Origin of the sequence: Brevundimonas sp. (assembly GCF_046295075.1) — a bacterium.
GTDB lineage: Bacteria > Pseudomonadota > Alphaproteobacteria > Caulobacterales > Caulobacteraceae > Brevundimonas.
Map to the genome: position 1 here is coordinate 1 of NZ_JBKBOC010000012.1, position 95,007 is coordinate 95,007.

Sequence of the window (95,007 nt, forward strand, 5' to 3'; positions counted from 1 at the left end):
GGCCGGCCGCCGAGGTGACGGGCGCCAGTCGCTCCTCCGACGGCAGCATGCCGCCGGGGAAGACGTACTTCTGAATGAAGTCGGTGCGGGCGTTGTACTCTTCGAACAGAACGTCCTGGATGGTGATGATCTGCAGCCCCGCGACGCCGCCCGGCTTGAGGACATCGTGGACCTTGTCAAAATAGGCGGGCCAGTATTCCTTGCCGACCGCCTCGAACATCTCGATGGAGGCGACGCGGTCGAACTGACCCTGGACGTCGCGATAGTCGACCAGCTCGACTTTGGCCTTTTCGGTCAGCCCCGCATTGAAAAGCCTTTGCTGGGCGAAGTCGTGCTGCTCCTTGGAGATGGTGATGCCGGTGACGGTCGCGCCGATCTCTCGCGCCGCGAACTCGGCGAAGCCGCCCCAGCCGCAGCCGATTTCCAGGACCGACATGCCGGGTTTCAGGTCCATCATCCGGGCCAGGCTGGCGTATTTCTCGCGCTGACCGGCCTCCAGCGTCTCGTCCTCGCGACTGAAGCGCGCTGACGAATAGGTCATCGAGGCGTCCAGCCAGTTCAGATAGAAGGCGTTGCCCAGGTCATAGTGGGCGTGGATGTTCTTCCTGGAGCCTGTGCGGCTGTTGCGGTTGCTGCGATGCGCCAGCCAGTTGACGGCCATCATCAGCCAGTTGCCGTCGAACAGGCGGCGGATATGGTCGTAGTTGTCGACCAGGGTCTCCAGCAGGGCGGCCAGATGCGGGCTGTCCCATTCGCCGGCCATATAGCCTTCTGCAAACCCGATGTCGCCGGCGGCCAGGACGCGCCGCGCGAAGCCATAATCCTTCACGTGCATCACGCCGCTGGGGCCCGGCTGTTCGCCTTCCAGCACATGGGCCTCGCCATTCGGCAGATGCACCGTCAGGCGTCCGTAGGTCCAGTTGGAGGCGAGCAGGCGCAGCAGCATCGCAAAGACGCGGGGCGTCCGTGCGGCGGCGGCCTCCAGGTCGGTCGTGGCGAGACTCATGATGAACCTTTCTGCGCGTCAATCACGGTCGGTCGCGTCGTCGCCGCGTCCCGACACCGTCTTGAGGGCGTCGAGGGCGCGGGCGCGAGCTTGGCCATGATCCAAGATGGGGTGGGGATAGTCTTTGCCAAGCCTGACGCCGGCGTCGCGCAACACCTCGACCGGGGCGGTCCAAGGAGCCTGGAGCCAGCGATCGGGCAAGGCGCGCAGTTCGGGAACCCAGCGGCGGACATAGCCGCCCTTGGCGTCGAACTTCTCGCCCTGGGCGATGGGATTGAAGATGCGGAAATAGGGGGCGGCGTCGGCCCCGGAGCCGGCGACCCACTGCCAGTTCTGCACATTGCTGGCCAAATCCGCGTCGACCAGCGTGTTCCAGAACCAGGCCTCGCCCTCGCGCCAGTCGATCAACAGATGTTTGACCAGGAAGGAGGCGACCACCATCCGCACGCGATTGTGCATCCAGCCGGTCGCCCAGAGTTGGCGCATCCCGGCATCGACCAGGGGATAGCCGGTGCGGCCGCGCTTCCAAGCCTCCAGCCCCCTGGGATCGTCGCGCCAGGGCATGGCGTCGTATTCGGGCCGGAAGGCGCGCTCGGGCATGGTCGGGAAATGGTGGAGCAGGTGGGCGGAAAAATCGCGCCAGCCGATCTCGGCGACGAACTTCTCCGCCTCGACGGCGGGGACCTTGCCCATATCCGCCGCTTCACGCGCGCGTTCGACGGCGCGCCACGGACTGATCTCGCCCCAATGCAGGTGCGGCGACAGGCGGCTGGTCGCCGGACGGTCGGGATGATCGCGACCGACCGCGTAAGCCTTCAGCCCGTGGGCGAGGAAGTCGGACAGAGCGGTCGAGGCGCCGTCTTCGCCCGGCGTCCAGTCGAAGCCTTTGGACCAGTCCGGCTCCGTCGGATGCAGCTTCCAGTCGTCGATCAACTCGCTCTCGACGGCGCTCGGCGTGTCGATTTCGCGAGGGCCGGTCGTGTGCGCCGGCGGCTCGGCCTTGGCCAACAGCGCCTTCAGGAAAGGGGTGAAAACTTTATAGGGGCCGCCCGTGCCGTTCAGCACCGCGCCGGGGCGGCACAGCAGGGATCCGTTGAATCCGCGGCAGTCGATGGCGTCGGCTTTCAGCGCATGGGCGATCTCGGCGTCGCGCTCGAACGCCTGCGGTTCGAACAGCCGGTTCATGAAGACGGCGTCGGCATTGGTCTCTTGGATAAGCTTCTGAAGTTGCGACAGTGAATCGCCGCTTCGCAAAATCAACCGTGAACCCCGGGCCTGAAGCGACGCGTCGAGCGCCCGGAGCGACTTGTCGAGCCACCACAGCGACGCCGCGCCAACGGGGCGATCCGGGTTTCGATCCAGGATGAAGACCGGCAGGATCGGCCGTCCCGTCTCGGCGGCATGGTTCAGGGCGGGGTTGTCGTGCAGGCGCAGGTCGCGGCGGAACCAGAGGATGACAGGCTTGGTGGCCACGCGGGCGAACTCCGTGATAACTTGCACTCAACCGTTCAGAGCGCCACCTGATGGCCCAATAGCTGCGGCAAATGCCGCCTCTACAACACTCGAACTTCGAAAGAGCCGCCTCGTGAGCCGACCCAACGCTGTCATTACGTTGTCCGAAGGCCTTCGGACGCCTGTCGTCATCGGCGGCGGCGCCAGAATCGCCTTTATCGCCGGTCCCTGCCAGATGGAAAGCCGCCAGCACGCGCTGGAGACGGCCCATGCGCTGAAGGAAATCGGGGAGCGGCTGAACGTCGGCATCATCTACAAGACCAGTTTCGACAAGGCGAACCGCACCAGCGCCAGCGCCGCGCGCGGCATCGGGCTGAAGGAGGCCATGCCGATCTTCGCCGAAATCCGCGAGGTCACAGGCCTGCCGACTTTGACCGACGTCCACTCCGAGGCCCAGTGCGGCCCGGTGGGCGAGGTCGTCGATGTGCTGCAGATCCCGGCCTTCCTGAGCCGCCAGACCGACCTGCTTCTTGCCGCCGCCGCTACCGGCAAGGCGATCAACATCAAGAAGGGTCAGTTCCTGGCGCCCTGGGATATGAAGAACGTCATCGCCAAGGTGGTCGGGGCCGGCAATCCCAACGTCATGGCCTGCGAGCGGGGCGCCAGCTTCGGCTACAACACCCTGGTCAGCGACATGCGGGCGCTTCCGGTGCTGCGCGAGATCGGTTGCCCCGTCGTGTTCGACGCGACCCACAGCGTGCAACAGCCGGGCGGGCAAGGCACGTCATCGGGCGGTCAGCGCGAGTTCGTGCCGGTCCTGGCGCGCGCCGCCGTCTCGGTCGGCGTGGACGCGGTCTTCGTGGAGACGCATCCGGATCCCGACAATGCGCCGTCGGACGGTCCCAACATGGTGCCGCTGGACCAGTTCGAGGCCCTGGCCGCGCAACTGATCGCCTTCGACGACCTGGCCATCAAGATCGGGGCCAAGGCGCCGGTGGCGCAGGCTGCCTGAATCCTCTAGGTCGGACCCATGTCTGACACCCTGGACCTGGGCGCCCTGCAAAGCCTGCTGGAGCGCGTGCGCGGCCTGAAGATCGCCTGCGTCGGCGATCTGATGCTGGACCGCTACGTCTATGGCGAGGTCAGCCGCATTTCGCCCGAGGCGCCGATCCCGGTGCTGCGCGCGACCCGCACCGTCGCCATGCCCGGCGGCGTCGGCAATGTGGCGCGCAACATTGCGGCCCTGGGCGGTGTGGCCCGTTTGGGCGCCGTGGTCGGGGATGATGCAGCGGGCGCTGAGCTGACCGCTCTGATCGCCGCCGATCCCCGCATCGAGGAAGCACTGGCTCGCCCCGCCGAGGCGGCGACCATCGTCAAGACGCGTTTCGTTTCGGGGGGGCAACAGCTGTTGCGGCTGGATGACGAAACGGCGCCGGTGGGCATCGACAATTCCGACGCCTTTACGGGCGCTTCCGTCTACCTTCTATCCGACTATGCCAAGGGTGTCGTCGGTGACGCATTGATCGCATCGGCTTTGGCGGCGGCTAAGAAGTCCGGCGCGCCAGTCGTGGTCGATCCCAAGGGACGCGACTTCGCACGCTATGGGGCGGTCGATGTGATCAAGCCCAACGCTTCGGAACTAGCCGGCGCCACGGGCCTTCCGGTCGGGACGGACGCCGAAGTCGAGGCGGCGCTGGACGCCTTGCTGGCCGCCACGACCGCAAAGGCCGTGATCGTCACGCGCGCGGGCAAGGGGATGAGCTTGGCCCGGCGCGGTCAACCTGTGAAGCATTTCCCGGGCCGGGCGCGCGAAGTGTTCGATGTATCGGGCGCCGGAGACACCTGTCTGGCGGCTATCGGCCTGGCCCTGGGGGCCGGAGTGTCGCTGGAGACGGCGGTCGAGTTCGCCATACTGGCCTCGGGCGTGGTGGTCGGAAAGGCCGGGACGGCCGTGGTCACGCCCGCCGAACTGATCGAGGCCGAGCTGAGCCAGCATGCCACGGCCGCCGTCGCCAAGGTGACGCCGCTGGACGAACTGGCGGCCGAGGTCGAGGCCTGGCGGCGTCAGGGGCTGAAGGTCGGCTTCACCAACGGCTGTTTCGACATCCTGCACCGGGGCCATGTCGCCTATCTCGCCCAGGCGCGCAGCTGGTGCGACCGGCTGGTGGTGGCGCTGAACACCGACGCCTCGGTCCGGCGGCTTAAAGGCGATGGGCGGCCTGTCAACGATCTGGACAGCCGCGCGGTCGTCATCGGCGGCCTTGCCAGTGTGGATCGCGTGACCAGTTTCGACGATCCGACGCCGGTCGCCCTGATCGAACGGCTGCGGCCGGATGTGCTGATCAAGGGCTCGGACTACACACGCGAGGGCGTGGTCGGCGGCGATCTGGTCGAGAGCTGGGGCGGCGAGGTCAAGCTGGCCGATTTCAAGGATGGCTATTCGACCACGCGGACGATCGAGAAGATGACCACAGGATCCCAGAAATGACGCCTCGCATGATCGTCGTCACCGGCGGCGCCGGCTTCATCGGCTCCAACATCGCGGCGCGGCTGACGGCCGAGACGGCCTATGACGTCGTGGTCTGCGATCGGCTGGAGACCGCCGATCTGGCCAAGTGGAAGAACATCGCCAAGCACGCCATCGCCGACTTCTGGTCGCCCGAGGAACTGTTCGAACAGCTGGAGCGGCATGCCGAACGAATCGAGGCCGTGGTGCATATGGGCGCCATCTCCTCCACGACCGAGCCGGACGCCGACCTGATCCTGCGCACCAACTTCACCCTGTCGCGGGACCTCTGGGACTGGTGCACGATCCGGGACGTGCGGATGATCTATGCGTCCTCGGCGGCCACCTATGGCGACGGCGACGCCGGCTTCAACGACGACGATGATGCGGATTCGCTGTCGAAGCTTCGGCCGCTAAATGCCTATGGCTATTCGAAGATGTTGTTTGATCAGCATGCCGTTCGTCAGTCGGACCGAGGCCAGGCGCCGCGCCAGTGGGCCGGTTTGAAATTCTTCAACGTCTATGGGCCGAACGAGGGCCACAAGGGCGGAATGAAGTCGGTCGTCGCCCAGATCTGGCCCAAGGTCGAGGCGGGCGAGACGGTCAGCCTGTTCCGGTCGCACAATCCGAACTATCCCGATGGCGGCCAACTGCGCGACTTCGTCTATGTCGACGACGTCGTAGAAATCATCGAGTTCCTGCTTCAGTCGCCGGAGGTGTCCGGCATCTTCAACGCCGGGTCCGGTCAGGCGCGGTCGTTCGACGATCTGGCCAAGGCCACCTTCGCCGCCGCCGGGAAGGAAGCCTCCATCCAGTATGTCGACATGCCCGAGGTGATCCGCGACCGGTACCAGTATTTCACCCAAGCCCGGATGGACCGGATTCGGGCCGCCGGTTTCGAGGGCCAGTCCACGCCGCTGGAAGAGGGTGTGCGGCGCTACGTGCAGGACTTCCTGTCCACCGCTGATCCGTATCGCTGATGCGCCGGCTGACCTTCAGGCAATGGGTCGGCTATGCGGGTTTCGCCGCCGTCTTCGTCCTGACCGCCGCCGTGGCGGTCTGGAGCGGAGATATCCTGCGGGCCGGGTTGGACCCCCAGGTACCGTTCCAAACCTACAAGCCGCCGCCCGCGCCTGATTATCGATCGGCGTCGTCCTGGGCGTTGATGGACGAAGGCGCGCCGGATCGGGCATCGGTCTTCTTTGTCATGCCGACGACTTTTGACGGTGGCGCGGAGTGGAACGGGCCGATCGACGATGCACGGGCGAACGCCTATCTGCGCCGCGTCGTCCTGCCGAACTACGCCTCGCCGTTTGCCCGGGAGGGCAAGGTCAGCGCGCCGCTCTATCGCCAGGCCAGCCTCTATACCCGTCTGACCCTGCGCGACGATGCGCGTGAGGCGCGGGCATTCGCCTATGAGGATGTGAAGGCGGCCTTCGCCCTGTGGCTTCGCAATCATCCGACCGGACCGATCGTGATCGCGGGGGTGGAGCAGGGCGGCGAACTGTCGGCGCTGCTGGTGCGCGACGCCCTTAGCGCCGATCCGAAGCTCAAGGACCGGTTGGTCGCGGCCTATCTGATCGAGACCCTGGTCAGTCGCGAGATGTTCCAGCAGAGGGTCACGCCCTGCGACGCGTCGGACGAGACAGGCTGTATCGTCGCCTGGTCGTCGGTCGAGGACGGGGACGAACCGGCGGCGCGGCGCAAGCTGCGGCGGGCGCTGGACTGGAATGACCGGGGCGAGCTGGTTGGACTGACGACCGCGCCGATGTGCGTCAATCCGGTGACGGGCTCGACACAACAGCCGCGCGCCGAGGCCCGGCAACACAGCGGGGCGACCAATGCGACGGGGCTGGAATGGGGCGCGCGTCCGGCCCTGACCGGGCGACTGATTTCGACCGAATGTCGTGGCGGACTGCTGTGGCACAGCGCACCCGACGCCGACTTCCTGACCGCCGGCGGAAGCTGGGCGGATCGGCGCAAGATCGTGCCTTACAACCTGTTCTATGGCGACATCGAGCGTGACGTCAGCGTCCGGCTGGCGGCATGGCGGGCCAAGCGCGGCCTTTAGCGTCGATCAGTTCGTCCGGTTTCTATGGCGCCGCTCGCGTCCAGCGCGTAGGCTGATCGCCTCAGGGAGGATCTGAATGGACGTCACCACCATATTCGCCGGCGTAGTGCTTCTGCTGGCTATCGTGCTCTTGATCAGTGTCATCAAGATCGTACCGCAAGGCCGTGAATACACAGTCGAACGTTTCGGCAAATACACCAAGACGCTGAGCCCCGGCATCGGCTTCCTGACGCCGTTCGTGGAGCGGATCGGCCGCCGCATGAACATGATGGAGCAGGTGCTGGACGTCCCGACCCAGGAGGTCATCACCAAGGACAACGCCATGGTGAAGGTCGATGCGATCGTGTTCATTCAGGTGATGAACGCCTCGGCGGGCGCTTACCGCGTCGAGAACCTTCCCTATGCCATCACCCAGCTCTGCATGACCAACCTGCGAACGGTCGTCGGCTCGATGGAACTGGACGAGGTTCTTTTTCAACGCGACTCGATCAACACGCGGTTGTTGACGGTCATCGACGCTGCGACTGAACCCTGGGGCGTCAAGGTCAACAGGATCGAGATCAAAGATCTCACCCCGCCCGTCGACATCACGAACGCCATGGCGCGCCAGATGAAGGCAGAGCGTGAAAAGCGCGCAATCATCACTGAAGCCGAGGGCGAAAAACAGTCCGCCATCGCGCGGGCTGAAGGCGCCAAACAGGCCGCCATTCTTCAGGCCGAAGGCCGCAAGGAAGCCGCTTTCCGTGACGCAGAGGCTCGCGAACGCGAAGCTCAAGCGGAGGCGAAAGCCACCGCCATGGTGTCGGAAGCCATCGCGCGCGGCGATGTGAACGCCATCAACTACTTCATCGCCCAGAAGTATGTCGAAGCCTTCGCCGAACTGGCGCGCAGCCCGCAGCAGCGGACCGTCATCGTGCCCGCCGAAATGGGCGCCTTGGTCGGCACCATCGCCGGCATCGGCGAGATGGTCGGCCTGGCCAAGGAGCAGAACTCCGGCGCCGCTTCGACACCGCCGGTCCGTCCCGCACCCCCGCGTCGCCCCGCGGGCGGCGCAGTCCCACCCTCGGCCTGATCGAAGGAGGCTGAACGATGCTGTCGCTCGCTGATCTCTATGTCGCCCAGCCGTTCTGGATCTGGCTGGCTGTTGGAGTTCTGCTGTTGGCGGTCGAGGCGATGTTCTCGACCGAATGGCTGCTGTGGCCCGCCGTGTCGGCCGGCGTCGTCGCGGTGATGACAGCGGCGGGCGTGCGGCTGGGTCTGCCGGGCGAGGTCGCCGTCTTCGCCATTCTCACGGTGATCGCTACGCTTCTGTCTCGTCGACTGATCTCCAAGGCGAACCCTGCCGGTCCCGACATCAACGACCGCGACAGTCGACTGATCGGCCAGCGGGCCAGGGTCGTGGAAGCGTTCGTTTCCGGGCGCGGGCGTGTCTTCATCTCGGGCGCCGAATGGCCCGCCGAGATCGAGGGGGAGCCGCCGGTGGAAGGGCAGGATGTGGTGGTGATGCGGATCACGGGATCTTTGCTGACGGTTCAGTCTCCCGTCTGAAACGACGCGACCTAAGAAGCGTTCGTAACGAATGACAACCAGCCAGAACGCGGCCGCGGACGGCTTGCCTACCCCTCGGCGGTATTGGGCCATCGCGTCCATCGGCCTGGGAATCATCCTGGCCGTTCTGGACGGGGCCATCGCCAACGTCGCCCTGCCGTCGATTGCGCAGGATCTGCAGGCGTCGTCGGCGGCGTCGATCTGGATCGTCAACGCCTATCAGATCGCCATCGTCGTCGCCCTGCTGCCTCTCGCGTCGCTGGGCGAGATCGTCGGCTATCGCAGGGTGTCGCAGGCCGGGCTCGCCGTCTTCACCCTGGCGTCCATTGGTTGTGTCTTCGCCAACTCCATTGAGGCGCTCAGCTTTGCACGCGTGATCCAGGGGTTCGGCGCGGCGGGCATCATGAGCGTCAACGGCGCCCTGGTGCGCTTCACCTATCCGCAAAGCCTGCTGGGTCGGGCCGTCGGCATCAACGCCGTGATCGTGTCACTGGCGGCGGCGGCAGGGCCGACTATCGCCAGCGCCATCCTGGCCGTCGGGCACTGGCGCTGGCTGTTTGCGCTGAACGTGCCCATTGGGCTGCTGGCCGTGTCGCTCGCGGGGTTCACCCTGCCGCACAATCCGCTGCACAAGCGCAAGCTGAATTGGACCGGGGCTGCGCTGACTGCGGCGGCGTTCGGGCTGGTCATCACGGGCTTGCAGTCGCTGGCGCATGGCGAAGCGGCTGTGCTGGGGTTCGGCCTGACAGGGGCAGGGCTGGCGGCGGGCGTCCTGCTGATTCGCCACGAGCGGTCGCGCGCTTCGCCTCTGATCCCGCTGGACCTCTTGGCGCGGCCGATGTTCAGCCTGTCGGTCGCGACCTCTATCATTTCCTTCACGGCGCAGATGATGGCCTTCGTGGCCTTGCCGTTCTTTCTTCAGGGATCGTTGAGGCTGACAGCGGTCGAGACGGGCCTGTTGATGACGCCCTGGCCGTTGGCGACGATGATCGCGGCGCCCCTGGCCGGCTATCTGTCGGATCGATATTCGGCGGGTGTATTGGGCGCCATCGGGCTGAGCGTCTTCGCCTGCGGCTTGATGGCCTTGAGTTTCCTAAACGCCGATTCGACCCATTTCGACATCGTGTGGCGGATGGCAGTCTGCGGCGCCGGGTTCGGCTTCTTCCAGTCACCCAACAACCGCGCCATGCTGTCTGAAGCGCCGAAAGAACGGGCTGGGGCGGCGGGCGGCACATTGGGAATGGCGCGCGTGGTTGGCCAGTCGCTGGGCGCGGTGGTCGTCGCCTTCCTACTATCGACCGTGCCGATCAATGGTGTCGCGCATGGCTTCCAGATCGCCGCAGTCACGGCCCTGTTCGGCGCGGTCATGAGCGGATCGCGCGTGCGGCGCCGTCCGGCCGAGCCGGAAAAGGAAGTTGAGGCGGTCTAGCGCCGCTTCAGATCGGCGACGCCGCGATTCGCCAGCTGGTCCGCGCGCTCGTTCAGCTCATGCCCCGCATGCCCCTTCACCCAGCGCCAGTTGACGTCATGGCGCAGGCGGGCGGCGTCCAGGCGCTGCCAAAGGTCGGCGTTCTTGACCGGTTTCTTGTCGGCGGTCAGCCAGCCGCGCGCCTTCCAGCCGCGCATCCACTCGGTGATTCCCTGCATAACGTATTTGCTGTCGGTATGCAGTTCGACCTTGCAGGGCCGTTTCAGCGCCTCCAGCGCCATTATGGCGGCCATCAGCTCCATGCGGTTGTTGGTTGTGTTGGCTTCGCCGCCCCACAATTCCTTTTCGTGACCGCCGCCTGTCTGGAGCAGGGCGCCCCAGCCGCCGGGGCCGGGATTACCCTTGCAGGCGCCGTCGGTGTGGATGATGACGTGATCGGAGGGACTCATGGTCGCGCAGACCTACAGCGTCCCTTGGCGCGGGGCCATCACTGCGCCTATATGCGCATCGAAGAATAGTGGATGGGATCGGATGACCGGTCCTCGCGAGGAGATTAGCCATGGGCTCCATGAGCATCTGGCATTGGGCCATCGTCATTGTCGTCATCGCGCTGCTGTTCGGCGGCCGGGGCAAGCTGTCGGGCATCATGGGCGACGCCGCCAAGGGCATCCGCGCCTTCAAGGACGGCCTGAAGGAAGACGACAAGAAGGACGGCCCGCATGAGGGCGTCAGCTCGCTGCCGCGTACCGAGGCGGAAAAGGAAGAGCTGAAGCGCTAGTCGTCGTCTGTAAGGGCTGACGCATGGGCGGGCTCGGCCCCGGTATCGGGGGCTTCGAATTAGTGGTGATCGGTCTGGTGGCCCTGCTTGTGGTGGGGCCAAAGGACTTGCCTGTTCTGATGCGTCGCGTCGGCCAGATGGTCGCCAAGGCGCGCGCCATGGCCAACGAGTTCCGCAGCAGTTTCGACGAGATGGCGCGCCAATCCGAGCTGGACGACCTGCGCAAGGAGGTCGAGGCGCTGCGGACGGGGCAGGGGGCCATGTATCCCCTGGGCGCCGAGGCGGACGCCGCTTTCAAGGACATCAACGCGGGACTGACAGCGCCGACGCCCACGGCCGCCTTGCCTGCGCCTGAGCCGGAGGTTCCGGTCATGACGCCGGCCGCCGACGAATGGCCGGACACGCCGCCGCCCGTCGTGGAGACGAAGCCCAAACGGGCGGCCCCGAAAGCGAAGCCGGCGACGACCGCCAAGGCCTCGACGACAAAGCCGCGCGCAGCGGCCAAGCCCAAAGCCGCACCGCAGGAAGCCAAGACCAAGCCGGCGACCGCCAAGCCCAAGACTCCGCGCAAGAAGGCCGCTGACCTGTGACGTCTCCCGATCGTGACGAGGCCGAGATCGAGGCGTCGCGCGCGCCCTTGATGGATCACCTGATTGAGCTGCGCGGGCGGCTGCTGATCTGCGTCGTGGCCTTCTTCCTGGCCTTCATCCTGTGCTTCGCCTTTGCGAATCAGATCCAGATCGCCCTGATCAAACCCTATCAGGCGGCGGTTGCTGTCCATGCGGCGGCCATGGCGAGCGGCGGTCACGCCAACCCCATTGAACTGATCGCGGTGATGACGGGGCTGAAGCCCTATCCGCCCGGCAGCGCGGCCGTCGTTCAGCTGATCGCGACGGCGCCGCTGGAACAGCTGTTCACCAAGATGAAGATCGCAGCCTTCGGCGCCGCCGTCCTGACCTTCCCCGTCATGGCCTGGCAGATGTACCGCTTCGTGGCGCCCGGCCTGTATCGCAACGAGCGGGGCGCCTTCCTGCCGTTCCTGATCGCGGCGCCGGTCATGTTCTGCCTGGGCGGCGCTCTCGTCTATTACGTCATGCTGCCGTTCGTAATGCTTTTTTCCTTGAGCCAGCAGGTGGCCAGCGACGGCATTTCCGTGGCCCAGACGACCAAGATTTCCGACTATCTCAGCCTGGTGACCTCGCTGTTGCTGGCGTTCGGCCTGTGTTTCCAGTTGCCGGTCGTCACGACCCTGCTTGGCTTGGCCGGGCTGATCAATTCCAAGGTCATGGCCGCGGGCCGCCGCTACGCTATTGTCGCCGTGGTGGTGGTCGCCGCCGTGGTCACGCCTCCGGACCCGATCAGCCAGCTGATGTTGGCGATCCCGCTGGTCATCCTCTACGAGGTGTCGATCTGGTGCGTGCGGCTGATCGAGCTACGTCGCAAGAAGGCCGACGATCTGGAAGCCGAGACGGCCTGACGTTCGCCACAAGCGTCGCGTCGTCGCAGGGGGAAACCAGCGGCCCTTTTATCGATTAGATCGGCGATGAACCGTCGAACCCTGATCGCCGCCGGACTGGCCTTGCCGTTCAGCTTTAGCTGTAGTGAAGCCGCCGAAACCCCGCCGCCTGTTGCTCGCACCCAAGGCCTGGCTGCCGGACTGATGGCCCAGGCCGAGACTGCCGGCGCGGCCCTGCCCAAACTTCAAGCGATGATCGTGGCCCGTGACGGCCAACGTCTTTTCGAACAGGTGTTTCGAGGGCCGTCGCTGGAAACGCCGGTCAACGTCAAGTCCGCGTCCAAGTCCGTGATCGCAGCTCTCGGCGGGATCGCCATCGGCCAGGGCCTGTTCTCCAGCGTCGATCAGCCGATCTCGGCCTTCCTGTCCGACAGTTTCCCGAGCGATCCCGACCCGCGCCTCAGTCAGGTGACGATCGGCCATCTGCTATCGATGCAGGCGGGGCTGGGGTCTACGTCCGGCGCGGACTACGGCGCCTGGGTGTCGAGCCGAAACTGGGTGCGCCATGCCTTGGCCCGGCCGTTCGAGGCCGACCCCGGCGGACGAATGGTCTATTCGACAGGCACGTCCCACCTGACGTCCGCCTGTCTGACGCGGGCCAGCGGGCGTTCGACCCTGGCCTTGACGCGGGAATGGCTGGGCGACCCCCTGGAGATCGAAGTGCCGACCTGGCCGGCCGATCCGCAAGGCATCTATTTCGGCGGCAACGACATGCGGCTGTCGCCGTTGGCGCTGTTGAAGTTCGGCGAGCTCTATCGCAACGACGGTGTCCACGATGGGCGGCGCATCCTGCCCGAGGGCTGGGTCCAGCAGTCGTGGCGGGGCAGGGGCACATCGCGCTGGAGCGGCAATCCCTACGGTTACGGCTGGTGGATCAGACGCTCGGGCCGGCACGAGGTCTTCTTCGCCTGGGGTTACGGCGGTCAGATGGTGTTCGTGGTGCCGGACCTGAGGCTTACAGTCGTGATGACGTCGGACCCGACGCCGACAGCGACCCGAGACGGCCATGTTGACGCGCTGCACGCCCTGCTGGACCAAAGCCTGATCCCCGCTGCGGAACAGGGCGCCGCTGCCTGAATTGACAAGGGCGCCGACGGTTTCCCGCCGACGCCCCTATCTGCGGCCGATCTGACGATCAGCAGCTATAGTACATGTCGAATTCGACCGGGTGTGGGTGCAGTTGCAGACGCATCACCTCTTCCATCTTCAGCTCGATGTAGCTGTCGATGAAGTCGTCATCCATGACGCCGCCCTTCTTGAGGAAGGCGCGGTCCTTGTCGAGGTTTTCGAGGGCTTCACGCAGCGAGCCGCAGACCTCTGGGATCGAGCCGCGCTCTTCCGGCGGCAGGTCGTAGAGGTTCTTGTCGGCGGGCGCGCCCGGATCGATGCGGTTCTCGATCCCGTCCAGACCGGCCATCAGCAGGGCGACGAAGGTCAGATAGGGGTTGCCCATCGGGTCGGGGAAGCGGGCTTCCAAACGCTTGGCCTTCGGCGACGAAACGTGCGGGATACGGATCGAGGCCGAGCGGTTGCGGGCCGAATAGGCCAGCTTGACCGGGGCTTCATAGCCGGGGACCAGACGCTTGTAGCTGTTGGTGGTCGAGTTGGCGAAGGCGTTGATGGCCTTGGCGTGTTTGATGATGCCGCCGATGTACCACAGGCATTCCTGCGACAGGCCGGCGTACTGGTCGCCGGCGAACTGGGGCTTGCCGTCCTTCCAGATCGACATGTGGACGTGCATGCCCGAGCCGTTGTCCGCGAACATGGGCTTGGCCATGAAGGTCGCCGACTTGCCATAGGCGGCGGCGACGTTGTGGATCACGTACTTATAGAGCTGCAGGCGGTCGGCCATGGTCAGCAGGTCCGAGAACTTCAGACCGAGCTCGTGCTGGGCCGGCGCCACCTCGTGGTGGTGCTTCTCGGGCTGAAGGCCCAGGTCGCGCATGACGCCCAGCATTTCGCCGCGCAGGTCCTGGCCCGAATCGACCGGGTTGACGGGGAAATAGCCGCCCTTGGCGCCGGGGCGGTGGCCCATATTGCCTTCGGTGTATTCGGCGTTGGTGTTGGCCGGCAGTTCGATCGAGTCATACGAAAACGACGTGTTGTGCGGCTGGGTCGACCAGCGCACGTCGTCGAAGATGAAGAACTCGGCTTCCGGGCCGAAATAGACCACGTCGCCCACGCCCGACGACTGCACATAGGACAGCGCCTTCTTGGCCATCGAGCGGCTGTCGCGATTGTACGGCTCGTTGGTGTCCGGGTTCAACACGTCGCAGAACAGGAACATCGTCTTCTGCTGGTAGAACGGGTCGATATAGGCCGTGGTCAGGTCCGGCTTCAGCAGCATGTCGGACTCGTTGATGGCCTTCCAGCCCGCGATCGACGAGCCATCGAACATCGTGCCTTCGTTCAGGAAGTCCTCGTCGACCAGGTCGACGTCGAAGGTGACGTGCTGCAGACGGCCGCGCGTGTCGGTGAAGCGGACGTCCACATACTGGACCTCCTCATCCTTGATCTCTTTGAGGATCTTGCTGGCGCTCATTGTCGGAAGTCCTGTTTCTTGGCGTTTGGGGAGGAAACCGGTCAGCGACCCAAGGGGCCGAGGGCCGGGGAGGGTGGTCGAGCTTAGACGGCCTGGGCTCCGGTCTCGCCGGTGCGGATACGGATCACCTCGGCGACGTCGGACACGAAGATCTTGCCGTCGCCGATCTTGCCCGTGCGGGCCGAGGTCTGAATGGCCTCGACGACGGCGGGCGCGAGGTCGTCGGCGACGACCACCTCGATCTTGATCTTGGGCAGGAAGTCGATGACGTATTCGGCGCCGCGATACAGTTCGGAATGACCCTTCTGGCGGCCATATCCCTTGGCCTCCAGCACAGTCATGCCTTGCACGCCCACGTCCTGGAGCGCCTCTTTGACGTCATCCAGCTTGAAAGGCTTGATGATGGCTTCGATTTTCTTCATGGCGACCCCTGAGCGGCGCACGGAATGCAGCGGCGCTCGGGCCCAAATGGGACACAGCAAGGGCGTTCAAAGCAAGCGATTTTCGCAGATAAGCCACGGATAATCGGAACGCGGATGATAGAAACCAACGACCCGGCGATCTGGCGCAATTTTCTGCCTTGGCCGAGCGCGGAAACGCACAAGCATACGCGGGGCCGATTGGCCGTCGTGTCGGGAAAAGCCCATCAAACGGGCGCTGCACGGCTTGCGGCGCACGCGGGATTGCGAATGGGCGCGGGCGTGGTGCGAATCCTGTGCCCACCAGACGCCGTCGCCGTCATCGCGCCCGCCGTCCAGGCGATCATGCTGGCGCCGTTCTCTTCACCTGAAGCCTTGGGTCGTGAAGCCGCCGGAAGCGACGCCGTCGTGATCGGGCCGGCCGCTGGACTGGAAGACGCCACGATCGCCAACATCCAGGCCCTGGCGTTGAGCGGCGCTGTTTTGGTGATCGACGCCGATGGGCTGTCGGTCTTCAAGGGCCGAACCGCCGAATTGTTCGCCGTTTTGGACCGCGACGACATTCTGACGCCGCACGAGGGCGAGTTCGAACGGCTGTTCCCGGGCCTGCTTGCCCAAGGCCGCGAGGCCGCCGCCATCCAAGCCGCGCGCTTGGCCCAGGCGACCATCGTCCTGAAAGGCGCCCAGACGATCATCGCATCGCCGGACGGCCGCATTCGCCGCAATGAGAACGGCTCGGCTTGGCTGGCGACGGCTGGAACCGGCGATGTCCTGGCCGGGATGATCGGCGGATTGGCGGCTCAGCGGATGGACAGTTTCGATGCGGCATGCGCGGCGGTCTGGATCCATTCCGATGCTGCGGAACGTTTTGGACCGGGATTAACCTCTGACGACCTGAGCGATGTTTTGCCCAAGGTGCTGGCGTCTTTATGGAAAGGCTGAGCCGCCGTTATGCCGAGCCATCTGAGGTCTATCAGATATTTCATATAATATATCTTAGACGATAAACTGACATGTGCGCGGCCTAGCGCCCCAGTCGGCTGCCCAGCGCCTGCTTCTGGATCGTCACGGGAGTCTTCGCGGGCGGCGGTTGCCGCGTCAGTCTGATGCCCTTCAGCCAGAGCTTGAGCGCCTCGTAATGGATGGCGGCGACCACCTTGAAGGTCATTAGCGGCATTGCTCCTGTGGCTGCCGCGATCTGGCGGTCGTCGAGTTTCTTGCGTTCGGCCGCCATGGACGCCGTGATCAGCACGCCGGCGGCGTCCAGACCGTCGATCGTCATGTCGAGCCGTTCGCCTGGTGCGTGGCCTCGGAACCGATAGTCCATCTCCATTCCCATGAAGGGCGACACGTACAGCGCCTTGGCGGCGCCCTGTCGGATCAGGCCGGGCCTCTGGTCTTCGGCTGGCACGGGAATGACGTAGGCGTGGCGGATGCCGAAGGTGCTGGTCACCTCGTACACCATCGCCGCCAGTCTGCCGTCGTGATGGTGGCAATAGTAGAGGCTGATCGGATTGAAGACGTAGCCGAGCACGCGCGGCATGGTCAGCAGACGGATGGGGCCGCCGTTGAGGTCGATGCCCGCGAGGTGCATCCACGCCTCGACCTGAGGCCGCAAGGCGCCGGAGCCGTCGCCATAGTCGGCGTCATGAAAGGACAGCAGGTTAAAGCGATTTCGAGAAAACAACCGCAGACCGCTATCCAGATCGTCGATCTCGGCTAAGTCCAGCAGCAGCCAAAAGACGCGGTAGTTCAGCTGGTGGGTCTTGGGGCGCAGGCGTCGGTGCATGACCCGGCCACGATAGAGGGCCGAGGCTTGGGTCACGCGGCCTGCTCGAATACCGGGGTCGGCAGCGGCGACAGATGGATGCGGCCGCTCTCGTTCTGGACCGACCACGGACGACGAACGCCGCCGAGCTGTTCGGCGACCGCCAGACCGGATTGCAGGCCGTCCTCATGGAAGCCGGCGCCGAAGTGGGCGCCGCAGAACCATACGCCCCCCTGCCCTTGCAGGCTCCATAACTGCTTCTGCGCCTGAATGGCGGCAGGATCGAAGACGGGATGTTCGTAGAGTTCACTGCGTAACAGCGTGTCGGCACGCGGCGGGCGCGGCGGGTTCAAGGTCACGAACAGGTCGTCGCCTGGCAGGCCCTGAAGCTTATTCATCCAATAGGTGACGCACAGCCCGTCGTCGGCCCCGATATAGTTCCAGCTGGCCCAGGCGCGACGGCGGCGCGGCATCAGGCTGGCGTCCGTATGCAGGACGGTCAGATTGCGGCTGTAGCGGAAGGCGCCCAGCAGGGCTTTTTCCTCGGGCGTGGGTTCGGCCAGCATGGACAGGGCCTGATCGGCGTGGGCGCCGATCACTACCTGGTCGAAACGCTCGACGCCCCCCTGGCTGTCATGGACGAAGACGCCCTCCTCCGTGCGCCGCACCGATGTCACGCCGCGATCCAGGCGCACGTCGTCGATGGCGCGGGCCAAGTGTTCGACATAGACGCGGCTGCCGCCCTCGACGGTGCGCCACAGGGGGCGGCCCACCAGTTTCAGCAGGCCGTGATTGCCACAGAAGCGAATGAAGGACTCGGCCGGATAGTCCATCAGCGTGTGCGCCGGGGACGACCAGATGGCGGCCGCCATGGGCAGCAGATGGTCGTCGCGGAACGCCTCGCTGAAACCCTCGCGCTTCAGATAATCGCCCAGGGTCAACGACGGATCGGACATGCCGGCCAGATCCTTGGGCGCATCGCGATAGAAGCGCAGAATCTCGCTCAGCATCGACCAGAATCGGGGCCGCAAGGCATTACGACGCTGGGCGAAAAGGCCGGGCGCCGCATATTCGAACCGGCCGTCGTCCAGAGAGACGGCGAACGACATGTCGGTGGCGCGGGTCGCGACGCCCAGGTGTTCGAAGAGCGCGATCAGGTTGGGATAGGTCGCGTCATTGAAGCAGATGAAGCCGGTATCGACGGCGATGTCGCCTGACGGCACCCCCGCCGTGACGGTATTGGAATGCCCGCCCAGCCGGTCGGCCTTTTCATAGATCGTCACCTGATGCCGCTGGGACAGAAGCCAGGCCGACGACAGGGCCGCGACGCCGGAGCCGACGACGGCGATCTTCAGGCGATCGGCAGCAGGATTCGCGGGCGACAGGGACATGGAAACTCCAAATACACGCCCGCTGGCGCAAGCCTAGGCATGAACGGATTACGGGTCGCCGTCATGATCGGATCGCGATTGATCCAGACATTTCCGCCAGGCGTATTAGGGTCCATGCATGTCGAGACACTGCCCTTCACGTCGAATCCATGCCGGTCCCCGCGCATGAAGACACTCGACAATCCTTCAGACCCCCTCCTGCATGATCGGCTGATCGAGGCGATTGCGTTGCGTCGCGACCGGGAGGCCTTTGCGGCCCTGTTCGCCTATTTCGCGCCGCGCCTGAAAGCCTGGCTGATCAAGTCCGGGGCGACGCCCGGCGCCGCCGAAGATTTCGCTCAGGACGCAATGCTGACCGTGTGGCGCAAGGCCGACCTGTTCGACTCCTCAAAGGCCCGCGCCGCGACCTGGATCTTCACCATCGCCCGCAATCGTCGCCTCGACATGTTGCGCCGTGACGCGCGTCCCCTGCCGACGCCGGAGATCGAACTGGCGGGCGAAGATGTGCGCCGCCCCGACGAGCTGCTGTCGATGTCGCAGGACGCAGACCGGGTTCGTGACGCCCTGTCTCGATTAAGCCCCGATCATGTCGAGGTCCTGCGCCTCGCCTTCTTCATGGACAGTTCCCATTCCGAAATCGCCAAACACCTCGACCTGCCGCTCGGCACCGTCAAATCCCGTATTCGTAACGCCATGACCAAGCTCCGCCTGATCCTTGCACCGTCCGAGGAGGCCGCGCGATGAACCCGCAACGCAATCCCTCCGAAGAACGGCTGCTCGCCTATGCCGCCGGAACGCTCAGCCCGCCTGAGGCCGTCGTGATGGCCGCGCATCTGGCGATGCGTCCTGCAAACGACGCTTGGGTGCGTGATCTTCAGGCCGTAGGTGGCGAATTTCTCGACGAGGCCGCGCCGTCGGCCCTGTCGCAGGATGCGCTCGCCTTGGCGATGGCGCGGATCGAGACGGATGCAGGCGAGGTGAAGGCTCTGGCTCCGCTGAACGACATGCCCGAACTGCCCGAACCGCTGCGGCGCTATGCGCTCAGCCCCTGGCGCTGGGTCGGGCCGGGCATGCGGGTGCGCGATGTGCATGCGCCGCGTGACGGCGACTGTCGCGTGATTCTGCTGAAGATCGAATCGGGCCGGGAGACGCCCAAACACACGCACGGCGGCATCGAACTGACCTGCGTCATCTCCGGCGCCTATGCGACGGAGACCGAACGATTCGACGTGGGCGACTTCGAAGAGGCCGATCCGGAAGTGCTGCACCAGCCCCGCGTCGTGTCGGACGAAGCCTGCCTTTGCGTCGTGGCGCTGGATGGCCAGATCCAGCTGGACGGCTGGCTAGGCAAGCTGATTCAGCCGTTTGTTCGCCTGTGACCGGCTTGGCTGCGCTGTGGGGCGTTGCTGCCCTGTTTCTCGTCATCGTGATGTCGGCGGCCTGGCTGGTGCAGAAACGCACAGGCCAGGGCGGCTGGGCCGACGCCTTCTGGTCGCTGGGCCTGGGCGCGGCAGGCGTCGGCGTCGCGCTGTTTCCGATCGACGGCGCGGCGCCGTCTCTGCGGCAACATCTGACGGCCCTGCTGATCGGTCTGTGGGGACTGCGGTTAGGCGCCCATATCGCCGCGCGCGCCGCCCATGAGGGCGAAGACGCCCGCTATGCCCGGCTGCGCCAGGATTGGGGCGACGGGTTTCAGGCCAAGATGTTTGGCTTCTTGATGCTTCAAGCCGGGGCAGCCGCCTTCCTGGCGCTCAGCGTCATGGCGGCCGCGCGCAATCCGACGCCCGGACTGACCCTGCAGGACGGACTCGCGACGCTGGTTTTCGTAGGTGCGCTTCTCGGTGAGGCCGTCTCGGATCGGCAACTGTCGGCTTTCAAGCGCAATCCCGCCAACAAGGGCGGCGTTTGCGATGTCGGCCTGTGGGCCTGGTCACGTCATCCGAATTATTTCTTCGAATGGTTGGGCTGGTGCGCCTGGCCCCTGTTCGCCATCAATCTGAGCGGCGAATGGCCATGGGGCTGGCTGGCGCTGACGGGGCCGGCCTATATGTATTGGCTGCTGACCCAGGTGTCCGGCGTGCCTTTGCTGGAAGAGCATATGCGGCGCTCGCGACCCAAGGCGTTCGACGCCTATGCCGCCCGCACCAGCGCCTTCTTCCCTCGCCCGCCCCGTCACTGAATAGACGTCAGTCCTTGCGAGTGGTCCCAAGGTGAATGTCGCCGCGTTTGCGCGCGATTTCCATCTGCCTGTGGCGCTCGGCATAGCGTTCTCGCTGCGCGTCGTCGCGCGTGTCGTGGCAACGCTCGCAGCAGACGCCCTCGACGTAGTGGGGCGAGGCTCGACCGGCCTCGTCCACCGGTAACCGACACCCCCTGCAAAGCGTGTGCGGCCCCTGGCTCAGCCCGTGCCCGACCGAGACCCGTTCGTCGAAGACGAAGCATTCGCCTCGCCATAGACTCTCATCCTCATCCACCGTCTCAAGATAGCGCAGGATGCCGCCTTCCAGGTGATGGACGTTCTCGACGCCTTCCGCCTTCAGGAAGGCCGTCGATTTCTCGCAACGGATGCCGCCCGTGCAGTACATGGCCACCCGCTTTGCGCCGGTCTGCTCCAGCAGGGCGCGGCCCTCGGTGCGGAACCAGTCGGGAAAGTCGCAGAAGCTGCGGGTATTGGGCTGGATCGCCCCCTCGAAAGCGCCGATCTCGCCCTCGTAATCGTTGCGCGTGTCGATGACCAAGGTCTGCGGATCGGCGATCAGCGCGTTCCAGTCCGTCGGCGCCACATAGACGCCCGCCTGTCGCGCGGGATCCAGGTCTGGCTGGCCCATGGTGACGATCTCGCGTTTGACGCGCACCTTCATACGGTGAAACGGCAAGGCGTCCGTCCAGGCGTATTTGAGCTCCAGCGTCTCGAACCCCGGCATGGCGTGGATCGTCGACAGAACAGCCTCGACGGCCGGCTCCGACCCGGCGATGGTGCCGTTCAGCCCCTCGGGCGCGACCAACAGCGTCCCCCTCACCTCCCCGGCATCGCAAACGGCTTGAAGCGCATCGTGTACGGCGGCAGGGTCGGCGACGGGTGCGAAACGATAAAGCGCCGCGACCCGGACGGTGTGTTTGGACGAACTCTGAAGGTCGGTCATGGATCAAGCCCCTCGAAGGCGCCGGGGATGGCGCGCCCAGCAGGACTCGAACCTGCAACATCCCGCTTAGAAGGCGGGTGCTCTATCCGGTTGAGCTATGGGCGCTCTTGCAAGACGTCAGGCGTCAGTGCGTCCAGGACTGCTTGCGGTTGGTGGCGAAGTTGTCGGCGTAGGCCTTGATGATCATCGGCGGATCGTTCGGCTCGTGCAGGCGGAAGGCGATGCCGTGGCGCTCGGCGTATTCGACCGCCTCTTCCTTCGATTCGAAGGTCAGGCGGACCTGACCGTTCATGTCGCTGGAACTGGTCCAGCCCATCAGCGGATCGATGGTGCGCGCGGAGGCCGGTTCGAATTCCAGACGCCAGTCGCGGCTCTTGGCCTTGCCCGACTGCATCGCGGTTTTAGCCGGGCGGTAAATACGAGCCAGCATGGCGAAATCCTCAGTGACGGCGGGGCCTCTGGCCCTGCCATAACGCGCGCTGGACGTATGATCCAGCGGCCTTCCGTTGGTCGGGGCGAGAGGATTCGAACCTCCGACCCTCTGGTCCCAAACCAGATGCGCTACCAGGCTGCGCTACACCCCGGACCGAACGGAGCGCTCTATTGGCACTTCGCGCGGCGATCCGCAATCAAGGCTTGAAATAAGGATGTAAAACTTTGTCACCGGGCTTGGCATTGATCTCTGCCGCCCGCCCGGCGCGAAGTTCCAGCACGCCGTTGGCGGCCCCGTTCGATGGAATGGGCGCCTCGGAGAATGGCGTGGCGTGCGATGCGATGGAGACGATTCGTCCCTGGGGGTCGATGTAGAGGATGTCCAGAGAACTGGGCGTGTTGCGCATCCAGAAACTCTGCTCGCGCGGCCCTTCACCCGGCCACTGGAACAGCATGCCACGATCCGCTTCCAGCGGCGGGCGGAACATCAGGCCGCGCTGCCGCTCGGGCTCTTCGTCGGCGATCTCGACCCAGAACGGATGCTCGCCGGATGTTGTGACGACGGCCAGCTTTTGCAGCGGTTCGCCATCGGGGCCGAGCGGCGCCTTGGCGGCGCAACCGGCGACGGCGAGCATCAGCAGGCCCGCCATCAGAAAACGTCTCGTCGCTTCGATCATACGCCTCTCCTGGGCGCCGGATCAGTCGCCCGTTCTGATGTCCGCGACCACCAGGCCTTTCGGGCCGTTGGCGAATCGCACCCGCACCGCATCGCCGGGAATCAGATCTTCCAGGCCGCAGCGCCGCAGGGTCTCGATATGGACGAAGATATCGCCGGGTTCGCGATCACGCACGACGAATCCGTAGCCCTTGGTGCGATTGAACCATTTGACCAGGGCCGTCTCCAGCTCTTCATCAGTTTCCACCGGCGGTCTCGGAGCTGTCGCTGCGGCCGGACGACGCGCGACCTGGACCGCTTCGCCCTCCCCCAGGTCGTGAATTTCGATCGTTTGCCAGCCCTTCGAACGTTTGACGCAGTCGCAGGTAATGGGCGCGCCCTCGTCGGCGGCGTCTCGGCCAAGGTCGCGCAGGCTGCTGATGTGCAGCAGGACGTCTCGCATCTCGGTCAGCGTCGGGTCGTCCGGCACGATGAAGCCATAGCCCTTCGTCGCATCGAACCACTTCACGCGCCCAGTGACGCGAACGGTCTGCGCCGTTTCCGTCTCGCTATAATCAGACACTTAAGAACCCCCGCCCGCGCCTCCAGCGGACTCGTCTTTATGTTTAACACTGTTCCGCGAAAGTTTGAAAAGCGGAAAATGCACGTGCGGGGCGAAGTGTGGGCCTTGGAGGACTGAAGATGCAGACGCAACACGATCCGCGGCTGCGCTTCCGCGTCGTCTGAAATGTAAGGTTTTTTCTGTTTCCGGGAGCCTTAGGCTCTACCGGAGGCCTGCCCGCGTGGCAGTCCCTAGGGGAGTCGAACCCCTCTTTTCAGGTTGAAAACCTGACGTCCTAACCGATAGACGAAGGGACCGCTGCGCGGGAGAGCCGGCGATATAGCCGCGCCCTCGGGACGGTGCAAGCTTGGATTTCGAGTTTTTTGAACCGCCGTCAGATCATTCGAGGGTCAGCGACATCCTCGATCTCGAACTGCACGCCCCTACGGCCGTTCCAGTCGTCGGCCTTCAGCCGCCCGACGATGTTCAGTCCGCCCTGCCCCGACAGCAAGGCCTGGCCAGACGGCAGATCGGCGCACCTCCAGGCGATGGCCTTCACCGAGGCGCCGTCCGCGCCGACCAGGCGACAACGGACATGACCGCCGTTCATCGCCACGGGTTCGCGCGCCTGAACGCCGGTCAAGGCAAAGCTCGGCTCGGGGTTGGCGGGACCGAAGGGCGCCAACTGCTCGAACGATTCGAACAGGTCGCGCGTCGCCGCTCCGGGATCGATCAAGGCGTCGATCTCCAGCACGTCCTGCGCCACGGCCTCGACACGCTCGGAGGCAAGCCGCGCGTTCAGGAAGGCCGTCAATTCTCCGACCCGAGCGCTGTCCATCGTCAGGCCGGCCGCCATGGCGTGTCCGCCGCCAGCCATCAGGATGCCGGATTCCCAAGCCGCCTGGATCGCACGACCCAGGTTCATGCCGGGCTGAGACCGACCGGACCCCTTGCCCAGGCCGGTGACAGGATCGATGCCGATGACGATGACGGGCTTGCGCCAGCGCTCGCGCAGCCGCCCCGCGACGATACCCACGACGCCGGGGTGCCAGTCCTCGCCCGCGACAACGACGACAGCGGTATCGTCGGCATGAACGCCGGTCGCCTCGACACGGCGGACGGCGGCGTCGGTTACGGATCGCTCGACATCGCGCCGGGACAGGTTCAGCGCATCCAGTTCGATGGCCAGCGCCTCGGCCTCGGCCGGATCGTCGGTGGACAATAGCCGCGCGCCCAGGTCGGACCGCCCGATCCGCCCTCCGGCGTTTATGCGCGGACCCAGGATGAAGCCGGCGTGATTGCTCTTTGCCGGCCCCGGTTCCGCACCCGCTGCCGCCAGCAGGGCGCGCAGACCCGGATTGCGCCACTCGCTCATGACCTTGAGCCCCAGACCCGTCAGCGCGCGGTTAAACCCGGTCAAGCCCGTCACGTCACAGATGGCCCCCAAGGCCGCCAGGTCCAGCCATTGGCGGATGTCGGGCTCTGGCCTGTCGGTGAACAGGCCGCGCCGCCGTCCCTCACGGTTCAGGGCCGCCAGCAGCACGAACACCACCCCCGCTGCCGCCAGATTGCCTTGACCCGAGTTGCAGCCCGGCCTGTTCGGATTGACGACCGCCAGGGCCGTCGGCGGCTCGCTGCGCATCATATGGTGGTCGATGACGACCACGTTCAGGGCGGTGGCGGCTGCATGTGCCAGCGCTTCGTTCGCCGCCGCTCCGCAATCCACCGTAATGACCAGATCCGCGCCCGAGGCCTTCAGAGTGTCGAAGGCCTTTGCACTGGGGCCATAGCCTTCGGTCAGCCGATTGGGCACGTAGATCGACAGCTCATGGCCCATCGCCCGGAACCAGCGCACCAGAAGCGCCGCGCTGGACGCCCCGTCCACATCATAGTCGGCGAAGACGTGGATGTTCGCCTTGAGCTGAAGAGCGTTCAGAATCGCATCGGCCGCCGCATCCATGTCCATGAAGCTGGACGGGTCGGGAAACAGGGCGCGCAGGGTCGGGGTCAGGAAATCGGCCCCCTGATCCGCCGGTACGCCACGCGACGCCAGGGCGCGGGCCAAAAGCTCGTCCAGCCCAAGGCCCTGCATGTGGGCACGGGTCGTCGCCGCATCCGCAGGTCGCTGACGCCAGGCGCGCCCTGAGAGAGACCGGGACACGCCCAGAAATGCATTCAGTGTCTTTGCGCCGCCGTCATCCGCCATCAGCACATCATCGTGGGATTCTGCATCTCCGGCGACCGGTCATTGCGTCGGGCGGCGGTCGAGCGGCGGGGGCGCCTTGGCGCGGTCGCGCAGGCTCTGGGCGAAGGCCTCGATGTCCGCCTGGGTGCGGGCGGCGTCCGGCGAAACCGGCACGGACTGAACCGCAGCCGCCGTCTCGGCGGCGAGGGCCTCGGGATCGGTCAGGGTCCAGTCGATCCGCGCGATCTCGCTGTTCAGCGTCGCGCTGTCATTCTGCAGGCGCTGAGCATTGGCGGCGACCTGGGCGACGGGCGGCAGGTCGATGGGCGCGGCCGGGAAATCCTCCCAGCGGGGATAGTGGCGATTGGCGTCGACCAGTTCCTGAACACGCGGCGCCAACGGCGAGACGGGCTCGGTCTTGGACGCAGAACCGCCGATGCAGCCGGCCAGCGGCGCTGAGATCGCGACTGCGGCGATCAGGATCATCTTTTTCGAATTCAGTGCGTTCATTTCCTGGCTGGTCTTATGCCATCATCGCCACGCGCGGAAGGGCGGATGAACCGGCCTCCGATGCAGGAAGCGCGAAGGACGATCATGGCCAAGCTCCCGAAGACGCCGACAGACGCCGCCGAACGCCCGGCACGCAAGGCCGGGCGCCCGACTTCCGCCAAGCCTCGCCCTCCGCGACAGCCCAAGCCAAAGCCTGCCGAAGCGCAGGAGGCGCCGGCCGAAACCGTCGCCGAGGTCGCGCCCGAACCGACCTTTCCCGGCGCTGCACAGGCCGAGATGATCGAGACCCTGTCGATGAACCTGGCCAAGGCGGCCATGATGGCTCAGAGCGCGATTGCAGAAGCCGCCCTGACCCAGGCCGACCGTCCCGCCGCCCTGTCGCCCGATCCGTTCAATGTCGCCCCCGCGATGACGTCGGTCATGACCAGCCTCGCGGCACAGCCCGACAAGATGATGCAGGCGCAGGCCGACCTGTTCGGTCGATATATGCAGCTGTGGTCATCCACGGCGCGTCAGGCGACAGGTGAGGCGCCCGACCCCGCCCCGACCGACAAGCGGTTCAAGGACCCGGCCTGGTCCGAAAACCCGATGTTCGACATGATGCGCCGTTCCTATCTGCTGACCTCGGACTGGATGAACGGCCTGATCGCGGGCGTGGAGGATGTCGATCCGACGCTGAAACGCCGCGCCCAGTTCTTCACGCGTCTGCTGACCGACGCCTTCTCCCCGTCGAACTTCCTGGCGTCCAATCCCGTTGCTTTGAAAGCGTTGGCCGAGACCAGCGGCGAATCGCTGGTCAAGGGGATGCAGAACTTCGCCGCCGATCTGGAGCGTGGCGGCGGGTCGCTGCGCATCAGCCAAGCAGACTATGGCAAGTTCGTCGTCGGCGAGAACGTCGCCACCGCGCCGGGCCAGGTCGTCTGGCGCGACGAGCTGTTCGAACTGATCCAGTATGCGCCGACGACCGAGACCCAGCACGAGATTCCGCTGCTGATGTTCCCGCCGTGGATCAACAAATTCTACATCATGGACCTGCAGCCGGCGAACTCGCTGATCCGCTGGCTGTCTGCCCAGGGCTTTACGGTGTTTGTCTGTTCCTGGGTCAATCCGGACAAGGACAAGGCCGGTTTCGGCTTCGACCAGTATCTGGAAAAAGGCATCTATCGCGCGGTCGAGAAGACGCTGGAACAGGCGGGCGCGAAGCAGTTAAACGCTGTCGGCTATTGCATCGGGGGCACCCTGCTGGGCGCCGGCCTCGCGCACATGGCGGCCAAGGGCGACACGCGGGTCGCCGCCGCTACCTTCTTCGCCGCCCAGCACGACTTCGCCGAGGCCGGCGACCTGCTGCTTTTCACCGACGAGCACTGGATCGCCGAGATCGAGCGTCAGATGGATGCGGCGGGCGGGGTCCTGCCCGGCGCGGCCATGGCCGAGACCTTCAACGCCCTGCGCTCCAATGACCTGATCTGGTCCTTCTTCATCAGCAACTATCTGCTGGGCAAGGATCCACCCGCCTTCGACCTGCTGTTCTGGAACGCCGATCAGACGCGGATGCCCAAGACGCTGCATCTGGACTATCTGCGCCAGATGTATGGGGCCAACGCCCTGGCCCAGGGCGCCTTCCAGATCGGCGGGCTGACGGCGGACCTGTCGAAGGTGACGATCCCGCTCTACTTCCAGGCCAGCCGCGAGGATCACATCGCGCCGATGAACTCGGTCTATCGCTCGGCCAAACTCTTCGGGGGCAAGGACGTCACCTTCACCCTGGCGGGATCGGGCCATATCGCCGGCGTCATCAACGCGCCTGCGGCCAAGAAATACCAGCACTGGACCAACGCCGCCCTGCCCGCGACCCTGGCCGAATGGCAGGCCGACGCGGTAGAGCATCCCGGCAGCTGGTGGGACCATTGGTCTGCATGGTTGGCCAAGCGTGCCGGAAAGCAAATCCCCGCCCGCGATCCTGAAAAGGGGCCGCTCAAGCCTATCGAGCCGGCCCCCGGCAGCTATGTGAAAGTGAAGTCTTGAACCGTATCGAACCCAACGCCCTGCTCGCGATCAGCACGGGGGTGGCGCTGATCCTGCTGATCATGACGGCCAGCGTCTTCGGCGAGACCGGAAATACGGTGAAATACATCATCTCGGCCGTGACCTGCTCGGCCGCCTTCGTCCTGCTGAACGGACGTATGGCCAAGGCTATGAAGCGCCCGGCGGTTCAACCGATGATCCACCCCGACACGCCCGGCACGGCGGTCTGGGCCGGCCTGTTTCCTCTGATCGTCATCGGCATGGCGTGCGCGCCGGTCTTCTTTGCGGGCCACGATTATGGGCTGCTGGTGATCATCGCCTCGGTCATCTTCGGTCTTACCGTCGATTCCGCCATTCGGGCGCGGCGCGGTTAAGCCGCGACGAACTTCAGCGCCACACCGTTGTTACAGTAGCGCAGGCCGGTCGGACGAGGGCCGTCGTTGAACACATGTCCCTGATGCCCCAGGCAGCGGGCGCAATGATATTCCGTGCGGGGAACGCCGATGGCCAGATCGCGCTGTCTGCCGATGTTGGCGGCGATCACGTCATAGAAGCTGGGCCAGCCGGTGTGGGAATCGAACTTCCACTGCGACCGAAACAGCGGCAGGTCGCAGCCCTTGCAGACGAAGGTTCCGCGCCCGTGCTGGTCGTTCAAAGGGCTGGAATAGGGCCGCTCCGTGCCCTCATGCCGCATGACACGCCACGAGGCGTCGCCCAGTCGCCGTCGCCAGTCGGCATCGGAGACGCGGCGATAGGGCGAGGTCGCATACTGCCCCTCCCCCGCCTCGGACGGTTCGGGAGAACAGGCGGACAGGGCGAGCGCGCCGGCGCCCATCAGAAGGTCCCGGCGATGCACGATCAGGGACTGGGTCATGCCCTTCATACGAAGGGCGCGGCGAAATGGTTTCAGCCGCTCAGATCAGGCCGGTCGTCTCGTCCAGACCCAGCATGATGTTCAGGTTCTGCACCGCCGCGCCTGACGCGCCCTTGCCCAGGTTGTCGAGCAGGGCCACCAGTCGCGCCTGCTCGCCGTTACGGTCGCCGAAGACATGAAGACGCAAACGGTTGGTGCCGTTCAGGCCTTCGGGTTCCAGACCCGACAGGGCCTCTGTCTCTTCCAGATCGGCGACCTCGACGAAATGCTGTCCGTCATAGGCTTCGACCAGTGCGCCGTGGAGGCGTTCGACGGACGGCGTCTCCGGCAAGGCGGCCAGATGCAGCGGAACCTCCACCAGCATGCCCTGCCGATAGTTTCCGACCGCTGGAGCGAACAGGACGTCGCGGCTCAATCCCGTGTGTTTGGTCATCTCCGGCACATGCTTGTGCCTCAGCGACAAGCCGTAGGCCCGATATGCAGTCGCGGCGCCTGATGCTTCGAACTCGGCGATCATGGCCTTGCCGCCCCCGGAATAGCCCGACACCGCATTGACCGTGACCGGATAGGTCGCCGGAACCAGCCCCGCCTTCACCAGCGGCCGCATCAGTCCGATGAAGCCTGTAGGATAGCAGCCGGGGTTCGACACGAACGACGACCGCGCGATCAGATCACGCTGACCTGCGTCCATCTCGGGGAAGCCATAGGCCCAGCCTGGCGCGACCCGATAGGCCGTCGAGGCGTCGATCACCTTGACCGACGGGTTCTCGATCATCGCCACGGCTTCCCGCGCCGCATCGTCGGGCAGGCACAGGATCACGGCGTCGGCGGCGTTCAGGGCCTCGCGCCGCGCACCCACATCGCGACGCCGATCGCCCAGCAGGACCAGTTCCAGATCCGGGCGCGCCTCCAGCCGCTCGCGGATCTCCAGCCCCGTAGTGCCGGCCTCGCCGTCGATGAAGATGGTGTGGGTCATAGGCTGCTCCTGACCGTCCTGCCTTGCGGGAGAAGATAGACAAGAAAAAGGGCGCTCCGGGTGTCCCCGAAGCGCCCCAAATCCAAACCGCGTGAACGCGATTAGCGCTTCGAGAACTGGAAGGAACGGCGTGCCTTGGCGCGGCCGTACTTCTTGCGCTCGACGACGCGGCTGTCGCGGGTCAGGAAGCCGTGCGGCTTCAGAACCTTGCGCAGTTCCGGTTCGAAGTGCGTCAGGGCGTGCGACAGGCCGTGGCGGATGGCGCCGGCCTGGCCCGACAGACCCGAACCTTCGACCGTGCAGATCACGTCATATTGCGTGGCGCGGTCCGAAACGGTCAGCGGCTGGGCGATCATCATGCGCAGCACGGGACGAGCGAAGTATTGCTCTTGGTCCTTGCCGTTGACGGTGATCTTGCCGGTGCCGGGCTTCACCCAGACGCGGGCGATCGCGTTCTTGCGCTTGCCGGTCGAATAGGCGCGGCCCTGGGCGTCCAGCTTCTGGACATAGACGGGGGCGTCGTTCTCGACCGAAGAGCTCAGGCCCTTCAGGGCGTCGAAGCCGGTGGCGGCGGTGTCTTGCGTCGCGTCAGTCATGCTCAGGCGCTCCGGGTGTTCTTGGGCGACGCCGACTTGAAGTCGATCGTTTCCGGTTGCTGGGCTTCGTGTTCGTGTGCGCCGCCGGCGAACAGACGCAGGTGCGTCATCTGCTTGCGGGCCAGCGGGCTTTCCTTCGGCAGCATGCGCTCGACGGCCTTCTCAAGCACGCGCTCGGGGAAGCGTCCGCCCAGAACCTTCTCGGGAGTCGTCGACTTGACGCCGCCCGGGTGGCCGGTGTGGCGATAATAGACCTTGTCGGTCGACTTCTTGCCGGTGAACACCACCTTGTCGACGTTGGTCACGACGACATAGTCGCCGCAATCGACGTGCGGGGTGTAGTCGCCGCGGTGCTTGCCGCGCAGACGGTTGGCGATGAAGGTCGCGAGGCGGCCCACCACGACGCCTTCGGCGTCGATGTGGATCCACTTCTTCTCGACCTCGGCCGGCTTCAACGAAGCCGTAGTGCTCTTCAGCATTGAGAGGGTTCCTGGAGACGAAAATCGGGTCCGGCCCCCGAAGGAACCGAATGAAGGCGCGCTGATACAGGAGACGATTGGTCGCGTCAACGCATGCAAGCGCAGCGTATTGTCTCTACGACGTTGTTTTCATGACGTTTTATAAATACGGTATTAAAATACCCGGTCCCGCGCCACCGCTTAGCGTTATAAAATAGCAAAACTCGTCATCAAACCATGATCATTCCGAGGCATCGGAGGCCGACACCTTCGGAGCCTTCTCATGATCCTTCATCGTCGCGGCCTGATCGCCTCCAGCGCCGCCGCCGCCTTCGCCGGTCTGGCGCGCCACGCCTCCGCCCAAGCCGCCGGCGAAGAAACCTACGTCAATGAGGTTCATGGCTACGGTCCGCTGGTGCGCGATACGAACCGGCTGCTCGACCTGCCCGAGGGCTTTTCCTACCAGGTCGTGGCCCAGAGCGGCGACACCATGGCCGATGGCCTGTTCGCGCCGGGGCAACCCGACGGCATGGCCTGTTTCCCGCTGGAGGGTTCGCGCGTCGCTCTGGTGATCAATCACGAGCTCAAGGGCTCGTCCGGCCTGCACCGCAACCTCGGCCCCGGCGGTCTTCGAGAGGAGCGGCTCGACCTGCTGGACGCCGCCAAGGCCTATGACACCTATAAGGACGGCCGCCCCCTGCCCGGCGGCTGTTCCACCATCATCTACGATCTGGCGACCCGACAGATGGTCAGCCAGCATCTGACCCTGGCCGGCACCTCGACCAATTGCTGCGGCGGCCCGACGCCCTGGGGCAGTTGGCTGACCTGCGAGGAAACGCTGGAGACGCCGGCCGACGCCGATGTGACCAAGAACCACGGCTGGGTGTTCGAGGTGCCCGCCGCGGCGACTGGCCTGGTCGATCCCGTGCCGCTGAAGGCCATGGGGCGTTTCGACCACGAGGCCGTCTGCGTCGATCCCCGCACCGGCATCGTCTATCAGACCGAAGACGACAACACCGGCCTGTTCTACCGCTTCATCCCCAATGTTCCGGGCAAGCTGGCCGAGGGCGGACGGCTTCAGGCCATGGCCTGGAAAGGCGTTCCCGCCGCCGACACCCGCAACCAGGACGCCCGCACCTGGGCCGTCGGCGACTGGCGCGAGATCGAGTGGATCGACATGGACGACGTCGAATCCCCCAACGGCGACCTGGCCAAACGCGGCCATGCGGCAGGCGCCGCCCTGGTGGCGCGCGGTGAAGGCGTCTGGTGGGGCGACGACGAGATGTATTTCACCGCCACCTCGGGCGGACCGATCCGGCGCGGCCAGGTCATGCGGCTGGTTCCAGGCCTGAACGGCGTCGCCGACCGGCTGCAGTTGTTCGTGGAAAGCACGGACCTGAAGACCATGAACATGGCCGACAACATCACCATCGCGCCGTGGGGCCACCTGATCCTGTGCGAGGACAACTATTCCTCCGACGTGCGTAACCACCTGAAAGGCGTCACCCCGGACGGCAAGGTCTATACGATCGGACGCAATGTCTTCACCGGCAACTCCGAGTTCGCCGGCGCCTGTTTCTCGCCCGACGGCGAGGTGCTGTTCGTCAACATCATGTATCCGGGCATGACCCTGGCGATCAGAGGCCCATGGTCCTCGGTCCGGACATGAAGATCCGGGCCTGAGCCCGCAGCACTAGCCACAGGTTCGCCGTCGCCACGGCCAGCACGACGGCGGCCCCGCCCTGATGCAGAACACCCAGCCACACCGGCACGGCGTGCATCAGGGTGACGATCCCCAGCAGGGCCTGGAACCAGACCACGCCCGCCAGCACGAAGGCGGCCAGGCCCATTCCCTCGGCTACGCGCCAGCGCCAGGCCTGGAAGGCGTAGATGCTGACCGCGATCAGCAGGCCATAGGCCACCAGCCGGTGATTGAACTGCGTCAGGGCCTGATCATGCAGGAAGGCGCTCGCCCCCAGGCTCCAGTCGGCGGGGGGCAACACCGCCCCGTTCATCAGCGGCCAGTCGGTATAGACAAGCCCTGCGTGCCCGCCCGCGACCAAGGCGCCCAGCAGGCACTGCACGAAGACCGCGCCCAACAGGAAACCTGCGCCCCGCGCCCAACCAGACGGCGGCCGTCCGTGATCCTCGCCATGCCACGCCTCCAGCGCTGTCCAGATGAGGGCCGCGAACAGGATGAGGGCCAGACCTAGGTGCGTCGCCAAACGCTCGGGTGCGACGCTGACCCGCTCGGACAGGCCGCTGGACACCATCCACCAACCGATCAGGCCCTGTAGCCCGCCCAAAGCCAGCAACACGACACAGCGCCAGATCAGTCGGTCCGGCATCGCCCATTGGCGGAACAGCGAACGCGGCGGCGCCACACGGCACAGCAGGAAGAAGATCAGCGGCAGGGCGAACACCAGGCCAATCACACGCCCGATCAGCCGGTGCAGCCATTCCCACCAGAATATGCCCTGAAATTCGCCCAGGCTCATGCCCGCGTTGATCTGGGCGTATTGGGGGATCTGCTTGTATTTGTCGAAGGCCTCCGCCCACTGGGCGTCGTTCAGCGGCGGGATCGCGCCCATGATGGGCTGCCATTCCGTGATCGACAGACCCGAGCCCGTCAGCCGCGTGATGCCGCCGACAACCACCATCAGGAAGACGATGGCCGCCGTGGCGAACAGCCACACGGCGACGGCGCGATTGCGATCTGGATTTCCGAAACGGTTCATTCGACGCCCGACACTGACCCGGATATGGTGTCGCGCTCGACGATGACCAAATCGCGACCGGTGCGGTATGCCCGCCTAGAGCGACAAGATCGAGTCGGATTGAGTTAACGGCGCTGACGCCGCAGGAGATCAGGGTTGCAATACGCCGATATCGCCGCCGCCGTTGTGGGCGGCCTGCTGCTGGCCTGGATCGCGGACCTTCTGACGGGCCGTCGCGGCTTCGGCGGCACCAGCCTGGTGTCCGGCGTCGGCCTGGCCTGTGGCTGGTTCCTGGCCGTGCGCGTCTTTGCGGTCAGCACAATGGACAGCTGGGTCTGGGTGCCGTGGGCCCTGGTCGGATCGGGCTTCTGCCTGGTCGCCTTCTTCCTGTTCAGGAACAAGCGCTGATGCACCCGCGACTGCGTCGCTTCGTCGCCGCGATCGGCGTCCTGGCCTTCCTGGTCTTCTGGGTCTGGGGCCTGATCGCCCTGCGCGGCATGCTGCCTGCGTCGCAGTGGATCGATTTCCTGTTCTTCGGCATCGGCGGCACCGCCTGGGGCCTGCCGCTCATTCCGCTGTTGAAGTGGGCCGAGCGCGGATAGGCCCAGATACGACGATGGGGCCGCCCGCAAGGACGACCCCACCATCATCATTCTTTTGCAAGAATGGTCGGAGCGACAGGATTCGAACCTGCGACCCCTTGACCCCCAGTCAAGTGCGCTACCAGGCTGCGCCACGCTCCGAAGGCGCTCCCTATAGACGGGGGGATCGTCGTCCGCAAACGCTAAAACGACTTTTCCACCTACCGTGAAAGAACGGCGTCCAGACGGGCCTTCGCCTGCTCCAGATCGGCGAGAACCTGCTGCAATTTCGAGGTTTCGAGCCGCCCCGTGCCGGATTTGGCGGAACTGATCGCAACGTCGCCATCCTCGATCAGTGCGGCGGCTTCAGCCCCGATCAGCTTTTTAAGCCCCTGTTCCGTGTGCAGACGCTGGACGCCGCGAATCGTCAGCCCGTCATCGTGCAGCAGCCGCTTGACCGCCTTGAGCACAGCGATGTCCTGAGGACGATAGAAGCGCCGCCCACCTGCGCGTTTCACCGGCGTCACGAAGGCGAACTTCGTCTCCCAGAAGCGCAGCACATGCTGGGGCGCTCCGACCTCTTCGGCCGCTTCGGAAATGGTGCGAAAGGCGTCGGCGCTCTTGGCCACGCGGGTCAGTCCTCGACGACGGCGTCGTGAACCCGGCTCTTCATGATCTGCGAGGCGCGGAAGCTGATGACCCGGCGCGGATTGATCGCCGCCGGTTCGCCGGTCTTGGGATTGCGGCCCATTCGGGCGCGCTTCTCGCGAACCTGGAAGACGCCGAAGCCCGACAGCTTCACCGTCTCGCCGCGTTCCAAGGATTCGACGATCAATTCGAGGGTGCGCTCGACCAGGCTGGAGCACTCCTGACGCGACAGGCCGACTTCATTGTGCACGGCTTCGCACAGGTCAGCGCGCGTCACGGTCTGTTGGCCTGCCATCATGTCCCCCGCTGTCATGCGATCCGCTCGCATTCATAGGGCCGCAAAGGCCCCGAAAAATCAATGCCTATGGGCGATTTAAAGTCGCCGCTCAAAGCCGCAGGGCACAGGCGCCCCAGGTCAGGCCGCCGCCCATGGCTTCCAACAGGACCATATCGCCCTTCTTGATTCGGCCGTCCTGGATCGCCGCGTCCAGCGCCAAGGGGATGGAAGCGGCCGAGGTGTTGGCATGGGTCGCGACGGTCGAGATCACCTTGTTCTCGTCCAGACCCAGCCGGTCGCCGACGCCCTTGATGATGCGCTGATTGGCTTGGTGAGGCACGAACCAGTCCACGTCCGCGATCTCGATGTCCGCAGCGGCGCAGGCGGCGGTGATGCCTTCGGCGATGTTCACCACAGCGTGACGGAACACCTGGTTGCCGGCCATGCGCAGATGACCGACCGTTCCGGTCGTCGACGGGCCGCCATCGACATATAGCAGATCGGTCTTGGAGCCGTCGGCGCGCAACGCAAAGCCCAGCATGCCTTGATCGTCGGACGTCCCCTGCCCTTCGCGCGGCTCCAGCACCACGGCGCCGGCGCCGTCGCCGAACAGGACGCAGGTGGTCCGGTCGGTCCAGTCCATCAACTTCGTCATTTCCTCAGCCCCGATCACCAGGGCGCATTTCGACAGGCCGCGCGCCACGAAACCGTCGGCGACGCTCAAGGCGTAGACGAAACCGGAGCAGACAGCCTGAACGTCGAAGGCGATGCCGACGCCGGCGCCCAACTTGGCCTGAACGATCGAGGCGACGGCCGGAAAGGTCATGTCGGGCGTGGTCGTGGCGACGATGATCAGATCGACGTCCGTCGCCGTCTTGCCGGCGTCGGCCAGCGCCTTCTTTGCGGCTTCGACCGCCAGGTCGCTGGTCGGTTGGTCGTCGCGCGCCTTGTGGCGCTGTTTGATGCCGGTGCGCTCCTGGATCCATTCGTCGGACGTATCGACGAACTTGGCCAGGTCGGCGTTGGTGACGATCTGTTCCGGCAGATAGGAACCGACGCCGGTCACGGCGCTGCGGGTGACGCTCACTGGAGGGGTTCTCCCACGGATGCGGCGGGCTTGGCGGCATGATCGAACACCGCGTCCAGCTTGCCCAGGTTGTCCCCCACCTTGCTCATATAGTCGCTGCGGGCCAGATCGACAGCGATGCGGATCGCATTGCCGAAGCCCTTGGCGTCGGCGCCGCCGTGGCTCTTCACGACGATGCCGTTCAGCCCCAGCAGAGGCCCGCCGTTTATGGTGCTGGGATCGATCTTCTGGCGCATTTTCTTCAGCGCCGGCATGGCGATCACGGCGCCCAGCTTGGATTGCAGGTTCGAGGTCAGGGCCTCTTTCAACAGGGCCGAGATATAACGCGCCGTGCCTTCGGCGGTCTTCAGCGCGATATTGCCGGTGAAGCCATCGGTGACGACCACGTCCACCGTGCCCTTGGCGATGTCGTCGCCCTCGACGAAGCCGTGATAGTTCAGGTCGAACGGGCCGTCGCGCAGGATGGCGTGCGCCTCCTTGACCTGCTCGTTGCCCTTCATGTCCTCGGACCCGACGTTCAGCAGGCCGATGGTCGGGCGGGCGATGCCGCGCACCGCCGACTGGAAGGCTTCGCCCATGATGGCGAACTCGACCAGTTGCTCGGCGTCGCTGCCGATATTGGCGCCGACGTCCAGAACCGCCGTATAGCCTTTGAAGGTCGGCCAGCTGGCGACGATGGCCGGCCGCTCCAGCCCCGGCGCGGACATGCGCAGAATCAGTTTCGAGATCGCCATCAGAGCGCCGGTGTTGCCGGCCGAAACGACGCCGCCTGCCTGTCCCGTCTTCACCGCCTCGATGGCGTTCCACAGGCTGGAGCCCTTGCCGCGCCGCATGGCCTGGGCCGGCTTCTCGTCCATGGCCACGACCTTGTCGGTATGGCGGATTTCGCAGATGTCCGCCGCTAGGCCGCATTTCGCCAGTTCGGGCGCGATCTTGGCCTCGTCGCCATGCAGAAGGAAGCGAACGCCCTCGCCGTCATGGGCGCGGATGTAGCTTCGGATGCCGGGGACGACGACGGATGGCCCGTGATCGCCGCCCATGGCGTCAAGCGAGATCGTAACTGGGGCTGGCAAATGGACCTCGTTTGGGCGCGTCGTCTTGTCGCGCGACGCTTGGCAGTATGCGCTGGACGATAGCGCCGAAGCCGGGGGATGCAACCACCCGGCCCCTGCGTCAACCTCAGCCTTTATCGTCCTGAGATTTAAGCGCCTTCAAGGCGGCGAAGGGTGAAATCTCGCCCGGCTCCTCAGGTTGCACGAATTCCGCGCCCGGCTTGCGCGGGAAAGGATCCAGCGACAGCAGCAGTTGTTCGACGGCGTACTGACCCAGGTCGATCTTGCCGTCCTCGATCACGTCGGCGTCTTCCTCGTCCAGCGTGACCTCGATCTCCTCAGTCTCCTGAGGCTTGGCCTGGACCAGCTGGATCGAAAAGCGGCGATCCACATCGACGGGCAAGGGCTCCAGCGTCAGGCCGCAGGCCTGAACAGCATGGGCCGTGATACGCCCTTTCAGGGTCCACTCGCTGGTGGAGGGGGTCGGCGTCACGTCGAAATCCACGACGAAGTCTTCAAGGCCCTGCAGATCCAGGGCGCGGGCGATTCGCTTGCGCGTGTCCGCGTCCGGTTCGAGCTTCCGGTTCAATCCGGCCCCGATCTGATTGACCCGCACCGTCTCACTGTAGGGGAGCATCACGCTCATCTGTCTTAAACTTCCGCCCAGGCCGGCGTCGCCAGCACCTTGTTGAAATCCTGCGCCGCCAGAGCCGCGCGTGTGGTCAGCGCATAGCGCGCCAGCGCCTCTGCGTGCATCGCCTGCGGCTCCGCATAGACGTTCTTCGCCATCGCCTCGGCCAGAGCGACGGCGTCGTCGGCGCGCAGCGGCTGCTCATAGGCGTTCATCCGCCCGTACAGGGCCTCGCCCAGCTTGCGCATCTTCTTGCCCACCGCGACGTCGCCCACGCCTTCCTCACGCAGGGCATGGTCCAGCGCGGAGACATAGACGTCGAACACAGCCTGTGCCGCATCCTGGCCCTGGGCCGTATTCTCGTCGCGCAGCCGCAGCACCAGCAGCAGCACGTGCAACGTATAGAGCTCGAATCGGGCGTCGATGCGGTCGGCGACGCCCAGCCGCGTGTAAAAGGCGGGATTACGCGCCTGGCTGACGGCCTTGGCGTACAGGTCGTCGCCGATACGGACGCCGGGTCGCGGCTTGAACAGGTTTTTGATCATGGGTTTCAACGGCCCCTTTTCCGCCGCGCCGTTGAACTAGGACGCAGGTCCGTCTAGGTCAAAGACCTTGTTCTCTCGCAGGCGCCCGACCATGTCCCGTTTCGTCCCGCTTTTCGTCGCCGTTTCGCTGGCCGGCCTGTCCGCCGCCTGTGCTCCGACCATCGGCTCCAACGGCTTCCAGGCCATCGACGCCAAGCCGCAGGACGTGGTCGCCGGCACCGACACCAAGGAAACGGTCCTGGCCAAGCTGGGCTCGCCCTCGACCACCTCGACCTTCGAACCTGATCAGGTCTGGTACTACATCAGCCAGACGACCGAAAAATACACCTACAACCTGCCCAAGGTCTCCACCCGCACGGTGACGGAGATCACTTTCGTGCCCCAAGGTGACCAGGTCGCGTCGGTACGCACACTGGGCCTGACGGACGGCGAGCAGATCGCCATGAACCGCAACGAGACCCCGACACGCGGCCGCGAGCTGACGGTGCTGGAACAACTGCTCGGCAACGTCGGTCGTGGCCAGCTGCCCCGGACCGACGAAGACACGCCGGGTCAACGTCGCCCCGACTAAGGCGACCTTCTTCCCAAACAAAGACGCCCCGGAGATCGCTCTCCGGGGCGTCTTCGTATCCGCAGTCTGACGACCTAGCCGATATTGCCGCTCGCCAGCACAGCCAGCAGAAGCAGGGCGACGATGTTGGTGATCTTGATCATCGGGTTCACCGCCGGACCGGAGGTGTCCTTGTAGGGATCGCCGACCGTGTCGCCGGTCACGGCCGCCTTGTGAGCCTCTGAGCCCTTGCCGTGGACGACGCCGTTCTTGTCGGTGAAGCCTTCCTCGATCACCTTCTTGGCGTTGTCCCAGGCGCCGCCACCCGAGGTCATGGAGATGGCCACGAACAGGCCGGTGACGATCACGCCCATCAGCAGGGCGCCCAGGGCCGCAAAGGCGTTGGCCTTGTCCGAAATCGCCAGGATGGCGACGAACAGGACGATGGGCGACAGCACCGGCAACAGCGACGGCACGATCATCTCGCGAATCGCCGCCTTGGTCAGGATGTCGACCGCCCGGCCGTATTCCGGCTTGACCTCATAGGTCATGATGCCAGGGTTCTCGCGGAACTGACGCCGCACCTCGGCGACCACAGCCTCAGCCGCACGTCCCACCGCCATCATCGACATTCCGCCGAACAGGAAGGGCAGCAGCCCCCCGAACAGCAGACCGACCACCACATAGGGATTGGTCAGATCGAAGGCGATCGGCCCCATGTCAGCGAAGAATGGATAGTCCGCCGGATTGGCCGAGAAATACTGCAGGTCCGACGTATAGGCCGCGAACAGCACCAGCGCGCCGAGCCCGGCCGAACCGATGGCGTAGCCTTTGGTCACGGCCTTGGTCGTGTTGCCCACGGCGTCCAGCGCATCCGTCGAATGACGCACATCGCTGGGCAGCCCCGCCATTTCGGCAATGCCCCCGGCATTGTCCGTCACGGGTCCAAAGGCGTCCAGCGCCACGATCATTCCCGCCACGCCCAGCATGGTCGTGGTGGCGATGGCGATGCCGAACAGACCCGCCAGCTGGAAGCTGGCGACGATGCCGACGATGATCGTCATGGCCGGAAGCGCGGTGGATTCCAGCGACACCGCCAGCCCCTGGATCACATTGGTGCCGTGCCCCGAGACCGAGGCGTTGGCCACGGACTGTACAGGCCGGAAGTTCGAGCCGGTGTAATATTCGGTCACCACCACGATCGCCGCCGTCACCGCCAGACCGACCATGCCGGACCAGAACAGTGCCATCGGCTGGATCTCCAGACCGCTGGCCGTCACGATCGGCCCCGTCACCATCTGGTTTATCACCCACCACACCGCGCCGATGGACAGGACGCCGGTCACGATCAGGCCCTGATACAGCGCCCCCATGATGTTCTGGCTCTTGCCCAGCTGCACGAAGAAACTGCCTATGATCGAGGTGACGATGCACACCGCGCAGATCGCCAGAGGCAGCACCATCATCACGTCGACATAGGGTTGTCCCCGGAAGAAGATGGCGGCCAATACCATGGTCGCGACGGTCGTCACCGCATAGGTCTCGAACAGGTCGGCGGCCATGCCGGCGCAGTCGCCGACGTTGTCGCCGACGTTGTCTGCGATGGTCGCGGCGTTGCGAGGATCATCCTCAGGGATGCCGGCCTCGACCTTGCCCACCATGTCGCCGCCTACGTCAGCGCCCTTGGTGAAGATTCCCCCGCCCAGACGCGCGAAAATCGAGATTAACGAGGCGCCGAAGCCAAGCGCCACAAGCCCGTCGATGACCTCACGACCTGTCGAGGCCAGGCCCAGATGCTGGGTCAGCACGATATAGTAGCCCGACACCCCGATCAGGGCCCCGCCCGCTACGAACATCCCGGTGATGGCGCCCGAGCGGAACGCCAGGTTCAGCCCCTTTGACAGGCTTTCGGAGGCTGCCTGGGCGGTGCGCACATTGGCCCGCACCGAGATCAGCATCCCGGCATAGCCGGCCGCGCCGGACAGGACGGAACCGATCAGGAAGCCGATGGCGGCGTAGATGCCGATCAGGAAATAGGCGGCAATCAGGATCACGATCCCGACGATGCCTATGGTCAGATATTGCCGCTTCAGATAGGCGGAGGCGCCTTCCTGGATGGCGGCGGCGATCTCTCGCATCTTGTCGTTGCCGGTGCTCGCCTTCATCAGCACGGCGGTCTGAGCGGCGCCATACAGCACCGCCAGCACACCGGCCGCGAAGACCAGCGTAAGTGAGTTCATCATTGGCGTTTCCATGCCCTTGCAAACAGGCGCGCAGGCCTTGGCGCGGTCGGGCGTTATCGCCTCTGTCCGCCTTCCGGTCCCCCCGCACGCGGCGGACGCGTCAGTGCGTCCTTTGGGATTTGCAAAGGGAGCGTGTCATGGCCTTACAGGTCGCGCAACCGTGATCGACGAGGGCTCAACGCGTCGTCGGCATGCCCGTGCGGCGTCTGGGGCTTTGCGATACGATTTCGACGCCGGTGATCGAGCCTCGCCCGGCGATCGCGTTCGCGGCCGACACGACGGCGGCTGACAGCGCCTGTTCGTTCAGACGCGTCCAATCGCCCGCCACGGTGAAAGGCGTCCGGTGCGCTGCCTTGACCAGGGCGTCCCGGAAGAAGGCCTCCTTGGGCCGCATCTGCTCGACGGTCTTGCCTCGCCCCAGTTGGAGGCGCAGCGCCACGAAGACGTAGTTCCTCAATCGGCCGCCCTCGATCACGGGCAGGCCCAGGCCGGCGATGCTCAGCGCAGCCGGCGCGGCGGGCGCGTCGCTGCTGCTCGATGCGGTTGCGGATGTGGCGGCCGCTCCGGCGAGGGCGGCGGTTCCGGCGGTGATCAGAGAGCGACGGTTCATCCGTCGCTTATGACGCAAGGCCGTTAGGATTCCCTTGCGACGTCAGCCGTGGGTCCAACCGCCGCGCGCCATGACGATGGGCAGGCCGTCATAGGTGACGGTCAGGCCCGATCCGGCGGTCACCTCGCCGATCCGGGTCAGACGCAGCAGGCGGCGGTCGGCCTCGCGACGCAGGGTTTCCTCGTGGCGCGGATGGGCGGTGAAGGCGATCTCATAGTCGTCGCCGCCGCTCGCCAGGTCTTCCAGCGAAAGCTGCGGATCGACCCGGTCCGCAAACCAGGCCTGGGCCGCGGCCGACAGAGGCAGGACGTTCAGGTTCAACGAAACGCCTACCCGGCTCGCTTTGGCGACATGGGCCAGATCGGCGGCCAGGCCGTCCGAGACATCGACCGAGGCCGTCGCAAAGTCCCGCACCACATCGGCGAAATCCACGCGTGGCGTGGGCGTGCGGTAATGGGCCGCCAGGGCCGCGAGGCGTTCAGGCTCAAGCGACAGCTCGCCCCGAGCCGCCTTCAAACCCAGCAGGCCGTCGCCGATTGCGCCGGTCACGAACACCAGATCCCCGGCCTGTGCACCCGCACGCGACACGGCCTTGCCCGTCGGAACCCAGCCCAGGGCCGTCAACGAGAACGTCGCCGGGCCAGGCGTCTTCACTGTATCCCCGCCCAGCAGAAAGATGCCGAACTCCGCCTGATCCTCGGCCAGACCGGCCGCAAAGGCCTCGCGTTCCGGCCAGCCGCAGCGTTCCGACCAGAAGCAGGCCATCAGATAGCCGAATGGCTCTGCGCCCTTGGCCGCGAGGTCAGACAGGTTCACTCGCAGCAGCTTCTTCGCCACCGTGTCCAGCGGGTCGTCGGGAAGGAAATGCACGCCCTCGACGATGGCGTCCTTGGTCAGGACCAGATCATAGCCGGGCCGCGAAGGCAGGACCGCCACATCGTCGGCCAGCCCCCTGCCCCATTCGGGATGGGCCAGGGGCCGCAACAGCCTCTCGATCGTCTCGAACTCGCCCGCGACGTCGAGCGCCGGCATTATTTGCGCGTGTCTCTGGACACGCCGTCCAACGCAGCATTGACGAAGCGCGCCTCGGAATCGTCGAAGAAGGCCTTGGCCAGTTCGACATATTCGTCGATCACGACCTCGCGCGGTGTCTCGGGATGTTTGATCAGCTCCCAGGCGCCCGAGCGCAACAGGGCGCGCAGGGTGGCGTCGAGCCGCTCCAGCTTCCAGTTGGAGGCCAGGCGCGCCTTGATGGCCGCGTCGATGTCGCGCTGGCTCTCGATCACGCCGCGCACGATGTCGGCGAAATAGGCCTCGTCGGCTTCGGCCAGGGCCTCGCCCTCGATGTCCGTGTCGAAACGGAAGTTGGAGAATTCGGTAATCACCGTCTCCACGCCCTCGCCCGCCAGCTCCATCTGATACAGGGCCTGAACGGCGGCCAGGCGCGATACGGTTCGGGCGCGGCGCTGTTTCGAGCTCAGATTCGGCTCGGCGCGCTGCTTTTCGGCTTCGGCGAGTTGTTCGAGGACGGCTTTGACGCTGTTCGGTTCAGTCATGCGCCGACGCCATGACGCAACCGCTTCTTCAATGCAATGAGGTCGAGGCAAGCCTTGGCCGCGCCGCCGCCCTTATCCCCTTCCGAAAGACGGGCCCGATACCAGGCCTGGTCCTCGTCTTCGGTCGTCAGGATGCCGTTGCCGATGATCACGCCCTTGACGCCCAGGGTCATGATGCCGGCGGCCGACTGATCCGAGACGATCTCGAAATGATAGGTCTCGCCGCGGATGATCGTGCCGAGCGCCACATAGCCGTCATAGCGGGGCGCGGTCGGAAAACGACCGGCTTCCTCGGCCAGGGCGATGGCCGGCGGCACTTCCAGCGCGCCGGGCACGGTGATGACGTCGAAGTCGGCGCCGCGCGCCTTCAGAGTCTCCTTGGCGCCTTCAAGCAGGGCGTCGGCCAGGTCGTCGTAGAATCGCGCCTCGACGATCAGAATACGGGGTGCGTCGGTCACGCCTTTGTCTCTCCATCCATGTCGCGCCAGCCGACGATGCGCAGGCCGTAGCCTTCAAGCGCCGTCGGTTCGGGTCGCGTTGAACTCATCACGATCATGTCCTTGACGCCCAGGTCCAGCAGGATCTGAGCCCCCACGCCATAGGCGCGCAGCGACCGGTCCATCGCCGCCGGCTTGTCCGCACCTGCCAGCCGCTCGGCCAGCGAGGTCAGCGACGGATCGCGCAGGAAGACGACCACGCCCGGACCGTCATGGTCGGTGATCTGCTTCAGGGCGGTGGGCACATAATCCTGCCGCGCCTCGACATGGCCTAGCAGATCGCAGGCGAAGTCCACCTGATGCATCCGCACCAGGGTCGGCTTGGTCGGGTCGATCCGCCCCTTGACCAAGGCGACATGTTCCGCGCCCTCGATGGTGTTCTTGTAGAGCATCAGCCGGAACGGGCCGCCGTGGACGCTCTCGAACGGCGTATCCATGATCCGCTCGACAAACCGTTCGGTGCGGCGGCGATAGGCGATCAGGTCGGCGATGGTGCCGATCTTCAACCCGTGCAACTGGGCGAAGGCGACCAGATCGGGCATCCGCGCCATCTCGCCGTCGTCCTTGATGATCTCGCAGATAACCCCGGCCGGCGTCAGGCCCGCCATGCGGCTGATGTCCACCGCCGCCTCGGTATGGCCGGCGCGGACCAGAACGCCGCCGTCGCGCGCCACCAGCGGGAAGATGTGGCCGGGCGAGACGATGTCGTCCATGCCCTTCGACGCGTCTGTGGCCACGTGAATGGTGCGCGACCGGTCGGCGGCCGAGATGCCGGTCGTGACGCCGTCCTTGGCCTCGATCGAGACGGTGAAGGCGGTCTTCATGCTCTCGCGATTGTCGGCGGCCATCGGGGGCAGGCGCAGCTGGTTCGCCCGATCGGCCGTGATGGCCAGGCAGACCAGGCCGCGCGCCTGGCGAATCATGAAGTTGATCTGGTCGGGGGTGGCGAACTGGGCGGGGATGATGATGTCCCCCTCGTTCTCGCGATCCTCGGCGTCCACCAGGATGTAGGGGCGGCCGTTGCGGGCGTCCTCAAGGATGTCCTCGATGGGACTGATCGGGCTGTCGTTCATGTTCGCGGCCAATTGCATTCAGGCGGTCTCCTGCCACCGCGCGAGGTAACGCGCCAGCATGTCGATCTCCAGATTGACCGGATCACCGATCTTCAGACTACCCAGGGTCGTCACTTTCCAGGTGTGGGGAATGATGTTCAGCGAGAATATCTGCCCCTCGACCGCGTTCACCGTCAGGGACACGCCATCCATCGTTATCGAACCCTTGGCGGCTATGTAGCGATGCAAGGGCGCGGGCGCGTCCACCTCGACCCGGTGCGATCCGCCCTCCGGCGTGATGGATACGATCCGGCCCAGACCATCGACATGGCCCGACACCACATGGCCGCCCATCTCGTCGCCCAGCTTGGCCGCCCGTTCCAGATTGATCCCGTCGCCGGCCTTCCAGGTGCCCAGGGTCGTCTTGGACAGGGTCTCGTTCGACACCTCGACGGCGAACCAGCCCCCCCGTGCATCGTGCCCCTTTTCCGTCACCGTCAGGCAGCAGCCCGCATGGCTGATCGAGGCGCCCAGGTCGATGCCGTCGGTGTCCCAGACGGTTTCAATCTCATAGCGGCGGTCGCGATCCGTCTCGCGGACCTCGCGGACACGGCCGATGTCGGTGACGATGCCGGTGAACATTGGACGCTGGCCCCTTTCGGACCCGAAAAACACAGTCTGAATAGTCTCAATCGTCTGAAATCGACCGCGTCAGAGACGCGCGTAGCGTTCCCACAGATCGTCTCCGACAGGCTCGACGCCCAGGCGACGGAACTTGGGGGCGTCGGACAGCTTTGCAAGAGCCAAAGCCGCGACGCAGGGCCTTCCGTCACCGCCCAGCAAGATCGGGGCGCGGAACCACTCCAGCGCATCCACCACGCCGGCGCGCAGGAAAGACGCGGCGACCTGCCCCCCGCCTTCGATCAGCACCGACTTCGCGCCCGCCGCCTTCAACGCTTTTAGAACCGCCGGGATCGCCGGACGTCCCTCGTCCGGCTCGACCCATTTCACCTCGGCCGCGCCGACGGGGCGCGGGTCTGTGACGGTCAGGATCAAAGTGTTCTCACTCGCCAGCTTCGCCGTCTGCGGCGTGCGCAATCGGCTGTCCAGCACGACCCGCAGAGGCTGATCCACGCTGCGCCCCGTCAGGCGCGCCGTCAGTTCAGGGTCGTCATGCAGAACCGTCTCGACGCCGACCAGAATGGCGTCATGCGCCGCGCGCAAACGGTGACCTTCCAGCCGCGCCGCCTCGCCCGTGATCCACTGGCTTTCGCCCGTGGCCGTGGCGATCCGCCCATCCAGCGAGGTCGCCAGTTTCAGGGTGACCCGCATCAGCCCTTGCCGGACGGTTCGTCGAACCCTTCGTCGCCCAGGAATTTGGCGAAGTCGCCTGTGTGGCGGAAGTCCTTGTACACCGAGGCGTAGCGGACGTAGGCCACCTCATCCACGCCCTTCAGCGCCTTCATGATGAAATCCCCGACCGTGCTGGACGGGATTTCAGTCTCGCCCAGGCTTTCCAGCTGACGCACGATTCGGTTGACCATCTGCTCGACCTGATCGGCCTGGACCGGGCGCTTGCGCAAGGCCACGCCCAGCGACCGTTCCAGCTTGTCGCGTTCAAACGGCGTGCGCCGCCCGTTGCGTTTCAGGATGACCAGTTCGCGCAGTTGCACCCGCTCGAAGGTGGTGAAGCGCCCATTGCAGTTGGGACAGGACCGACGGCGTCGGATGGCCGAGCCGTCGTCCGACGGCCGGCTGTCCTTAACCTGGGTGTCCTGATGACCGCAAAAAGGGCACTTCATCAGAGGTTTATCCGTAAATCTGGAAGCGGTTCGTCAGCTCCCGCACCTGGGCCGCCACGCCCGCGACCACGGCGGGATCCGCCTCCTCGCCGCCGTTCATCGACGAGACGACGTCGGCGATCCAATGACCGATCTGCTTGAACTCGTCCTCGCCGAAACCGCGCGTGGTCCCCGCCGGCGTCCCCAGGCGAACGCCCGAGGTGACGGTGAAAGGCGCAGTGTCGAACGGCACGCCGTTCTTGTTGCAGGTCATCAGCGCCTTTTCGAGCTCGTGCTCGGTCGCCTTGCCGGTCACGCCCTTGGGCCGCAGATCGACCAGGGCCAGGTGGCTGTCGGTGCCGCCCGAGACGATGGCCAGACCGCGCTCGATCAGCACGCCGGACAGGGCCTGGGCGTTCTTGACCACCTGCTGGGCGTACAGTTTGAACTCGGGCTGTAGCGCCTCGCCGAAGGCCACGGCCTTGGCCGCGATCACATGTTCCAGCGGCCCGCCCTGCAGGCCGGGGAAGACGGCCGAGTTGATTTTCTTGCCCAGGTCCACGTCGTTGGACAGGATCATGCCGCCGCGCGGACCACGCAGCGTCTTGTGCGTCGTCGTCGTCACGACGTGGGCGTGGGGCACGGGATCGGGATAGGCGCCGCCGGCGATCAGGCCAGCATAGTGGGCCATGTCCACCATCAGATAGGCGCCGACGCTGTCGGCGATCTCGCGGAAACGCTTGAAGTCGATGTGGCGGCTGTAGGCCGAGGCGCCGGCCAGGATCAGCTTGGGCTTCTCGCGCTCGGCCATCTCCGCGACGTGGTCATAGTCGATCAGATGGGTGTCTTCGCGCACCTTGTAGGTCACGGGCCGGAACCACTTGCCCGACTGGTTCGCCGGCGAGCCGTGCGTCAGGTGCCCGCCGCAGGCCAGGTCCATGCCCAGGAAGGTGTCGCCGGGTTGCAGCAGCGTAAAGAACACCGCCTGATTGGCCTGGGCGCCCGAGTGGGGCTGAACGTTGGCGAAGGCCGCGCCGAACAGCTTCTTGGCTCGTTCGCGTGCCAGATCCTCGGTCACATCGACGAATTCGCAGCCGCCGTAATAGCGACGACCGGGATAGCCCTCGGCGTATTTGTTCGTCAGGACCGAGCCTTGCGTGTCCAGCACCGCCTGGGAGACGATGTTCTCGGAAGCGATCAGCTCGATCTGCTCCTTCTGGCGACCCATCTCGCCCTGAATGGCCTTGAAGACGTCCGGATCGGCGTCAGCGAGCGTCTTGGTGAAATAGGCGTCGTGGGTGAAGGCCGTCACGCTGGAATCCCCGAAAATCAGAAGGCCGCCTATCTAGTCCCCACAGCGCCCGACCACAACATCTTGTGGTTAGCCTGATGCCAAAGCCCGCCTCAGCTTGGCGATCGCCACCCGCTCCACGGACTTCGGCTCGTTGACCGGCCCGATGGCGCTGACCTCGCGGCCGGTGGCGACGTGGATGGCGGAGCATTTGACGTAGGGGCCGTTGCGTACCAGTTCGACGATCACTTCACCCAGATCGTCGTCCGCCATCGCCGAGCCTCAGGCTGCGACCGGCCGGCGCGCCACGTTGCAGTGGGCGAACAGCTTGTCCATCGCCTGGACCAAATGATCCATCATGGCGTCGGTGTGGTTCGGCGAAGGGGTGAAGCGCAGGCGCTCGGTCCCCTTGGGCACGGTCGGATAGTTGATCGGCTGAACATAGACGCCGTACTCGTCCAACAGCATGTCCGAGATCATCTTGCAGTGGACCGGATCGCCGACGTGCACCGGCACGATATGGCTCTCGCTTTCCATCACGGGGATGCCTGCCGCCGCGAAACGCGACTTCAGCGTCGCGGCGCGTTCCTGATGCTGGACGCGCAGTTCGGGATGAGCCTTCAGGTGCCGCACGGAGGCCAGCGCTCCCGCCGTCAATGCCGGCGGCAGAGAGGTGGTGAAGATGAAGCCCGAGGCCCAGCTGCGCACGGCGTCGATGATCATGGCGTCGGCGGCGATATAGCCGCCCATCACGCCGATGGCCTTGCCCAGGGTGCATTCGATGATGTCGATCTGGTCCAGCACGCCGTCGCGTTCGGCGACGCCTGCGCCGGTTTCGCCGTACAGGCCGACCGCATGGACTTCGTCCAGATAGGTCAGGGCGCCGTATTTCTTCGCCAGGGCGATGGTCCCGGCCAGGTCGGCGATGTCGCCGTCCATCGAATAGACGCTCTCGAAGGCGATCAGCTTGGGCGCCTCGGCTGGCGCCGCGGCCAGCAGGGCCTCCAGATGCGCCAGGTCGTTGTGCATGAAGACGTGACGCTCGCCGCCGCCGTGGCGAATGCCGGCGATCATCGAGGCGTGGTTCAGCGAATCGGAGAAGGTGATCAGGCCGGGCAGAATCTTCTGCAGCGTCGACAGGGTCGCCTCGTTGCCGACATAGCCCGAGGTGAACAGCAGCGCCGCTTCCTTCTGGTGCCAGTCAGCCAGTTCGGCTTCGAGATCGACGGCAGAACGGGTCGTGCCGGAAATGTTGCGCGTGCCGCCGGCGCCGGCGCCGACCGCATCGATCTCCTCGTGCATGGCATCCAGCACGACAGGGTGCTGGCCCATGCCCAGATAGTCGTTGGAGCACCAGATCACGACATCCTGCTGGGTTCCGTCGTCGCGACGACGCACCGCCAGCGGGAACTGTCCGCGCACGCGTTTCAGATCGGCGAAGACGCGGTAACGTCCCTCGTTGCGAACCTGCTCCACGGAGCTTTTAAAGGCGGCCTTATAGTCGAACAAACTACGCGTTCTTTCGCTTATGGCGATGTCTTTGCGTTATTTGCTCCCCCGACGCGGGCTTGTCCATGCGCCCCACATGGACAAAACGACCCAAACCCTTAATTGATAACGGTTCTCAGTATCGAGATCGATCAGCCCGGCTTGCGGAAGCGATAGACGAACTGGTCGGTCTTGCCGCGAATCTTCTCGTCGAAGACGTTCAGGGTATGGTCGTCGGCCGGATTGGCCACGGCCGTGCTCTCGCCCTCGTAGATGAAGCCCGCCGCCTCGACCTCGCGCTTAAGATAGTCGCCTTCGATGCGGTGCAGGGTCTGGACGGCCGAGATGCCCGTGCCGGGCGCCGCCTCATGGTCGATCAGGATGTAGCGACCGCCGGGCTTCAGCGCCGCGAACACGGCCGCATTCATCTTCGCCACGTCGGTGTTGAAGCCGGGGATGTGGAAGTCGTGGTATTCCTGGCTCATGAAGATCATGTCCAGCGGCTCGGCGTAGGTCATAGAGTCCAGCAGGCCGTTGACCCGCGTGACATTGGAATAGCCGGCAGCAAGGGCGTCCGCGCCCGCGTTCTCGCGCGCCATCGTACGCTCCGGCACGAAGGCGTAGACGCGGCCGGTCGGACCGACCACGTCCGAGAACAGTCGGGTGAAATAGCCCGCGCCCGGGCGGATGTCGGCGACCTTGTCGCCCGGCGCGAGCTGGGCGAAGGCGAGGATCTCGGCCGGATGCCGCAGCGGATCGCGTGCGACCTCGTCGGCCGGACGCTTCGGATCGGCGACGGCATCGGTGTAGAGCGAGACATAGGAAGGCGACGACATGGCGGCGTCGCTGGCGACCACGGTCCGCGAACCGCCATCGGACGACACGATGATGCAGGCCGACAAGCCTGTCGACAGAGCCAGAACCGCCGCGCCGGCGGCCAATCGCTTGATCATCGTCATCTCCCAGGATTTTCGGCGATAGGCTCGCATTTCGCCGATCCGCGCAAGCCGTCATCACGCGCGAAACGATCCGACGCATCACGCGATTTGCGCCACGGTCGCTGCGGCGCTAGTCCGACCCCAAGTTTCGAAGGTTCCCGCCATGCTTCCCTATCAGCCCGCCCCCTTCCCGCTCGCCCGTCCACGCCGCCTGCGGTCCAGCCCCTGGGTGCGTCGTCTGGTGGCGGAGACCGTCCTGACCCCGGCCGATCTGATCTGGCCCCTGATCGTCCATGACGGTGTCGAGGACCGCAGGCCCGTCGCCTCGATGCCCGGCGTCTTCCGCCTGTCGCCGAGAGAAGCCGCCAAGGCGGCGGTCGAGGCGCGCGACCTGGGCATTCCGATGATCGCACTGTTCCCCAATGTGGACGGCGCCATCAAGGACGCGGTCGGCACGGGCGCCACCGATCCAGACGGCCTGATCCCCGACTGCATCAAGGCCATCAAGGACGCCGCGCCGGAGATTGGCGTCATGACCGACGTGGCGCTGGACTGCTACACCGACCACGGCCATGACGGCGTCATGGAGGGCGACCGGATCGTCAATGACGCCAGCCTGGACCGCCTGGCCGAACAGGCCTTCATCCACGCCCACGCCGGCGCCGACGTCGTCGCCCCCTCCGACATGATGGACGGCCGTATCCAGGCGGTGCGCGAGGCGCTGGAGGCCAATGGCTTTTCCGACACCCTGATCCTGTCCTACGCCGCCAAGTTCGCCTCGGCCTTTTACGGCCCCTATCGCGACGCCGTCGGCTCCTCGACCGCGCTGAAGGGCGAAAAGAAGACCTATCAGATGGACTACGCCAACTCGGACGAGGCCCTGAAGGAGGTCGCCATGGACCTGTCGGAAGGCGCCGACGCGGTCATGGTCAAGCCGGGCATGCCCTATCTCGACATCGTCCGCCGCGTCTCCGAAACCTTCAAGGTGCCGACCTTCGCCTATCAGGTGTCGGGCGAGTACGCGATGATGCAGGCCTCTATCGCCAAAGGCTGGCTGGATGAGGATCGCGCCATTCTGGAGACCCTGCACGGGTTCAAACGCGCCGGCTGTGCGGGCGTGCTGACCTATTTCGCGCCCCAGGCCGCTCGGCTGCTGGGCTGATGGTCGTCGAGATCCGGCCGATCACCGACGCCGACTGGCCCGGTCTTTGGCCGATCATCGAGGTCGTCACGCGCGCAGGCGAGACCTATACCTATCCGCTGGACATGACCGAGGCGCAGGCTCGCGCGATGTGGATGCCGCCCGCGCCTGGCGGAACCCTGGTCGCGGTCGAGGACGGCTTGGTGCTGGGCGCCGCCAAGATCATCCCGAACCAGCAGGGAAACGGCGCCCACGTCGCCAACGGCAGCTTCATGGTCGCCCCCGCTGCGCGCGGTCGAGGCGTGGCCCGCGCGCTGGGCGAGGCCGCGCTGGCCTTCGCCCGCGACGCCGGCTTCAGGTCGATGCAGTTCAACGCGGTGGTCGAGACCAACACCGTCGCCGTCGGCCTGTGGCGCAAGCTGGGATTCGAGATCGTCGGCACGGTCCCCGAGGCCTTCGATCACCCGGCCCACGGCCTGGTCGGCCTGCACATCATGCACCGCAAACTTTAGGCGTCAGTCCCGCGATTGCAGCCGCGCCGCCAGGCTGGACGTATCCCAGCGGTTGCCCCCCATGGCCTGAACCTCGGCGTAGAATTGATCGACCAGGGCCGTCAGGCTGAGGCGCGCACCGTTCGACCGCGCCTCGTCAAGAACAAGCCCCAGATCCTTGCGCATCCAGTCGACGGCGAAGCCGAACTCGAACTCGCCCTTGGCCGCCGTCTTCCAGCGATTGTCCATCTGCCAGCTTTGCGCCGCGCCTTTCGACACGGCCTCATAGGCGGCGTCGGTATCCAGGCCTGCGACCTGGGCGAAATGCACGGCCTCGGCCAAGCCCTGCACCACGCCCGCGATGGCGATTTGGTTGACCATCTTGGTCAGTTGGCCCGATCCCGCCGGCCCCATGTGTTTGATCGCCTTGGAGTAGGCTTTCAGCGCCGGCTCCGCCGTCGCCAAGGCGGCTGCGTCTCCACCGGCCATGACGCTGAGTTGCCCATTCTCGGCCCCGGCCTGACCACCCGACACCGGTGCATCGACGAAAGATCGCCCTTGCGCCTGCGCCAGGTCCGCCATTTCGCGCGCCACCTTGGCCGAAGTCGTGGTGTGGTCCACGATAACCGCGCCTTCGGCCAGATGCGGCAAGGCCTCGGTCACCACGGCGCGCACGTCGTCGTCATTGCCGACGCAAAGGATGAACAGTTCTACACCCTGCGCCGCCTCCGCCACGGTCATCGCCGCCTTGGCCCCCGTCGCCGCCGCCCAGGCCTGGGCCTTCGCCGTCGTGCGATTGAAGCCGGTCACGTCGTGGCCCGCCTCGACCAGATGACGCGCCATCGGGGCGCCCATGACGCCCAGGCCGGCGAATGCGATCTTCATGACTGGCTCCTTGATATCCGCGTCGGACTAGGCCGGGTCGCGACATCGTTCAAGGTCAACGCCCGGTTAACCTTGGCGAGCCCACAATGGCGCACCATTCCTGGGGATCAGATTCCATGTCCGTGAGCGATCGCCCGATCCTCATCAAGAAGGTCAAGAAGGTCTCCGGCGGAGGCCACCACGGCGGCGCGTGGAAGGTGGCCTATGCGGACTTCGTGACCGCGATGATGGCCTTCTTCCTACTGATGTGGCTGATCAACACGACCGACCCCGAGCAGAAGCGCGGCATCGCCGAGTATTTCGCACCAGCCAGCGTGTCCGAGACGACATCGGGTTCTGGCGGCATCCTGGGCGGCACCTCTCTGGGCGACGATGGTCCCAAGAGTTCGGGCTCGCAATCGGTGCTGGAAGAACTTGCGCCCGAGGCTCCGGCCACTGACCAGACCGGCTCCAGCCTGTCGTCCGCCAGCGACGCCGCCCTTCAGGCCGAAATCCAGAAACGCGAAGCCGCCGAGTTCGCCAGCGCCGCCGAATCCCTGCGCCAAGCCATGCAGTCGATGCCGGAACTGGCCGAGCTGTCGAAACAGCTGATCGTAGACCAGACGCCCGAGGGCCTGCGCATCCAGCTGGTCGATCAGGAAGGCCGGTCGATGTTCGACAACAACTCGTCACGACCGAACGCGCGCGCCCAGGTGCTGCTGCGCGCGGTGTCCAAGGTCATCAACCAACTGCCGAACCGCATCTCTATCACCGGCCACACCAGCGCGACGGCTGGTTCCAACCGCGCCAGCGCGCCTGCGGACTGGAGCCTGTCGTCCGAACGCGCCAATGGCTCGCGCCTGGTGCTGCAATCGGCCGGCGTCGATCCCGACCGGGTCTATTCGGTGGCGGGCAAGGCGGGGTCCGATCCTCTCTATCCAGACGATCCCACCCTGGCCGGCAACCGCCGCATCGCCATCGTCCTGCTGCGCGAGGCGCCCGTCCTGCCGATGGACACCTCGCTGTGATCCCGCTCGGCTGCGACGCGAACACGCTTGCAGCCCGGCAACGAATGACGCCAAATCGCGCGATGGGCGTTCACCTGTCGCAATATTGGCAAGATCGGATGCGGACCTGAGGCCGTGACCCAGCACGTACCGACCCGCCAGCTCCGGTTTTTCATGACCTCGGTCGCGCCCTGCCCCTATCTGCCGGGCAAGACCGAGCGGAAGGTCTTCGCCAATCTGCCCTTCTCCGACGGCGCCCACGTCAACGACGAACTGACCATCGCTGGCTTCCGCCGTAGCCAGAACATCGCCTATCGCCCGGCCTGCGAGGCCTGCGACGCCTGCGTGTCCGTGCGTCTACCCGTGCCCGAGTTCGCCTTCAGCCGTTCGCAACGCAAGGTGTTGACCCGCAACGAAGATCTGTCGCGCAGCCTGGTCGAGGCCGAAGCCACGACCGAGCAGTTCCAGCTTCTTCGCCGTTACCTGACGACCCGCCACCCGACCGGCGGCATGAGCGACATGGGCTGGCTCGACTATGTCGCCATGGTCGAGGACACGGCCGTCCGCACGCACCTGATCGAATATCGTCTGCACTCCTCCGACGGCGGGCCTGGCGACTTGGTCGCCGTAACCCTGACGGACCTGCTCAAGGACGGGCTGTCGATGGTCTACAGCTTCTACGACCCGACGATGGAGCGCCGCAGCCTGGGCCGGTTCGCTATCCTCGATCACATCCGTCAGGCCGCGCTGGTGGGTCTGCCCTTCGTCTATCTGGGCTATTGGGTCCAGGGCTCGGCCAAGATGGACTACAAGGCCGACTTCCGCCCGATGGAGGTCCTCGGCAAGCTGGGCTGGTCGCGTTTAGAAACGTAAGGCGTGGCGTCGCCGCACTCCGGTTCAAATCGTCATCGAAGCACCCTATGTGGGCGGGCACACCACGGAGTTGCGTCTTTTGCTGATCGTCCTTTCTCCCGCCAAACGGCTCGACTTCACCGAGGCCGATCCAGCGATACCCGGCACTGAACGTCGATTCGTCGAGGATACCGCTAGCCTGGCGACGACCGCACGGCGCCAGACCAAGGCCGATCTTCGCCGCCTGATGGGCATATCCGACGATCTGGCGACCCTGAACGTCGCGCGCTTCAAGGCTTTCGATTCTGAATCGACCGATGGCGTCCAGGCCGCCTTCGCCTTCGCCGGTGACGTCTATGAGGGGCTGAAGGCGCGCGAACTCGACGCCAAGTCATTGGCCTACGCCCAGGACCATCTTCGCATCCTGTCGGGCTTTTACGGCTTGCTGCGGCCGCTGGACCGGATTCAGCCCTATCGCCTGGAAATGGGCACGCGCTTGAAGACCCGGCGCGGGACCAGCCTGTACGACTTCTGGGGCGAGCGGATTTCCAAACAACTGAACGAAGACGCCGAAGGCCAGACCGATCTCACCCTGGTCAACCTGGCCAGCCAGGAATATTTCGGCGCCGTGGACGCCAAGGCGCTGAAGCTGCCGGTCGTGACGCCGCAGTTCCGCGAAGAGAAGAACGGCGAGAGCCGCATCGTCTCCTTCTTCGCCAAGAAGGCGCGCGGCGCCATGGCCCGCTTCGCCATCGACGAGCGCGTGGAACGGGTGGCGGACCTGAAGGCTTTCGACCGCGACGGCTACACGTTCGACAAGGCCGCCTCGACCGAAAGCGAATGGATATTCATCAGATCGGGAAATTCTTGATCCCTGCCCTGTCCTGCCGTTAGTCTCCCGCAAAAGAACCCAAGGCGGATCCATGTCGCAACGGCCCGAAATATCCTCTGATGTCCAAGGCGACACGCCCGCGCTGCGCATGATCGGCGATTTGAAGGGCCAGGTTGCGATCGTGACCGGATCGACATCCGGCATCGGCCTGGCGTTGGCGCGGGCCGTGGCGGCGGGCGGCGGCGACGTCGTCCTGAACGGCCTGGGCGATCCAGCCGAGATCGAGCGCACGCGCGCCGACCTGGAAGCCTCGTCCGGGGTTCGCGTGCGTTACCATCCCGCCGACATGACGCGCGGCGAAGAGATCGCGGACATGGTCGCCTTCGCCCAGGGCGAACTCGGCCGCCTGGACATTCTGGTCAACAACGCCGGTATCCAGCACGTCGAATCGGTCGAGAAATTCCCCACCGACCAGTGGGAGAAGATTATCGCCATCAACCTGTCTTCGGCCTTCTACGCCACCCGCGCCGCGATCCCGATCATGAAGGCGCAAGGGCGAGGCCGGATCGTCAACATGGCCTCGGCCCACGGCCTGGTCGCCAGTCCGTTCAAGTCCGCCTATGTCGCGGCCAAGCATGGCGTCATCGGCTTCACCAAGACGGTGGCGCTGGAACTGGCGCGGGACAACATCACCTGCAACGCCATCTGCCCCGGCTTCGTAGAGACGCCGATCGTGACGAAACAGATCGCGGACCAGGCCCGCACCCGCAACATGACCGAGGAGCAGGTGCTGACCGACGTCATTTTGGCCGCCCAGCCGACCAAGCGATTCGTGACCACGGACGAACTGACCGGGATATTCCTCTATCTGGTCAGCGATCTCGGCGCCTCGGCGAATGGCGCCAGCTTCTCCATCGACGGCGGTTGGACCGCTCAATAATTTCAGACTGGGGCGACCATGGCGATCTTCAAACGCAAGACCGCCCACCCGGCGGAAGATCTGCCTGCTGCCACGGGCCGTCGCCCCGTCTGTCTCGCGCTTCAGGGCGGCGGCGCGCACGGCGCCTTTCAGTGGGGCGTGCTCGACCGGCTGCTGGAAGACGACCGGCTGGATGTCCGCGCGGTGTCCGGCGTCTCGGCCGGAGCCATGAACGGCGCGGCCCTGGTGTCCGGGCTGGCGACCGGCGACGCCCGTGCTGCGCTGGACAAGCTGTGGCGCGAGGTCAACCAGTCCGGCGGTCGCAACGTCTTTGGCGACAGCGCCATGTGGAACGCCGCCCAGCCGCCCGACTGGATCAAGGACAACCCATTCTGGCGCGCCGGAGAAACGCTGGCGATGTCCATGAGCCCCTATGAATTCAATCCACTGAACCACAATCCTCTGAATCGGGTTCTGAAAGCGGCCGTCGATTTCGGCGCGGTTCAGGCCTCGGATATAAGGCTGTTCGTCGCCGCAACCGCCGTCCGCCAAGGCAAGACCCGGCTTTTCGAGACGCACGAGATCAACGCCGATGTCCTGATGGCCTCTGCCTGCCTGCCCCATCTGTTCCAGGCGGTCGAGATCGACGGCGAGCTCTATTGGGACGGCGGCTATCTGACCAATCCGCCGCTCTGGCCGCTGACCGGCGAGGATACACCGGATGACGTGCTGCTGGTGACGCTGAACCCCCTGGCGCGCGACGAGACGCCCCGCAGCGCCGGCGACATCGTGGATCGGCTGAACGAGATCGTCTTCAACGCGCCCCTGGTCGCCGAACTGCGCGCCATCGCCCTCGCCGGCGAGCTGATCGCCCAAGGCCAGCTCAAGGGCGGCGGATCAGGCCCCTATCGCCACGTCCGCCTGCATGCCATCGAGGCGGACGGCTGGCTGTCGGACCTGTCGTTGCGGTCAAAGTTCAATACCGAATGGGGCTTCCTCAACGACCTGAAAGCGCGCGGTCGCGCCGCCGCGGACGACTGGCTCACGACCTGCTTGCCCAGCGTCGGCCGCCAGTCGAGCGTCGATCTCCAGGCCCGGTTCGGCTAACCGACGAAGCCTGCGGCTCGTCTCAGACGATCATTGATGGCCTCGCCCAAGCCCGTCATCGGGATCGGCGAAATGGCGATTCCGACCGGATGTGTCCGGTCCGCCTCGCGCAACAGCCGAAACAGATTGGCCGCCGCCTCTCGCAGGTCGCCCGCTGGACTCAAACTCCAGCGCGGATCGCCGACGCCGGAGCCGAACCCCAGCAGGACTTCGCCGCTCTTCGCCTCCTGCGCCTCGATCCTGACCGGGGCATCAGGAGCGTAATGCAGGGTCAACCGCCCAGGCGACCGATGCCCTTCTCCGCTGTCCGCAAGCGGGCCGACGAGCGCCTCGATCTCGGATCGGGTGACGGCTCCCGGCCGCAGCAGGGCGACACGTCCGTCCAGCACCGACACGACCGTGCTCTCCAACCCAACCTGGCACGAACCGCCATCGACGGCGGCGGCGACTGCAACGCCGGTCTCGTCTACCGCATCGGCGAACGTCGTGGGGCTTGGCCGTCCCGAGCGATTGGCCGACGGCGCCACGACCGGGCCACCGAACGCCGCCAACACCGCTCGCGCCATCGGATGGGCGGGCACGCGGATCGCCACGCTGTCCAATCCGGCGCGTGCCAGATCGCAGACGCGCGTAGCGTCCCGAACCGGCGTGACCAGCGTCAAGGGACCGGGCCAGAAGGCCTCGGCCAGGGCGCGTGCCGCCGGACCGAATGCTCCGATGGCCGCCGCCGCATCCGCATCGACGACATGGGAAATCAGTGGGTTGAATCTAGGTCTTCCCTTGGCGGCGAAGATAGCCGCCACCGCCTGGGCATTGCTCGCATCGGCGCCCAGCCCATAGACCGTCTCGGTCGGCAGCAGGATAAGATCGCCGTTCGCCAGCGCCAGCGCCGCCTGATCCGGCGTCTCGCTCACGGCCGGCGGGGGATGATCGGGATCATCCGGTGCAGCACATTGTCCCGGTCGATGAACTGATGCTTCAGCGCCGCCAGGACATGCAGAGCGATCAGGACGTAGAGCCCCTTCACCGCCAACTCATGCAGACCCATCAGGCTGCGCGCCGCATCGCGTCCTCCCCCGATGGGCAGCAGCGGCCAGGCGAACAGGCCGAACCATTCGATCGCGCGCCCGCCAGCCGATGACGCCAGCCAGCCGGTCATGGGGATGACGATCAGCGCCAGATAGAACAACACATGGCTGACGCGCGCCGCGATCCGCTGCCAGCGCGGAAGACCGGACGGCAGAGGGATGGCCGGATGGGCCAGACGCCAGCCGATCCGCGCCAGGGTCAGCGTCAGGATCGTCAGGCCCAGCGACTTGTGCAGCATCACGAACTGGCCTGAAATCGGCCCTTCCGTATTCTCATGCGCCGTGATCAGCAGCACCTGAAGCAGGACGGCCAGGGCAATGCCCCAGTGAAACAGCAGGGAAACGGTCGAATATCGATTGCGGGGCTCGCCCATGTCTTCCCTTCCGTGACGGCACTACGTCACCTTGCACTCAGATAGGGCGCGTCGCCAAGACGCTTGCAGCGACAGGCCCCGACGCGGCACTTAGGCCGCAACGACGATTGAGGAAACCCATGACCTACCGCGCCCCCGTTCGAGACCTGGCCTTCACCCTGGAGGCGGTGGCCGGCATGGCCGATGTGGCGGCGACCGGCGCCTTTCCCGACTATGACGCCGATGTCGCTTTGGCCGTGCTGGAAGCGGCGGGCCAGTTCTCGGAAGAGGTGCTGGCGCCGTTGAACCGGATCGGCGACCAGAAGGGTTCGACTTACGCCAACGGCTCCGTCACCGCCGCGCCGGGCTTCGCCGACGCCTATCGCCAGTTTGCGGCCGGGGGATGGACCGGCCTGTCCGCCCCGACAGAGGCCGGCGGTCAGGCCCTGCCCAAGGCGCTTGAACTCGCGGCTTACGAGACCGTCCATGCCGCCAATATGGCCTTCGGCCTTTGCCCCATGCTGTCCCTGGCCTCCATTGAGGCGTTGGAGCAGGTCGGAACGGAAGAGCAGAAGGCCAAATATCTGACCAAACTGGTCAGCGGCGAATGGACCGGGGCCATGGTGCTGACGGAGCCCGGCGCTGGCTCCGATCTGGGCTCTCTGATCACCACGGCGACGCCGAACGGCGACGGCACCTACGCCCTTAACGGCCAGAAAATCTACATCACCTGGGGCGATCACGACGCCACCGACAACATCATTCATCTGGTGCTGGCCCGCCTGCCTGACGCGCCCAAAGGCCCCAAAGGCATCAGCCTGTTCCTGACGCCCAAGTTTGCGGTGAAGGACGACGGAAGTCTCGGCGACCGTAACGCCTTCCGTCCGGTGGGGGTCGAGCACAAGCTGGGCATCCACGCCTCGCCCACCTGCGTCATGAGCTATGAAGGCGCGACCGCCGAACTGGTCGGTCAACCGAACCAGGGCCTGGCCCATATGTTCGTAATGATGAACGCCGCCCGCCTGGCCGTCGGCGTCGAGGGCGTCGGCATCGCCGAACGCGCCTACCAGCACGCCCTCGCCTATGCGCTGGACCGCCGTCAGGGCCGTTCGGTCTGGACCGGCGAAGCCAATGCCCCGATCTTCGACCATCCCGACGTGCGCCGGATGTTGAGCGTGATGAAGGCCAAGATTTCGGCTGCGCGCGGCATCTGCCTGGCTACAGGCGTCGCCGCCGACCTGGCCAAGCACGCCGGGACCGAAGATGAGCGTCGTCGCTGGAAGGGTCGCGAAGACCTGTTCACCCCCATCGCCAAGGCCTGGTCCACCGATGTCGGCTGCGAGGTCGCCTCGATGGGGATCCAAATCCACGGCGGCATGGGCTTCATCGAGGAGACCGGCGCGGCCCAATACTATCGCGACGCGCGCATCGCTCCGATCTACGAAGGCACCAACGGCATCCAGGCGATGGACCTGGTCGGGCGCAAGCTGTCGATGGACGGCGGCGAATCGGCCAAGGCTCTGATCGCGGACATGAAGGCTACCCTGGTTGATCTGGGCGGTCTCTACAGCGGCAAGCCGGTCGAACGGTTCGCGACGGCCATCGAGGCGGTTCAGGACGCCACGCTCTGGCTGCTGGATCAGAAGGCCGATCCGAATGCAGCGGCAGACGTGCTGGCGGCGGCAGACGCCTATCTGAAACTACTGGGCGACGTCGTCGGCGGCTGGATGCTGGCCAAGGGCGCGCTGGCGGCCAAGGCGAAGCTGGATGCGCAGGACGGCGATCCGGCCTGGCTGCAAGGCAAGCTGGACCTCTACGAAGTCTATGCCGCCAATGTGCTGGGCCATGTCTCCAGCCGACTGGCGGCCATCGGCCAAGGCGGCGAACTGCTGCAACGGATGACGGTGGACGCCTTGGCAGGCTGACGCGCCGCAGCTTTTCTTCATTTGACGTTCGACGCCCGCCGCGCCCAAACTTCACCTTCGGCTATCAAGGGGAGCGACCGATGAATCGTCGGCAACTGATCATGTCCACCGCTGCGACGGCGCTTGCCGCCTCGGCCTCCCCCGCGCTCGCTCGCCAGTCCACCGGATCTCCCATGCCTCAACCGCCCGTCGCCAAGAAGATTCCCGTCGTCATCGAGCAGCTGGGCCGCACCCGGACCGACGACTATCAGTGGATGAAGGACGACAACTGGCAGGCCGTGCTGCGCGACCCGACCCTGATCAAGGCCGAGGTCAAGGAGCATCTGACGGCCGAGAACGCCTATCGCGAGGCCATGATGGCCTCCACCCTCCCCCTGCAGCAGACGATGTTTGCGGAGATGCGCGGTCGCATCAAGGAGGACGATAGCTCCGTCCCCGCGCCGGACGGCGGCTGGAATTACTATGTCGAATACCAGACGGGCGATCAGCATCCGCGTTACATGCGGGTCGAGCGCCAGGGCACGTGGATGGTGGACGGTCAGCCGGTGACGAAGAATTTCGTCATGGCCCCCACGCCCCAACTGCTGCTGGACGCCAACGAACTGGCCAAAGGCAAGGCCTATTCCGAAGTCTCGGCCGCGAGCCACAGCCCGGACCACACCCTGTTCGCCTATGCCGAAGACGCGCAGGGCTCCGAGGTCCACAAGATCTACGTCAAGGACCTGGCGACCGGCGAAGTCCTGCCGGACGTGATCGACAGCGCCACCGGCGACTTCGTCTTCTCGCCGGACAGCCAGTGGATCTTCTGGACCAACCGCGACGACAACGGCCGTCCCGACAAGATCTTCCGCCGTCCGGCCAAGGGCGGCGAGACCACCCTGGTCTATGAAGAGGCCGACGACGGCATGTTCATCGGCGTCGGCCGCACGGCTGACGACCAGTTCATCGTCATCAGCATCCAGAACCAGGAAACGTCGGAGGCGCGCTACATTCCCTCCGCGACCCCCACGGCCGAACCCGTCATGCTTGAGCCGCGTGTGGTGGCCATCCGCTACGACGCGGATCACTGGGGCGATCGCTGGGTGATCCGCACCAATGCGGACGACGCCATAGACTTCAAGATCGTCCAGGCCCCGACCGCGACGCCGGGCAAGGCGAACTGGACTGACCTCGTCCCCCACACGCCCGGGCGCTTCATCGAAGGCCTGGACCTGACGAGCGACCACTTGGCTCGCCAGGAACGCGCCGACGCCAACACCCGGATCATCATCCGCGACCGCGCCGGCGAGGAGCATGAGATCGCCGTCGACGAACCCGCCTTCGCCCTGTCGCTGGCAGGCGCATCCGAGTTCGAGACGACGACCACCCGCTACGCCTACAACTCGCCGTCAACCCCGACCCAGACCTTCGACTACGACATGGCGACGCGCGAGCGGACCCTGCGCAAGACGCAGGAGATCCCGTCTGGCCACAATATCGAAGACTATGTGGTCGAGCGTCTGAACGCCCCCGCTTCGGACGGACAGCTGGTGCCGGTCACGGTGCTGCGCCGCAAATCTACCCCGGTGGATGGCTCCGCGCCCCTGCTGCTCTACGGCTACGGCTCCTACGGCATCCCCATGCCCGCCAGCTTCTCGACCAACCGGCTGTCGCTGGTGGATCGTGGATGGATCTACGCCATCGCCCACATTCGTGGCGGGTCCGACAAGGGCTGGGGCTGGTTCCTCGACGCGAGGAAGATGACGAAAAAGAACACCTTCACCGACTTCATCGCCGCCGCCGAACATCTGATCGATCGCAAATACGCCGCGACCGGCAACATCGTCGCCCAAGGCGGATCGGCCGGCGGCCTGCTGATGGGCGCGGTCAACAATATGCGTCCCGACCTGTGGGCCGGCATCATCGGCCAGGTGCCGTTCGTCGATGTGATCAACACGATGAGCGACACCTCCCTGCCGCTGACGCCGCCCGAGTGGCCCGAGTGGGGCAATCCTATCGAAGACCCGGCCGCCTACGATTACATGATGAGCTACAGCCCCTACGATCAGGTCGAGCCCAAGGCCTATCCGGCGGTGCTGGCCACAGGCGGCCTGTCCGATCCGCGCGTCACCTATTGGGAGCCGGAGAAGTGGGTCGCCAAGCTGCGGCCCGCCACGACCTCGGGCAAGCCGGTTCTGCTGAAGATCAATATGGAAGCGGGGCACGGCGGCGCGGCCGGCCGGTTCGACTATCTGAAGGAGGTCGCCCACGACTACGCCTTCGCCGTCTGGGCCATCGACAAGGGCTGGGAGACGGCGTGAGCGCACCGACGGTTCGCGACGCCCTTCCCGACGACATCGCCGCGATAACGGCCATCTATGCCGAGAGTGTCGCTAATGGTCGCGGCACCTTCGAGCTGGAGGCGCCTGACGAGATGGAGATGGCGTCCCGGCTGGCCGGGGTCGAAGCTCTCGGCCTGCCGCGACTTGTGGTCGAGATCGACGGCGCGGTCGCCGGCTACGCCTATGCCGGGCCTTTCCGCACCCGTCAGGCCTATCGTTACATGGTGGAGGACTCGATCTATGTCGCGCCCTGGGCCAGGGGACGCGGCGTCGCCGGCGCTTTATTGGATGCCCTGATCGCGCGCTGCGAGGCGATGGGGCTTCGTCAGATGGTGGCGGTGATCGGCGATTCCGAGAACACAGGGTCCATCGCCCTGCATCGCACGCGCGGCTTCACCGACGCCGGCGTTTTCAAGGCGGCGGGATGGAAGCATGACGACTGGCGCGACGTGGTCTTCATGCAGCGAGCGCTGGGTCAAGGCGGTTCGGCGGCCCCCGACGCCCCCGGCCTGCCGCTGGTGGACAAGAAGCCGACCCGTTGACGCATTGCGACGCGCCTCCCCGACGCCTATCCTGACGCAGTGAAGATCCTTCAATCCCTGTTGCTGCTGATCGGCGCCCTGGCGGTGCTGGCGCTCGGCACGGTCGGCGCGTCCGCGTCGCCTGCTGCGGCAGCGCCTTGCCATGAAACAGGCCAGCCCATGCCGGGCGAGGCTCCCGGCCACGCCCCCAAGGCCATGAAGGCGATGATCTGTTGCGTCGCCTGCGTGGCGACACCGACACTGGATCCCGCGCCCCTGTCCGGCTTGAAGGTCTCACCCGCACGTCTTGCCGCCGGACTGATCGACATGCCTGTCGGTCGGCTTCTGTCGCCCGAACCCGGCCCACCCCGCCTCCTGATCGTCTGACACCGCTCGCGCCTCTCACAGGCGCAATCCGTCACGACCATCAGAGGAGGCCTTGAATGGCTATCCGTATTCTCGCCAGCGCCTGCGCCGGCGTTTCCCTGCTCGCCCTAGCTCAAGCCGCGGCGGCGCAGGATCATTCGCAACACGCTCCACCGACCACGACCGAACCGGCTGCTGACCCGCACGCTGGCCACGACATGCCGATGCCGATGTCAGTTGCGACGCCAGTTGATCACGCCAGCATGGGTCATGCGATGACCAGCCCCTACGGCCCTTGGCCCATGAGCCGCGACGCCTCGGGCACCGGCTGGCAACCCGACGCCGGCGAACATGGCGGCATCCACACCGTCCGGGGCGACTGGATGGTGATGACCCACGCCATGCTCAACTTGGTCTATGATACCCAGTCCGGCTCGCGCGGCGGCGACAAGACCTTTGTCGCCGGGATGTTGATGACCTCGGCGCGGCGCGACTTCGACGACGGTTCGACGCTGAACCTGCGCGCCATGCTCAGCCCCGACCCGCTGATGGGCAAGTCCGGCTATCCGCTGCTTCTGGCCGCGGGCGAGACGGCGGACGGGGTCAGTCCCCTGGTCGATCGCCAGCATCCGCACGACCTCTTCATGGAGCTGTCGGCCAGCTATTCGAAGCGTCTGTCAGACAAGGACAGCGTCTATGGCTACATCGGCCTGCCAGGCGAACCCGCCTTCGGTCCGCCTGCCTTCATGCACCGCATGAGCGCGATGGACAGCCCCGAGGCGCCGATCACCCACCACTGGCTGGACTCGACCCATATCGTCTTCGGCGTGACCACCCTGGGCTGGGCGCATGACCGGTTCAAGATCGAGACTTCGGCCTTCAAGGGACGCGAACCGGACGAGGAACGTTGGGGCATCGATTCGCCACGGCTGGACAGTTGGTCCGTGCGGGCGGCCTGGAACCCGACCGACGAATGGTCGCTTCAGGCCTCCTACGCCGATGTTTCCGCGCCGGAACAGCTTGAGCCGGACGAGGACGAGACCAAATGGTCGGCCAGCGCCATCCACACCCGGCGGCTGGGCGAGACCGGCTGGTGGTCCTCGACCCTGGCCTTGGGCCGCAAGACCAACGATCACGACGAGTCGAAAGACGGCTGGCTGCTGGAGTCCGCCGTCCACCCCAACGACCGCTGGACGGTCTTCGCTCGTGCGGAGCGGATCGAAACGGACGAACTGGTTCCCGGCGTCGGCGGCGGCCACGGTCCGCTCTACACGGTCGGCAAGGCGTCGGTCGGCGTGGTGCGTGACTGGCGGATCGCCGAACACGTCCGGTTCGGTCTCGGCGGTCTCTATGCGATGAACCGTGTGCCGACAGCGCTGGAGCCGCTTTACGGCGGCGATCCCGATGGGGCGATGATCTTCATGCGGCTGAAGATCGACTGACGGCTCAGGCCCGTCCGGCTTCGGCTGGGCGGGCCGGCGGCTCACCCCTATGCCGCACGGCCTCATAGCCGAGCAAAATCACACCGAGGACGAGCATCAGCCCGCCGGCGATCAGCACCAGGCGGACATGCCGGTGCAGGTGATAAAGCAACTCGCCGATCATCGACGGTCCCGCCACATCCCGGATTGGGTCAAATCGATCCGTCTGGGCATCATACTGCACAACGCAGACCTGACCGAGTCCGTGAACGGCGTTCCCTCAGACGAGGCGGCTTTGCACCACAGCCGCGCCGATGAAGCTGGCGAACAACGGATGCGGCGCGAACGGTCGGCTCTTCAGCTCCGGGTGATACTGGACGCCGATGAACCAGGGATGGTCCGGGCGCTCGACCGTCTCGGGCAGGACGCCGTCGGGCGACAGTCCGGCGAAGACAAGTCCACCCTTCTGCTCGATCGCCTCGCGATAGTTGATGTTGACCTCGTAGCGGTGGCGGTGACGCTCGCTGATGGCTGTCGAGCCATAGATCTCGGCGATCTTGGATCCGGCCGTCAGGGTCGAATCATAGGCGCCCAGGCGCATGGTGCCGCCCAGGTCGCCGCCCTGCTGACGCAGGACCCGCTGATTGCCTTGCGTCCATTCGGTCATCAGGCCGACGACCGGCTCGGCGGTCGGGCCGAACTCGGTGGAAGAGGCCTTGGAATAGCCGGCCAGATTCCGCGCCGCTTCGATCACCGCCATCTGCATGCCGAAGCAGATGCCGAAATAGGGAATGTTGCGTTCGCGGGCAAATCGCGCCGCCTCGATCTTGCCTTCCGAGCCGCGCTCGCCGAATCCGCCCGGCACCAGGACGGCATGGGCGCCTTGCAGCCGCTGTTCGCAGGCCTCGGGGTCGCCTTCGAAGGTGTCGGCCTCGACCCAGTCGATGTTGACCTTGACGTTGTTGGCCACACCGCCGTGATGCAGGGCCTCGATCAGGGACTTATAGGCATCCTTGAGCACAGTATATTTGCCGACCACGGCGATAGTGACTTCGCCGTCCGGCTGAAGGCGGCGCCGCGCGATCTCCTGCCACATCGTCAGGTCGGGCTCGGGTGCGTCGTCGAGGCCAAAATGGGCCAGGACTTCGCGGTCCAGACCTTCGCGGTGGTAATCCAGCGGCACGGCGTAGATGTCGGCCGAGTCCATCGCCTGGATCACGCCGCTTTCGCGCACGTTGCAGAACAGACCGATCTTGCGCTTCTCTTCCGCGGGGATCGGAAACTCGCAACGGCACAGCAGGATGTCCGGCTGAATGCCGATGGAGCGCAGTTCCTTGACCGAGTGCTGCGTCGGCTTGGTTTTCATCTCGCCGGCGGTCTTGATGAAGGGCAGCAGCGTCAGGTGGACGAAGCAGGACTGACCGCGCGGCAGGTCCTGGCCCAGCTGACGGATGGCTTCGAAGAAGGGCAGGCCCTCGATGTCGCCGACCGTGCCGCCGATCTCGACCAGGACGAAATCGACCTCTTCCCCGTCATCTGTCAGGGCCTTGGTGAGGCAGAAGGATTTGATCTGGTCGGTGACGTGGGGAATGACCTGGACGGTCGCGCCCAGATAGTCGCCGCGACGTTCCTTCTCCAGAATGGTCGAATAAATTCGGCCCGTGGTGATGTTGTCGGACTTGGCCGCCGACACCCCGGTGAACCGCTCATAGTGGCCCAGGTCCAGGTCGGTCTCGGCGCCGTCGTCGGTCACGAAGACCTCGCCGTGCTGGTACGGGCTCATCGTGCCCGGATCGACGTTCAGATAGGGGTCCAGCTTGCGCAGACGGACCTTGTAGCCACGCGCCTGCAGAAGAGCGCCGAGAGCGGCGGAGGCGAGGCCTTTTCCTAGCGAGGAAACCACGCCGCCGGTGATGAACACATAGCGAGCCATGGGCGGACACCTTACTCCATGATTCGCGAACGGCGCATCGCCCGCTGCGAATCGAACTGTTGATCAAAAGAAGAAAGCGCGCCCTGCGGCGCGCTTTCGGGAAGTCGGGTCGTTGGCCTGACCCTTACTGGGCGGGCTGCTGGGCCGGCGACGTCGTCGCCGACGGCAGGCTGGCTTCCAGGTCGTCGAGCGACGGAGCCGTCGGCTGGGCCGGAGGGGCGGGCTGTTGCTGGGCGGGCGCCTGCTGCTGCGTCTGCGGCGTGGTGGCCAGCGAGCCGACGGCGTCGGCGTCGATCACCGAGACCGAAGCGCGGTCCATGTTGCCGACAACGGTCAGGACGATGGTCAGGCCGAACAGCAGGAAGGCCAGGATCCAGGTCACCTTGGTCAGAAGGTTGCCTGCGCCGCGCGCCGTCATGAAGCCCGACGGTCCGCCGCCCATGCCCAGGGCGCCGCCCTCGGAACGTTGAAGCAGCACCACGCCCGTCAGGGACACGGCGATGATGATGATGGCGACGAGCAGGATGGTCTGGAGCATGGCGTCATTCATGTGGGCGCGGATCTGCGCCGATCAAGCGGCGGCCTCTATCATCGAAGCCGGCTCGGAGCAAACGTCAGGCGGCCGCTTTGACGATAGGCATGAAATCTTCGGCCTTCAGCGACGCCCCGCCGACCAGGGCGCCGCCGACTTCCGGCGTGGCCAGAATGTCCTGGGCGTTTTCGGGCTTCACCGAGCCGCCGTACAGGATCGGCGCGGTTCGCGCGCTGTCGCCTAGCCGCTTGATCATGGCGGCACGGATGGCGGCATGGACTTCGGCGATTTGTTCCAGCGTCGGCGTCAGACCGGTCCCGATGGCCCATACCGGCTCATAGGCCACGGCGAAGTCGCGCTCGGACAGACCCATCGGCAAGGAACCCTCGACCTGTGCGGACACAACGGCGATGGCCTCGCCCGCCTCGCGTTGCTCCAGCGTTTCGCCGACGCAAACGATGGGCTCCAGCCCCGCAGCGATGGCGGCCTCGACCTTGGCGGCAACGTCAGCATCGGTCTCGCCAAAGGCGGTGCGGCGTTCCGAATGCCCAAGGATCACGACGGTCGCACCCGCATCGGCCAGCATTTCCGCCGATACCGAGCCGGTGAAGGCGCCGACCGGCTTCTCATGGCAGTCCTGACCGCCCACGGCGACGTCGCTGCCCGCCAGCGCCGCACGCATCCGGTCGATCAGCGTAGCCGGCGGGCACAGAACGACCCTAGGCCCCTGCCCCGCTGCGCTGACGGCGTCTCTTATCATTTCAGCCTGCGCCAAGGCGGCCGACAGGCCGTTCATCTTCCAATTGCCGACGATCAACTTCACGGATTGTTTCATGGCCGCCTCTCTAGAAGGCGAAAACCGCGAAGCCAAGGGGCTCCGCCGCAATCCGAACACGATGCCGTCCTTGCAGCAGCGTGCCCGGCCCGACTATACGCGACCACTGACGCCAACATCGGCCCCAATCTCGGCCAGTCTCGGGTTTTCGAATGCTCACCGCCTTCCGCGCCTTCTCTCGATCCAAATGGGCGGCCGCCCTCCTTGTCCTGATCGCGATCAGCTTCGTGATCGTCGGCGCGCGGATGGACGTGTTCTCGAACCTGGGTCCCAAGCACGTCATCGATGCGGGCGACCGTTCGATGAACGAGGTGGAGTTCCGCACGGCCTTCGATCAGGTGCGTGAACGCCTGCAGCAGCAGGTCGGCCGTCCTCTGACCAACGAGGAACTGGTCGCGGAGAACATCCACACCCGGTTCCTGACCGAGCAGACCCAGCAGCTGGGCTTCCTGAACTGGGCCTGGAAGGCGGGCATCCGCCCCGGCAAGGAACTGATCGTCAAGCAGATCCGCCAGATCCCGGCCTTCTTCAACTCGGTCACCGGCCAGTTCGACCAACAGGCCTATGAGGCCGCCCTGGCCCAGCAGAACCTGACCCCGGCCATGCTGGAACAGGACCTGCGCGACCAATACGTCACCGAACACTTCGGCGCGGCCGTCTTCGCCGGCGCCCGCGTGCCGCGCATCTATGGCGCGCTGCTGGCCGGCTCGGCCTTCGAAAGCCGCGACGGTCGCTGGTTCGAGGTCACGTCTGCAATGGCGGGCCAGGTCCCCGCCCCGACCGACGCCCAGCTGAACGCCTTCATCCAGGAAAACGCCGAACGCCTGCGTGCGCCGGAGTTCCGCATGGTCTCCGTCGTCCTGTTCACGCCTGAAGCCTCGGCCGCGACGCCGATTTCGGACGACCGCATCCGCGAGCGTTTCGAGTTCAAGAAGGACACTCTGGGCAAGCCCGAAACCCGCACCTTCGTCACCCTGACGGCGCCCAACCGCGAAACGGCCCAGAAGATCGCCGCCGCCCTGCGCGCCGGCCAGTCGCCTGCCGACGCCGGTCGCGCCAACAACGTCACGCCGGCGACCTTCGACGCCACTCCGCGTTCGGCCATCGGCGACGCCGCGACGGCCGGCGCCGTCTTCGGCCTACAAGCCAACCAGGTTTCCGACCCGGTCCAGGCCGGCGTCGGCTTCGCAGTCGCCAAGGTCACAGCAATCCAGCCCGCAGCGCCTGCGACGCTGGAGAGCGCACGTGAAGAACTGATCCAGGAACTGCGCGCCGAAGACGTGAAGACCCAAACCTACGCCAAGGTCGAGAAATACGAATCCGCCCGCACGTCCGGCAAGAACCTGGCCGACGCCGCCCGCGAAGCCGGCGGCCGCGTGGTCGATCTGCCGCCCTTCACCCGCGACGGCAAGCTGCCGAACGCCCAGGCGCTGAACGCCCCGCCGCAAATCTTCGAGACGGCCTGGGGTCTGACCAAGGGCGGCGAAAGCGACGTGATCGACGCCGGCCAGGGCCAGTATTTCGCCGTGCGCGTGAACGACATCCGTCCGTCGGCCCTGCCGACCCTGGCCGAGGTGCGCGAGCCCCTGACGGCCCAATGGATCCAGCGCGAAACGATGCGTCGTCTTTCGACAAAGGCGGAAGAACTGACCACCCGCGTCCGCAACGGCGAGGACATCGCCGCCGTGGCCCGCTCGGTCAATGCGCCCCTGACGGTCAGAACCGGCGTCGTTCGCAACCAGGCGACGCAGGACTCGCTGGGTCAGGGCGTGCTGCAAGGTCTGTTCGGCCAGTCCAAGGGCCAAGCCTTCTCGCAACCCGCGTCGCAAACCGCCTATGTCGTTGGTCGCGTGGACAACGTCCTTGCCGCCAATCCCGCCGCGGCAGGTCCGTTGGCCGAACAGGTTCGTCCGCGTCTGACGCAGGAACTAGTCCAGGCCATGGTCGAGACGTCCTTCGCCGCCGGCGCCCAACGCTCCAAGGCCAAGAACGACCCGGTTCAGGCCCGCTCGGCCCTGGGCCTTTCGGCCGACGCGACGCCCGCAGCCCCGGCGCAATGACCGAGGCCGTATCGGGGCAAGCCGACTTCGACGCCTTCGCCTCCGGCCTCTCGGCCGGCAGGCCGCAGGTGGTGGTGCGCCGGATCATCGACGACCTGGAAACGCCGGTCTCGGCCTATCTGAAGCTCGGTCGCCACCGCCCCTACGCCTGTCTGCTGGAATCGGTAGAAGGCGGTGCGGTCAAGGGACGGTATTCGATCCTGACGCTGGACCCGGACGTCGTCTGGCGCTGTCGTTCGAATGCTGCGGAACTGTCGCGCGGGCCGGACATCGCCGAGGGGCGGTTCACGCCCGAAGCCCTGCCAACGCTGCAATCGCTGCGCGCCCTGATCGCAGCGTCGAAGTTCGACCTTCCCGATGGCCTGCCGCCCATGGCCGCCGGTCTGTTCGGTGTCTTCGGTTACGACATGGTGCGTCTGCTGGAGCCGCTGGGCGCGCCCAACCCCGATCCGCTGGATCTGCCGGACGCCGTTCTGACCCGTCCGTCGCTGGTCGCCATCTTCGATTCCGTGCGTCACGAAATCGTTCTGGTCTCCGCCGCCTATCCCGACGCCGGCATCGCCCCGCGCGAGGCCTTCGATGCCGCCGTGGCGCGACTGGACGCCTTCGAGACCGCGCTGCGCGAGCCCCTGCCCGTCCGCGCCGCGCCGCAGGAAACGCCAGCGCCGACCTTCACCTCAGCCGTGGACGAGGCCTCGTTCGGCGAAATGGTCGCCAAGGCCAAGGACTACATCGGCGCGGGCGACATCTTCCAGGTCGTGCTCAGCCACCGGTTTTCGGCGCCCTGGACCGAGGATCCGTTCGCCTTCTATCGGTCCCTGCGTCGCCAGAACCCCTCGCCCTATCTGTTCTATCTGAACTTTGAGGGCTTCCAGCTGGCCGGTTCCAGCCCCGAGATTCTGGTTCGGCTGAAGGACGGCGAGGTCACCATCCGACCGCTTGCCGGCACCCGTATGCGGGGCGCGACCCCAGAGGCGGACAAGGCGCTGGAAGTCGAACTGCTGGCCGATCCCAAGGAACGGGCCGAGCATCTGATGCTGCTGGACCTGGGCCGCAACGACGTCGGCCGCGTCGCCGCGCCGGGCACGGTCGAGGTGACCGAGAGCTTCGTCGTCGAACGCTACAGCCAGGTCATGCACATCGTCTCCAATGTTCGCGGCAAGGCCGACCCGAACCTGGACGCTGTCGACACCCTGCTGGCGGCGCTTCCCGCCGGCACCCTGTCGGGCGCGCCCAAGGTGCGGGCCATGGAAGTGATCGACGAGCTGGAGACCGAAAAGCGCGGCGTCGGCTACGGCGGCGGCGTCGGCTATATCTCGGCCGGCGGCGAGGCGGACATCTGCATCACTCTGCGCACCGCCCTGTTCGCAGACGACCGGATTTTCGTCCAAGCCGGCGCGGGCGTGGTCGCAGACAGCGATCCTGCGGCCGAATACGCCGAAACCCAGCACAAGGCGCGCGCGCCAATGCGGGCGGCCGACGACGCCTGGCGCTTCCGCACCGGCAATCGTTAGCGCGTAACGGTCATCGTCGGATCGTCGAAGTGAACGCCAGGACCGACGATGACGACGCCCGCCATCAGCACGGCCGCGGTCGCGGCGAATGCAGCGGCGCCTAGGGCGGCGACCGGGTTGGGCTTCGTCTCGACCACGACCAGCTTCGCCTTGGCGGCGGCGATCTTGGCGGCGATTTCTTTTTCAGCGGCGAGTTTCACAGCCGCATTTATCTCCGGGTCGGGTTAAAATGCGCTTTACCGCCGCGCCCGCTTGGCTCGGACGCCCGTCGAGCCTAGAAGCCAAGCCATGATCCTCGTCGTCGATAACTACGACAGCTTCACCTACAACCTCGTCCACTACCTCGCGGAGTTGGGCGCGCCGACGCATGTGGTGCGCAACGACGACCTGACGGTGGACGAAGCGTGGGCGCTGAACCCCGCCGCCGTGCTGTTGTCGCCCGGCCCCTGTGCGCCGGACCAGGCCGGCATCTGCCTGCCGCTGATCGAGACCGCTCCGCCGTCGATGCCGATCCTGGGCGTCTGCCTGGGCCATCAGGCGATCGGCCAGGCCTTCGGCGGCGACGTGATCCGCGCCAAGACCCTGATGCACGGCAAGACCTCGCCGATCCTGCACGAGGGCAAGAGCGTCTTCGCCGGTCTGCCGTCGCCCTTCACAGCCACCCGCTATCATTCGCTGGCCGTGAAGCGCGAGAGCCTGCCCGACTGTCTGGAGGTCACGTCCTGGACCGCCGATGGCGAGATCATGGGCCTGCAGCATCGCACCCGCCCGATCCACGGCGTGCAGTTCCATCCGGAGTCCATCGCCACCGAACACGGTCACGATATGCTGGCCAACTTCCTGGAGATCGCCGGCGTGAAGCGCCTCGCGGCCGCTTGACGGTGGAAGACGGATTCAAGCCGATCCTCGCCCGACTGGTCGAGGGCCATCCGCTGACATCGCAACAGGCGCACGACTTCTTCGCCGCCTGCCTGCGTGGCGAGCCGACCCCGTCGCAAGTCGCCGCCGCCGTCACCGCCATGCGGATGCGCGGCGAGACGGTGGATGAGATCGCCGCCTTCGCCGGCGCGATGCGAGAGGCGGCGCTGACGCTGGATCATCCCTACGAGGTGATCGACACCTGCGGCACCGGCGGCGACGGTCAGCACACCTATAACATCTCCACGGCCGCCGCCCTCGTTCTGGCCGGCGCTGGCCTCAAGGTCGCCAAGCACGGCAACCGGGCGATGTCTTCGAAATCAGGGTCTTCCGACGTTCTGTCGATCTTGGGCGTTAACCTGATGGCGGATCAGGCTCAACAGAGGAAGGCGCTGGACGAGGCCGGCATCTGCTTCCTGTTCGCCCCCGCCTACCACGGGGCCATGCGGCATGTCGGGCCCGTGCGGGCCGAGATTGGTTTCCGCACCGTTTTCAATCTTTTGGGCCCACTTTCAAACCCGGCGTCTGCGAAACGCCAGGTCATGGGCGTCTATGATCCTCGCCTGCTGGAGCCCCTGGCTGAGGTGCTGGGTCGGCTCGGCGCGACGCGCGCCTGGACGGTCCATGGACAGGGCCTGGACGAACTGGCGACCTCTGGATCGACGGAAGTGGCTGAATGGAGGGACGGCGCGGTTCGCCGTTTCCAGGTCACGCCCGAGGACGCCGGCCTGCCCCGCGCCTCCATCGAAGACATCCGTGGCGGCGACGCCGAGGAGAACGCCGTCGCCCTTCGCGCCTTGCTCGCGGGAGCCGCCGGTCCCTACCGCGACATCGTGCTGCTGAACGCCGCCGCCGCCCTCGTGGTATCGGACCGGGCGGCCGACCTTGCCGAAGGCGCTGTCCTCGCCGCCGCAGCCATCGACGATGGCCGGGCCGCCGAGGCTCTGGAGCGTCTGGCCCGCATCACCTCCACGCCGCTGGAAAGCCAAGACCCCGCATGACCGACGTTCTGGACCGTATCGCCGCCTACAAGCGTGAAGACGTCGCCGCCCGCATGGCCGCGACCTCGCAGGACGCGATCGAGGCGTTGGCCCGCACCGCTTCGGCTCCGCGTGGTTTCCGCGCCGCCCTAGAGCGTGTGGTAGAAGAAACCGGCCGCCCCGCCCTGATCGCAGAGATCAAGAAGGCCAGCCCGTCTAAGGGCCTGATCCGTCCCGACTTCGACCCGCCGGCCCTGGCACGTGCTTACCAAGCGGGCGGCGCGGCGTGCCTCTCGGTCCTGACCGACGGTCCCAGCTTCCAGGGCGATGACGCCTATCTGGGCCAGGCTCGTGACGCGGTCGCCCTGCCCTGTCTGCGCAAGGACTTCCTGGTCGATCCCTGGCAGGTGGCCGAAAGCCGCGCCCTGGGCGCCGACTGCATCCTGATCATCCTGGCCATGGTCGATGATCGGCTGGCTGCAGAACTGCTGTCCGAAGCCGAGCGCTTCGGCATGGACGCCCTCATCGAAACGCATGACGAGGAAGAGATGGCCCGCGCCTGTGCGCTCGGCGGTGATCTGGTCGGGGTCAATAATCGGTCGCTGCGCACCTTCGAGGTCGATCTGGAAGTGACCGAGCGCCTGTCGATGCTCAGCCCCGTCCGCGCCCTGCTGGTCGCCGAAAGCGGCATCTTCACGCCCGAGGATGTCGAGCGCGTCTCGGCCGCCCACGCCCAGGCCATTCTGGTCGGAGAGAGCCTGATGCGTCAGGCGGATGTCGAGGCGGCGACGCGGCAACTGCTGGCGGCCTGATCGCATTCCTTGCGTCACGCGGCGTCCCAAAGGCGCTGTTAAGTTGACATTAGGAAGGAACACTTACAGAACATCGACAAATGTTCACGGCCCGTTCCGATTCGTCGGCGGGCGCATGAGGGCCTGGCGATGCTCACGCGCAAGCAGCACGAACTGCTGATGTTCATCCACGAACGGATTCAGGAGACGGGCGTCTCTCCCTCGTTCGACGAGATGAAGGAGGCGCTAGACCTGGCGTCCAAGTCGGGCATCCACCGGCTGATCACAGCGCTGGAGGAGCGCGGCTTCATCCGCCGCCTCGCCCACCGCGCTCGCGCCCTGGAAGTCACCAAACTGCCCGAACAGGCCACGGCCGGCGCGCCGCGCGGCCGGGCCGGGTTCAAGCCTGACGTCATCGAAGGCGGCGGTGGCCGCGCCCTGGCGCCGCTTGCGGCCAATGATACCCGAGAACTGCCGTTGATGGGCAAGATCGCCGCCGGCACGCCGATCGACGCCATCGAGCACGAGACGGCGCGCTATCCCGTTCCTGAATCCATGCTGGGCTCGGGCGAACACTACCTGCTTGAGATCGAAGGCGATTCGATGATCGAGGCGGGCATTCTGAACGGCGACATGGTGGTCATCAAATCGACCGACAACGCCTCCTCGGGCGAGATCGTCGTGGCGCTGGTCGAAGGCGAACACGCGACGCTGAAGCGGCTTCGCAAGAAGGGCGCCTCCATCGCGCTGGAGCCCGCCAACCGCAACTACGAAACCAAGATCTACGGTTCGGATCAGGTCGCCGTTCAGGGCAAGCTGGTCGGCCTCATGCGCCGCTATCACTGACGTCCGGGTTGGGCTGGCGTGCCCAGGGGCGGTCGCCCCGCACGTCGGCCGTCCAGACGGCGCGCCATCGGCCCGTTTCAGACGGACTGACACGCCATAACTCGACCGCGCCGCCTCTGGCGAAATCGATGCCGTCGAGCAGCAGGCGATCCTGACAAGCACGTGGGATCGAGGTGACGACCGCACGCACGCTGACGACGGGGGCCGCGCGGCATAAGGCCTCCATCTGGTCCGGACTGGGAGCCTTGCGTCCCCACCAGATCGCGACAGGACCGACTTGCTCAGCCTCTGGCCGACAAGAAAAGCGCTCGCAAGCCCAGCCCGTCTCCGGCCGATCCGTCATGGTCAGGCCGCGTCTTCGCGACCACAGATCGACGGCGAACTCTCGGACGCCGGGCCTGACGACAATCGCCGCCTTCTCGCGGTGAAATGCGGCGTTTGTCCCCCCGTCGCCGATCCACACATCCGGCGTCGGCGCGCGCGGCCAAACCAGTACGGCCGCCGCCAGCGGCAGGCTCAGCCACCTCAGTCGTCCCTGCCACAGACAGACGAACAGCACCCCCAGGAAGGCGATCGGCAGGACATAGTCCGGCGCACTGGCCACCGTTCGCACCGCTCCCGGCAGCCCCGCCGTCCAGGTTCCGATCGCCAGCATCAGATCGACGCCCCATCCCGCAACCGCCAGGAAAGGCCCGCCCAATCCCAGCGGCTCCAACGCCGCGCCGATGGCCAGGGCCGGCATCAGAATGAAGTCCGCAACCGGCGACGTGGCCAGGTTCGCCAGCAACCCATACATGGCCGTGCGATTGAAATGCTGCATGGCGAACGGCCCGGTCGCTAGCCCCGCCACGACGCTGGCCGCTACGGCCGCCGTCAGCCATCCGCCGAACCGCTGGATCGCCAGGATCGGCCACGGGGCGGAAATCTCTCGCGTCCGCTTGGGCCAGGCCTCGACCAGGGCGACCAAGGCGGCGGTCGCCGCGAACGACATCTGGAAGCCCGGAGTGACGATGGCTTCCGGCTGGATGGCCAGGACGATGAAGGCCGCGACGGCCAGGCCGTGCATCGTCACCGCCTGCCGATCCAGCAGGATGGCCAGAAAGGCGATGGAGGCAGTGATGGCCGCCCGCTCGGCCGGGGGCGGCGCACCCGACACCACCAGATAGACGCCCAACGCCGTCAGCCCGGCCATGGCCGCGACCTTCTTGCCGTGAACCCGCAGGGCCAGCCAAGGCCAGGCCGCCACGCCCAGCCGCACGGCGAAGAAGACGAAACCGCCGACGATGGCCATGTGCAGACCGGACACCGACAGGATGTGCGCCAGGCCGGAATCCCGCATGACGTCCATGTCCTCCTGACTGATCCAGGTTTCGTGGCTGGTGGTCATGGCGGCGGCGATTCCGCCCGTCCGCTCGCCCAGGCGCGCCACGATCCTTTCCGCCAAGGCATAGCGCGCGCCATTTACGGCCATCGCCAACCGAAGCCGCCATGGCGGCGGCGCGAGATCGGCCGGCCGTGTCTCACCCAGGGCGAAGGCCACACCGCCCATACCCTGGAAGAAGGCGTTGCGGCCGAAATCATAGGCGCCGGGGCTGGCCGGCGCAGGCGGCGGATTGAGGATGCCGAACAGACGGATCGCCTCGCCGGGCCTGGGCGGTTCGCCCCTCACCGTCGCCCGCAAACGCACCGGGGTCTGTTCAGGCGTCAGTCCGCGTATCCAGACCGGCGCGATCACGATCCGCGCACCCCTCTGGCCAGGACTGTCTACGTCCACGACCCAGGCCTCGATCACGGTCGGCTCGCTCATTGCGGGCGCGATTGGGGCGGCGACCATTTCGGTGCGGACCTTGGCGGCCGCCAAACCGCCGGCGACACAGGCCAGCATCAATAGCGGCCAAGTCAGACGCCGCGCCCATCCCCGCCGCCTCGCCGCGATCCAGACTGCAAAGGCGACGACTGCGCCCAGCAACAGAGGCCACAACCCTGGCTCGATCCGCAGGGCGAAATAGACCGCGGCGCCGGCGCCGAATGCGACCGGCGCCCACAACCGCCATCGCAGTGTCTGCGCCGCGACCTCCTCGCCCAACCACGCGCGCAATCGCGCGGCGGGGGTAGGCTTTGCCGCGTCGGAGCGTATAAGGGCCTCGCTTACGGACCCATCGCCTATGACCTCACCCGCCTCGACTGTCGTCACCCGCTTCGCCCCCTCGCCGACAGGCTATCTGCATATCGGCGGGGCGAGAACCGCTTTGTTCAACTGGCTGTACGCCAAGAGACACGCTGGGCGTTTCCTGATCCGGGTCGAGGATACCGATCGCGAACGCTCGACCGATGAAGCGGTGAAGGCGATCTTCGACGGCCTGAGCTGGCTGGAGCTGTTCGCCGACGAAGAGCCGGTGTTCCAGTACAGCCGCGCCGACCGCCACCGCGAGGTGGTCGATCAACTGCTCGAAACGGGCCACGCCTACCGCGACTTCACTTCTGCCGAGGACACCGGCCGTCTGCGTGACGAAGCCAAGGCCGAAAGACGCTCATTCGAATCGCCTTGGCGCGACCGCGAGCCCACGGTCGATGATCTGGCCCTGCCCCATGTCGTGCGCTTCCGCCGCCCCAAGGCGACGACCGTCACCGTCGCCGACGAAGTTCAGGGTTCGGTCAGCTGGTCCACCGAAGATCTCGACGACCTGGTGCTGCTGCGCTCGGACGGTGCGCCGACCTATAACCTCGCCGTCGTCGTGGACGACCACGACATGGGCGTGACCCACGTCATTCGCGGCGATGACCATCTGAACAACGCCGCCCGTCAGAGCCTGATCTACGACGCCCTGGGCTGGACCCGGCCGACCTTCGCCCACATCCCCCTGATCCACGGGCCCGACGGCGCCAAACTGTCGAAACGGCACGGGGCCCAGGCGGTGCATGAATATGCCGAGATGGGCTATGTGCCCGAGGCCATGCGCAACTATCTGGCCCGTCTGGGGTGGGCGCACGGCGATGACGAGCTGTTCAGCGACGCCCAGGCGGTGGAATGGTTCGACCTCGCGGGCATCGGCAAGGCCCCCGCTCGTCTGGACTACGACAAGCTGGCCCACGTCAATTCTCACTGGCTGCGACTTGCGGACGACGAGCGCCTGGCCAAGCTGACGCTGGACATGCACCTGCAGCGCGGCCACATCCTCGCCGAGGCGGACGAAGCCCGGCTTCAACGCGCCATGCCCTTCTTGAAGGACCGCGCCAAGACAGTGCTGGACCTGGCCGATCAGACCGCATTCGTCCTGAAGACTCGCCCGCTGGTTCTCGACGACAAGGGACTGGCCCTGCTGACCGGTGAGACGCTGGAGCGCCTCGGTCGCCTGCGTGACCGGCTGGCTCTGTTCCAGTCCTGGGACGTTTTCGCGCTGGAAGCCGAGCTCAAAGCCTTCGCCGAATCCGAGGGCGTCGGCTTCGGCAAGATCGGTCCGCCGATGCGTATGGCTCTTACCGCAGGGTCAACATCACCTGATATTGCACGAACTTTGTCGGCTCTTGGGCGCGACGAAAGTCTCGGGCGCTTGGATGATGCGCTGCAACAGACTAAGTGATCACCCACAAACCAAAAAGCGGCCGACGCCTCCCCGCGCCTGGACGTATGATGCAAAGGGGCATTCATGACTGAACAAGCCAAACCCGCCAGCTCGGCGACCCTGTCCTTCGAGGACAAGACCGTCGAGTTGCCGGTCCTTTCGGGCTCCACCGGCCCGGACGTCATCGACATCCGCAAGCTCTATGCGGGAACGGGCGCCTTCACCTTCGATCCGGGCTTTACCTCCACCGCTGCGTGCGAATCGGCCCTGACCTATATCGACGGCGACGCCGGCGTGCTGCTGCACCGTGGCTATCCCATCGACCAGCTGGCGTCGAAGTCGAACTTCGTGGAGGTCTGCCACCTGCTGCTGCACGGCGAGCTGCCGACGGCCGAGCAGTTCGAGAAGTTCGAAGACAGCATCACCATGCACACGATGCTGCACAGCCAGTTCGACCGCTTCTTCGAGGGTTTCCGCCGCGACGCCCACCCGATGGCCATCATGGTCGGCACCGTCGGCGCCCTGTCAGCCTTCTATCACGACAGCCTGGACATCCATGATCCGGTCCAGCGCGACATCTCGGCCATCCGCCTGATCGCCAAGATGCCCACCATCGCGGCCCGCGCCTATAAATATCACATCGGCCAGCCGTTCGTGTCGCCGCGCAACGACCTGTCCTACGCCGAGAACTTCCTGCGCATGTGCTTCGCCGTGCCGGCCGAGGACTATAACGTCGATCCGGCCCTGGTGCGCGCCATGGACCGCATCTTCACCCTGCACGCCGACCACGAACAGAACGCCTCCACCTCGACCGTCCGCCTGGCCGGTTCGTCGGGCGCCAATCCCTTCGCCTGTATCGCCGCCGGCATCGCCTGCCTGTGGGGCCCGTCGCACGGCGGCGCCAACGAAGAGGCGCTGACCATGCTCAAACAGATCGGCACGCCGGAAAACATCCCCGATTTCATCCAGGGCGTGAAGGACCGCAAGTACAAGCTGATGGGCTTCGGCCACCGCGTGTACAAGAACTACGATCCGCGCGCCAAAGTCATGCAACAGTCGGCCTATGAAGTCCTGGCCGCCACGGGCCGCGAGAACGACCCTCTGTTCCTGGTCGCCAAGGAGCTGGAGAAGGTCGCCCTGTCGGACGAATACTTCACTTCGCGCAAGCTGTTCCCGAACGTCGACTTCTATTCGGGCATCACCCTGTCGGCGATGGGCTTCCCGACCAGCATGTTCACCGTGCTGTTCGCCCTGGCCCGCACCGTGGGCTGGATCGCCCAGTGGCAAGAAATGATGGCCGATCCGTCGCAGAAGATCGGCCGCCCGCGTCAGCTCTACACGGGCCCGACCGAGCGCGACTACGTGCCGATCGAACAGCGCGGCTGATCGACGGCTTCACGTCTGAAAATGTAGAACGCCGGGGAGCCATCCCCGGCGTTTTTGTTTGCCGTCAGACCAGCTTCAGATCGGCGAACCGCGCGGCCAGATCGTCCAGATCGCGGTGCATGTGCGCCACGCCGATGGCGGCGGCGCCCAAGGCCATGTCGTCGCCCTCCACGGCGATGGACAGGGCCAGGCTCTGGTTGATCGGCCCCATCGGCGCGGCGGCCTTACCCTGCGAAAGGGCTTCCAGCCGCGCCACCGCACGCGCAGCGTCCTGCGACCAGGGATCCAGCCTCGCGCCTGCGCCTTCGGCCTGAAAACCACGCCCCAGAATCACGATGTCGCTGCGCACACGCCAGAAGGCGCGCGCCAAGGCGGCGCGGTCGGCCGTTTCACGCTGCGGCCCCGGCAGATCGATCACGTTCTTCGCCGCCTGGCCCAGCGCATCCAGCCGTCGTTTCAGATCGGCATGGCGTCGGGTGATCTCGGACGCGTCCGACGGATCGCCCTTAGACACAAAAGCCAAAAGCGCCGCCGCTTCGCCTGCCGCCTCACGCGCCTGCAGCTTGAACGACTGGCGGGCGTGCCGGGGAAACAGCGCCAGGATAGCCAGGACCCCCACGCCGCTGCCGACCAGGATTTCCATCACGCGATCCAGCGCCAGCGAGGCCGGCCCTTCCGCCCCGGTCCCGCCGGCGATGACGATGGTCGCCGTCACGGGTGCGATCTTCAGCCAGGGGCGCCCGGTTCCGAAAAACGCCAGCAAGGCCGTGGATGCGGCGATGCTCAGGGCCATGCTTTCCATGCCGGGCGGACGCAGGAAGGCGAAGACCGCACCGGCCAACGCGCCCGTCACCGTGCCGATCGCCCGATCCCGCGCGACGGTCAGCACCCCGCCCCCGACGCTGGCCTGGATGACGACGATGGCGGAGATCACGCTCCAGTAGGGGTGCGGCAGGTTCAGCCAGGTGGCGAGATAGAGGGCCGCCATGGCGCCGACCGCCATCTGCAACGCGGCCCGCACCTCGGCAGCGCGCCGAGGACTGAGGGCCCGCCCCATCGTCAGCTCTTCAGCTTGGCGGCGATGACTTTCAGCACCGCGTCCGCCGCCAACTCCGACGGGTCCGCTCCGCCGCGCCCCATCAAGTCCAGGGCCGCTGTCTGACGTTGCGCCTGCTCGACCGCCATGGCCGGATCGGAGAGCAACCGACCGACCGCCGCCGCCAGGATGGCGGGCGTCGCCTCATGCTGGATGAACTCCGGTGCGATCCTGTCGTCGGCGGCGACGTTGAACAGAGTGACGTGTTTCGCCGTCACCATCCGCTTCATCAGCTGATAGCTCAGCCCGTCGATCCTGTAGGCGATGACCATCGGCGCGCCGGCCAGGGCCAGCTCTGTCGAAACCGTGCCGCTTGTGGCCAGGGCGACCGTCGCGGCGCGCATGGCGTCGTACTTCTCGGCCTCGTCCACCAGATGCGCCCGGAACGGCCAGGCGGCGACCCGTCCCGCGACATCCCTTGCCACGGTCCCGGCGGCGACGACGGCGATTTCCAGCGTCGGATCAATGGCCTTCAACTTGCCGATCGCCGCCTCATAGACCGGCGTCATCCGCGTGATTTCGCTGGGGCGGCTGCCTGGAAGCACCAGCAGCAGCTTGGCGTCGGCGGCGATGCCGCGTCGCGCACGGAAGGCTGCGCCGTCGGCGCCGGTCATATCGACGTGCAGGGCGGAAGAGCCGACCACGGTCGTCGGCAAACCTTCACGCTCGAACCAGGGGGCGTCGAAGCTATATAGCGCCAGCAGATGATCCACCGCACCCGCCAGCGTCCTGGCCCGGCCCGGCCGGGACGCCCACACCTGCGGCCCGACGTATTTTATCAGAGGCACATCCGGCCGCGCGGCGCGGATGGCCTTGGCCACACGAATGGTGAAGCCCCAGCTGTCGATCAGGACCACGGCGCCGGGCTTTTCTCGTTCGGCCAACGCCGCCGTCTCCTCGACGCGGCGCTTGACCTTGCCGTAGGCGCGCAGGCCCTCGATCCAGCCCAGGATCGACAGTTCGGCGATGTTGAACGGGCTGACCACGCCTTCTATCGCCATCCGGGGACCGCCGACGCCGACGAAAGTGACGTCCGCACCCAGCCGCGCTTTCAACGCCCTGGCCAGACCGGCGCCGAGCGCATCACCCGAGGCCTCGGCCGCCACCAGCATGATCTTCAAGGGGCGGCTCATCGCGCTTCGCCCCAGACGAACAGACCCAGACGGTCGGCCGCCGCGATTATGGCCGCGCGGTCGATCAGGATCAGCCGTCCCGCCACCCCGCCGATGCCGGCCAGACCCGCCGCCGCCGCCATCTCGACCGTGCGCGGCCCGATCACCGGCATGTCCACCCGCAGGTCCTGGATTGGCTTGGGCGCCTTGCCCAGCGCGCCCTTGCGATCGCCGGCCGAGCCGCGCAGATCGGCCGGTAGCCCGGCGACCCGGCTGAGCATGGCGTCGGTCCCTTCCTGCGCCTCGACCGCCAGGACAAGGCCGTCACAGACGACGGCACCCTGCCCGATGTCCAGTTCGCCCGATTTTTCCGCGACGTGCAGCGCCTTCTTCAGGTCGGCCAGCTGCTCCGGCGTCGGCGACACGGCGCCCAGCGCCCCGGCAGCCAGCATTTCACCGCCCAGAATGTCGTCGGCGCCCTCGACGGCGAAGCCCTCGGCCTCGAACACTGACAGGATCTTGCGCAACAGGGCGTCGTCGCCCTTGGACGCCGCCGCCACGATGCCGGGCAGTAGGGTCGCGCCCTTGAAATCGGGCTTCAACGTCTTGAAATCCGGCCGATTGACGATGCCAGCCAGACAGACAGTCGTGCAGCCCTCTGCCTTCAGCGCCTTCAGGATCGCCCCGATCTGCGCCATGCCGAACTCGGCGCCGGGCCAGCACGCCAGATGGGGATCGGCGAACCCGGCCAAGCGGATCAGGAAGACTGGCCGCCCCTCGGCGTCGCACCGCGCCGCCACCGCCGCCGGCAGGTCGCCGCCGCCGGCGATCAGGCCCAGCTTGCCAAACCCAGTCATTCCGCGTTCGGCAGGCACAGCGGACGCCGCCCGCCGTCGCGGATGAAGGCGATGATCTCCATGATCTCGGGCAGGTCGGCATAGGCCTGGGCCACGCCGTCGATCCGACCCGCAAATTCGCCCTGCCCCTCGAACAGGTCACGATAGGCCGCCAGCAACCGCCGCACCTGGTCCTTGCCGTAGCCTTTGCGCTTCAGCCCGATCAGGTTCAGCCCGCGCAGCCGCGCATGATTGCCCCAGGCCGAGCCGTAGGGGATGACGTCGCGGGTCACGGCGGCCAGACCGCCGATGATCGCCCCCTGCCCCACACGTCCGTTCTGGTGGACGGCGCACAGCCCGCCCAGGAAGACCTTGTCCCCGACGTGGGCATGGCCGCCAAGGGTGGCGTTGTTGGCCATGACGACATTGTTCCCGACCACGCAGTCGTGGCCCACGTGGGCGCCGGTCATGAACAGGTTGTTGGACCCGACGACGGTCACGCCCGTCCCCTGCGGCGTGCCCCGATTGAACGTGCAATGCTCGCGGACCAGGTTGTTCTCGCCGATCTCCAGTCGCACCGGCTCGCCCTTGTAGCCGTTGTGCTGCGGGTCGCCGCCGATGACGGCGAACGGATGGATCACCGTCCCGGCGCCCACCGTCGTATCCTGCTGAACCACCACATGGCTGACCAGGCGCACGCCCTCGGCCAGCACCACGTTCGGCCCCACGGTGCACCAAGGCCCGACCTGGACCCCGTTGGCCAGGGTCGCCGTGGCGTCGATCAGGGCGGTCGGGTGGATGGTCATCAGGCGGCAGGCTCTGTCGCTGGAGTAGGCACCGTCACGACCATGGCCATGAACTCCGCCTCAGCCGCCAGCTTGCCGTCGATGAAGGTCTCGCCGCGGAACTTGTAGGCGTCGCCGCGCGCCTTGATCACCTTGACCTCCATCCGCAGCTGGTCGCCCGGCCGCGCCGGCTTGCGGAAGCGCACCCCGTCGATGGACATGAACATGATGACCTTGTCGGCCACGGCGACGTCCAGGGTCTTGGACATCAGCAGGGCTCCCGTCTGGGCCATAGCCTCCACGATCAGCACGCCGGGCATGACGGGGTCGATCGGGAAATGGCCCTGGAAGAAGGGTTCGTTGTGGCTGACGTTCTTGATGCCGACGATAGAGGTGCGAGGCACGAAGGCCTCCGCCTTGTCCACCAGCAGGAAGGGGTAGCGGTGCGGCAGCCGCCGCATCACCTCGGCGTAATCGATCTTGCCGTCTTCGCTCATCCCTATGATTCCTTCGGGGCCTTCTTTGAAGAGGCCTGTTTGGCGAGCCAGATGGTTTCGCGCAAGAACTGTCGGATGGGACGCGCCGGATAACCGGACCAGGTCTCGCCTGCCGGAATGTTCGCCAGCACCCCGGCCCCGGCCGCGACCCGAGCGCCCTCGCCGATGGTGATGTGGTCGCCGATCCCCGCCTTGCCGCCGAAGATGACATTGTCGCCGCTGGTCACCGAGCCCGAAATGCCCGTGTTGGCGGCCATCAGATTGTTTCGGCCGATGACGCAGTTGTGGCCCACCATGACCAGATTATCGATCTTGGTGTTCTCGCCGATGACCGTGTCATCATAGGCGCCGCGATCGATGCAGGAGTTGGCGCCGACCGTCACCCCGTCCTGCAGGATGACGCGGCCCAGTTGGGGAATATCCATGGCGCCGGCGGCCGTACCGGTGGCGCCGAAACCCGCCTCGCCGATCCGTGCTCCGGCGTACAGCTTCACCCGGTCGCCGATCAGGGCGAAGCCGACGGTGACGTTCGAGCCGATGACGCACTCCCGGCCGATCTGCACGCCCGGCGCAATGACGCTGTTGGCGCCGATGCGGGACCCCCGACCGATACGGACGCCCTTGCCCAGGATCGCGCCCGGTTCGACCACAACGCTGTCGTCCTCGGCCGCTTCGTCAGGCGTGATCGCTGTATCGAGCGTGACAGCGCGGTGCAGCAGAAGCGACGCCTTGGCCCAGGCGGCCTGAGGCGTTCTCGAAACGATCACGGCGGCGTCTACAGGCGCCGCGTCCTTGGCCTCGGCCTGCACGATCACGCAGCCGGCCTTCGTCGCCGCCAGGGCGGAGGCGAACTTGCGGTCGCCCAGAAACGCGATCGCGCCCCGGTCCGCAGAGGACAGGGGCGCGACGGAGGCAATCATGCGATCCCCACCCCGCTCGACCTCGCCGCCAATCTGCGCCGCCAGGTCGGCGACGCTGAGGGGCGACAGGGTTTCGAAGAAGCGAGGATCCGGCATCGGCGGCTTAGTTGGCGGCTGCCGGTTGTGCTTGCGTCTGAGCCGGCACCGGCATGCGGTTGAAGCTCAAGGTCGGCAGGGCGGTGTTCAGGCGCTGGATCGCCAGGTCGGTCACGTCCATGGCGGGGTTCATCATGAAGACGCTCTCACGGTCGAGCAGCAGACCGCAGCCCTTCTCTTGATAGAGCGCGGTCAGGATCGGCGAGACGGCTTCGGTGATGGCCTGACGCTGCATGCCCAGGGTGTAGCGCAGCTCGTTCTCACGGGTGGATTCCAGCTGCTGGGCTTCCTGCGCGCGCTGCTGCAGGGCCTGACGGCGCTGTTGCAACTGGTCGGCCGGCAGGCTGGCGCCCGACGTCTGCAGCTGCTGGGCCTCGGTCTGGATCTGCGTGGCGTAGGGTTGCAGTTCGCCTTGAACTTCCTGAGCCAGTTGTTGCATGCGGGCCTCAACGGCCTGACCGGCCGATGATTGGGCCAGCAGACGCGCGTTATAATAGACGCAGACGCCGGGGATGACCGGGCCGGGGTTGGCGGGCGCCTGTTGCGCCGAAGCGGCGGTGGCGAGAAGCGAAGCGGCGGCGGTCGCCGCGATGATCAGAGCTTTCATAGGATTTCCTCGTGCGGTCTAAAAAGCCGCGATTAGAACTGGGTGGAGGTCGAGAAGCGGAAGGATTCCGTCTTGTCGTAGTCTTCCTTGGACAGCACCTTGGAGATGTCGAAGCGGATCGGCCCCATCGGCGACCTCCAGTGAATGCTGATGCCGGCCGACGCGCGCAGCGACAGCTCGTCGGCGATATTTGTGTTCACGGTGCCCGTGGACGTCAGCTTGTAACGGTCGTCCAGCACGCCCAGCGTGCCCACATCCGCGAACAGCGAGGTCTTGATACCGTACTGCTCGGGCAGATAGTTCGGCAGGGTCAGCTCGACCGTGCCGATGGCGTAGAAGTTGCCGCCCAGAGCGTCGGTCGTGGTCAGGTCGCGCGGCCCCATACCGGCCGTCTCGAAACCACGGAAGCTGTTGCCGCCCTTGAAGAAGCGGTCGTTGATGCGGATCGGGTCGCCGTTCCAGCCGCTGACATAACCGGTCGAGCCCTGAACGCTGACGACCCAAGCGGGAGTAAAGCCATAGTACCAGCTGGCGTCGGCCTCGGTCTTCACATAGTTCACGTCGCCGCCCAGACCCGCCAGATCCTGACGCAGCGAGCCCGCCCAGCCGCGCGTCGGGCGGATGGGGTCGTTGGTGTAGTTCATCTGCAGCGTGTAGCCCGCCGACGAGTTGATGTAGCTGCCGACCTGATCGCACAGCGCCGAAGACCCCTGACCCGCGCCGTCACAATAGCCGGTCGGCACGATGATCTCGTCCGACTTCAGGAAGTAGCGCGTGCTGAGCAGCATATTGCCGTTCAGCGGATAGGACAGACGCAGGCCCGCGCCGGTCGAGCGGTAGTCGTACGAAGAATATTCGCTGAGGTCGTAGCGCGAGTGGAATACGTCGAAGCCGGCCCGCAGGTCACGGCCCAGGAACTTCGGCTCGGTGAAGCGGAAGTCCACCTGCTGGCGCAGCGAACCCCATTCCAGACGCGCGACGACGTTCTGGCCGCGTCCGCGGAAGTTCCGCTCGGAAATGCCCAGGTTGACGGTGAAGCTGTCGACCGAGCTGAAGCCCGCGCCGACGGACAGTTCGCCGGTGGGCTGTTCCTGGACGTTGACGTTGATGATTGAACGGTCCGGCGCGCTGCCGCGCGTTTCCTCGACCGTCACGTCCTTGAAGAAGCCCAGCGCGCGCAGATTATTGCGTGAACGCTCCATCAGGGCGCGGTTGAAGGCGTCGCCCTCGGTCAGCAGCAGTTCGCGACGGATGACCGGGTCGATGGTGCGGGTGTTGCCCACCACGTTGATGCGGTCGATGTAGACTCGTTGGCCTTCCGACACATTGAAGGTCACATCGACCGTGTCCGTCTCGGGATTGGCCTTGTAGGTCGGGTTGATCTCGACGAAGGCGTAGCCCGCCGAACCGGCGGCGAAGGTTAGGGCGTCGACCGCCTGCTCGATCTTGTCGCTCTCGTACAGATCGCCCGAACGGATCGGGATCAGACGTTGCAGGAAGTCCGCGTTCAGACGGTCGTTCTGGGTGACGACCTTGACCTCGCCGAAGTTGTACTTGTCGCCTTCGTTCAACGTCAGCGTCAGCTGGAACGCTTGATCGTCGGGCTGCAGCTCGGCGACCGACGAGACGACACGGAAATCATAGAAGCCGCGGTTGGTGTAGAACTTCCGCAGTTGCTCCTGATCGTATTCCAGGCGGTTGGGGTCGTAGTTGTCGTTGTTGGAGAAGAACTTCCACCAAGTGGACTTCTCGGTGACCATAACCCCGCGCACGTCGCGATCAGAGAAGGCGTCGTTGCCCAGGACGTTGATTGCGCTGATGCCGGTCTGAGGACCTTCGTTGATCTCGAAGATCACATCGACGCGGTTTTGCTCAAGCTGAACCAGCTTGGGCGTCACGGTCGCGGAAATCCGGCCTTGCAGGCGATACAGCTCGACGATGGCTCCTACGTCTTCCTGCACCTTGGCGCGGGTATAGATGCCGCGCGGCGCCAGGGTGACTTCCTTGGTCAGCTTATCCTGGGAAAGCGCCTTGTTCCCCTCGAACACCACCTGATTGATGATCGGGTTTTCGACGATCTGAACGATCAGGTCGCCGTTCTGGATGCCCAGCTGAACGTCGGCGAACAGGCCGGTGCGCGACAGGGTGCGCACGGCGACGTCCAGCACCGAGGCGTCCACCGCGTCACCGGGACGGATCGGCAGATAGGACAGGACTGTCGTCTGATCGATCCGCTGGGCGCCCTGCACGATGATGCGATTGATTGTGATCGTCTGCGGCGCAGCGATCTCGACACGAGGCTCAGCGCCGGCGGCAGGCGCTTGCGGCGTTCCGGTCTGAGCGGGCGCTGGTGCCGGCGTGGCGGGCGCCGTCGCGGGCGCAGTCTGAGCCAGGGCAGGCGCACCGAGGCCGGCGGCGACGGCCAGAGCCAGCAGGCTGGAACGGGCGCTGAGTCGAACGGCGGCGCGAGAGGTCATGTCATTCATTCGGGAAACCATCGGGGGCTGGCGTCGGCTCACGAGACGAGCCCGCCGAGGAATTGGAAGAGGTTGAGCTTCTGTAGGTCGTTCCACGTCGCGAACAACATAAATCCCGCCAAAAGCGCAAGGCCTGCACGATAGCCCATCTCCTGGAACCGCGCCGACACAGGCTGCCGTGCCACGGCTTCATAACCGTAGAAAAGCAGATGCCCGCCGTCGAGGATCGGGATGGGAAGAAGGTTTAGAAAGCCGATTCCGATCGAAAGTATGGCGGCCAAGGTTGTCAGCGTCAGCACGAGGTTAATCGCGATGGCGCTCGGCGCCGGGTTTGCCTCGACCGCAGCGGTCGTCAGCGACCCTGTCGCCTTGGCGATGCCTAACGGTCCGCTGAACTGATCGCCCGACTCGCGACCGGTCACCAGACGCCCGAGATAGGTCAGGGTCGAGCCGATCACGTCGCCTGTCTGGCGCACGCCCTCGACCACGGCGCCGACCGGGCCATAGCGGACATGGCGCACATCGCCGGCCGACGACCCAAGGCCCAGACCGATGCGGCCGACCTTCACCCGTCCGGCGATGGGATCGTTCTCTTCGCGGCGTTCGGGCGTCGCGATCAGTTCGACGGGCCGTCCAGCGCGCTCGACGGTGAAGCGGACGGGATCGCCGGTGGACAGCATGACGGTGCGCGTCACCGCGCTGCCGTCCTTGATGGGCTTGCCGTTCACGTCGGTGATCAGGTCGCCGACCTGGAAGCCAGCGGCGGCTGCGGGCGATCCCGCCTGAACCTGAGCCACGCGGGCGGGGCGCAACGAAACGCCCACGGCCATGAAGACGACCGCAAAGATGGTGATGGCCAGGATGAAGTTGGCGATGGGTCCGGCGGCGACGATCAATGCGCGCTGCCACACGGGCTTGAAGTGGAAATAATCACGCTCGGCGCCCGGCCCGCGCTCGGCGACCACACGCTGGCGCAGTTCGTCCAGCCCTGCCCTGTCCGGCACGCTGGATGCGTCCAGATCACCGGAGAACTTCACATATCCGCCCAGTGGCAGCCAACCCAGCCGCCATTCGATGCCGTGACGATCGGTGCGGCTGAACACAGCCTTGCCGAAGCCGACCGCGAAGCGATCCACCTTCACGCCAAAGGCGCGCGCGACGAGGAAGTGACCCAGTTCATGGATGGTGACGATGAACGTCAGCACCAGCAGGAACGAGGCGATTGAGATCAGGACCTGACCCAGGACGCCCAGCATTCGAAAATCGTCTCCCCTGGCCTGCTATCAGGCCGCGTTCGCAAGACCGGCGATGACGGTTTCGGCCATTCGACGCGTTTCGGCATCGACCGACAGGGCCGCGCCGCAGGCGTCTCCAGAACCGAAAGCCATTCCCGCTTTCGTCGCACGCTCAAGGGTTTCGGCGACGACTGCGGCAATATTGAGAAAGGCCAGCTTGCGGTCAAGAAATGCGAAGGCCGCGACCTCATTCGCCGCATTGAACACGGCGGGCGTCGCGCCCCCCGCCTTCAACGCCTGACGGGCCAGATCCAGCGCCGGAAAACGCACCAGATCGGGCGCCTCGAACGTCAGCCGCCCCAGGGCCGCAAGGTCCAGCTTGGGCGCTGGCCAGGCGATACGGTCAGGCCAGGCCAGGGCGCAGGCGATGGGCGTGCGCATATCCGGCGGCCCCATCTGAGCCAACGTCGAACCATCCACATATTCCACAAGGCTGTGGATGATCGATTCGGGGTGCACCACCACGTCGATTCGGTCCTGCGGCATATCGAACAGATAGGCCGCCTCGATCATCTCCAGGCCCTTGTTGGCCATGGTGGCGCTGTCGACCGAAATCTTGGCCCCCATGCTCCAGTTCGGATGGGCCACAGCCTGTTCGGGCGTGATGCCGGTCATCTGGTCGCGCGGGGTCTGTCGGAAAGGCCCGCCCGATGCGGTCAGGATCAACCTGGACACCCGCTCGGGCGCATCGGCCGGAAAGACCTGGAAGATGGCCGAATGCTCGGAATCGACCGGGATCAGCCGCCCCCCTGCCCGCTTGACCCGCTCGATCAGCGCCGGGCCGCAGCAGACCAGGCTTTCCTTGTTGGCCAGCGCCAGGGTCGCGCCGGTGGCCGCAGCCGCCCAGGCCGACTTCAGTCCCGCCGCACCTACGATGGCGGCCATGATCCAATCGACCGGCCGCGTCGCCGCTTCGACGATGGCGGCGTCGCCGGCGGCCACCGCGATGTCCGTTCCTGCCAAGGCGTCTCGCAACGCGTCCAGTCGCGCCGGATCGGCCGTGACCGCCAGTTTCGGACGCCAGCGCCGGGCCTGTTCGGCCAGTTTGGCGATGTTCGCCCCGCCGGTCAGCGCCTCGACCTCGAAAACGCCCGTGCCCGTCGCTTCGGCCTGATCCATCAGGTCCAGCGTCGAGGCGCCGACCGAGCCGGTCGAGCCCAGGACCGTGACGCGACGCCGGATCACGCTCCGCGCTCCAGCATCAGAACGACCAGCCGCCCCGCCGCGACAATGACAACCGCGAACATAAGGCCGTCGACACGGTCCAACAGGCCGCCGTGGCCGGGAATGGTGTTGCCCGCGTCCTTGACCCCAAACCGACGCTTCAGGCCCGATTCCCACAGGTCGCCGCCCATGGTCGCCAGCGCCGCCGCAAGCCCCAGAATCGCACCCCAAAATATGGTCAGCCGGCCCATGTCGAACCAAGCGGTAATGGCGGCGCCGGCCACCGCCCCCGCAAGAATACCGCCGATGAAGCCCGACCACGTCTTGTTGGGCGAATAGCGCGGCCAAAGCTTGGGGCCGCCGAACGTCGATCCTGCCAGATAGGCCAAGATGTCCGCCGACCAAGTCACGGCGAAGACCAGCGCCGTCCAGTGCAGGCCCACGGGGCTTTCGCCGTCCCGGAGCCAGATCAGCAGAATTGAAGGCCAGCCGAGATAAAGCACGCCGTAGGCCGCATCGACCGCCTGTTGTCCGCGCTTGCGGGCGAGCAGGCCCGCGGCCGCGGCACCAAATACCAAGGTGACAAAAGCCACCGACATGACGCCGAAGTAGGCGCTGACGACGGAGGCTACGACCGCAAGAGCAACGGCCAAGCCGATCGGCCGCGGCGCTTTAGGCGCGCTCATTGCGCCCCATTCGAAAGCGAGAACGACGGCGGCGGCGACGACCAGCGCCAGGAACCAAACGCCTCCAAACCAGGTCGCAGCGACCGCAGCCGGCGCCAGCACGGCGGCGGAAGCGGCCCTCAACGCAATGTCACGCCCCTTGACCGCCATCAGGCCGTCGCGCGCTCAGGCGCGACCACACGGCCGCCATAGCGACGGTCACGTTGACCGAAGGCCGAGATCGCCTCGGCCAGCGCCATGGGTCCATAGTCGGGCCACAGAATGTCTTGGAACACCAGTTCGGCGTAGGCGGCTTCCCACAGGAGGAAGTTCGACAGGCGCTGCTCGCCGGATGTGCGGACGATCAGGTCCAGCGGCGGCGAACCCGCCGTCGCCAGCCCTGAGGTCAGGACCGCCTCGGTGATCGGCTCGACCGTTTCGCCGGCCAACACCCGCTCCATGTGCCGCCGCGCAGCATCCACCAGATCGGCCCGGCCGCCATAGTTGAAGGCGACCTGCAGCAGGAAACGATCATTATGCGCCGTCTGGCTTTCGGCCTTTTCGATGATGGCGGCGATGTCTACAGGCAGGCCTTCGCGACGGCCCAGTATCTTCAGGCGCACACCCGCCTTGGTCAGACGCGCCAGATCGCTGGCGACATAGGTCCGCACCAGCCCCATCAGATCCGACACCTCGTCTTCCGGTCGGCTCCAGTTCTCGGTCGAGAAACCGAACACGGTTAGACAGTCGATGCCCAAGTCCGGCGCCGCCTGGATCGTGCGCTTCAACGCCTGCACGCCCTCACGGTGGCCCAGCGCCCGCGGCAGGCCGCGCGCCTGCGCCCAACGTCCATTGCCGTCCATGATGATGGCGACATGGCGCGGCCCATCCGGGCCCCGTTCCTTTGGGCTTTGGCCTGAAGGCGCGGCGCTGTCTGCCGTCATCTGTGGTGTGATCCCTTCAGGGCCAAGCCGTTTCGTCTAGACCTGCATGATCTCTTGTTCCTTGGTCTTCAAGGCTTCGTCGATGCGCTTGATGGCCGCGTCGGTTTCCTTCTGGACCTCGGTCTCCATCTTCTTCTGTTCGTCCTGACTGATCTCGCCGGCCTTCTCGGCCTTCTTGAGGTCGTCGTTGGCGTCACGGCGGACGTTACGGACCGAAATCTTCTGCTGCTCGGTGTATTTGCCGGCCAGCTTGACCAGATCCTTGCGGCGTTCCTCGGTCAGCGGCGGCACGGGGATGCGCAGCGTCTGGCCGTCGACGATGGGGTTCAGGCCCAGGTTGGCGTTGCGGATCGCCTTTTCGACGGCGACGACCATGCCCTTGTCCCAGACATTGACGCTGATCATGCGCGGCTCGGGCACGCTGATGGCGGCGACGGCGCTCAGCGGAGAGGCCGAGCCATAGGCTTCGACCCGCACAGGCTCCAGCAGGCCCGCGTTGGCGCGTCCGGTGCGCAGGCCGCTGAACTCTTCCTTCAGGGCGGTGACCGACCGCTCCATGCGGTCGCGATAGGTCTTCAGTTCAGGCTTTGCCATGGTCTTGGTCTCTCTTGTCTTTCCTGGTCACGCAGACGTTCAAGCGACGTCCTGAATGACCGTGAACGTGCCTTCGCCGGTCAGGGTCCGGCGCAGCGAGTTTTCTTCACGAATGGAGAAGACCACGATCGGTATGCCCGTGTCGCGCATCATGGCGATGGCCGAGGCATCCATGACCCGCAGGTCCTTGGCCAGGACATCCTGGTAGGTCAGGGTTTCATAGCGGGTGGCGGTCGGGTCCTTCTTGGGGTCGGCGGTATAGACGCCGTCCACGCTGGTGCCCTTCAGCAACGCGTCGCAGCCCATTTCGGCGGCGCGCAGGGCCGCGCCCGAGTCTGTCGTGAAGAAGGGTGCGCCGACGCCGGCGGCGAAGATCACGACACGGCCCTTTTCCAGATGACGCAGGGCGCGCCGGCGGATGTAGGGTTCGGCGATGGCGGCCATGGGAATGGCGCTCTGTACGCGGGTCGAGACGCCGATCTTCTCCAGCGCCGACTGCATCGCCAGGGCGTTCATGATGGTCGCCAGCATGCCCATATAGTCGGCCTGTGATCGCTCCATACCCGCCGCCGCCTTGGACAGGCCGCGGAAGATGTTGCCGCCGCCGATCACCAGGCAGATCTCGACGCCTTCCGCCGCCACGTCCGCGACGGCCTTGGCGACCGCATCGACCGTCTTCATGTCGACGCCGAACGACTGATCGCCCATCAGCACTTCGCCGGAAACCTTCAGCAGGACGCGTTTGTAGCGGAAGGTCGAGGTGGCGTCGGGCATGCGGGAAGGTCCGTTTGACTGCGGCGCCATTGAATCAGGCGACTTCTTATAGACGAAAGGCGCGCCGGCCATAAAGCCGAACGCGCCCTTCTGATACAAAACCCTCACGAATGAGGGGAAGATTTCTTAGTTGCCGCCCATCATGGAGGCGACTTCCGACGCGAAGTCGGGGCCTTCGACCTTCTCGACGCCT

Annotated in this window: 101 protein-coding genes and 4 tRNA genes; 41 read left to right on the forward strand and 64 right to left on the reverse strand. The window is 65.9% G+C overall.

The genetic code is table 11. The features are described 5' to 3' along the window. Positions 1-1,006: class I SAM-dependent methyltransferase (locus tag ACK4MH_RS10350; RefSeq protein WP_409717794.1), on the reverse strand; the 1,006-nt coding region annotated here is incomplete at its 3' end. An 18-nt stretch (positions 1,007-1,024) separates the two neighbouring features. After that, on the reverse strand, positions 1,025-2,479 hold the full coding sequence (locus ACK4MH_RS10355) for a cryptochrome/photolyase family protein (protein ID WP_409717797.1): 1,455 nt from the start codon (positions 2,477-2,479) through the stop codon (positions 1,025-1,027). A 112-nt stretch (positions 2,480-2,591) separates the two neighbouring features. Here ACK4MH_RS10355 and kdsA point away from each other — a divergent pair, with 112 nt between their 5' ends. The 7 genes from kdsA (at position 2,592) to ACK4MH_RS10390 (ending at position 10,012) form a co-directional block, all read left to right on the forward strand. Next, positions 2,592-3,470 (forward strand): 3-deoxy-8-phosphooctulonate synthase, encoded by an 879-nt coding sequence (gene kdsA, locus ACK4MH_RS10360; RefSeq protein WP_372693739.1) that lies wholly within the window; start codon positions 2,592-2,594, stop codon positions 3,468-3,470. A gap of 18 nt (positions 3,471-3,488) precedes the next feature. Beyond that, positions 3,489-4,946 (forward strand): D-glycero-beta-D-manno-heptose 1-phosphate adenylyltransferase, encoded by a 1,458-nt coding sequence (gene rfaE2 / locus ACK4MH_RS10365; RefSeq protein WP_409717800.1) that lies wholly within the window; start codon positions 3,489-3,491, stop codon positions 4,944-4,946. Continuing rightward, a complete protein-coding gene (gene rfaD / locus ACK4MH_RS10370) occupies positions 4,943-5,944 on the forward strand; it encodes an ADP-glyceromanno-heptose 6-epimerase (protein WP_409717803.1) in 1,002 nt (333 codons plus the stop codon). Before rfaE2 ends, rfaD begins: the two co-directional genes overlap by 4 nt. Further along, positions 5,944-7,035 (forward strand): DUF3089 domain-containing protein, encoded by a 1,092-nt coding sequence (locus tag ACK4MH_RS10375; protein ID WP_409717806.1) that lies wholly within the window; start codon positions 5,944-5,946, stop codon positions 7,033-7,035. Before rfaD ends, ACK4MH_RS10375 begins: the two co-directional genes overlap by 1 nt. Before the next feature lie 76 nt (positions 7,036-7,111). Continuing rightward, positions 7,112-8,107, forward strand: coding sequence for an SPFH domain-containing protein (locus tag ACK4MH_RS10380; RefSeq protein ID WP_409717809.1), 996 nt, complete (start codon positions 7,112-7,114; stop codon positions 8,105-8,107). A 17-nt stretch (positions 8,108-8,124) separates the two neighbouring features. Next, positions 8,125-8,583 carry an NfeD family protein gene (locus ACK4MH_RS10385; RefSeq protein ID WP_409717812.1) on the forward strand — a complete coding sequence of 153 codons (459 nt, stop codon included), beginning with the start codon at positions 8,125-8,127 and terminating at the stop codon, positions 8,581-8,583. A 64-nt stretch (positions 8,584-8,647) separates the two neighbouring features. After that, entirely contained in the window at positions 8,648-10,012 is a 1,365-nt protein-coding gene (locus ACK4MH_RS10390) for an MFS transporter (RefSeq protein ID WP_409717815.1), read from the forward strand. Here the strand turns inward: ACK4MH_RS10390 and rnhA are convergent. After that, positions 10,009-10,461 (reverse strand): ribonuclease HI, encoded by a 453-nt coding sequence (gene rnhA / locus ACK4MH_RS10395; protein WP_409717818.1) that lies wholly within the window; start codon positions 10,459-10,461, stop codon positions 10,009-10,011. The genes ACK4MH_RS10390 and rnhA overlap by 4 nt on opposite strands. Before the next feature lie 110 nt (positions 10,462-10,571). Between rnhA and ACK4MH_RS10400 the strand changes: the two genes are divergently transcribed. From ACK4MH_RS10400 to ACK4MH_RS10415, 4 genes are all read left to right on the forward strand, one after another. Beyond that, entirely contained in the window at positions 10,572-10,790 is a 219-nt protein-coding gene (locus tag ACK4MH_RS10400) for a twin-arginine translocase TatA/TatE family subunit (protein WP_409717821.1), read from the forward strand. A gap of 23 nt (positions 10,791-10,813) precedes the next feature. Next, positions 10,814-11,380: a Sec-independent protein translocase protein TatB gene (gene tatB, locus ACK4MH_RS10405; RefSeq protein ID WP_409717824.1), complete on the forward strand. Its 567-nt coding sequence runs from the start codon at positions 10,814-10,816 to the stop codon at positions 11,378-11,380. Continuing rightward, a complete protein-coding gene (tatC, locus tag ACK4MH_RS10410) occupies positions 11,377-12,267 on the forward strand; it encodes a twin-arginine translocase subunit TatC (RefSeq protein ID WP_409717826.1) in 891 nt (296 codons plus the stop codon). The genes tatB and tatC overlap by 4 nt, the downstream gene beginning before the upstream one ends. 66 nt (positions 12,268-12,333) lie before the next feature. After that, positions 12,334-13,383, forward strand: a complete 1,050-nt coding sequence (locus ACK4MH_RS10415) for a serine hydrolase domain-containing protein (RefSeq protein WP_409717829.1) — start codon at positions 12,334-12,336, stop codon at positions 13,381-13,383. 58 nt (positions 13,384-13,441) lie between these two features. Here ACK4MH_RS10415 and glnA read toward each other — a convergent pair whose 3' ends face one another. Continuing rightward, positions 13,442-14,848 (reverse strand): type I glutamate--ammonia ligase, encoded by a 1,407-nt coding sequence (gene glnA / locus ACK4MH_RS10420; RefSeq protein ID WP_409717832.1) that lies wholly within the window; start codon positions 14,846-14,848, stop codon positions 13,442-13,444. Positions 14,849-14,931: 83 nt separating this feature from the next. Continuing rightward, complete coding sequence (locus ACK4MH_RS10425) at positions 14,932-15,270, reverse strand: P-II family nitrogen regulator (RefSeq protein WP_008261682.1); 339 nt, start codon at positions 15,268-15,270, stop codon at positions 14,932-14,934. 24 nt (positions 15,271-15,294) lie between these two features. On the opposite strand from ACK4MH_RS10425, the gene ACK4MH_RS10430 reads away from it, so the two are divergent. After that, positions 15,295-16,209, forward strand: a complete 915-nt coding sequence (locus ACK4MH_RS10430) for an NAD(P)H-hydrate dehydratase (protein WP_409717836.1) — start codon at positions 15,295-15,297, stop codon at positions 16,207-16,209. An 82-nt stretch (positions 16,210-16,291) separates the two neighbouring features. On the opposite strand, the gene ACK4MH_RS10435 is transcribed toward ACK4MH_RS10430, so the two are convergent. Together ACK4MH_RS10435 and ACK4MH_RS10440 are read right to left on the reverse strand one after the other, a co-directional pair. After that, positions 16,292-17,092 (reverse strand): DUF1365 domain-containing protein, encoded by an 801-nt coding sequence (locus tag ACK4MH_RS10435; protein WP_409717839.1) that lies wholly within the window; start codon positions 17,090-17,092, stop codon positions 16,292-16,294. Continuing rightward, positions 17,089-18,426 (reverse strand): NAD(P)/FAD-dependent oxidoreductase, encoded by a 1,338-nt coding sequence (locus tag ACK4MH_RS10440; RefSeq protein WP_409717842.1) that lies wholly within the window; start codon positions 18,424-18,426, stop codon positions 17,089-17,091. The genes ACK4MH_RS10435 and ACK4MH_RS10440 overlap by 4 nt, the downstream gene beginning before the upstream one ends. 165 nt (positions 18,427-18,591) lie before the next feature. On the opposite strand from ACK4MH_RS10440, the gene ACK4MH_RS10445 reads away from it, so the two are divergent. From ACK4MH_RS10445 to ACK4MH_RS10455, 3 genes are read left to right on the forward strand one after another with little or no spacing between them, the layout of a single operon-like run. After that, the gene (locus tag ACK4MH_RS10445; protein WP_135195963.1) at positions 18,592-19,170 is read left to right on the forward strand and encodes a sigma-70 family RNA polymerase sigma factor; all 579 of its coding nucleotides are present in this window, start codon (positions 18,592-18,594) and stop codon (positions 19,168-19,170) included. Beyond that, entirely contained in the window at positions 19,167-19,805 is a 639-nt protein-coding gene (locus ACK4MH_RS10450; protein WP_409717846.1) for a ChrR family anti-sigma-E factor, read from the forward strand. Before ACK4MH_RS10445 ends, ACK4MH_RS10450 begins: the two co-directional genes overlap by 4 nt. Next, entirely contained in the window at positions 19,802-20,605 is an 804-nt protein-coding gene (locus tag ACK4MH_RS10455) for a DUF1295 domain-containing protein (protein WP_409717849.1), read from the forward strand. Before ACK4MH_RS10450 ends, ACK4MH_RS10455 begins: the two co-directional genes overlap by 4 nt. A 7-nt stretch (positions 20,606-20,612) precedes the next feature. On the opposite strand, the gene ACK4MH_RS10460 is transcribed toward ACK4MH_RS10455, so the two are convergent. The 9 genes from ACK4MH_RS10460 to ACK4MH_RS10500 all read right to left on the reverse strand — a co-directional run bounded on the left by ACK4MH_RS10460 (position 20,613) and on the right by ACK4MH_RS10500 (position 25,913). Further along, positions 20,613-21,569, reverse strand: coding sequence for a rhodanese-related sulfurtransferase (locus ACK4MH_RS10460; RefSeq protein ID WP_409717851.1), 957 nt, complete (start codon positions 21,567-21,569; stop codon positions 20,613-20,615). A gap of 28 nt (positions 21,570-21,597) precedes the next feature. Continuing rightward, positions 21,598-21,674 (reverse strand) — tRNA-Arg (locus tag ACK4MH_RS10465). A gap of 19 nt (positions 21,675-21,693) precedes the next feature. Continuing rightward, entirely contained in the window at positions 21,694-21,999 is a 306-nt protein-coding gene (locus tag ACK4MH_RS10470; RefSeq protein ID WP_135195966.1) for an ETC complex I subunit, read from the reverse strand. 77 nt (positions 22,000-22,076) lie between these two features. After that, positions 22,077-22,153, reverse strand: a tRNA-Pro gene (locus tag ACK4MH_RS10475). A 45-nt stretch (positions 22,154-22,198) separates the two neighbouring features. Then, positions 22,199-22,678, reverse strand: a complete 480-nt coding sequence (locus ACK4MH_RS10480; protein ID WP_409717855.1) for a DUF192 domain-containing protein — start codon at positions 22,676-22,678, stop codon at positions 22,199-22,201. A 21-nt stretch (positions 22,679-22,699) separates the two neighbouring features. Next, on the reverse strand, positions 22,700-23,239 hold the full coding sequence (locus ACK4MH_RS10485) for a cold-shock protein (RefSeq protein WP_409717858.1): 540 nt from the start codon (positions 23,237-23,239) through the stop codon (positions 22,700-22,702). 221 nt (positions 23,240-23,460) lie between these two features. Further along, positions 23,461-23,535 (reverse strand) — tRNA-Glu (locus tag ACK4MH_RS10490). Positions 23,536-23,612: 77 nt separating this feature from the next. Then, positions 23,613-25,424 (reverse strand): single-stranded-DNA-specific exonuclease RecJ, encoded by a 1,812-nt coding sequence (recJ, locus tag ACK4MH_RS10495; RefSeq protein WP_409717861.1) that lies wholly within the window; start codon positions 25,422-25,424, stop codon positions 23,613-23,615. 39 nt (positions 25,425-25,463) lie between these two features. Next, entirely contained in the window at positions 25,464-25,913 is a 450-nt protein-coding gene (locus tag ACK4MH_RS10500) for a hypothetical protein (RefSeq protein ID WP_409717864.1), read from the reverse strand. A gap of 84 nt (positions 25,914-25,997) precedes the next feature. Here ACK4MH_RS10500 and phaC point away from each other — a divergent pair, with 84 nt between their 5' ends. Beyond that, complete coding sequence (gene phaC / locus ACK4MH_RS10505; RefSeq protein WP_409717867.1) at positions 25,998-27,938, forward strand: class I poly(R)-hydroxyalkanoic acid synthase; 1,941 nt, start codon at positions 25,998-26,000, stop codon at positions 27,936-27,938. After that, positions 27,935-28,312: a hypothetical protein gene (locus tag ACK4MH_RS10510; protein WP_409717870.1), complete on the forward strand. Its 378-nt coding sequence runs from the start codon at positions 27,935-27,937 to the stop codon at positions 28,310-28,312. The genes phaC and ACK4MH_RS10510 overlap by 4 nt, the downstream gene beginning before the upstream one ends. Here ACK4MH_RS10510 and msrB read toward each other — a convergent pair. The 4 genes from msrB to rplM form a co-directional block, all read right to left on the reverse strand. Next, positions 28,309-28,812: a peptide-methionine (R)-S-oxide reductase MsrB gene (gene msrB, locus ACK4MH_RS10515; RefSeq protein ID WP_409717873.1), complete on the reverse strand. Its 504-nt coding sequence runs from the start codon at positions 28,810-28,812 to the stop codon at positions 28,309-28,311. The genes ACK4MH_RS10510 and msrB overlap by 4 nt on opposite strands. A gap of 40 nt (positions 28,813-28,852) precedes the next feature. After that, the gene (gene argC / locus ACK4MH_RS10520) at positions 28,853-29,788 is read right to left on the reverse strand and encodes an N-acetyl-gamma-glutamyl-phosphate reductase (RefSeq protein WP_409717876.1); all 936 of its coding nucleotides are present in this window, start codon (positions 29,786-29,788) and stop codon (positions 28,853-28,855) included. A 101-nt stretch (positions 29,789-29,889) separates the two neighbouring features. Beyond that, positions 29,890-30,384 (reverse strand): 30S ribosomal protein S9, encoded by a 495-nt coding sequence (gene rpsI / locus ACK4MH_RS10525; protein WP_135195973.1) that lies wholly within the window; start codon positions 30,382-30,384, stop codon positions 29,890-29,892. 2 nt (positions 30,385-30,386) lie between these two features. Then, complete coding sequence (gene rplM / locus ACK4MH_RS10530; RefSeq protein ID WP_135196089.1) at positions 30,387-30,860, reverse strand: 50S ribosomal protein L13; 474 nt, start codon at positions 30,858-30,860, stop codon at positions 30,387-30,389. Positions 30,861-31,125: 265 nt separating this feature from the next. Between rplM and ACK4MH_RS10535 the strand changes: the two genes are divergently transcribed. Then, positions 31,126-32,511 (forward strand): alkaline phosphatase PhoX, encoded by a 1,386-nt coding sequence (locus tag ACK4MH_RS10535; RefSeq protein ID WP_409717880.1) that lies wholly within the window; start codon positions 31,126-31,128, stop codon positions 32,509-32,511. Here ACK4MH_RS10535 and ACK4MH_RS10540 read toward each other — a convergent pair. Next, complete coding sequence (locus tag ACK4MH_RS10540) at positions 32,480-33,580, reverse strand: COX15/CtaA family protein (protein ID WP_409717883.1); 1,101 nt, start codon at positions 33,578-33,580, stop codon at positions 32,480-32,482. The genes ACK4MH_RS10535 and ACK4MH_RS10540 overlap by 32 nt on opposite strands. Positions 33,581-33,715: 135 nt before the next feature. Here ACK4MH_RS10540 and ACK4MH_RS10545 point away from each other — a divergent pair, with 135 nt between their 5' ends. Next, positions 33,716-33,967, forward strand: a complete 252-nt coding sequence (locus ACK4MH_RS10545) for a transglycosylase (protein ID WP_409717886.1) — start codon at positions 33,716-33,718, stop codon at positions 33,965-33,967. Then, positions 33,967-34,161, forward strand: coding sequence for a DUF2842 domain-containing protein (locus ACK4MH_RS10550; protein WP_346497232.1), 195 nt, complete (start codon positions 33,967-33,969; stop codon positions 34,159-34,161). Before ACK4MH_RS10545 ends, ACK4MH_RS10550 begins: the two co-directional genes overlap by 1 nt. A gap of 64 nt (positions 34,162-34,225) precedes the next feature. On the opposite strand, the gene ACK4MH_RS10555 is transcribed toward ACK4MH_RS10550, so the two are convergent. From ACK4MH_RS10555 to ACK4MH_RS10585, 7 genes are all read right to left on the reverse strand, one after another. Beyond that, a tRNA-Pro gene (locus ACK4MH_RS10555) sits at positions 34,226-34,302 on the reverse strand. A gap of 59 nt (positions 34,303-34,361) precedes the next feature. Further along, on the reverse strand, positions 34,362-34,769 hold the full coding sequence (locus tag ACK4MH_RS10560) for a MerR family transcriptional regulator (protein WP_409717889.1): 408 nt from the start codon (positions 34,767-34,769) through the stop codon (positions 34,362-34,364). A 5-nt stretch (positions 34,770-34,774) separates the two neighbouring features. Then, a complete protein-coding gene (locus ACK4MH_RS10565; protein ID WP_135196090.1) occupies positions 34,775-35,083 on the reverse strand; it encodes an integration host factor subunit alpha in 309 nt (102 codons plus the stop codon). A 91-nt stretch (positions 35,084-35,174) separates the two neighbouring features. Beyond that, positions 35,175-36,152, reverse strand: coding sequence for a beta-ketoacyl-ACP synthase III (locus ACK4MH_RS10570; RefSeq protein WP_409717892.1), 978 nt, complete (start codon positions 36,150-36,152; stop codon positions 35,175-35,177). Next, a complete protein-coding gene (plsX, locus tag ACK4MH_RS10575) occupies positions 36,149-37,225 on the reverse strand; it encodes a phosphate acyltransferase PlsX (RefSeq protein WP_409717895.1) in 1,077 nt (358 codons plus the stop codon). The genes ACK4MH_RS10570 and plsX overlap by 4 nt, the downstream gene beginning before the upstream one ends. 106 nt (positions 37,226-37,331) lie before the next feature. Beyond that, entirely contained in the window at positions 37,332-37,841 is a 510-nt protein-coding gene (locus ACK4MH_RS10580; RefSeq protein WP_409717898.1) for a YceD family protein, read from the reverse strand. A 14-nt stretch (positions 37,842-37,855) separates the two neighbouring features. Next, positions 37,856-38,380: a ubiquinol-cytochrome C chaperone family protein gene (locus ACK4MH_RS10585; RefSeq protein ID WP_409717901.1), complete on the reverse strand. Its 525-nt coding sequence runs from the start codon at positions 38,378-38,380 to the stop codon at positions 37,856-37,858. A gap of 91 nt (positions 38,381-38,471) precedes the next feature. Between ACK4MH_RS10585 and ACK4MH_RS10590 the strand changes: the two genes are divergently transcribed. Then, positions 38,472-38,951, forward strand: coding sequence for an outer membrane protein assembly factor BamE (locus tag ACK4MH_RS10590; RefSeq protein WP_409717904.1), 480 nt, complete (start codon positions 38,472-38,474; stop codon positions 38,949-38,951). Positions 38,952-39,025: 74 nt separating this feature from the next. Here ACK4MH_RS10590 and ACK4MH_RS10595 read toward each other — a convergent pair whose 3' ends face one another. From ACK4MH_RS10595 to ACK4MH_RS10655, 13 genes are all read right to left on the reverse strand, one after another. Then, on the reverse strand, positions 39,026-41,173 hold the full coding sequence (locus ACK4MH_RS10595) for a sodium-translocating pyrophosphatase (protein ID WP_409717907.1): 2,148 nt from the start codon (positions 41,171-41,173) through the stop codon (positions 39,026-39,028). Positions 41,174-41,348: 175 nt separating this feature from the next. Beyond that, entirely contained in the window at positions 41,349-41,783 is a 435-nt protein-coding gene (locus ACK4MH_RS10600; protein ID WP_409717910.1) for a hypothetical protein, read from the reverse strand. A gap of 42 nt (positions 41,784-41,825) precedes the next feature. Next, the gene (thiL, locus tag ACK4MH_RS10605; protein ID WP_409717913.1) at positions 41,826-42,815 is read right to left on the reverse strand and encodes a thiamine-phosphate kinase; all 990 of its coding nucleotides are present in this window, start codon (positions 42,813-42,815) and stop codon (positions 41,826-41,828) included. Then, positions 42,815-43,339 carry a transcription antitermination factor NusB gene (gene nusB / locus ACK4MH_RS10610; protein ID WP_409717916.1) on the reverse strand — a complete coding sequence of 175 codons (525 nt, stop codon included), beginning with the start codon at positions 43,337-43,339 and terminating at the stop codon, positions 42,815-42,817. Before nusB ends, thiL begins: the two co-directional genes overlap by 1 nt. Further along, complete coding sequence (gene ribH / locus ACK4MH_RS10615) at positions 43,336-43,797, reverse strand: 6,7-dimethyl-8-ribityllumazine synthase (RefSeq protein ID WP_409717919.1); 462 nt, start codon at positions 43,795-43,797, stop codon at positions 43,336-43,338. Before ribH ends, nusB begins: the two co-directional genes overlap by 4 nt. Then, the gene (gene ribB / locus ACK4MH_RS10620) at positions 43,794-44,927 is read right to left on the reverse strand and encodes a 3,4-dihydroxy-2-butanone-4-phosphate synthase (RefSeq protein ID WP_409717922.1); all 1,134 of its coding nucleotides are present in this window, start codon (positions 44,925-44,927) and stop codon (positions 43,794-43,796) included. Before ribB ends, ribH begins: the two co-directional genes overlap by 4 nt. Further along, complete coding sequence (locus ACK4MH_RS10625) at positions 44,928-45,530, reverse strand: riboflavin synthase (protein ID WP_409717925.1); 603 nt, start codon at positions 45,528-45,530, stop codon at positions 44,928-44,930. Positions 45,531-45,599: 69 nt separating this feature from the next. Further along, entirely contained in the window at positions 45,600-46,220 is a 621-nt protein-coding gene (locus ACK4MH_RS10630) for a RibD family protein (protein ID WP_409717928.1), read from the reverse strand. Then, positions 46,220-46,690 carry a transcriptional regulator NrdR gene (nrdR, locus tag ACK4MH_RS10635; protein WP_409717931.1) on the reverse strand — a complete coding sequence of 157 codons (471 nt, stop codon included), beginning with the start codon at positions 46,688-46,690 and terminating at the stop codon, positions 46,220-46,222. Before nrdR ends, ACK4MH_RS10630 begins: the two co-directional genes overlap by 1 nt. 7 nt (positions 46,691-46,697) lie before the next feature. Beyond that, complete coding sequence (gene glyA, locus ACK4MH_RS10640) at positions 46,698-47,981, reverse strand: serine hydroxymethyltransferase (protein ID WP_409717934.1); 1,284 nt, start codon at positions 47,979-47,981, stop codon at positions 46,698-46,700. Positions 47,982-48,050: 69 nt separating this feature from the next. Continuing rightward, positions 48,051-48,233, reverse strand: coding sequence for a DUF6898 family protein (locus ACK4MH_RS10645; protein WP_409717937.1), 183 nt, complete (start codon positions 48,231-48,233; stop codon positions 48,051-48,053). A gap of 9 nt (positions 48,234-48,242) precedes the next feature. Beyond that, complete coding sequence (hemA, locus tag ACK4MH_RS10650; protein ID WP_409717940.1) at positions 48,243-49,469, reverse strand: 5-aminolevulinate synthase; 1,227 nt, start codon at positions 49,467-49,469, stop codon at positions 48,243-48,245. Between the two features lie 131 nt (positions 49,470-49,600). Then, the gene (locus ACK4MH_RS10655) at positions 49,601-50,401 is read right to left on the reverse strand and encodes a class I SAM-dependent methyltransferase (protein WP_409717943.1); all 801 of its coding nucleotides are present in this window, start codon (positions 50,399-50,401) and stop codon (positions 49,601-49,603) included. A 148-nt stretch (positions 50,402-50,549) separates the two neighbouring features. Here ACK4MH_RS10655 and hemB point away from each other — a divergent pair, with 148 nt between their 5' ends. Together hemB and ACK4MH_RS10665 are read left to right on the forward strand one after the other, a co-directional pair. After that, entirely contained in the window at positions 50,550-51,548 is a 999-nt protein-coding gene (gene hemB, locus ACK4MH_RS10660) for a porphobilinogen synthase (RefSeq protein WP_409717946.1), read from the forward strand. After that, positions 51,548-52,039, forward strand: a complete 492-nt coding sequence (locus ACK4MH_RS10665) for an N-acetyltransferase family protein (RefSeq protein WP_409717949.1) — start codon at positions 51,548-51,550, stop codon at positions 52,037-52,039. The genes hemB and ACK4MH_RS10665 overlap by 1 nt, the downstream gene beginning before the upstream one ends. Before the next feature lie 3 nt (positions 52,040-52,042). Here the strand turns inward: ACK4MH_RS10665 and ACK4MH_RS10670 are convergent, their stop codons facing one another. After that, on the reverse strand, positions 52,043-52,903 hold the full coding sequence (locus tag ACK4MH_RS10670) for an NAD(P)-dependent oxidoreductase (protein ID WP_409717952.1): 861 nt from the start codon (positions 52,901-52,903) through the stop codon (positions 52,043-52,045). A gap of 116 nt (positions 52,904-53,019) precedes the next feature. Between ACK4MH_RS10670 and ACK4MH_RS10675 the strand changes: the two genes are divergently transcribed. From ACK4MH_RS10675 to ACK4MH_RS10695, 5 genes are all read left to right on the forward strand, one after another. Beyond that, a complete protein-coding gene (locus tag ACK4MH_RS10675) occupies positions 53,020-53,910 on the forward strand; it encodes a flagellar motor protein MotB (protein ID WP_409717955.1) in 891 nt (296 codons plus the stop codon). Positions 53,911-54,024: 114 nt separating this feature from the next. Further along, positions 54,025-54,762, forward strand: a complete 738-nt coding sequence (locus tag ACK4MH_RS10680) for an arginyltransferase (RefSeq protein WP_409717958.1) — start codon at positions 54,025-54,027, stop codon at positions 54,760-54,762. 79 nt (positions 54,763-54,841) lie between these two features. Further along, the gene (gene yaaA, locus ACK4MH_RS10685) at positions 54,842-55,612 is read left to right on the forward strand and encodes a peroxide stress protein YaaA (RefSeq protein ID WP_409717961.1); all 771 of its coding nucleotides are present in this window, start codon (positions 54,842-54,844) and stop codon (positions 55,610-55,612) included. A gap of 109 nt (positions 55,613-55,721) precedes the next feature. Then, positions 55,722-56,513, forward strand: coding sequence for a 3-hydroxybutyrate dehydrogenase (locus ACK4MH_RS10690; RefSeq protein WP_409718055.1), 792 nt, complete (start codon positions 55,722-55,724; stop codon positions 56,511-56,513). 18 nt (positions 56,514-56,531) lie between these two features. Next, the gene (locus ACK4MH_RS10695; protein ID WP_409717964.1) at positions 56,532-57,599 is read left to right on the forward strand and encodes a patatin-like phospholipase family protein; all 1,068 of its coding nucleotides are present in this window, start codon (positions 56,532-56,534) and stop codon (positions 57,597-57,599) included. Here the strand turns inward: ACK4MH_RS10695 and ACK4MH_RS10700 are convergent. Both ACK4MH_RS10700 and ACK4MH_RS10705 read right to left on the reverse strand, forming a co-directional pair. After that, complete coding sequence (locus tag ACK4MH_RS10700; RefSeq protein WP_409717967.1) at positions 57,596-58,513, reverse strand: L-threonylcarbamoyladenylate synthase; 918 nt, start codon at positions 58,511-58,513, stop codon at positions 57,596-57,598. The two genes, ACK4MH_RS10695 and ACK4MH_RS10700, sit on opposite strands and share 4 nt — an antisense overlap. Next, positions 58,510-59,061: a cytochrome b gene (locus ACK4MH_RS10705; protein ID WP_409717970.1), complete on the reverse strand. Its 552-nt coding sequence runs from the start codon at positions 59,059-59,061 to the stop codon at positions 58,510-58,512. Before ACK4MH_RS10705 ends, ACK4MH_RS10700 begins: the two co-directional genes overlap by 4 nt. 119 nt (positions 59,062-59,180) lie before the next feature. On the opposite strand from ACK4MH_RS10705, the gene ACK4MH_RS10710 reads away from it, so the two are divergent. From ACK4MH_RS10710 to ACK4MH_RS10730, 5 genes are all read left to right on the forward strand, one after another. Continuing rightward, complete coding sequence (locus ACK4MH_RS10710; protein WP_409717973.1) at positions 59,181-60,965, forward strand: acyl-CoA dehydrogenase; 1,785 nt, start codon at positions 59,181-59,183, stop codon at positions 60,963-60,965. An 80-nt stretch (positions 60,966-61,045) separates the two neighbouring features. Then, entirely contained in the window at positions 61,046-63,265 is a 2,220-nt protein-coding gene (locus ACK4MH_RS10715) for a S9 family peptidase (protein WP_409717976.1), read from the forward strand. Further along, on the forward strand, positions 63,262-63,828 hold the full coding sequence (locus ACK4MH_RS10720; RefSeq protein ID WP_409717979.1) for an N-acetyltransferase family protein: 567 nt from the start codon (positions 63,262-63,264) through the stop codon (positions 63,826-63,828). The genes ACK4MH_RS10715 and ACK4MH_RS10720 overlap by 4 nt, the downstream gene beginning before the upstream one ends. Before the next feature lie 39 nt (positions 63,829-63,867). Next, the gene (locus tag ACK4MH_RS10725; protein WP_409717981.1) at positions 63,868-64,194 is read left to right on the forward strand and encodes a hypothetical protein; all 327 of its coding nucleotides are present in this window, start codon (positions 63,868-63,870) and stop codon (positions 64,192-64,194) included. A 56-nt stretch (positions 64,195-64,250) separates the two neighbouring features. Then, a complete protein-coding gene (locus ACK4MH_RS10730; protein ID WP_409717984.1) occupies positions 64,251-65,615 on the forward strand; it encodes a hypothetical protein in 1,365 nt (454 codons plus the stop codon). A 4-nt stretch (positions 65,616-65,619) separates the two neighbouring features. Here the strand turns inward: ACK4MH_RS10730 and ACK4MH_RS10735 are convergent, their stop codons facing one another. From ACK4MH_RS10735 to tpiA, 4 genes are all read right to left on the reverse strand, one after another. Continuing rightward, the gene (locus tag ACK4MH_RS10735; RefSeq protein ID WP_409717987.1) at positions 65,620-65,778 is read right to left on the reverse strand and encodes a hypothetical protein; all 159 of its coding nucleotides are present in this window, start codon (positions 65,776-65,778) and stop codon (positions 65,620-65,622) included. Positions 65,779-65,874: 96 nt separating this feature from the next. Then, positions 65,875-67,527, reverse strand: coding sequence for a CTP synthase (locus ACK4MH_RS10740; protein WP_409717990.1), 1,653 nt, complete (start codon positions 67,525-67,527; stop codon positions 65,875-65,877). Between the two features lie 124 nt (positions 67,528-67,651). Beyond that, complete coding sequence (secG, locus tag ACK4MH_RS10745; RefSeq protein ID WP_409717993.1) at positions 67,652-68,077, reverse strand: preprotein translocase subunit SecG; 426 nt, start codon at positions 68,075-68,077, stop codon at positions 67,652-67,654. A 64-nt stretch (positions 68,078-68,141) separates the two neighbouring features. Beyond that, positions 68,142-68,894: a triose-phosphate isomerase gene (gene tpiA, locus ACK4MH_RS10750; protein WP_409717996.1), complete on the reverse strand. Its 753-nt coding sequence runs from the start codon at positions 68,892-68,894 to the stop codon at positions 68,142-68,144. Between the two features lie 152 nt (positions 68,895-69,046). Here tpiA and ACK4MH_RS10755 point away from each other — a divergent pair, with 152 nt between their 5' ends. Continuing rightward, the gene (locus ACK4MH_RS10755; RefSeq protein WP_409717999.1) at positions 69,047-70,954 is read left to right on the forward strand and encodes a SurA N-terminal domain-containing protein; all 1,908 of its coding nucleotides are present in this window, start codon (positions 69,047-69,049) and stop codon (positions 70,952-70,954) included. Continuing rightward, positions 70,951-72,468 (forward strand): anthranilate synthase component I, encoded by a 1,518-nt coding sequence (trpE, locus tag ACK4MH_RS10760; protein WP_409718002.1) that lies wholly within the window; start codon positions 70,951-70,953, stop codon positions 72,466-72,468. Before ACK4MH_RS10755 ends, trpE begins: the two co-directional genes overlap by 4 nt. Here trpE and ACK4MH_RS10765 read toward each other — a convergent pair. Continuing rightward, positions 72,465-72,668 carry a peptidoglycan-binding protein gene (locus ACK4MH_RS10765; RefSeq protein ID WP_409718005.1) on the reverse strand — a complete coding sequence of 68 codons (204 nt, stop codon included), beginning with the start codon at positions 72,666-72,668 and terminating at the stop codon, positions 72,465-72,467. The two genes, trpE and ACK4MH_RS10765, sit on opposite strands and share 4 nt — an antisense overlap. An 88-nt stretch (positions 72,669-72,756) precedes the next feature. Between ACK4MH_RS10765 and ACK4MH_RS10770 the strand changes: the two genes are divergently transcribed. The 4 genes from ACK4MH_RS10770 to lexA all read left to right on the forward strand — a co-directional run bounded on the left by ACK4MH_RS10770 (position 72,757) and on the right by lexA (position 76,003). Continuing rightward, positions 72,757-73,347: an anthranilate synthase component II gene (locus tag ACK4MH_RS10770; protein WP_409718008.1), complete on the forward strand. Its 591-nt coding sequence runs from the start codon at positions 72,757-72,759 to the stop codon at positions 73,345-73,347. A gap of 2 nt (positions 73,348-73,349) precedes the next feature. Next, positions 73,350-74,387, forward strand: a complete 1,038-nt coding sequence (gene trpD, locus ACK4MH_RS10775) for an anthranilate phosphoribosyltransferase (protein ID WP_409718010.1) — start codon at positions 73,350-73,352, stop codon at positions 74,385-74,387. Beyond that, a complete protein-coding gene (gene trpC, locus ACK4MH_RS10780; RefSeq protein WP_409718013.1) occupies positions 74,384-75,178 on the forward strand; it encodes an indole-3-glycerol phosphate synthase TrpC in 795 nt (264 codons plus the stop codon). Before trpD ends, trpC begins: the two co-directional genes overlap by 4 nt. Positions 75,179-75,307: 129 nt before the next feature. Continuing rightward, on the forward strand, positions 75,308-76,003 hold the full coding sequence (gene lexA / locus ACK4MH_RS10785; protein WP_159851186.1) for a transcriptional repressor LexA: 696 nt from the start codon (positions 75,308-75,310) through the stop codon (positions 76,001-76,003). Here the strand turns inward: lexA and ACK4MH_RS10790 are convergent. Then, positions 75,984-78,101, reverse strand: coding sequence for a ComEC/Rec2 family competence protein (locus ACK4MH_RS10790; protein WP_409718016.1), 2,118 nt, complete (start codon positions 78,099-78,101; stop codon positions 75,984-75,986). The two genes, lexA and ACK4MH_RS10790, sit on opposite strands and share 20 nt — an antisense overlap. A gap of 67 nt (positions 78,102-78,168) precedes the next feature. On the opposite strand from ACK4MH_RS10790, the gene gltX reads away from it, so the two are divergent. Then, on the forward strand, positions 78,169-79,584 hold the full coding sequence (gltX, locus tag ACK4MH_RS10795; protein ID WP_409718019.1) for a glutamate--tRNA ligase: 1,416 nt from the start codon (positions 78,169-78,171) through the stop codon (positions 79,582-79,584). 66 nt (positions 79,585-79,650) lie between these two features. After that, positions 79,651-80,952: a citrate synthase gene (gene gltA, locus ACK4MH_RS10800; RefSeq protein WP_409718022.1), complete on the forward strand. Its 1,302-nt coding sequence runs from the start codon at positions 79,651-79,653 to the stop codon at positions 80,950-80,952. A 64-nt stretch (positions 80,953-81,016) separates the two neighbouring features. Here the strand turns inward: gltA and ACK4MH_RS10805 are convergent, their stop codons facing one another. From ACK4MH_RS10805 to pyrH, 14 genes are read right to left on the reverse strand one after another with little or no spacing between them, the layout of a single operon-like run. Then, complete coding sequence (locus tag ACK4MH_RS10805) at positions 81,017-82,009, reverse strand: FUSC family protein (protein WP_409718024.1); 993 nt, start codon at positions 82,007-82,009, stop codon at positions 81,017-81,019. A 2-nt stretch (positions 82,010-82,011) separates the two neighbouring features. Continuing rightward, positions 82,012-83,181: a lipid-A-disaccharide synthase gene (gene lpxB, locus ACK4MH_RS10810; protein WP_409718026.1), complete on the reverse strand. Its 1,170-nt coding sequence runs from the start codon at positions 83,179-83,181 to the stop codon at positions 82,012-82,014. Next, complete coding sequence (lpxI, locus tag ACK4MH_RS10815; protein WP_409718028.1) at positions 83,178-84,017, reverse strand: UDP-2,3-diacylglucosamine diphosphatase; 840 nt, start codon at positions 84,015-84,017, stop codon at positions 83,178-83,180. The genes lpxB and lpxI overlap by 4 nt, the downstream gene beginning before the upstream one ends. Continuing rightward, positions 84,014-84,802 carry an acyl-ACP--UDP-N-acetylglucosamine O-acyltransferase gene (lpxA, locus tag ACK4MH_RS10820; RefSeq protein WP_409718030.1) on the reverse strand — a complete coding sequence of 263 codons (789 nt, stop codon included), beginning with the start codon at positions 84,800-84,802 and terminating at the stop codon, positions 84,014-84,016. Before lpxA ends, lpxI begins: the two co-directional genes overlap by 4 nt. After that, positions 84,802-85,278: a 3-hydroxyacyl-ACP dehydratase FabZ gene (gene fabZ, locus ACK4MH_RS10825; RefSeq protein ID WP_292148992.1), complete on the reverse strand. Its 477-nt coding sequence runs from the start codon at positions 85,276-85,278 to the stop codon at positions 84,802-84,804. Before fabZ ends, lpxA begins: the two co-directional genes overlap by 1 nt. Before the next feature lie 2 nt (positions 85,279-85,280). After that, on the reverse strand, positions 85,281-86,294 hold the full coding sequence (gene lpxD, locus ACK4MH_RS10830; RefSeq protein ID WP_409718033.1) for a UDP-3-O-(3-hydroxymyristoyl)glucosamine N-acyltransferase: 1,014 nt from the start codon (positions 86,292-86,294) through the stop codon (positions 85,281-85,283). A gap of 7 nt (positions 86,295-86,301) precedes the next feature. Next, positions 86,302-86,901 (reverse strand): OmpH family outer membrane protein, encoded by a 600-nt coding sequence (locus tag ACK4MH_RS10835; protein ID WP_409718035.1) that lies wholly within the window; start codon positions 86,899-86,901, stop codon positions 86,302-86,304. Between the two features lie 32 nt (positions 86,902-86,933). Next, the gene (bamA, locus tag ACK4MH_RS10840; protein WP_409718037.1) at positions 86,934-89,387 is read right to left on the reverse strand and encodes an outer membrane protein assembly factor BamA; all 2,454 of its coding nucleotides are present in this window, start codon (positions 89,385-89,387) and stop codon (positions 86,934-86,936) included. 29 nt (positions 89,388-89,416) lie between these two features. Then, the gene (locus tag ACK4MH_RS10845) at positions 89,417-90,634 is read right to left on the reverse strand and encodes a M50 family metallopeptidase (RefSeq protein WP_409718040.1); all 1,218 of its coding nucleotides are present in this window, start codon (positions 90,632-90,634) and stop codon (positions 89,417-89,419) included. Between the two features lie 27 nt (positions 90,635-90,661). Further along, a complete protein-coding gene (gene dxr, locus ACK4MH_RS10850) occupies positions 90,662-91,858 on the reverse strand; it encodes a 1-deoxy-D-xylulose-5-phosphate reductoisomerase (protein WP_409718043.1) in 1,197 nt (398 codons plus the stop codon). After that, positions 91,855-92,673 carry a phosphatidate cytidylyltransferase gene (locus ACK4MH_RS10855; protein WP_409718046.1) on the reverse strand — a complete coding sequence of 273 codons (819 nt, stop codon included), beginning with the start codon at positions 92,671-92,673 and terminating at the stop codon, positions 91,855-91,857. The genes dxr and ACK4MH_RS10855 overlap by 4 nt, the downstream gene beginning before the upstream one ends. Next, the gene (gene uppS / locus ACK4MH_RS10860; protein ID WP_409718049.1) at positions 92,673-93,446 is read right to left on the reverse strand and encodes a polyprenyl diphosphate synthase; all 774 of its coding nucleotides are present in this window, start codon (positions 93,444-93,446) and stop codon (positions 92,673-92,675) included. Before uppS ends, ACK4MH_RS10855 begins: the two co-directional genes overlap by 1 nt. A gap of 36 nt (positions 93,447-93,482) precedes the next feature. Continuing rightward, positions 93,483-94,040 (reverse strand): ribosome recycling factor, encoded by a 558-nt coding sequence (gene frr, locus ACK4MH_RS10865; RefSeq protein WP_135195906.1) that lies wholly within the window; start codon positions 94,038-94,040, stop codon positions 93,483-93,485. A 39-nt stretch (positions 94,041-94,079) separates the two neighbouring features. Beyond that, complete coding sequence (gene pyrH / locus ACK4MH_RS10870) at positions 94,080-94,814, reverse strand: UMP kinase (protein WP_135195905.1); 735 nt, start codon at positions 94,812-94,814, stop codon at positions 94,080-94,082. Between the last annotated feature and the right edge of the window lie 193 nt (positions 94,815-95,007).

Coding starts and splice junctions, on each gene's coding strand:
- ACK4MH_RS10740 (WP_409717990.1), bottom strand. CDS start 67,527: ATGGCTCGCTATGTGTTCATCACCGGCGGCGTGGTTTCCTCGCTAGGA.
- ACK4MH_RS10535 (WP_409717880.1), top strand. CDS start 31,126: ATGATCCTTCATCGTCGCGGCCTGATCGCCTCCAGCGCCGCCGCCGCC.
- uppS (WP_409718049.1), bottom strand. CDS start 93,446: ATGACGGCAGACAGCGCCGCGCCTTCAGGCCAAAGCCCAAAGGAACGG.
- ACK4MH_RS10805 (WP_409718024.1), bottom strand. CDS start 82,009: ATGGGGCGGGCCCTCAGTCCTCGGCGCGCTGCCGAGGTGCGGGCCGCG.
- ACK4MH_RS10540 (WP_409717883.1), bottom strand. CDS start 33,580: ATGAACCGTTTCGGAAATCCAGATCGCAATCGCGCCGTCGCCGTGTGG.
- argC (WP_409717876.1), bottom strand. CDS start 29,788: ATGACCCACACCATCTTCATCGACGGCGAGGCCGGCACTACGGGGCTG.
- ACK4MH_RS10425 (WP_008261682.1), bottom strand. CDS start 15,270: ATGAAGAAAATCGAAGCCATCATCAAGCCTTTCAAGCTGGATGACGTC.
- tpiA (WP_409717996.1), bottom strand. CDS start 68,894: ATGAAACAATCCGTGAAGTTGATCGTCGGCAATTGGAAGATGAACGGC.
- ACK4MH_RS10430 (WP_409717836.1), top strand. CDS start 15,295: ATGCAGCGGCGCTCGGGCCCAAATGGGACACAGCAAGGGCGTTCAAAG.
- ACK4MH_RS10480 (WP_409717855.1), bottom strand. CDS start 22,678: ATGATCGAAGCGACGAGACGTTTTCTGATGGCGGGCCTGCTGATGCTC.
- ACK4MH_RS10585 (WP_409717901.1), bottom strand. CDS start 38,380: ATGATCAAAAACCTGTTCAAGCCGCGACCCGGCGTCCGTATCGGCGAC.
- ACK4MH_RS10550 (WP_346497232.1), top strand. CDS start 33,967: ATGCACCCGCGACTGCGTCGCTTCGTCGCCGCGATCGGCGTCCTGGCC.
- ACK4MH_RS10440 (WP_409717842.1), bottom strand. CDS start 18,426: ATGTCCCTGTCGCCCGCGAATCCTGCTGCCGATCGCCTGAAGATCGCC.
- thiL (WP_409717913.1), bottom strand. CDS start 42,815: ATGCCGGCGCTCGACGTCGCGGGCGAGTTCGAGACGATCGAGAGGCTG.
- ACK4MH_RS10630 (WP_409717928.1), bottom strand. CDS start 46,220: ATGCGGGTCACCCTGAAACTGGCGACCTCGCTGGATGGGCGGATCGCC.
- ACK4MH_RS10565 (WP_135196090.1), bottom strand. CDS start 35,083: ATGGCAGGCCAACAGACCGTGACGCGCGCTGACCTGTGCGAAGCCGTG.
- rfaE2 (WP_409717800.1), top strand. CDS start 3,489: ATGTCTGACACCCTGGACCTGGGCGCCCTGCAAAGCCTGCTGGAGCGC.
- ACK4MH_RS10380 (WP_409717809.1), top strand. CDS start 7,112: ATGGACGTCACCACCATATTCGCCGGCGTAGTGCTTCTGCTGGCTATC.
- ACK4MH_RS10460 (WP_409717851.1), bottom strand. CDS start 21,569: ATGACCGACCTTCAGAGTTCGTCCAAACACACCGTCCGGGTCGCGGCG.
- ACK4MH_RS10470 (WP_135195966.1), bottom strand. CDS start 21,999: ATGCTGGCTCGTATTTACCGCCCGGCTAAAACCGCGATGCAGTCGGGC.
- ribB (WP_409717922.1), bottom strand. CDS start 44,927: ATGCAATTGGCCGCGAACATGAACGACAGCCCGATCAGTCCCATCGAG.
- hemB (WP_409717946.1), top strand. CDS start 50,550: ATGCTTCCCTATCAGCCCGCCCCCTTCCCGCTCGCCCGTCCACGCCGC.
- msrB (WP_409717873.1), bottom strand. CDS start 28,812: ATGACCCAGTCCCTGATCGTGCATCGCCGGGACCTTCTGATGGGCGCC.
- pyrH (WP_135195905.1), bottom strand. CDS start 94,814: ATGCCCGACGCCACCTCGACCTTCCGCTACAAACGCGTCCTGCTGAAG.
- ACK4MH_RS10690 (WP_409718055.1), top strand. CDS start 55,722: ATGATCGGCGATTTGAAGGGCCAGGTTGCGATCGTGACCGGATCGACA.
- ACK4MH_RS10735 (WP_409717987.1), bottom strand. CDS start 65,778: ATGATCGGCGAGTTGCTTTATCACCTGCACCGGCATGTCCGCCTGGTG.
- glnA (WP_409717832.1), bottom strand. CDS start 14,848: ATGAGCGCCAGCAAGATCCTCAAAGAGATCAAGGATGAGGAGGTCCAG.
- ACK4MH_RS10845 (WP_409718040.1), bottom strand. CDS start 90,634: ATGCTGGGCGTCCTGGGTCAGGTCCTGATCTCAATCGCCTCGTTCCTG.
- ACK4MH_RS10600 (WP_409717910.1), bottom strand. CDS start 41,783: ATGAACCGTCGCTCTCTGATCACCGCCGGAACCGCCGCCCTCGCCGGA.
- lpxA (WP_409718030.1), bottom strand. CDS start 84,802: ATGACCATCCACCCGACCGCCCTGATCGACGCCACGGCGACCCTGGCC.
- gltA (WP_409718022.1), top strand. CDS start 79,651: ATGACTGAACAAGCCAAACCCGCCAGCTCGGCGACCCTGTCCTTCGAG.
- frr (WP_135195906.1), bottom strand. CDS start 94,040: ATGGCAAAGCCTGAACTGAAGACCTATCGCGACCGCATGGAGCGGTCG.
- lpxD (WP_409718033.1), bottom strand. CDS start 86,294: ATGCCGGATCCTCGCTTCTTCGAAACCCTGTCGCCCCTCAGCGTCGCC.
- ACK4MH_RS10670 (WP_409717952.1), bottom strand. CDS start 52,903: ATGAAGATCGCATTCGCCGGCCTGGGCGTCATGGGCGCCCCGATGGCG.
- ACK4MH_RS10645 (WP_409717937.1), bottom strand. CDS start 48,233: ATGGCGGACGACGATCTGGGTGAAGTGATCGTCGAACTGGTACGCAAC.
- fabZ (WP_292148992.1), bottom strand. CDS start 85,278: ATGAGCGAAGACGGCAAGATCGATTACGCCGAGGTGATGCGGCGGCTG.
- ACK4MH_RS10770 (WP_409718008.1), top strand. CDS start 72,757: ATGATCCTCGTCGTCGATAACTACGACAGCTTCACCTACAACCTCGTC.
- ACK4MH_RS10715 (WP_409717976.1), top strand. CDS start 61,046: ATGAATCGTCGGCAACTGATCATGTCCACCGCTGCGACGGCGCTTGCC.
- ACK4MH_RS10580 (WP_409717898.1), bottom strand. CDS start 37,841: ATGCTCCCCTACAGTGAGACGGTGCGGGTCAATCAGATCGGGGCCGGA.
- rpsI (WP_135195973.1), bottom strand. CDS start 30,384: ATGACTGACGCGACGCAAGACACCGCCGCCACCGGCTTCGACGCCCTG.
- trpC (WP_409718013.1), top strand. CDS start 74,384: ATGACCGACGTTCTGGACCGTATCGCCGCCTACAAGCGTGAAGACGTC.
- phaC (WP_409717867.1), top strand. CDS start 25,998: ATGGCCAAGCTCCCGAAGACGCCGACAGACGCCGCCGAACGCCCGGCA.
- rfaD (WP_409717803.1), top strand. CDS start 4,943: ATGACGCCTCGCATGATCGTCGTCACCGGCGGCGCCGGCTTCATCGGC.
- ACK4MH_RS10450 (WP_409717846.1), top strand. CDS start 19,167: ATGAACCCGCAACGCAATCCCTCCGAAGAACGGCTGCTCGCCTATGCC.
- ACK4MH_RS10710 (WP_409717973.1), top strand. CDS start 59,181: ATGACCTACCGCGCCCCCGTTCGAGACCTGGCCTTCACCCTGGAGGCG.
- ACK4MH_RS10400 (WP_409717821.1), top strand. CDS start 10,572: ATGGGCTCCATGAGCATCTGGCATTGGGCCATCGTCATTGTCGTCATC.
- bamA (WP_409718037.1), bottom strand. CDS start 89,387: ATGAATGACATGACCTCTCGCGCCGCCGTTCGACTCAGCGCCCGTTCC.
- ACK4MH_RS10730 (WP_409717984.1), top strand. CDS start 64,251: ATGGCTATCCGTATTCTCGCCAGCGCCTGCGCCGGCGTTTCCCTGCTC.
- nusB (WP_409717916.1), bottom strand. CDS start 43,339: ATGACTGAACCGAACAGCGTCAAAGCCGTCCTCGAACAACTCGCCGAA.
- ACK4MH_RS10500 (WP_409717864.1), bottom strand. CDS start 25,913: ATGAACGCACTGAATTCGAAAAAGATGATCCTGATCGCCGCAGTCGCG.
- ACK4MH_RS10445 (WP_135195963.1), top strand. CDS start 18,592: ATGAAGACACTCGACAATCCTTCAGACCCCCTCCTGCATGATCGGCTG.
- tatB (WP_409717824.1), top strand. CDS start 10,814: ATGGGCGGGCTCGGCCCCGGTATCGGGGGCTTCGAATTAGTGGTGATC.
- ACK4MH_RS10675 (WP_409717955.1), top strand. CDS start 53,020: ATGTCCGTGAGCGATCGCCCGATCCTCATCAAGAAGGTCAAGAAGGTC.
- gltX (WP_409718019.1), top strand. CDS start 78,169: ATGACCTCACCCGCCTCGACTGTCGTCACCCGCTTCGCCCCCTCGCCG.
- trpE (WP_409718002.1), top strand. CDS start 70,951: ATGACCGAGGCCGTATCGGGGCAAGCCGACTTCGACGCCTTCGCCTCC.
- ACK4MH_RS10705 (WP_409717970.1), bottom strand. CDS start 59,061: ATGGGCGAGCCCCGCAATCGATATTCGACCGTTTCCCTGCTGTTTCAC.
- ACK4MH_RS10755 (WP_409717999.1), top strand. CDS start 69,047: ATGCTCACCGCCTTCCGCGCCTTCTCTCGATCCAAATGGGCGGCCGCC.
- rnhA (WP_409717818.1), bottom strand. CDS start 10,461: ATGAGTCCCTCCGATCACGTCATCATCCACACCGACGGCGCCTGCAAG.
- ACK4MH_RS10375 (WP_409717806.1), top strand. CDS start 5,944: ATGCGCCGGCTGACCTTCAGGCAATGGGTCGGCTATGCGGGTTTCGCC.
- ACK4MH_RS10415 (WP_409717829.1), top strand. CDS start 12,334: ATGAACCGTCGAACCCTGATCGCCGCCGGACTGGCCTTGCCGTTCAGC.
- nrdR (WP_409717931.1), bottom strand. CDS start 46,690: ATGAAGTGCCCTTTTTGCGGTCATCAGGACACCCAGGTTAAGGACAGC.
- ACK4MH_RS10595 (WP_409717907.1), bottom strand. CDS start 41,173: ATGATGAACTCACTTACGCTGGTCTTCGCGGCCGGTGTGCTGGCGGTG.
- lpxI (WP_409718028.1), bottom strand. CDS start 84,017: ATGACTGGGTTTGGCAAGCTGGGCCTGATCGCCGGCGGCGGCGACCTG.
- ACK4MH_RS10655 (WP_409717943.1), bottom strand. CDS start 50,401: ATGATCAAGCGATTGGCCGCCGGCGCGGCGGTTCTGGCTCTGTCGACA.
- lexA (WP_159851186.1), top strand. CDS start 75,308: ATGCTCACGCGCAAGCAGCACGAACTGCTGATGTTCATCCACGAACGG.
- ACK4MH_RS10855 (WP_409718046.1), bottom strand. CDS start 92,673: ATGGCGGTCAAGGGGCGTGACATTGCGTTGAGGGCCGCTTCCGCCGCC.
- lpxB (WP_409718026.1), bottom strand. CDS start 83,181: ATGAGCCGCCCCTTGAAGATCATGCTGGTGGCGGCCGAGGCCTCGGGT.
- ACK4MH_RS10665 (WP_409717949.1), top strand. CDS start 51,548: ATGGTCGTCGAGATCCGGCCGATCACCGACGCCGACTGGCCCGGTCTT.
- ACK4MH_RS10385 (WP_409717812.1), top strand. CDS start 8,125: ATGCTGTCGCTCGCTGATCTCTATGTCGCCCAGCCGTTCTGGATCTGG.
- recJ (WP_409717861.1), bottom strand. CDS start 25,424: ATGGCGGATGACGGCGGCGCAAAGACACTGAATGCATTTCTGGGCGTG.
- ACK4MH_RS10590 (WP_409717904.1), top strand. CDS start 38,472: ATGTCCCGTTTCGTCCCGCTTTTCGTCGCCGTTTCGCTGGCCGGCCTG.
- secG (WP_409717993.1), bottom strand. CDS start 68,077: ATGAATGACGCCATGCTCCAGACCATCCTGCTCGTCGCCATCATCATC.
- ACK4MH_RS10625 (WP_409717925.1), bottom strand. CDS start 45,530: ATGTTCACCGGCATCGTCACCGACATCGGCCGTGTCCGCGAGGTCCGC.
- ACK4MH_RS10835 (WP_409718035.1), bottom strand. CDS start 86,901: ATGAAAGCTCTGATCATCGCGGCGACCGCCGCCGCTTCGCTTCTCGCC.
- ACK4MH_RS10695 (WP_409717964.1), top strand. CDS start 56,532: ATGGCGATCTTCAAACGCAAGACCGCCCACCCGGCGGAAGATCTGCCT.